Source organism: Rhizobium mongolense subsp. loessense, from assembly GCF_900099775.1.
Taxonomy (GTDB): Bacteria; Pseudomonadota; Alphaproteobacteria; order Rhizobiales; family Rhizobiaceae; genus Rhizobium; species Rhizobium loessense.
In genome coordinates this window covers 1-115,343 of the sequence record NZ_FMTM01000012.1, presented here as the reverse complement: position 1 = coordinate 115,343, position 115,343 = coordinate 1, and the positions used below count along the sequence as shown (strand labels likewise).

Here is a 115,343-nt window from a genome sequence, read left to right as displayed (position 1 = left end):
CGATCAACCCCAGGCTAGTCAGCCCGTAGTTCAAAATGCCGATATTGCCGACCAGAAGAAACCGCCACAGCAGGCCCGCGACAATGGGCGGGACCATCAACGGTAGAGCGAAGATCGTACGGTGCCACCGCGACTCCCCCGTCATGCCTGAAAACAGCAGCGCGGCACCAAAACCGAAGGTGAACTCGAAGAACAGGGCGAAGACCGAATACTGAAGTGTCCGCAGAGCGCTCTCCGCGACCCGTTTCGACGTCAACGCGTCGACATAGTTCTTAAGTCCAACCCATTCGCGTATATGAGGCGTGATTGTATCGACCTTGAAAAAGGAGTCGAATACCAGGAGCCCGACCGGGTAAGCGACCAGCACGCCGAGGATGGCGAGTGCAGGCGCGAGCATGTAGAGTACAAATCGGTCTTCACCCGACATCTCCGTCTCCGAAAGCTAAGGGGGTGAAATTCACCCCCGAAATGTTGAGGAATGGACGAGGCTAGTTGAGAATGTCCTCGATCGTTTCCTTGGCTTCGGTCAGCACTTGCCCGATATCGGCCTTGCAAGTGAGCGCCTGCTGGAGCGCCGGCAGCACAGCTTCATCCACGATTTCCTGATATTTTTCGTTTAGCGGCCGACCTTGGGTCGCAGGAGCACTCAGCGTCTCAAGAAGCGGGGGGAAGTGCTCGTAACCCTGTTTGCCGGCATAGCTGCGATAGGCTGAATTCGTCGCGGCGAGGCCGAGCGGGGCCTCGATGCCCAAGGCGTTGTTTGCGATCGCGTAAGCGATGAACTTTTTCGCGGCGTCCTTGTGTTGGGACGCCGAGGGGACGACGTTGTACCAAGGCCCGGGAACAGCGGCGATCCCGGCGTCACCGGCCAGCATCGGCACTACGCCGACCTTGCCGCTGACCTTTGAATCCGGAGGCGTCATCTTGTAGGCATGCGCCCAGAACTTCATCATCGCCGTTTTGCCTTGGTAGAACAGGTTCTGGGCCTCGCCCCAGCCGATCTCATTGACGTTTTCCGGGACGGAATGGTCGGTACAGTGCGGCGCAATATAGAACTCGAGCGCTTTCTTGTGCGCATCGTTGTCAATGATAACCTGCCCATCCTTGTCGAGGATTACGCCTGGGGAACCCGCCTGCAGCACATGCGCCATCCATTCCTCTGAGAAGGTGCCGATGGTGTCAGTCCCCCAGAAGTCGATCTTGCCGTCACCGTCGGTATCGCGGGTGAAGAATTTTGCGATATCGCGCCATTGCTGCCAGGTCTTGGGGGGCGCGAGGGGATAGCCATACTTTGCCTGGAAAGCTTCCTTTTCCTCCACCTTGTCAAACAGGTCCTTGCGATAGAACACGATCTCGGCATTGGCCCAGGCAGGCATGCCAATCAATTTGTCGCCGACCTTTGCGTCCGCAAGCAAGGCAGGTGCTAAATCCGCGCGAACGGCATCGGTGAAAAGTGCCGAGAGGTCCTCGACATGGCCCGCGAACTTCGCATTCCATACGACGTCGATCGTCACGACGTCGAACGCGGAAGAGCCTGAGGCGATTTCGGCAGAAAATTTATCGAAGACACCCTGGTAGGGAACGACGGTGAATTTCACCTTGATGCCGGTCTCAGCGGTAAACTTTTCGGCGACGCTCTTCTGCAGCATCTCGCCGCCGCCCTCCACCAGGATGTTGATGGTTTCGGCATTGGCAGTCGCGACCATGAAAACCAGCGAAAGTGCGCTGGCGCAGAGCAATTTTTTCATCGATTCCTCCCTTCGGCTCGCCGCACTGGCATTGAGCCCTCCTTCTTGCGGTGAACATAATCCCCGTATGACGACGTTGTCAACGTCCAATGTCGACGTTGTCATAAAAACATGTCGACGTTGTCATGCGTCTGGTTTACAACAAATATCATAAGGAGATTGGTGGGCATGGTCAGTATAGTCAGTGTCGCGAAAGTGGCTGGGGTTTCGAACAAAACTGTTTCTCGCGTCATTAATGGCGAACCGTATGTGACGGAGGAAACCAGGGAGAGGGTGGAAAAGGCCATTCGAGACCTCGGATACGTGCCAAATATGGCGGCGCGCCAGATCCGTTCGAGCCGGTCCAACACATTTGGCATCATCACCGACTATGTGTCGACGACGCCTTACTCGGTGGATATCGTTCGCGGCATCCAGGATTGGGCAAATGCCAACGGGAAAACCATCCTGATGGCAAACACCGGCGGCGTTTCCGAACGGGAAGCGGAAATCTGGAAAACGTTTCAATCCCATCGGATTGACGGCGTTCTTTACGTCACGATGTATCATCGCATCGTGGACCCAGAAACCGGGAATGTCGGCATCCCCACGGTGATGATCAATTGCAGGCCTCAAACGAACGAATTGTTTCCCTCGATCGAACCTGATGACTACCAGGGTGCGCAGGATCTTACGCGCTATCTGCTTGAAAAGGGCCATCGAAGGATCGGCTACATACGGCTCAACCCGATTTTGTTGGGGGCCGAAATGCGCCTTGACGCATTCCGCCAGACCACGTGGGAATTCGGCGTTTCGGAGAGTGACCTGTCCATCCGTCTCGGTATGGAAGGGCCGGTTGGTGCTGAGAAGAACTATGTTTTTGAGGCGGCAACAGAGTTGCTCCAGCAAAAAGACCGCCCCACCGCAATCATGAGCGGCAACGATGAGATGGCGATCCAGATCTATATTGCAGCCTTGACACTGGGTCTGCGCATTCCGCAGGACCTCAGCATCGTCGGGTTTGACGATTTTCGCACGGTATCCATGGCACTCAAGCCGGAGTTGACCACCGCGGCATTACCTTATTATGATCTCGGCTTCGAAGGAGCGAAGTGGTTGAATGGCTTGCTCTCCGACGCCATGATTCGTCCCAGCAGCCGTGTCGTTCCCTGTAAATTGGTCGAGCGCGCTTCCGTCTGTCGAACACAATAAAAATGGATGCGGCTTGTCTATTCGCGCGTATGGGTGTGGCATCGGTTCAACCTGTGGCGTTGTTGCCTAATTGAACTAGCAAGGAAACAAACGAGCGTGCGATCCGCCGTAACGCATCGAAAAACCGTCTTCAGCAATGGGTGAACGGTGTTTCTTGCCTCATGTGCAAAATCACTTACCGCAAACATTCATCGAAGGATACCGGTATGATCATCTGCTGCGGAGAAGCGCTGATCGATATGCTACCGCGCGAGACAGCGGTCGGAGAGATGGCATTCGCACCCTATCCCGGCGGCGCGATCTTCAACACCGCCATCGCGCTCGGTCGACTCGGCATTGCCACGGGGCTATTCACCGGCCTGTCGAGCGACATGTTCGGCGATATCTTGCGCGCCACGCTGAAATCCGGCAATGTCGATTTCGGCCCCAGCGCGACCTCGGATCTTCACACGACGCTGGCATTCGTCAAGCTCACCAACGGCTCTGCCACCTACGCCTTTTTCGACGAGAACACCGCCGGCCGCATGATCACGGAAGCTGACCTACCGACGCTCGGCGATTCCTGCGAGGCGCTGCACTTCGGCGCTATCAGTCTAATCCCGGAGCCGTGCGGCTCGACCTATGAAGCCCTGATGACGCGAGAACACCAAAAGCGTGTCATCTCCTTCGATCCCAATATCCGCCCCGGTTTCATCAAGGATGCGGAGGCCCACAAGGCACGCATGCTGCGCATGGTGGCAATGTCGGATATACTCAAGCTCTCTGATGAGGATCTTAAGTGGTTCGACGAAGAGGGAAGCCACGACGAACTGGTCGGCAGATGGCTGCAGCGCGGACCCAAGCTCGTCGTCATCACCAAGGGAGCAGAAGGCGCCGATGGCTATACGTCGCACGGCAAGGTATTCGTTCCGGGTGAGAAGGTGACGGTGGTTGACACCGTTGGCGCGGGCGACACGTTCGACGCGGGCGTTCTTGCTTCTCTGAAGATCAACAACTTGCTGACCAAGGCGCACGTCGCGCGCCTGAGCGAAGACGCCGTCCGCGACGCCTTGACGCTGGGTGCCCAGGCAGCAGCCGTGACGGTCTCTCGGGCCGGAGCGAACCCGCCCTGGAGCTATGAGCTCGGGCCCAACGGACACCTGAAATAGAGCCGATCCGCAAGGGCCGTCACCTAGACGGGAAATCGGTGACATTGACAAAGAGAATCACGAGCTGATCTGGTTATTACACCAGATACCATGTTTAGCTTGGTGGACGTTTCGATGCCGAGCGGCTAACTCCACCGAGATCGGGGCGGTGTCTGATCTCCAGCGCCACATCGATCACTGTATCGCTGCGAGTCCGTTCGGTCAGGACGATCTTGCCATGCAGCCGGCGAGCGACGGTTCGCTCGCCGGCGTCAGATATTGCGGTCGCAAAACCTAGGCGCGCCTTGCCAGGGGCAAGGTAACGGTTCAGGGGTTGGGAACGATGGCATTCAAAGTTCCGAGATCGGAGATTTGCGCACTGGAGCCGCTGTAGATTACCTTGCTCTGCGTCAGAGCGGCACCGAGACGGACGGCGATGTATTGGAGATCGGGAATCGCCGCGAGAACGAAGGCGTTGTCGCTGATCCAATTAAAGACGCCGGACTCCGCATTGATGACGACAATCGGCCCATCATCCGAGGTGTAGCCCTGAGGATCGACCAGAAAGTGGTTGTTTGAGATCTTGTTGTTGTCGCCCTCGATGCGAAGGATTCCGTATGTTTCCGGGAGTCTGTTGTTGTATCCCTGAAATGGAGGATAGGTTTCGTTCTGCCTGCGGATCAAGTTGGCAGCGACAAGCGTTTCATTCGTTCCGATGAGCCTGATTAAGCCGGGATAGAAGCCGGCAAAGCGGTTTGCGGTGACACTGCATCGTGCGCTGTTGGTCAGTTCGATCAGACTGCCGCCGCGCGGAAAAACATTGTTCGCCGCGATCAGCAGCCCATCGGCGCCGGTCGCCGCGATGGATTTGCCGTTGTAGCCGGCACCGACCAGATTATTCGTCACCTTGCAGGATTGAGAGGCCTCAAGTAATTCCACGCAACTGCCGCACTCCGCGATAAAGTTTCCATCTACCGTCGTAGCATCTGCGCCCTCCATCGCGAGTGCTCGCTCAAGGTACACAAAGCCCATGCCTCGCACGACGAAGGAATCGCAATCGCCCTCCACGTAAATGCCGGTCTTGCCGTTGATATAGCTGTTGCCGTCGCCGCTGAAATGCAGTCCGTCCATGCAGAAGTCGCGGAATTCGAGACTGGCGAGACGCGGTTGAACACCGTTGCGGCGCGTAACGATCGCCGGAGTGCCGGCCAACTTGACCTTGACATGACTACCGCCGGCCACGGTTTCCCGCCAGTTGGAAGTATCGGGCGTGTTGTCGCGAATGCTGAGTGAGGTGAACCCATGGCCTTCGCCTCGGATCGTCAAGTAGGAAATGTCGATAACGACCTGAGTCAGCAGATCATAGTCACCAACCGGTATGAGAATGTCACCACCGGGTTTCGCGGTCTGGCTGGTCTGATGAGCCTTGATGTCCGCGATGATCTCGTTGATGACTTTCCCAATGTCCTGCGAGGCAGGCACCGAGCCATGAAACTTCGTTACATCGTAGGTCGATGAATGCGGGCTGGTCATGTGCGGTCGCTCCATTAATTGCCTACCAATAGCTTCGGGTTTGCGGATCGAAGAAGTTCAATTTTCCGCGCCTATCGAGGCGCGGGGCCAAATCACGGAGGCGAAAGTTGCTCCGGGCGGGAACGTGGGCGCCGCCCCCTTCCAGGAAAATATCGATGGTTTCAGCGTTGGCTCACGCGACCATCAATGGAAGCGCGAGTGCTGGCAAAAAGCTTTTTTGTCCTCGATTTCTCCCATTCGGCTCGTTGCATTCGCATTAAGGCTTCCATCTCGGCGCGAACATAATCTCCGCCTGACAACGTTGTCAACGGGAAATGTCGACGTTGTCATGCCTTGTTCCTCGACGCATCGCGTCAATGACTCTGAGTGTCGGCAACAATGGTTTGACGCGGGCCCACACTTACAGACGGACGGGCGCTTTTAAAAAATGCGGACAATGGGCTCGCCGCGTCGAGCGCCCCGCTGGAATCGATAACATGAGACGAAGTGGCGATGTCACGCTGTCTGCAGCTTAACGGTTCGGGGACTATCGTATCTTAAGAAACGATACGGCGATGGCGTTGCAGATTCGGAACCGTCTCTACGTTCCCGGAGAAGAGGTGATTGAAATCGATAGCACTAGCTCAGATCTGCGCTTGTGGCGGGGCCGTCCCCGCCACCTCACGAACTTCAGGTTTCAGACGACGAGATCAACGCATCCTCGAGTAACACTTTGGCTGCATCGCGAATTGTCTTAACAAGTCCAGGAGCGGGCGTCGATTGTGCCATCACAATCGAGCCCTGGATGAGCGACAGGATCTGGATCACGGCTTTTTCGGGGTCTCTCAGTGCCAGGGGCTCGATGAGTGAGGCAACAAATTCATGCAAGCCCTTAAAATAGAAGGCTATGGTCGCCTGTACGTCAGGGGAGTTAGCCTCCGGTCCGAATTCGGCCAGCCCTTTCACGAACGGACAACCACGGAAAGAGGGCGAACGGAATGGTTCGTCTAGCGCGTCAAAAATAGCGAGGATGCGCTCCAGCGGCGATAGTCCGGTTCTTTCAGTCGCGGCTGCGAGCATCTGAAACCAGATATCACTTTTGTAACGTAAATAGGTGGCGATCAGGTTGGCCTTCGACGGAAAGTGTTTGTAGAACGTCATCTTGGCCACCCCGCTTTCGGCGATGATGCGATCGATCCCGACAGAGTGAATGCTGAACCGGTAAAACAGGTCCGATGCCGTCTTTAATATACGTTCTCGCGGGGCGAGGGCGTTAAGCGGTTGTGCCTCCACATCCAAAATTTCAAGCGCGCTGCGCGATCGCATTTTCCAAACCCCAAATTCTTCGTTCGTGTAGACAGACTATTCTGTAAATTTTGGGATTGCAAATACATACAGGTCTGTCTATTGATATTCGCGCCCATTGGATTTCAAAGAAAGGTCTCGAGATGAGCGGAAAAGTCGTTGTTGTAACCGGCGCGAGCAGTGGTTTTGGAAATCTCACGGTGCAGGAACTCGCGAGGCGGGGTCATACGGTGGTTGCGACCATGCGTGACATCGAAGGAAGAAATGCAACAGTCCGAAAGGAACTTATCGACGCGGTGAAAGCTGAAGGACATGAGTTGCAAGTCCTTGAAATGGATGTCTCCAACGAAGCCTCTGTCAATTCCACAATCGACGTAGTTATCAAGCAGCACGGAAAAATCGACGCTCTCGTCAACAATGCCGGTCTGATGCCCGTCGGGATCACGGAAGCCTACACTGTGGCAGATGTCGAACGGCTCTTTGCGGTCAATTTCTTTGGCGCGGTGCGGGCCGACCGCGCCGTTCTGCCGCATATGCGAGCCGCCGGCAGCGGGCTGCTCGTTCATGTGACATCCCTGATGGGGCGAGTGGTCTTTCCGTTCTTCGGCACCTACTCCGCGAGCAAGTTCGCGCTTGAGGGGCTTGCCGAAGCCTATCGATATGAACTAAAGGGCTTCGGAATCGACTCCGTGATCGTCGAGCCAGGGCCATTTCCGAGCAACCTCATCTCGTCGAGCCCGGAGCCGTCCGATCATTCCGTGCTTGCAGCCTACGGCGAAGTCGCGGCAATCCCGGGTCAGATCAAGTCCAACGCCAACGCCGGACACGACGAGGCCAATCCCCCGCGACCCCAACGGGTGGCCGACGCGATCGCGCAACTTGTTGAGGCCACGGAGCGACGTCCTTTGCGGACAGTGGTGATGCCAGAAGGCATGGACTTCGGTGTCCAACGACTGAACGAGGCCGTGAGCCCGATCCAAAACGACATGCTCATCGCGTTCGGCATGTCGAGCATGCTTTGACAGGATCAGTGCGATCAGCACATTCTACAGCACAAAGTTACCGCGATTGGCGGCCGCAGCGGAACTGTCCGCAGCCAGGACGGTCTTCTTGCTCTTTCACTGGCCGTCGGGACCACCTGATGTCGTCGCGGAAGGCGGATATGACGGAAGAGGGCGATAGTGCTCTAAGTCCCAATCCGCCTTCCGCTCATCGCCCAACGACGGCTGGCGTCGCTCCAAATCCGCACGCTGTCGGCATTGTCTTGGGCTTCGAACAGAAACGTCTCAAGGTCGTCATCGCACCCGACTTGGCCTTGAGCTCTAAAGGAGATTTATAGCATGATTGCTTATGCCATTTTCATTCAAGAGCGGACCCGCGACGCATCTGAAATGCAGACATATGTCGAACTGTTAAGACCTCTGTTAGGGAAATCTGGAGGAACCGTACTCGCCGTCCACGGCCCTCAGGATGTCCTCGAAGGTGCTGCTCCTGAAGGCGTAGTAATGGTCAGCTTTCCCTCCATGGAGGCGGCCCGCGCCTTCTATGACAGTTCCGAATACCAGGCTGCCGTGAAGCACCGTTTCCTCGGGGCGGATTATCGGTCCTTCATTATAGGCGGGATCAACTAACTCCGGCCGACTTCCACTACATTTGCATCAGAACGGTCCGTCGTTCCGAGTAACAGCACTTACAGGCCTTATCCTAGGTCATCGTTCGTCTTGCAACCGGGTGCAAACAGCAATAAGATTTTTTGAGGCCCACAAAAGGCGGCGCTGAGCTTATCTCCGCTCTCGCGAATGAGACGCCACTCCGAACGATTTTATCTGCCAGCTTTTTTAGAGGCGAGATGGTTGTTGGGTGATTAGCATAAGCCAATCCACGCTGTCGCAAGCTCGAGAAATTGTGTTCGAATACGGAATCCATCGCTTCGCAGGACTGTCTAAATAGTGCCGTTTAACCGATTAGACACCGCAGCCCGGCCGCATATGGCTATAGATTCTCAACGATTTGGGGGTGAGTGGTTATATGGAAATCTCAGACTTGAATTCGAGTAAGAACGTCGATGCGAGTATCGACAACGATTTCCGAGCGCGATTGAAAAATAGCGCCAAGCTTCTCTCCAACTTGGCCAATGAGACTCGGCTGCGAACGATTTATCTCTTGGCGTCGAGAGGCGAGATGTTTGTCGGAGAGCTGGTGTCGGAGATCGGTATAAGCCAATCTGCACTGTCGCAACATCTGGCTAAGTTGCGGGAGGCCGGGATAATTGCGACGCGGCGTGACGCGCAAAAACACTTTTATTCGCTTCAACACGATTGGATGCGAGACCTTCTGACGGCGCTGGACGCGGTCTACACGCGAAATCTTCCCCAGGCATAGACGTTCCATAAATCGCATTATGCAATCTCGGGTTGCATATAAGATTAAATGCCCTTCAGTGAGGAGCCCCTCGTGACTTGTCCCACCTGACAATTACGGAGTAAAATATGCAACATTGGCTGGACAAGCTCATCGACCTCGCTGCGCTTCGGGGCGACGAGAATGTACTCAAGGATGCTCTTGCCCATCTCGCCCAACAAGCGGGATTTTCCGGCTACGCTTATCTGTACATCCGGCCAGGCCACACGATAGCCTCATCAAACTACCCCCCCGAATGGCGAGCGATATACTTCAAGCGAAAATTCGAAGCCATCGATCCGATCGTAAACCGAGCGAAGTCGCTGAAGCGGGTCTTTACGTGGAGTGGAGAGGATGAACGGCGGCGCTTGGCGAAGGAGGAGCAAGCGTTCTTCGATCAGGCAGCGGATTTCGGAATCCGCTCCGGCGTCACCGTCCCTATTCGAGCGGCCAATGGATCGACTTCCATGTTCACGCTCGCTTCAGACAAATCTTCAATTGACCTCGAACGCGATATCGATCCTGTCGCGGCGGCGGCAGCTGTCGGGCAGCTCCACACCCGCATGTCGATGCTGCCCCTCACACCGGACGCACAGGATCCGGCCTGGCTCGACCCGAAAGAGGCCGCCTACCTCAACTGGATCTCGGTCGGCAAGACGATGGAAGAAGCTGCCGCTCTCGAAGGCGTCAAATACAATTCGGTGAAAAGCAAACTTGAAGAGGCTAGAAAGCGCTTTAAGATCCATACGATGCCGCACCTGGTGGCGCTGGCCATCCGGGCCGGGCTAATCTGACCGCGGACTTTAGTTGACAGAAACTATTGGGATGAAACCCAGAAGTACAACCAGCGTGTTCACCGCGCTCATTTGCGCATGCATCTCGATCATCGCTTCGATATATTCGAGATGCTGCTCGCCTCCTGCAGCCTTTCCGGTCTTGACGTCGTCCGGCAACACCTGGAACAGCTGATCGGCCCTCTCGACAAGCTGCCTGTGCAGCCGAATGGCATTTACCGTCAAGGTCTCGATATCCGAGCCTGGCAGTCCGCGCGTGAGCCCGATCACCGGGCGCAGTTCACATGTGTCCGACACTGCTGAATCTTTCAAATCCATTGGTGATCCAACCCCAAGATATTGTCTGCGGTACGCCCCCGCAAACGTTAATCTCTGATCCCAAGCCGGGGGTTGGAAACTGTACTCGGACAGTCCTGCGACCTTTAGCACCGGAGCACCTGGACATACGTCGCAGGCCCACCGGCCAATGGCCAGAGGATTCTGATGCCGTATCGGCCGACATCAACCGCCGAGTAAGGGTTTCCACACCCCCGGGCAGCGCGTACCGCCCTGTCCGTCCTTATAACGAGACGGTGGTTGTTTCGCTAGGGCACTGGAAAAACAATCGCTTTGCAGATCTGCAGAGAGACCCTGGTCACGGCCTTGCACCGATCCCCGAGAGATCGATCCTAATGCCTGCCTTGTTTGGATCGGACGCTACCGTGTCGGTCGCAGTTGCCGTCGCGGCGCTATCTTCATTTGGGTCAGCGCCATTTTCAGATTCTTCGGTATCGGTCGTAGCGGGGCGAGTGATTTTCTCCTGCGCCGGGTCCTCCGCCCGGAACACCGCCACACCTTCGAAATACCCCGTCTGCCAGGCGATGGCCGCATCGTCCATGACCTGTGGCAGGACTTCCTTCGCCGTCGGATTGCCATACCATTTCAGAACGATGCGAAACACCTTGGCAAACAGTGCTGTCCCCATGCGGATATTCTCACAAGGCTCGACCATTTCCGGCTTCAATTGACCGGCCTCGACGATCCCGACCCCTGCCGGATACTGGGTGATGCCAACGCGAACGGTGTTGCGTCCGAGATTGTCGCGGATGAGAGCCAGAGCCGCTTCCGGCGTTGTCGGCTTCGGCACGAGCACCACCCGGTTGCCGGAGCGCACGGTGACAGCCAGCGGATCCTGCGATCCGGCCTTCGCGATGAACTGCTCAGCGATCGCGGGCTTAAGGGAAGGATCGGCGCATTGGTGGATAAGGACGGCATCGAGCATCCCGGGTACTCCCTATGTGTTGAATGCCATAACGACGGGCAGATCGAAGAGCCTTGCCCAGGCTGAGACGCTCGCTTTCTGGATGGCAACGATCGAGGTGCTTTCGGTCCACCAGCCGTTGCCAACGGCAACGACCACCTCGGGCGAGTGCAGCATCGATTGAAGGACCGGCCAGAGAATGAGCTGCTCGTAGCAAATCAGCGGCGCGACCCTTGCTCCGTCAACCTCAACCATCGGATTGCCGAAGAAGTCGGCCCGTGCCCCACCGTCTTGTCCGATCCATCGCAACCATGGCTGCCACATGGAGCCTGGAACCGGCATGCGCTCGCGATAGAGGATGTTCGATTTATCGGCCGATATCGCCACCATCACATTGTCGTAGCCTTTGGGATCGACGACGGCAGCACCTGCGATGACGGTGAGGTCCGAGCCACGGAGACCTTCCCGCCAGAGCCGCGCAACGGTCGGCGTCCAGAAGCCGAGCGCACTTTCGGGCAGCAGCGCAACATGTACGTCCGGCTGCTCAGCAATCGTCCGACGCACCGTCGCGATCAGGTCACGGTGATAGTTAAGCGAGCCATCGCGCCCAAGGTCTTCCCCTCGTTTCAGATCGACGGCCATCCATCCGGGTGTTAGTTTCGGGGGCGTCCAGTTCGTGGCGGACCAGACGTAAAGTCCTCCGAGGACTGCGACCGCGATTTGCCATCTTCGACCGGTCATGACGACCAGCAGGATCGCGGTCGCGCCAAGGCCTGACCAACCCCACCCGGGAAACAAGACGCCGGCGACTGTCAACGGATGCGCCCAGCCCGTGATGCCAAATGGTGGTAGCTCTGTCAGCACCATGGCGAGGAGATAGAGCAGCGCTCTCGCCGCATCCGTCCCTCTCTTCCCCGAAGCGTCTCCACCACGAGGTTTCGTCCAGAACACTGCATGGACCGTGACGAAGGATGCGGAAGCCACGACCCAAAGCACGAGCCCCGGCCAGAGATCGGCGCTATAGAAGTTGGCCACGCCCTGCGGCAACCCGCGGGAGGCCGCCAGGAAATAGCCCCCCGCCACAAGTGCCGCGATCGATCGCGACGACGCCTTAGACCAGAGCAAGGGAAAGAACATGGCGAGCGGAAGAAGAAGCACCTCGCCGCTCCAGCCGATCCTCCCACAGGCAATCGAGGCGATGATCAGAAGGATGGGTTTCCAGCGGTCGTTCCTCTGGTCGTCACCGCGATCACGGATCGAAGGTGAGGACCGGCCGCGCCAGGCCGAGCAGACCGGAATCCGGAACCGGGCCAAAATATCGACTATCATAGGAGCTCGCGAAGGGTGAATGAAGGAACAGGTGATGCGGCGGTATGATCCCGCCGGGGGAAGGTGTGAGCGTCCTGCCCTCGCCGTCCCGGCCCCGCACGGACGATGCGGGAAGCGGGCGACCATCGATAAACACGCGATCGGTGATGTCGACACGCTGTCCGGCAAGTGCTGCGACGGTCTTGATCAGCGGGGCGAACCCGCCGGCGCAAAGCCCTCGCCGCAGATATCCGCGCCGCCATGCTTCTACGAACATGGCTGTCGTCGGCGGGCATAAAAACACCAGATCGCCGATGGCGACCGGACGTTGAAGCTCTTCGATACGCCAGAGTCCAAGCGGCTCGCTGGGGGTCAGATTCAGGCGGTAGCCCCCCGCGAACGCGGTCGCCGCAACTACGGACATGACGACGGTGGCGCCCGCCAGAAACAGGAGAATTCGCCTCTGCCTCATTGCTTCAGCACCGGCACCTGGCGCTGGGTAAGACGCTGTTCCTCGACTTGTGTTAGCGATTGTACGGTGCGCTCATGAGCCGCAAGTTGCTGTGCCGTCCGCATGACCGGCCAGGCTTGTTTCAGCTCTTCCTTCTGCTCCGGCTTCATACCCTCGGAAAGCTTTTCGTACAGCGTTCCATTGGGCGCACGGGCGGTGTTGCTCAACAGGGTGCGTTCCCCGAACCGCTCGGTAACGGCCTTGTTGAACCCGTCGATTTCGAGCTTGGTTTCGCGATTGCTGAGTGCGTACGCCATCGCCGCCGGCAGATCATTTCGGTCGATGGCGTCACGCACCCGCTCCAGCACCACGCGCGCTGCTGGCGACAGGGCCGGAATGTCGATAGAGACCCGCTGGCGCAGCGTCTGCTCGTCCGCCTGGTGCCGCATCGTGGCAGTCTCGCGCATGTGAAGATATTGCTCTAGATCGCGCTTGAGAGCAGGCACATTCACCTCGGCGATGCGACGTGCCTCGCGCTCTGCCTTGCCTGCCAGAATGCCGGTCTTGCCCTTCAATGGACCGATAGTCTCCGGCTCCGCCTCAAGCTTTTGGAGGACCTGCGTCGCCATCTCCTTGTCTGCCAGGACAGCATCGAAGTTCATCGACCGGAAGGCGGTTTCAGGATCGGCGAACACGTAAGCAAAACGTGCCGAGACCTCCTCCCATTGCCGCTTCAGGGCGGGATCTGTGCCGAGCTTGTCACCGACCGTCTCGGCAACCGAGCCGGAGAATATCTTGATGCCTGCGACCATGGGTGCGGCCTCCTTCATCGTTTGGGTTTTCGGGGAGTGGGTGAAGCCGAGGCGCGCGGCAAAGGCAGCAAGGCGTTGCCCAAGATCGACAAGTTTGGCCTTCTGGCGCAGCGTCCAGTCGAGCCGGTCGCGTACCAGTGTGCGAGCGACCTGTACGATGTGCAGGCCACGAGCCTCGGAGAAGCGCAGCGCTTCGCGATAAAGCTGGCCGCGCTCGTAATCGAGCGTCGTCTCCTTGGCGTTCTGTCGAGACAGAACGGCCGCAAGGCCGCCATTGTAGGCGAAGGAGCGCGTCCCATAGTAGAGCTGCAGATCTTCGCGATGGCGGGTCATCGCGACATAGGTCAGATGCCTATCGAGGGAGAGCGAAGCCAACACCTTCACGCGATCGACGGTCGCGCCCTGGCTCTTGTGAATCGTCGTGGCGTAGCCGTGGTCGAGATTGTTGTAGAACCGCTGTTCGACGATCACCTGTCGGCGCTGATCGCCCTCGCCCACCGCTGCGACGATGCGGTTTGCTGCGGCCTCTATGACATGACCGATCATGCCATTCTTGACGCCGAGCGATCCCTCGTTCTTTAGGAAGACGATCTGGTCGCCGGCATCGAAACGGCGTTCGCCGTCGGCTGCCCGGAACAGATGACCCTCGCCGACGATGCCGCGTTCGACCAGCTTTTCGCGGGCCATGACATTGAGTATGCGAACATCGCGGCGCAGATGAGCGAGGATCAATGTTGTCTTCGTCTGATCGTAGTCGTGGTTCCAGTCGGCGATCAGGCGCTCGACAGCCTCGCCCTTCAGACGCTCGCCCGTAATCCTGACATTGGCACCATAAGCACTCAACGCCTTTTCGACATTGCCGCGCGCGAGATCGAGCGATGCCTCGCGCATCCAGTCCTCGCGTTGGCGATAAATGGTTTCGAGTTCGGCATAACCAATGCGATCCACAATGGCGCGGAAAGCAGCCCCTGCCTCGATCGGCTGAAGCTGTTCGGGATCGCCGACCAGCACGATCTTCGCGCCCGCCTTGACCACGGCATCGATGAACCCCGCCATCTGCTTCGAGGCAACCATGCCGGCCTCGTCCATGACGAAGATCGTCTTGTCGTCGAGGACGTCACGGCCGCCCTTCCAGCGCAGCTCCCATGACGCGAGCGTGCGGCTCTGGATCCCGGCTTCCTTCTCCAAACCCTCAGCTGCCTTGCCGGCAAGCGCACCGCCGACGACGCGATATCCGGCCAGCTCCCACGCCTCGCGCGCCGCCTTCATCATCGTCGTCTTGCCGGCGCCTGCACGGCCGACGACGGCGGCGATACGGACAGACGCTGCAATGCGCTCGATTGCCGCTTTCTGCTCGTCGGACAACCGCTCATGCCGCCGGAACGTGGCATCGAGAGCGGAGGGGGAAACGCCCCTTCCCCCGCGGTTCGATAGCCATGTTGCCTGCCGTGCCATCGTCGCTTCCAGCCGGATCATCACCCGCGTCGAGTAACGCGCCGGCAGCTTCTCGCCCGTGGCAAAATCGATGGTGTTGCGTTGCAGCCGCAGCACATCCGGGTTCAGGGTGATCTTCAGCATCAATTGCTGGAAGAGCCCAGGATCGTCGACATAGCGATACAGGACCTTGGCCACGTCTCGCTCGTCGAACACGCTCTTTTCCCGCGTGATCAGGTCGAGCACGATGGCAGGATTCTTCAAAATGCGGCGGGCGTTTTCCGTGCGTCGCTGCTCGTTCAGTTCGACCCGTTCGAGCTCCGGCCGGACACCCTGTTGCTCTGCCTTGCGCTCGATCGCCTTGGCCCCGACACCGAGATGGATGGTCGGTTCGAGATCGATACCCTGCCTTTCGTAGGAACGGCCATCGATGTGTAAATCGATACCGCCCAGCATCAGGTGATGGTTCAGCCGCTCGAACCACCCATCCCGCAGAACGTTGAAGTCATCGGTCGATCCGGCCCAGAGTTCGTAGAGGATCTTGCCGGATTTCGTGCGGACCGGCTGGCCGTCATCGCCGATCACCGCAACCTTCTTCGACCCGAACCCATCCTCGGTCAGGGGCCGCAGCGTGGTCATCAGATGGATATGCGGGTTCCCTGGATTGTCGTGATAAACCCAGTCGGCAACCATGCCCTTGGCGAGGATGTGTTTCTCGACAAAATCCCGGACCAGGGCGATGTTCTGTTCGGGAGAAAGCTCCAGCGGAAGCGCAATGGTGAGATCGCGGGCAAGCTGCGCATCGGCGCGCTTCTCGAAAGCTTCAACCTTGTTCCAGAAGGCTTCCGACGCTCCGGAGACAGAACGATCAGCGGTCAGGGAGCGCACCCATTTCGGGGCGTCGGCGGGAAGCACGAGTTCCTCGTGCAGCAGGCCCTGCTTGCGAGTGTAGTCGATCGTGCGAGCCTCGCGCTCGTACTCCATCTTCGCGCAATGCCGGTAGGCCGCAGACAGCACGACACTGCGGCCGGAGCCGCGGCTGACGATGCTAGCTGAGAAATGTGCGATGGCCACGGCCAAGGAACTCCTGGTTCGAACGTTGTTCGTCGGGAGCGGCCGGGGCTACGGCCCCAGCTTGGCATAAGAGCAACACGTCGCATCGCGACGTATAATTGCGCCCTTGGAGCCATTCCTTCGGAACGGCGGGATCATTCACAAAAGCATCGCCCTTGGCGATCTGCAGATCTGCAGATGTCTTTTTCAACGCATCCGGAAGAATCTGGGCGTCGCAAGTGCAACGCCCAGACTTAAAAGGAGCAACCGGAATGAAGAAGCCGTCATCGAAGATCAGGGAAGAAATCGCCAGATTGCAGGATCAACTCAAGCAGGCCGAGACCCGTGAAGCCGAACGCATCGGACGTATCGCGCTGAGGGCCGGCCTCGGGGAGATCGAGATCGACGAAGCCGAGCTTCAGGCGGCCTTCGAGGAGACCGCCAAACGGTTTCGCGGAGGCAAAGGTAGTGCGACCGGGAAGAAGGACACCGGAGACGGCCGAGCCGCAAGCGGGTCGTCCACGGCGCAGTCGCCTGGCGCGGATGCGGGCGGGTCTGGTGAGGCTTGAGCGGATGGCGAAATCAACGACGACAGAGGCGCGCAAAAAGGACACGCGCGAAAAAATCGAACTCGGCGGCCTGATCGTCAAGGCAGGACTCCGCTACGAGAAGCGTTCCCTGCTGCTCGGCCTGCTGATCGATGCCAACAGGCGGATCAGGGGCGACGAGATGGAGAAAGCCCGATTGGCGGCAATCGGCGCGGAGGCCTTTGGCAATGAGGGCGAATAGGCTGCTTCTGGCAGTCCTGCCGGCCGCGATCATGATCGCGGCGATCATCCTGACGTCAGGCATGGAACATCGGCTCGCAGCCCTCGGAACTTCAACGCAAGCGAAGCTGATGCTGGGAAGGGCTGGTCTCGCCCTGCCCTATGTGGTGGCTGCCGCGATCGGCGTCGTCGCGCTCTTTGCCGCCAATGGTTCGACGCATATCAAGGCTGCCGGTCTGAGCGTATTGGCTGGCGGCGTTTTTGCTATCATCATCGCCATGACACGCGAGACGATCCGCCTCGCCGGTATTGCCAGCGGCGTGCCTGCCAAGCAACCGGTTCTCGCCTATGCCGACCCAGCAACGATGATCGGCGCTAGTGTCTGCTTCATCGGAAGCGTCTTCGCCTTGAGGGTTGCGATCAAGGGGAATGCCGCTTTCGCAATGGCGGGACCAAAGCGGATCGGCGGCAGGCGCGCGGTCCACGGTGAAGCCGACTGGATGAAGATGCAGGGGGCTGCAAAGCTGTTTCCCGAGCACGGCGGCATCGTCATTGGCGAGCGATATCGCGTCGATCTCGATAGTGTTGTCGCTCTGCCGTTCCGGGCCGATGACAAACAAAGCTGGGGCGGCGGTGGCAAGGCGCCCCTACTCTGTTTCGACGGTTCCTTCGGCTCGTCGCATGGCATCGTTTTCGCCGGTTCCGGCGGTTTCAAGACGACCTCGGTGACGATCCCGACCGCGCTCAAATGGGGAGGCGGTCTGGTTGTGCTTGATCCGTCGAGCGAGGTTGCGCCCATGGTCAGTGAACACAGGCGCCAGGCGGGCCGGAAAGTGATCGTACTCGATCCCACCGCGTCTGGTATCGGCTTCAATGCGCTGGACTGGATCGGTCGTCATGGCAATACCAAGGAAGAGGATATCGTGGCCATCGCCACATGGATCATGACCGACAATGCGCGCACGGCGTCTGCTCGAGACGACTTCTTCAGAGCCTCGGCGATGCAGCTTTTGACGGCGCTGATCGCCGACGTTTGCCTGTCGGGGCACACAGCTGAAAAAGACCAAACTTTGCGCCGTGTCCGGGCCAATCTGTCCGAACCCGAGCCACAGCTTCGGGCACGCCTGACGAAAATCTACGAGGGGTCGGAGTCCGACTTTGTGAAGGAAAACGTCGCCGTCTTCGTCAACATGACGCCGGAGACGTTTTCTGGTGTCTACGCCAATGCGGTGAAGGAAACCCACTGGCTGTCCTACCCCAACTATGCCGGTCTCGTTTCCGGGGACAGTTTCTCAACCGACGATCTCGCCAACGGCGAGACCGACATCTTCATCGCACTTGATCTGAAAGTGCTAGAAGCTCATCCGGGCCTCGCGCGCGTCGTCATTGGTTCGCTGCTGAACGCGATCTATAACCGCAATGGTGATGTGAAGGGTCGCACCCTCTTCCTGCTCGACGAGGTGGCCCGTCTCGGCTATCTGCGGATCCTCGAGACCGCCCGCGACGCGGGCCGCAAATACGGTATCACGCTGACGATGATCTTCCAGTCGCTCGGCCAGATGCGCGAGGCTTATGGCGGGCGTGATGCGACGAGCAAATGGTTCGAATCCGCGTCGTGGATTTCTTTCTCGGCGATCAACGATCCTGATACCGCCGACTACATCTCGAAGCGATGTGGCGACACCACGGTCGAGGTCGACCAGACCAATCGTTCGTCCGGAATGAAGGGATCGTCGCGATCGCGATCGAAGCAGCTCAGCCGCCGGCCGTTGATCCTTCCACATGAGGTTCTGCGCATGCGCGCCGACGAACAGATCGTCTTCACGTCGGGCAATGCACCGCTTCGATGCGGGCGCGCCATCTGGTTCCGGCGCGAGGACATGAAGGCCTGTGTCGGAAAGAACCGGTTTCACAAGAGCTCTTACGGCACGCATGAACCTGTTGTGCGATAGATCGAGGGCGCAACAATGAGATATTGGGAAGCGTGCGAAGCACAGGTGACGGCGACCGAGGCGATCGAGGAATGCCGCAAACATGGCATCACGGCGGGGGTTCGCGAAGCCGACGGCGCGCTTATCGATAAGGACAGTGGGGAAGTCATCGGGCATCCTGACGGCTACGGAGAATTCTATGGCGGAGATGTCCTCGGCTTCCTCGGATATTGATCGACGCCCGTTTGCACCGATGGCGCCTGGTGTTTACGGGAAGATCGTGACCCGAATGGGCGAAGACCGCAGGGCATCGTTCGCCCCGGCGAATAGAGCTGTACGCCGCAGGCGGACCGCCCATAGCCTTCAGCGGAACTTCACGAAAATGAATCGGTCAGACGTCATCGATTCATATCTCTCGTTGGACGAAAATTGGCGGCCGAACGATTATGCTGCCATGCTCACTCAACCCTATCAGCTCTATGTGGAACGCACGGACGAAGCCCGCAACATGGCTCGCTTCTATGCCATGACGATTGAGCCCAATCTGTTCGGCGAGATCTGCCTGACACGCCGCTGGGGCCGGATCGGTGCGCAGGGCCAGATGAAGGTCCAGCGTTTCGCCAAAGAGCGAGACGCTGTCACAGCCTTCCTCGATCTTCTCCGACAGAAGCGAGGCCGTGGATACCGGGTCACGCCTTCGGCAGCCCGTCATTGACGGTCGGCGATCCCTTGCGACCTTTGGCTGACATCCACACATCGACGATGATGAAACAGGAGCATTTGACGTTTGGCATATTCGCATGATCTTCGGCTTTTCTTCCGGAAAAAGAGAAGGCAATTCTACCTCTGGATCCTGCCGGTGGTCGCTGGCATAACAGGTGCCATCGCCTTGATGGTCAGTGCTCCAACGATGACATTGGCCGCTTCGAGCATGGCTTCAGTAAAGTTTGGAAAATGCACCGGCGGCCATCGAACCGCCTGCGTTATCGATGGGGACACGCTGTGGATCGGAGGCACGAAAGTCCGTGTTGCCGACATTGATGCACCCGAGATCAGCGAGCCCAAATGCGCCTCGGAACTTGCTCTCGGTAACCGGGCGACCGAGCGGCTGATCGAACTTGTGAACCAGGGTCCATTCGAATTGAAGGCATGGCCGGGTCGTGACAAGGATCGCTATGGCCGGGCCCTCCGGATTCTCGTGCGACATGGCCACAGCCTCGGCGATATCCTGGTCTCGGAAGGGCTGGCCCGGACTTGGACAGGTCGTCGCGAACCGTGGTGCTAGGACGGCTCGACCGGTGAAGGCCGAGCCTGCCGGCGCTCACTTGCGCCGATCCCATTTGGTCTCGATGTTGAACTCGACATCGGCGAAAAACGGGATCTTGACGGCGATCTTCAGACCGAGCTTGCCATTGCGGAAGAGGTGACTGACGATCTTGCCAAGGGTGCGGAGACGGCGGCCGGTGGCGCTGAGGAATTTTGCGAGCTGGTGCATCATGGATCTCCTGTTGATTGCGTTTCATTGCGGGGATGAAGAGCGGACCGGAAAGGAGGGCTGCACCCGCAGGGCTGAAGCGGAGCGGCGGACCTGATGGCGACTGAATTTTGATGCGCGAGGAGCGATAAGCGGGGAAAATTCTGGCGTCATCAGGTTGCAGCCGGACGCGCGGGACGCACCATCCCTGATGTCGATGAAATCGGATCAACAGGAGATCTTCGGGTACCGCGTGACGCACACGACGCGACCTGAGGCCGCCCCCTCAGAACGGTGGTTCAGCATCGACGCGGCCATCCTCGGCAATCGCAAGCGTGAGTTCCGCCTGTGCGAAATCGAGCTCGGCTTCGATCTGGCGGCGCTCGCAAGGATCGACAGCGTTACGCAGTTCGGCACGAAGTTCATCGATTTGGCGTTCGAGTTCGTAGGTCATCGTCTGATCTCCTATGTGAAAGACGATCAGCGGCGCCGGAAAGGGAATGACGATGTCAGGGATCGCTGAAGCGACCGGCAGCGCCGGGGAGTGGGGGAGCCGATTTCGTGTTGGCGGCTCTGCTGCCAATTCGAAATTGGGGGGACCGCTCATCCTTGACGACGGCAGTCCCGTCGGCATCATCACCGGATACTGAGCAGGTTTTCCTCCTCTCGGTGGCTACCCAAAAAAGCCGGACCTGGCTCGATGCCGGGTCCGGCTTTAACTACCGATGGGAGAAGGCTCCGCTGGTGGTGGCCTAACAAGCGCCGAACGCACGCGAAAACGGGCTTTTCGCATTGACTTTGAGTAACGGCGAATCAAAAGCTTGCCGGCCTAACAGAGGAGAACACTGATGGCCGACGAAACCACGATTGAGACGACTGCGACCACCGAAGCGCCGGCCGCAGCTCCCGCCGAGAAGAAAACCCGCAAGCCTCGGGCACCGAAGGCTTTGGCTGAATCCAAAACCATTGATGCGACTACTGCACCCGTTGAAAAGCCGGCCAAGAAGACGCGCGCGAAGCGTGGCTCCAAGACCGCTCCCGTGAAGGCCGAAAAAGCGGCTCGCGCACCCAAGGCGGCCGCCGCTCGCGCACCTCGCGTTGAAGCTGCGGCGTCCGCTCCCGCCGCCACTTCTGTTGACGTCATTGACGATATCGCCGACCTCATCAAGCTTGAGGAAGAGAACAAGCAGCTTCGCAAGGAGCTCTCCGAAAAGCTGCGCGCCGAGAATGCGGATCTGCGCAAGCGCCTCGGCAAGGCCTGAGTTTCGGTTTCTGAGCGGCGCCGCGCATTTACATGCGACGGCGCCGTCGATCTTTCGCCTGATTGAGCCGAGACCAATGCGGTCCTAGTGACAATGAATGACCGCGGCTGTTTCCCCTGCCGCCATGCTTTGAAGGTAATGTGATGAGAACACCATGGAGATTTGTGGCTGACCTGGTGTCGCGTAAACCGAAGCCAGAGAGCCCTGCAGTCGCAGCGAAAACCATTGCGCTCGAGTACAGGCCGGTTCCTGAAGAAGAACACCCGGGCATCGAACCGGCGGCAGTCGATCGCTCCGCTGAAGCCGGCTATGATGCGCAATTCGAGACAAGCCTGCACGATCAAGATACTGGCTCGACTGACTTCGAACCAGTGGCAACCGTTGCAGCAGAGGCTCCTGCGGCCCCAGCCGGAAACGAGGAGCGAGCAGCGCGCGCCACCTCGCATCAGCCCGAGGAGAAGTCGTCAGCTCCCACGCTAACCAAAGCTCCTGGAGCACTGGTGAAGCCAACTCCGGCACCCCGAAGGAAGATTAACCCAACCGTGGAGCCTGTGGTTTCTGCCTCCCAAACCGACGAGGTCGCTACTGCCGCTCCTTCCGGCCCAAAATCATTCATGGATGAGATGGCCGACCTCGACGCAGAGGTCGACGCGTTGCGGCGTCAGCTTGCAAAGAAGCTCATCGAGCAGAACGCGCAATTGCGCAGGATGCTCGTCAGGTTCGACGGGCGCTAATGTCGCCCCAATTCCGATAAGGGAAAAGGCTCCGCGGATGGCGGAGCCTCATGATGTCGATCAGTCCCGGTTCGGGCGGGACCAGATGAGCTGGAGGCCGTCCTCGCCTTCGACCTCGGTGAGCGTTGCGTAGATCGGGGCGGGGAAGCTCGGGTCGTCGAGCTTGACCGAGAGGTAGTCGCGGCCCTCACCGGAGGTCTTCTGCCAGGCAGCACCCAGCTCGACGCTACCGGCGTAGACGCGGAACTGCGGGCCCTTGTCGGAGGGGTTCTCGACCCGGGCGATGCGGGCCTTGACGTTGAGGGCGAGGGTGCGGATGGAGCCGGTGAAGCCGTTTTCGGTGGAGGTGAAGGTGCCGATGGTTGCCATTGTCGTATTCCTTTTCTGGTGTTCGGGCCGCGCCCATCGCGGCCTCGATGGCTGTCGAACAGACCGGTGACGATCGGACCGCACCTGATAAGGCCGAAACAAAGTGGAGGGCGGCAACTGCCACTTTTGTTAGTCGGAGAGGAATGGCGGCGCAGCCGGCAGGGGTAAGAAAAGTGGCTGTGGCCGTTGCGGGAAAACGATCGAGGCGCAGCCGCTCTCAGGTCAGACATGCCTCATCGAGCCCGCAGATGGGTTGCCGGAAATTCTGACGGGAAGGGATATAGCAATGGCGGCCCGCCACATTCGCCTTGGGCACGAATGGCATTCAGGGCCACTTCCAGTTGGACCGCCGTCGTTGCACGCTTCAATCGGGGACAAGCGTTCCTGCTAACATTGGCCCGCTTGCTGACTATGCCCGGTGCGATATCGTTGCCCTCGCGAATCGTAGCCTGGAGGAACAATGCGTCAGCAGACCAATCCGTTCATCATTGAGTGCAAACCGTGCCGTAAACCGAAACCCGACGCCGCAAAACCGTCGATCTGGGGAAGGCTGGACGCTGACATTGCACAAGGTCTTAGCGACCAGCGTGAGAAGGATCAGGCGGCCGCCACCGGGGGTGCCGACCGCGCTTAAGGGTCAGGCCGCAGCCTGCACATCCGCCTCCGGCTGCAAGGAATGAAGGAAGCTCACGGCCCGTTGAGCATGGGCTGCCGCCTGAAAGATCGCCCGCTTGTCGTTGGCCAGCACCGAGAGCCAGGACTGCAGGTATGACGCGTGATCCGGCCGCGGCTCGAGCTCCGGCGCGATACCGAGGTCGGCGCAGAGGAAGCAACTCCCAAGTTCGGCAATGAGTTCTTCCCACGCCCGCTCCGTCCGGTCCTTGGCATAGCGCGACAAGTCACGTCCGACGCGATGCTCCGCCGCCGTCCAGTGGGTCGCCTCATGACTGAGGACGGCAGCGTATCCGGCTGCATCGCGAAACGCCTCGAAGGGCGGCATCTGGATATAGTCCATCACTGGGGAATAGTAGGCCTGGTTGCCACCATGCCGGATGACCGCGCCGGTATTGCGGAAGAAGCGATCAGCGCTTTCGATCCGCTCGATCGAATCAAGGACCTCAGCGGGCGGCGCATAATAGCTCTCGGGCAAACCGTCGATCTGCTCGACGTTGAACACCGAATAGGCCTTCAGGAACGGGATCTCCCGATCGATCTCGTTTCCGTTTCCATCCGCTTCCGACTTGGTAAAGCGGCTGGCGAAGACAACGGTCGACCCGCTCTCCCCCTTGCGCACCGCCCCACCTAATTCGAGGGATTGCTTGAACGTCATCCACATCGAGGAGGTGAAGCCGCGTGACATCTGCTCCGACCATAGGAGGAGCACATTCATGCCCGAATAGGGAAGGCCGTTGTGGCGCACGGGCCGACTGATGCGGCTATGCGTGTTGGCGGCGCTCCACGGCTTCATCCAGGGCCGCACTCCTTGTTCGAGTTCCTCGACGATCCGATCGGTGATGCGCGTGTAGATGTCCGCACGGTCCAATTCTGATTTCTTTGCCATGACTTCTCTCTCCTTTTCTTAGGACCGCGCCGATCGCGGTCCGTCACGGAGGTCCGAAGTCAGGGGCCAATGGTGTGACCAGGCACCGAAGGCCGCAACACCGTGGAGGACGGCGAAGCCGTTGCATGGGCACCCGGCTCCTGCAGGACAGCCGAGCGGGACGGGCCGCGATCGAGCGTCGCCAGTTTTCCTTTTCGACATGAGAAAAGGCCGGCGTAGCGCCGGCCTCGGATCAGAAAAAGAAGGCGGGGTGGGACCGCCGAGGGTGTCATCCGAATGCAGCCATCTGAACCTCGGCCGCTTTGCGGTCGAGCGATGCGCCCGGGTTTTCGACCGGCCGGTCGAATGGTTTCCAGGTCTCGCCGACGACCTGTTCATAGGCCGCCACCGCGCCTTCTGCGGCCATGCGCAGCGCATGGGACTGGATACCCATGTCAGCCGCAAATTCCCGCTTGCGCTGAGCGCCGCTGTCATAGCCGACCGGACCGTCGAGATCCTCATCGCGGGCATCGTTGGATGCCTTGGCGGTTGCGTCGCGTGCTTCGGTAACGGCGCGCGAGTAAAACTGGCCGGCGCCGTGCGCCGATCCGACGAAGGCCCCGACGATGCGCTGCAGATGGATCTGCATGGCCCTCTCGCCCAGGCCTTCGGACAGGCTGTCGGCGGTCTCGACGATCAGCCGCTCATGCAGGCTGCGGATGCCATCGCTGTCGACGACCGTGGTGCCAAAGCTTTCGGCGATCTTAAGCGCCTGGGTGGCGTCTGGGCATGTGAGGCGCACCATTTCGAGGGTGGCTCCTTTGCGGAGTTGCGATATCCGTGCGTTGGAGCGGTTGGGAGTTGCGGGCTTGGCCATAAACTGTTCCTTCCTTGGCTGCCGAAGCGGTTCCGGCCCGTGCCGGTCTGCCCTTCGATGCGGACGACCAGAACCGGCAAAGGACGGGCGGCTTCACAGGTCCGATCCGGCTGAGCAAGCAGGGCAGGTTTGCGGGCCAGCAGGTTCTGACCTGAGCAGACCGCGAGCCTGCTCTCGCGCAGGGAGGCTGGGTCGGCCGCCACACGGCGCGACAGCGGCCTTGAAACGACCGGCCGCCGGTTCAGACCGCAGCGAACAAGAAGGGCAGTCCGGCACGGGCCGGATTTCTGTCTCGAGGGGCAAGGAACGGTTTATGGCCATGCCCGCCATCCCGCCGACATCGAAGTTAGGCAAGTTCCGCATCAGCGCCTTCGTTTCGGGTCCGCCTATGTCGCCGGATGATGCATAGGCGCATCGTCGCAATGCTGGAGTTCACTGATGACCTGCTCTTGCATCGCGTGCCTGCAGGTTATCATGTCGAGCTCGACCCAGCACTCGAAGGTGATGCGTTCAATGAGCTCCCGATAGTAAGTACGAGGGCCGGATCTTCGACGCGTCCGGCTCTGGACGTTCACTGTCGTCGCCTGCCTACTCGCGCGCGCCATAATCTGCCGGGTCAGGCATTCCAGATGCCGCTGGGTCTCTCGCCGGGCGCCAATTGCTTTCGCCAGCGGTTTCGAAGCGCGGATGTCGATCATGTCACATCCCCGGGCTTCGGCAGCCGATGAAGAAGGATGGCCAGTCATTTTCAGCGTGTTGCGCGAGATTGACGACGAAGCCGTCCGCCCTGGTGGTAAACGCCACCCCCGAAAATCGGGGGTGGGTTCTGCCATCTTCGACCGGCAGGCGGTCATGCTGCAGCCCTCTGATCGAAGTCATCGTCGTGCTCTTCGTCGTCAGACAGATCCGGATCCTGCAGATCGTTCTGATCCGCAGCCTCATCGATTTGCCGTTCCTGATCCTCGGCGGGGTCGTCAACACGATCGCCTTCGTCATCATGCGGGGCCGTGCCGATGGTATCGGTGGGAGAGCTTGCCCGGATCCAGTCGAGCAACTCGTCGGCTGTCGGCGCAAAGCGTGCAGACTCATGAACGAAATGCTCACTCGCGAAATGCTCGACGAGCGCTGCGCGGGTCTCACGAACCTTTGGCCGCAGCTGCAGGGACGCCTCGGCGCACGATGCTTCCAGCGCCTGGCGCGACAGGCACAAAAGGAACTCCTCCGAGCCCATGTTCGGCAAGAACGCGTCGGCGCCGATTGCCTCACCCGCAATACGGGACACCATGCCACTGTTCGACATGCCCCGGCGGCACGACAGGACGTCGATCAGCACCGAGCGAACGGAGACGCGAAGCGTTTCCTGATCGAAGGCGAGCTTCCCATGCTCATCGAATAGGGAGGCGGCATGGCGTGAGAAGCGCTTGCCCCCGTAGAAGGTCCCATCTGCACCTGAGTCGACACGGACATTCTGCCCGGCAAAGGCCAGCACCAGCAGCGCCATCAGCATGTCGTCCTCGATCGGCGCGCGGCCGAGAGCATCATGGAGCGCGTCGGTGCGAAAATCGCCGATCATGTCGTGGCCCTTCTGGGTCACGTGGGGGCGAGCCTTCGGCGAGGCGATCGCATCGCCGTCATCGTTGCTCGCGGCGGATTCGCCTGCTCCAGCGCCCTTCGGTTTTGCCGCCTCGGGCATGCGGTAATGCACGGTCTGCACCTTGCCATCACGATCGAGATAGAGTGCCGTGTGGTCGGACTTGGACGGCTTGCCGTAGACCTGAGACGCCTTCTTCGGCAGCTCCGGCTGGCCCCAGCTGTTGACCTCGACGATGGCACCACGCTTGGGAAGGTTGGCGGTCATCCACTCATGCTGGGCGCCGAGAAAGCCTTCGACATTGGTCGTGTAGCGACCGTCCTGGTCGGCTGGCGCGAAGAGGTCTTCGACCCACTCGATACCGTAGGCCTGCGCCAGGTCGTCACCAAAGCTTGCGTCCCTGGCATACATGCGCTTCTTGGTCAGCGCATTGGCGATCTGCCACCACGGAGCGGTGTCGCCCTTCTTCGGCTTATGCGCCTTCCAGACCTCCTTCTGGTCCACCTGACCGGCGGCGGCAATGATCCGCAACTGCTGCTCTGACGGCATGTCGCCCAGCGCCATCTGTTCGAGCATGGCCGGCAGGACGTTGGCAAGCAGTCGCAGCTTTCGGATCTGGCGGACGGGAAGCGCGAGAGCGACCGCAATCGCCTCCTCGGTCCAGCCGAGAGCAACGAGACGTTCGATGCCGCGCCACTGATCCACGGGGTTGAGCGGCTCGCGAACAGAGTTCTCGACCATCGAGCGCATGGCGCCGTTGTCGTTGGCAGCATCCACGACGAGGATTTCGATTTCTTCCAGGCCGGCGGCGATGGCGAGGCGTACGCGGCGATGGCCGGCGTCGATGATATAGCCATTTCCGCCATCGGTTTCGGGTGCGACCACCGGTGGCTGGACGATGCCGACGGCCTTAATCGTCGCCAACATCAACGCATCGGCCTGCGGCGAGGATTTCGACTGGCGCATCCGGTCGGGATTTTCCTTCAGTGCACGCGGGTCAACCTTCATGATCTGCATGGGATTTGTCCTTGTCTGGAGGTTCCGGACCAGCACCTTGCCGGCCCTTCCTGTCTTCATTTTTTTCGAAGACACCTCCCGGACCGCCGAGCGGCCGGACTGCCGCAACTGCGGCCGAGCATTCCTGCTGTGCAGGACGAGCGGGGCTAACAGCCCTGCGAAGGACAACCAGCCGGGATGACGCAGGCGGCGGTTGAGCGATAGCGTCGGCAGGAGGACCGATCTGCGACCGGTTCACCTTCCTGCTTTTCTTTTTAAATCCTCTCTTCTCGGTTCGAGCCGGCGCCCGAAGACGATAAATTCTGTCGGCAGCTTGGAGGACGGGACTAGGCTCGCAGCCCCAGAAGGGCCAGACCATCGGCGAGCATACGCTTCAAGATCAGTTTCCTGCTTTCCGGTGCAGCTAAGGCAGCTTCCGGGATAAAAACAGCAGCAGGCGGTGGATCGGCGGCCTCGGATGGCGAGACCGGCAGAGGCTCTTCGGCCACTGCGGCGACCACAACGTGCGTGATCGTTGTTTCATCCGATTTGACCGCGACGGTGACCTGTCCTCCGGAGCGGAGGCGGTCGATGCCCTTTTGAGCGGCCTCCTGCTCATCTTGAGCTTCGACCAGCGATGTCTGCGTTACGAGAAAAAATGGCATAAGTTCCCACGGAGTATTTTGATTGAGGTCTCGTCTGCAAAGCGGCTTCGGTCAAGTGCAGGACCATGTTTGCGGTCGCCTCCGAAACAAAAAAGGCGCTCGACCCGTGAGGGGAGCGCCTTCTTTTGGATCCCGAGACAACATCAAACGCCGCTGCGATTGCAGCGAGCAGGATATCGTCTCATCGGGAAGTGATGGTCAGATATTATCGGCGAAGAGCAATTTCAAGTCGAGATCATGGATGAGGGCTGATTGATTGAGCCTGACGCGCGTTCAGCGATCAAAAGCCGATCGGCAAAGTAACGCGATGGCGTGGTGCCAAGCACCTTCTTGAACATGACGATGAAGGCCGTCGTGGATTCGTATCCCAAGTCACCTGCCACCTGCTGGACTGTTGCGCCGCCGGCCAGTTCCCGCAGCGCGATGACCAGATGCAGCTGGCGCCGCCAACGGCCGAAACTTAATCCTGTTTGCTCGACCATAAGTCGTTTTAATGTTCGCTCACTGACGGCGACATGCTCAGCCCATTGGCCGAGGGTTCGGCGGTCGCTCGGATTTGCCAGGAGCGCCGCTGCGATCGAGGCGATCTTTGGATGAGTGGACACGGGCAGTTCCAACCTCTCACGCGGCATCAACGCGAGTTCATCGAGCATGACCCGCACGAGCCGATCGACATGAGCGTCGCGCGCGCCGCTTTCTGACAGGTCCGCCACTCGGTGGATCATCTCCCGAAGCATTGGCGATACCGAAAGAGTGCAGCATTCAGCCGGAAGTGCGGCCGCGCCGGGCTCGACAAACAGGTATGTCAGACGAGCATTGGGTGTGACCTGATTGCTGTGAGGAACGCCGCCGGGTACCCAAACTCCGCAGTCGGGTGGAACGACCCACATCCCACTTTCCGCTGTGCAGGTCACCGCGCCATGCAGCGCCAGGATCAGCTGACCCTGCGGGTGCTGATGCTCCACCCCCTCGGCTTCATAGTCGGCGAAGTCCACCCTGAACGCCATCGCCGGGCCCTGCGATAGGCTCAGATCGATAGCGGTACTGCACAGTGGCTTATCCGAAGGTTGGCCCGATTTCGAGATCATATGGCATTATCTCCACTTTTGCCCGACAAGCAATCCGTTAAAAATCGGCTCACCAAACTTTAGGAGATATGACCATGCGCATTGCCGTGGTTGGCGCGACCGGCAGGATCGGCGCCAAACTTACAGAGAACCTCTTGGCCAAAGGCCATTCCGTCAAAGTTCTTTCGAGAGGAGGGCCTGCTCTCGACGCGCTTGTCGCGAAAGGCGCGGAACCGTTCTTGGGTAGCTTCGACGAAGGGGATGGTGAGCTTTCCAGGTTCTTCGAAGACGCCGACGCTGTGTTTCTCATGGTCAAAACCCTTTGGGCCGCGGAAGATTTTCATGGGCACTATCCTGCGGTAGCGCTCCGGTTTTTCGACGCACTTCGGGATTCCCCCGTGAAACTTGCCGTGAGCCTGACCGCAATGGGGTCCGAGATCGGTGGAAACACCGGCCATTTCCAGGGCTTCCATATCCTGGATCAGTTCCTCAACCGGTTACGCGACATCAAGCTTGTGCATCTGCAGGGTGGCTGGTTCATGGAGGACCTGTCCAGGTGGGCGGACGCGATCGCGCAATACGATAGGATCGGTTTCACGCTTGCTCCCGATGTCAAAGCGCCCTGGGTTTCCATTCAGGACCTCGCGGATTTTGCGGCAAAAGAGTTCGACACGCCGAGTGACCAGCACCGGACGGTAAAGCAACTGGGCATTGATTACACGATGCCCGAGATCGCCGCGATCGTCGGCCGGGTACTCGGTCAAGAGGTGGACTATCGCTTCGTCGATCCTAGCGATCATGAGGTCGAATTGGTATTCCGGGAGAGGTTCGGAACGCTCGATCGGTGGGTCTATGACAAGAACACGGCGGCGGCTCTGAACGATGGGCGGGTCAAGTTCCGCGATGATCGCCCGGTGCTGCCCACGACAATGGAAGACTTCGTCAAAGACACCCTCAGACCGCTGATCGAGAAGGCGCGGATGGAAGGCCCCAAACCGGAGACCTTCCTGACTTGGAGTTCGCAACGGTAATTGCTGAGTTAGCTGGGCAAATGCCCTCTCGGCACAGGTCTCGCGGGATCATCCGATGAGGCGAATGAAGAATAAAAAAAGGGCCGCCAGCAAAAGCCGCGGTCCCTGAAGTGTGGAGATCTAAAACCTCCAGAGGGGAACAGCTGCTGCGACGGAACTGGGAGGTGACCGTCATGTGCATCAGCTGGAGGCGTTATGCCCGAATTTTGACCAGCTGGAAAACATTTATTGTGCAACGCAGCTATGCAGCTGCCGCGACGGTCTCACTTTCTTGGTCTGCCGCCAATTGAGCTTCGATTGCCCGCAGCGTCAGCCGCTTTTCCTTCAGGTCGTCTGCGAACGCGAAAGCGCCTCCGTCTCGGGAACGGTAGGAAACCAATCGTCGCTCGGCATCTTCAAGCCGCCGGCGATACTGGTACAGTTCCTCGTCGTAGCCGCCGAGCGCGTGCTCAAGCCGCGAGATAGCGCCAAGCGGCGTCACCGTGATGGCGAGGTCGACCTCATATTCTGCGCCTGTGCGTTGGAGCAATGTTTCATAGCGGTAGCCATCGCCCTTGCCGAAGTGCTCGCCCTCATAAATGAGATCGAACCCGCCGATGGTTGCCAAATGCAGCTCGCCTTCTTGCTGCAATTGCAGAAGCGTGAGGATCTCTTTCATCAACGCCCGGCCAGCTTCCTTGCGCTCGGTATATTCTTGTCCAAGCACCATCATCTTAAAGGCATCGCCGCCGGTCGGCCGGAGACGTGCAATGTCCTGGCCGATCTCACCTATGCGGCGGGTCGAGACCTCGATCTCACGCTCGGCATCGCGCATCTGCCGACGGACGGCGTACTGGTCGTCTTCGTGGGCGGCACGCAATCGTTCGAGCCGCGCAATGTCGGCTTCCAGGCCAGCCTTATGCATAAGGCGCTCATCACCTGACGCGATGGCCTTCGCCATGGCGAATTGGTTGGCGGCGCCCTCACCGACGTCTTCCAATCGCCGGATAGAGGTATCACCGGAGAGGGCGGCGGCGATGAACCGGGCCTTTCGCTCGTTGTTCTGCCACATCGACGCGTCGAGCGAGCCTTCTGTCGCATAAGCAAAGATATCGACCTCATCATGCTGGTTGCCCTGACGCACGATCCGGCCCTCCCTCTGCTCGATTTGCGAGGGCAGCCAGGGCACGTCGAGATGATGAAGGGCTTTGAGCCGAAGCTGGGCGTTGACACCCGTGCCCATCGTCTCCGACGAACCGATCAGGAATCGGACCTTGCCGGCCCTGACATCGCCGAACAGCCGCTGCTTCGCCTCGGTCTTCTTGTAATCCTGCATGAAGGCGATCTGCGACGCTGGCACGCCGAGCCGGATCAGCTCGTCGCGAATGAAGCGATAGGCCGAGAACCCACGGGACTTTTCGACATTGATCGTGCCGAGATCGGAAAAGATCATCTGCGCGGCGCCCGGCAACTCGAAGTCCTTGCCATCGGGGCGCCGATAGACGGCCTCGCCCGTTGCCCTCCAGATCCGGTAGGCATTGCGGATGAGCAAATTGAGCTTGTTGTCCTCCTCGTTCTCAGTCCCCGGTATAACGAAGCGCAGGTCGATCGCCGCGTGGCGGCCGTCGGTGATGACGGAGAGGAGAATATCGTCACCCGGCTTGGCCGGTCCCTCACGCTGCTCGATCGCCTTGATGCGCCCGTCGAGCATCTGCTGATAGGTCTTGAACAGCGCGGTGGGCTTAGCGGTCAGGATCTGCCGACGGCCGGTCGAGATGTTGGGGACCTTGACGTATTGCCACAGATCCTCCGGCATCACGACATCCGCAAACGAACGGAACATGGCGATCAGCTCGGGCACGTTGACGAAGGAGGCGAAGCGGCTCACCGGCTTGTATTTGCCGGACGGCTGGATCTCCAATTCCGTCGCCGTATCGCCGAAGCAGGAGGCCCAGGCATCAAATTCATGCAGCCCGCGCTCTGACAGAGCCGCGTGACCGAGCAGGCGCTGGATCGAGAACATCTCGCCGAGCGTGTTGGTGATCGGCGTGCCTGATGCGAGAACCAGAGCGCGGCCGGGGTTCTTCGTTTCGATATAGCGGGATTTGACATAAAGATCCCAGGCGCGTTGCGAGCCGTTCGGATCGATACCCTTGAGAGTCGACATGTTGGTGGCGAAGGAGAGTTTGCGGAATTCTTGCGCCTCATCGACGACGATCTGGTCGACGCCTATCTCGGATATCGTCAGCAGATCGTCCTTGCGGGTGGCCAGACCTTCAAGCCGCTCCTGCAATCCTTCCTTCAGCCGCTCGAGGCGCTTGCGCGAGACGCGGTCCTGGCTATCAACCTTAGTCAGCAGATCCTCGTAGAGCTGCAACTCGTCCTGGATCATTTCCTGTTCGAAGGCCGAGGGCACGGCGATGAAGCGGAAAGCGGAATGGGTGATGATGATCGCGTCCCAGGTGGCGGTCGCTGCGCGTGACAGGAAACGGGCACGCTTGTCCTTGGTGAAGTTCGTCTCGTCGGCGACGAGAATGCGGGCATTCGGGTAGAGCGCCAGAAACTCACGGGCCGCCTGCGCCAGGCAATGGCCGGGTACGACGAGCATGGCCTTGGCGATCAGACCGAGACGGCGCTGTTCCATGATGGCGGCCGCCATGGTCATCGTCTTGCCGGCGCCGACTGCATGGGCAAGATAGGTCGAGCCATCGGCGATGATCCGCCAGATGCCGCGTTTCTGGTGCCCATAAAGAACAAAGGCGCCTGAGGCGCCGGGCAGTTTGAGATGAGATCCGTCGAATTTGCGTGGCGCGATATTGTTGAAGCGGTCGTTGTAATCCCGCGCCAGCCGGTCGGTGCGATCCGGATCGGTCCAGACCCAGTCCTGGAAGGCTTGCTTGATCCTCTGCAGCTTGTCACGGGCGGCTTCGGTGTCGACGACATTGAGCACCCGGCGCTCGCCATCGGCATCCTTGAAGACGTCGAAGATCTGCGGGACCCGGCTGTTCAACGCATCGGCAAGGAGATCACCGGCATGGCGCCGGCTCGTGCCCCATTCGGACGTACCAGCAGCACTGTAGCCGAGTTGACGCGCCTCCACTGTCCAGGATCCAAGCTCAGTCATATGGTGGATGCAGATATCTGCTTCCATCTTCTCCTTGATGAAGGCGACGACATCGGCGGCCGGAATCCACGGTGCGCCGAGACGAGCGGTGATGTCGGAGGGTCGAAGGTCGGCCGGCTGAACATCCTGAAGCGCCCGTACATTGCGCTCGTAGGCCGGATCGAGCTCGGCTGCGGCCTGCGCAGCGGCCAGCTTGGTGCGGACCGCCCCGGAGAGATAGGCATCGGCCGTCTGCCAGGATCCGTCAGTCGGGTCGCGAAACACCTCGTCGGCGAGATCGGCAATAACGGTGGAGACGTCGAGATGCAGCAGTTCGGCGATATGATCGAGATCGACATGACCGCGTTCATTGAGTACGACCGCCAGCGCATCAGCCGCACTGGTGATGACAGGCGACATCGGCGGAGCGATCACACGGGTAGCGAATATCGGACCTGGCTTCGCCGTGTCGGTCTCCAGATCATAGTCCTCGATCGACGCCACCAGCCAGCAATCAGGGTCGTCGCGGAAGGGCGCGAGGTTCGGCTGGCGATGGGTCTCTTTCACCTCGCCGGTCTCCGGGTCCTCCTGGATGGAGACGGTCGTGTGGTTGATCGGTCCGAAGTCGCGTACGAAGCTCGACCAGGCGATGCGCAGGCGAACCTGAAGCTCGCGCCAGGGCCGGCCGGTTTCCTGCGCCTCCAGAACCTCGCGCACGGCGTCGCGGATCGGGATCAGTTTCAAAATGATCCGGATATGCTTCTTTGAGACCCCGTCGCCGGAGCGGCCCTTTCGGACCGCCACGGGTACTGCCGCGCCATCCAGCATCTGCATCAATCCCTTCGACCGGTCGAAGAAGAAACTGCCCTCGCGGACAAAACTGTCCTTCGGCTGCAGATCGACGATCTCTCCGAGCTCGTCCTCCAGATCGATATCGATGGGCGTGGGCTGGCCGTCATAGAGGTCGGCCGGCAGGAGGTCGATGGTAGCGGTGAGGGCGCTTTCGAGATCCTCGCTGGCGCGCGGCAAGCAGGTATAGGTCTCGCCAAATGGTCCCGACGTCAGCGCGTGGCGACCAAGCACGAAGTCGGGATGCCGGGCGAACCAACGATTGACGCGGATGGCGCCTTCATTGTCTGCAGCCGGCCTGATCTCATCGACATCGAGCCACAACTGATTGCCTTCCGGCTCACCGGCCTTCCGCTTGCGGAAGAACAGGATGTCGACGACAACATCCGTGCCGGCGTCGCGGCGAAAGCTGCCCTCGGGCAGCCGGATCGCCGCGATCAGGTCGGCGGATTTGGCAATATGCTCCCGCGCTGTCGCATCCGCCTTGTCCATCGTGCCATGTGAGGTGACGAAAGCGGCGAGCGCGCCCGGCTTCAAGAGATCGATGGAGCGTGCGATGAAATAGTCATGCAAGCGGAGGCCGAGCGACCGATAGGCGCGGTCCGAGCGGATGGTGCGATCGGAAAAGGGCGGGTTGCCGATGGCGAGATCGTAGATCGGCGCCAGATCGGTGCGAGCGAAGTCACCATTGATGATCCGGGCCTTCGGCTGCAGCAGACCGACGATACGCGTGGTGACGGGGTCGAGTTCGATCCCGGTGACATAGGTAGCGTCGCGGTAGGGCTCCGGCATCAGGGCCGGGAACAGGCCTGTGCCGATGCCCGGTTCCAGCACGCGCCCGCCGCGCCAACCAAGCCTTTGGATGCCTGCCCAGATCGCCCGGATGATGAACTCGGGGGTAAAATGGGCATATTGGGTGCAACGAGCGAGCGACGCATAGTCGGCTTCAGAGACGGCGGTTTCCAGCGAGGCGCCGAGATCATCCCAGCCCTGCCGGAAATCAACCTCGCCAGGACGGCGGAACATGCCGTTGGACAATTCGCTTGCGCCAAAGCCGGTAAAGCGGATCAACTGCGCCTGCTCCTTTGGCGTCGCCGGCCGGTCTTGCCTGGAGATGTTATTGGCAACGAGGATCGCCGCGACATTGGCGCGGGCACGATCCTTCCAGGACGAAGGCAAGCCGCGGTTACCCTCGAGATAGAAGTTTGCCCGAAGGCCGGCGCGCCGGGCAGGAGCTGTAATTGGCAGAGCAGGCGCTAGCGCCGGTGGCAAGGGATCCGGATCGTCATCATTGGCGGCGTCAGGCGAGAAGCTGCCGAAGGCGGTGACGCCGAGCCCGAGGCCGGACGAGAGTGCGGTATTGCCAAACATGTCGAGCGTGAAGGGATCGTTGCTCATGATAAAATCTCCTTGTAAAAGCGCGCGTCATCGTTCCGCCAGGACGATTGGCGGCAAACGGACGCTGATTGATGTTGAAGATCCCGCTGCGAGCCGGGACGTTACGACCACTCGATGATGAAGAGCTCCATCGAGTCCGGTTGAAAGCTGATGCCAAGATGCCGGGCATTTGGGCAGGCAGAGATCATGGCCTCCAGTTGCGCGGCGTCGATGAATTCGACGCCGTCGTCTCCCCCGAACGTCCTGCGCTTGACCTCGAACCAGTCGTCGTTCGTGCGGGGATCGCATTCGAGCGCATAAGCGACGAAGGGCTTTCGCCGTCCGGCAATTTGCCGTTCGAGCACAGGTAGACACCGTGATCGCCGACCAACCAGACGCCCGGCTGTTCGTCGCGACCGGGATCAAGGCCGTAGTGGGGATTGCGATAACCGCCGTTGGCTTCCGCATCGGCGCGACCGCGAGCGATCACCGCCCGCACGGATCCAATCGGAAAGGAAAGCATCGCACCCATCTCCTCACGCTGCGGCTGCCGCATCGGGCAGATGGCGCAGTTGGACAGGCAGTTTGCTGGCGATCTCATCGTCGGTCAGGCCGTCGAGCAGCTTCAACTTGGCAGATCGAGCTTTGGTATAGAGACTGATGACGCGCTGATCCGGCAGATATTGCGGGGAGGTTTGATCGGAGTAGCCGCGATAGGCGTCCGCCGTGGCGCTCCAGATGTGCTCGAGACGCTCTCGCCGCGTCATCGCTCTCACCGGGCGCGTTTCCCGCTCGATAATCGCCAGCCGCATGTGTTCCACCGACCGATCGTTGGAGAGATCACAATATCCATGGAAGAAACGAATGACCCCGTCGATCCGCAGCGCGAAGAACACTGATGTGACAGGCCCGGTCAGGAATTCGCGCATTGCGAACATCGAGCCCCGAATCCACAGCGGCGGCAGGATCTCGAACATGTAGTCGTGTTCACGCTCGGTGATTTCGAACCATTCGCCGGCATAAAGCGCGGTTGCGTCATCCTCGAAACGATGTGGGCGCTGTGCATGCCGATCGAACAACCGGAACATCTGATGGCGGTCGGCGGTGCCCTGGTAGACTTTACGGATTTGGGAAGAGGTGTTCACTGACGGCTCCTTTGGCCCTGTCCGAACCGAATTGCGGTGCAGCCGTGCCGGCTCACCATCCTCTTCAGTCCTTCATGACCCCTCCCCTCACGCCGCCTCTCCGTCCGGACGGGTCAAGGGCCGGCACAGCCGGGCGAAGCTTCACCCTTGATGCGGCCGGCGGGCATGCGGCAGGCCTCCTCTTCCTGCCCTCACTGTCCTTTCCTTCTTTTCTTCTTCTCGCGCTTTCAGTGCGTCATTCCAGTCCTCGGCCGGCGGCGTCATTCGCAACCAGTCGCAGCCGACCTCATCGGCAATGTCACGAAGCCGGCCGGCAAAGATCTCACCCTGACTATTGGCGTCGGTCGCCGCGACCAGAACAACACCAGGACGTGCGGCGAGTTTGCGGACCGCGGCGTCCGTCGCCGGCGACCATCCACCGCCGGTGCTGAGGTAGAGGCTGCCCTCACGAAGTCCCTCGAATGCCGCAAGGCTCATGGCGTCGATCGCCGCCTCGGTGACGCAAAGACGCAGGGCGTCGGAGGAACCAAGGCGAAACAGCACTTTCGATCCGCCCGTTGAAAATGCGCGCCACTCCGGGCCTCGCTCCTCCCAGCCAGTGACGCCGCCTTCGTCATTGACATGCGCAGCCCACATGCTGCCGTAAGGGCCTTCCCGGAGACCATCACTGCGGATGGCCTCCTGGATGATCGTTACAGGGAGGCAGCGCTCGGTGCGCAGATAGCGCCAGGTCATCGACCCTTGCCACGGGCGACGTCGTTTGGTCCACCGTTCCGAGGCGGAACTGCTATGCGCGGGCTTCCCGGCCGGGCGAGACCAGGCAGGACTCCTGGCGATGACGCCGATCAGCTCGGCAACCCGGTCGAGCGCCTCGACAAAAGTGATGCCGTCCAGATACTCCGCAAGACCGAAGATATCTCCTTTCGCGTCGGACAGCGGATCGAACCATCCCCTTCCTCCATGGATGACGATGACAATTTCCGCACCGCGCCGGTATTTTAATGCCTTGCGGGTGCTTTCCTTGACGTCGATGGCAAAGCCAGCCTGTTCCAACAAGGCTGCGCACAGGACACGGTCCCGAAGTTCTTCCAGCTTCTGTTTCTTCATTATTTTCCCGGCGCTTTCGCGTCCGCCCTTCTCTCCAGATTCATGTCTCCCGCAATTTGCGGGACCGTTTCCGGCAGTCCGCGAAGAGCAAAGGGGCAAGGGCGCGGATGGCAATCTGCTGATCTGCAGCTTGGCACCTACCGTCGGTGCCAAGGCGCGGCGAAGCTTCCCTTGCCGCCTGCCGCTCGCAAGCGGCACCTCGGAGAGGAAAATGCCGGCTCAATGAGCCGGCCAGGGATGGAATTCATGCACGATCTCCAGATCGTCTTCGTCATCGAGTTCGTCGCTCGGCAGAACGCCGAACTCGTCGCCGGACCTGAACAGCGTGACTGGAACCATCAGGGTGCGGGCGAGCTGAAAGGCGTGGTTCTGCGCGAGGGAAAGATCGGTGTGCATCTGAGGCTCCATCTTTGGAGCGGGCCATTCCCCGCTCGATGGCTCCCGTCAGTGTCCGGAACCGGTCGCGATCACCGCGAAGGCGCAGCCAAAGCGGCCGCAGCTTGCTAGCGGACCCCGTCAGCGGGTTGATCGACGGAGATCCGGGGCCGGATCAGGAAGCCATCCATCAAGAGCGGGATTGGGACGCTTCAATAGACGCCTCCGACCAACAATGATCATACTGATGCGGACCTTGTCGCGTTTCTCGATACCTTATGCTGTCTTCTTTTCGCTCCAGTCACCAGGTCAAAGTCCGTGCCCACAACTGCTGGATACGGGCCACATACGACGTGAAGCGCTGGACGTTGGCGAATGCGAGCCATGCGGAGCCGCCCCTTGAAAAGCCGACACGCAACCGATATATATTGGTCATAGTCGAGAGCGCTGATCCGTCGGTGTGTTGAACGATTGTTTCACTCGGCTTACCGAATTGGAGCGGACCGCATGCGGTCCGCTTTTTCGTTTCAGGGGGATTCGTTGCATCTACTATATCTCGACGAGTCTGGTCACTCGCATGATCCAAGCTCCGACTTCTTTGTCCTTGCCGGGTTTAGCATCTTCGAGCGCCAAACGCATTGGCTGGAAGCCCAGATAGATCCTGTAGCGGCGCGCTTCAGCTCGACCAATCCTCGAGAAATAGAGTTCCATGGAAACCCAATGCGCTCGGGCAACGGTACCTGGAAAGGGGTGCCTCCGAACGAGAGAGTTCAAGCCGTCGTCGACATCTTGTCGCTACTGGCCGACAAGCAGCTGCAGTTGAAGGTCTACGCTTGTGTCATCGAAAAGAAGCTCTTTTCTCCCAACGACATTTTGGCTCGGAGTTTCGAGGAAGTGGCTTCGTGTTTCGATGGATATCTGAAGACACTCTATAAGAAAAAGAACCCCCAACGCGGCTTGGTCATCCTCGACAAAAGCAATTACGAGGAGAAAATTCAAACCCTGTCTCATGTGTTCAAGCACGTGGGGCATGCCAACGGGCAACTTCGTAACTTTGCCGAAGTCCCGCTTTTCCTGGATTCCAAGGCATCGCGCCTGATTCAGATGGCGGATTTGATCGCCTACTGGATCTTTCGTCACTTTCAATCAGGCGACCAGCGCGGCTACAACCTCATAAGGCCGTACTTTGCCCGGTATGGCGTCGGGCCAGTCTCAGGCCTTCGCTTTCATGTCACGCAGGATACAGAGGCGCGCCTCGCATCGCTTCCCGATCCAACTCACCCGTTTCCGAAAGCAACACCGAAAGCTATTGCCGCCGACACCCTGCAAATTTCCACGCTTGAGGATTAATGCGGTTTGGAGGTGTATGCCCCTTCCGCACGCTCGGCTTGAGCATTTTAGTGAAAATTCCGGGCCTTCACCTTCAGCGTATCGATATGAAGGTCCGGCGTGAACAGGTCCCGCGGGACGACCGGCTTTGGCCCATCCCGAGAATCCGGCCCAACGCCACCATGGGCAAATTCATCGCCTCGTCCGGACGGCAGTCTGAACTCAGTATCCCGGTCAGCTAGCCCGACAAGGTCCCCCGACAGATCGAACAGCTGCTGTGCGACGAGGTGCACGACCTCCCCTTCTCGCTGGATACGCCCATTGATCGCCATCATCGAAGATCCCAACACCACGCGCCGGCGCTTCTCGAACAGCGAAGGCCATACTACGACATTGGCGGGCCCGGTCTCGTCCTCGATGGTGATGAACATGACGCCTTTGGCTGATCCCGGCTTCTGTCGGACAAGCACGAGACCGGCGGTATAAACCCACCGGCCGTCCCGCGCGCTCATTGCCTCTGCGCAGGTGATGATATTTCGTGCCGAAAGGTCCTCGCGCAGGAAGGCGACCGGATGTTGCCGCAGCGTCAATCCGGTGTGGCTGTAATCCTCGATGACGTTGTGCCCGTCCGTCATCTGCCGAAGCGCTACCTCCGGCTCCTGCTGCTCTGCAATCGCTGCCATTTCGCGCTCAGTCGCGACAGCAAACAACGGTAACGGCTCGTCGCGCAACGCCTTGATCGCCCAGAGGGCATCGCGCCTCTCGAGCTTGAGCGATGGCAGGAATGCATCGGCCTCTGCCAGTTGGACAAGCGCTTCGGTCGGAACACTCGACCGGCGCCACATGTCATCGACTGAGGCAAAGGGGCTGTCCATGCGCGCCGCGACTATCCGCGCCGCCTCCGCAACCGCCAATCCCTTCACCTGCCGGAAACCCAGCCGCACAGCATGACGATCGCTGCTTCCGATCCTTTCCAACGTGCAGTCCCAGCGCGAGCGGTTGACGCAGACCGGCCTCACCTGAACGCCATGCTTGATCGCGTCGCCAACGATCTGGGCTGGCGCATAAAAGCCCATCGGCTGACTGTTCAAAAGGGCGGCGCAAAACACATCCGGGTAATGGCACTTGATGTAGTTCGAGGCATAGGCGATCAGCGCAAAGGAGGCCGCGTGACTTTCGGGAAACCCGTATGAGCCAAAGCCTTCCAGCTGCGAAAAGGTCTTTTCGGCAAACTCTGGTGAATAGCCATTCTTCACCATCCCCGAAACCAGCTTGTCCTTGAACCGTGAGACGCCGCCGGTGAATTTGAAGGTGGCCATGCTCTTTCTGAGCTGGTCGGCCTCACCGCCGGTAAAACCAGCACAGACCATCGCCACCCGCATGGCGCTCTCCTGAAACAACGGCACGCCCAAGGTTTTGCCGAGCACCGCCTCCAGCTCCGGCGTCGGATAGACGACGTCCTCCTTGCCCTCGCGGCGACGAAGATAGGGATGCACCATGTCACCCTGGATTGGACCGGGGCGGACGATCGCCACCTGGACGACGAGATCATAGAAAGTGCGTGGTTTCAGGCGCGGCAGCATCGCCATTTGCGCCCGGCTTTCGATCTGGAAGGTGCCGAGCGTGTCAGCCTTGCGGATCATTGCATAGGTCGCCGCGTCCTCCTGCTTTATTTTCGACAGATCGAGATCATCGCCCTTGTGCTCGCGAATGAGATCGAATGCCTTTGCCATGCAGGTCAACATCCCGAGCGCCAAGACATCCACCTTCATGAATTTCAGAGCCTCGACATCGTCCTTGTCCCATTCGATGATCTGCCGGTCCTTCATCGTCGCCGGCTCGATCGGCACGAGATCGTCCAGCCGGTCATGGGTGAGGACAAAACCGCCGGGGTGCTGCCCCAGATGCCGAGGCGCACCCATCAGCTGCCGCGCGAGTTTCAGAGTGAGCGCCAGACGCCGGTCCTCGGGATTGAGATTGAGTTCCCTGATGTTTCGGTCGGGAACTTCTTCCGACCAGGACCACATGCCTGACGATAGCGCTTTGATGACATCCTCCGGCAGGCCAAGCGCCTTACCGACATCGCGGATTGCGCCCTTGGCCCGATAACGGGTGACGGTAGCGCAGAGTGCCGCCTTGTCCTTGGTATAGGTCTTGTAGATCCACTGTATGACCTCCTCGCGCCGTTCATGCTCGAAGTCGACATCGATATCAGGCGGCTCGTCGCGTTCCTGGCTGACGAAACGCTCGAAGAGGAGATCATTGGTCGAGGGATCGATCGATGTGATGCCGAGAATATAGCAGACGGCGCTGTTGGCGGCCGATCCCCTGCCCTGACAGAGAATGCCCTGGCTCCGGGCAAAGCGCACGATCGAAAACACCGTCAGAAAGTATGGGGCGTATTTCATGGTGCGGATGAGGTCGAGCTCGTGCCGCACGGTTTTTAGCACATCCGGCGGCAGCCCTTCGGGATAGCGATCCGGCACGCATTCCCAGACATAATGCTCCAGCGACGCCTGGGCATCCTTGCCGGGCACGATCGCCTCCTCCGGGTACTGGTAGGTGAGCTCCTCGAGGCTAAACTTGCAGCGCCTGACGATCTCCATGGTTCGTGCCAGGGCTTGCTCGTAGCGCGGGAACAGGCGCTCCATCTCCTCCGGTGGCTTGAGGAACCGATCCGCATGCCTCTCCCGCTCGAAACCGACATCATCGATCGTGCTATTGTACCGGATGCAGGTGACGATGTCCTGCAACTGCCGCCGGCCCGGCTCATGAAACAGCACGTCATTGGTGACGACGGTCTTCACCTTGAGCCGCGTAGCCATGTTGGAAATCTCATGCAGTCGCATCTGGTCGTTCGGTCGCCGGCGCAGGCAGAGCGAAACATAGGCACGATCGCCAAATAGCTCAGCCATCTTACGCAACTGGATAGCGCAAAGATCATCCGGCAGATCCGGCACCAGAATGCCAATCATGCCTTCCGAATAGGCGATGACATCCTCCCAGTGCAGGATGCAGTTGTTCTTGCCACCACGCGATTTGCCGAGCGTGATCAGCCGCGTCAGGCGCGAATAGGCAGCTCGGTCCATCGGATAGACCAGAACCGACATGCCATCCGCGAGATCGAGGCGACAGCCAACAACCAGACGCAGACCCGTTGCGCGCGAGGCTTCAAGTGCGCGGACGATGCCTGCGAGAGAATTGCGATCGACGACGCCGAGTGCCTCGATACCGAGCTGTTTGGCGGTCTCGAACAACTCCTGCGCAGATGAGGCGCCGCGTAGAAATGAAAAATGGCTCGTGACCTGAAGCTCGGCGTAGCTCATGCAAAGATCCCGTGACAGAACCAGCGATGGGACCCAGTATCCGGATCAACACCGTCGCCGGAGCGGAACACCCAAAGGCGCTCACCGGATTCGTCCTCGATGACAAAGTAGTCGCGCACGGCGTCCATTTCGGCGTCGCGCTGCCACCACTCCCCGAAAATGCGTTCCGGGCCGTCGGCACGCTTAACCTTGCGACGTTTGCCACGCCAGACGATGGAGACTGGCGGCCGGTCCGGCATCAGCGCAATCGCCTCGATCAGTTCCGGTCTCGGCAACAGACGGACGGGACGGCGCCAATGGCTGACCCAGGCAACAGCAACTGGCTCGGCGACGGGGCTGATCCGCTGGACGGAGCGTTCCGGCACATCGGAGGCGACCGGTGCGACGCGATAAACCCGCTGCCCACGGTTTCCGTAGAGGTCGATCAGCGGCGTGACATCAGTGATCTCATCCTCGACCAAAGCAGAGGCTTTCTGAGCCTCCTCGAGAGGCTCGGTTATCACGGCGAGCAGGACCAGCTTTTCGATCCCGAAGCCCGGCTCGATCTTTTCCGTCCGGTCCCGAAACAGTTTTGTCAGCCAGGCGACATCGCGGGCGGGCCTGGCGGTTCCGGCGCGGATGGCCTGTCTCGTACCATCGACCTTCTCGACGATCAGGTCGGCACGGCGAACGCCAAGCCCGCGCTTCTGGAGTTCGTCAACGAGTTGGACAACCAGACGGCCAACATATTTATTGATTGTTTCCGCAGCCCCGATCGGTTCGGCGAAGGCCTTGGAGACTTCAACCAGCTCTGCGGTGCGGATTGGCTCGATCGGCTCGGCGACACGACAGAGCATCTGGTCGAGACGGCGGCCGACCTCCGGACCGAAGCGCAATGTCAGCGGGGCCCGCGGGGTATTGGCAAGCTCGCCGATTGTCTGGAAACCGAGAATGCGCAGATCAGAGACGATCTTTGACGGCAGGCGCAGAAGCGAAATCGGCAGTTTTTCGACGGCACGGGCCGTCTCGCCCGGAGGAACGACAATCGTTTCGCGATTGATTGCGCGGGCGCAAGCATGGGCAGCACCCCAACTGTCGGCAACCGCCACGCGCGCCGTCAGTTTTCGGGCGAGAAACTGATTGGCAATCTTCGTCACCATCTGCAGTTCACCACCCTGCAGGTGGTCGGCGCCTTCTGTATCCATGACGATACCATCAATCCCGTCGACGGCGACGATTGGCGAATAGATCGTCAGCGCCCACAGCGTGATGCGCTCGAGCGCGGCGGCGTCGGCTCCAGAATCCGCATCGATGAGCATCAGACCGCGGAACAGCGACTGCGCCTTTGCCGCGGCCATGCCGACATGAACGCCGGCTTTTCTGGCAGCTGGATCCGCAGCCGAGACCCATCGCTTCGATCCGCTTCTCGCGATCACGGCGATTGGCTGTTCAGGCGGAATAGAGGGATCGGCTCGACGAATGCGCTCCGTCGGCAGATCCGGAAGATAGATCGAGACGACCCTTGTCATCGCACGCCCTCACGAGAAACTCAGCACACTCACCCGCTTTCACGCGCATCAATTCCAGAAACCATTGGGGCCTGCCCACGCCCGCTACCGGCAACTCTTCCGACGGCATCACGCTGACACGCCATCTGGTCGTCGAGGCCGTCGGCTGGCCGAAATCGTTCGCCTCCGTCTGCCGCCGCCATCGCCGGACCGCGAGCGCCATGGTTCCAGTTCGCTCGGCTGCAAGCTGTAAGCGGCGGGAACTGACCATGGGCAGGCGGACAAGCTCACCGACGACGGCGCCAAGTCCGCCGAAGGAAAGGCCTTCCTCCATATTGGCCAGAACGTCCTCTTCCTTGTCGGATTCAACGAAGATGACGCGGTCTGGATGCAGACCCACCTGGGCAAGCGCCGGAAAAAACAGATCCGGTCGCGTCAGACACCAGATGACGGGGCCTCTGGTTCGCGCGGCAATGCCGGCAACACAAAGGGCAGCAGCCGCGCCGTCGACGGTGCCCGAACCGCCGCCCGCAAACTCATGCAGCGCTCCATAAGCAAGACCTCCGCCAGGCAGCGCTGCATCGATCTCGGGAACGCCGAAGGAAAGCTCACCAGCCCGCTTCGCGGATCCGCCCTCCATTGACGCGATGCGGTCGCGCAAGTCGCAGATCACATCAGAGACCCCCTTGGGGCGGGCAGCAGTCATCGTTCACGGCTCCCTTCAAGGTCGTGTTCAAAGGATCGACATCATGTCGTACGGGCTATATGTTCATTGTTTGTTCTTATGCCGTCAAAGAGTCAAGCGAGGAATATTATCCCAGCATTAGCGATTCTGAAGATTCGAAGCGGAATCAAGCGCGTACGGGAGAAAGAAATTTTGCGGGCCTCTTGGGTGATTGGGTTTGCCCGGTGGATAGCGGGGATGGAGTGAAGACGTCACAATGTTCTTAAGATTTTTGTGCTGAACTCTCCCAATGACGAAGCCACCGAGATCAAAGCCGCTCCTTCGTGATACCGAAACTCCGATCCGCTCAAAGCCGCGTCGGAAGCGCAATCCCGCACAGCCACAGCTTCTGTTCGATCCGATGCCTGATCGCGTCGAGCCGGTGCTCGCGCAACTGAAGGCGCATCCGCCACGTGGCGACCAGTGGAGCTGGGAGCTGAAATGGGATGGCTATCGGCTCGCGGTTCATATCGAGCCGAAAGGGGTCCGCATCCTCACGCGTGGCGGCCATGACTGGACGCACCGGTTCCCTGCGATCGAGCAGGCTGCCCGGGCGCTCGGGCCGGCCACGATGATCATTGATGGCGAGGCGGTGGTACTTGACGAAGAAGGGCGGCCGGACTTTGGGTTGCTGCAGCAGTCGCTCGGTGCCTCCGGAAAAACGGCTGGCAATCGTGCCTCTGACGCCACCCTCTATGCCTTCGATCTCTTGTACCTTGATGGGCATGATCTGCGCGGGGTCGAATACCGGTCGCGCAGGCATCTTCTTGAGGACACGCTCGATGGTAAGGACGGCGCCATCCGTCTTTCTGAAACACTCGACGCCGAGCCAACTGTCCTGCTCGAGAACGTCTGCCACCTTGGCCTCGAAGGCATCGTCGGCAAGCATCTCGATCAGCCTTATCGCTCCGGCCGGACCGGCGACTGGGTGAAGGTCAAATGTGTCCAGAGCGAAGCATTCATGATCGTGGGCTATGAGCCATCCACGGCGTCGCCCGCCGGCTTCGGCTCGCTCGTGCTTGCCGCCTATCGTGGTCTTGATCTCGTCCATGTCGGAAGCGTCGGTACGGGCTTCAAGCAAGCTGAGATGATCAGGCTGCGCAAGATGCTGGACAAGCTGCGCTGGAAGGGGAAGCAGCCGCCTGTTCCCTATGCCGAAAAGGCAGACATCGTTTGGGTCGAGCCGACTTTGATTGCAGAGATCGAGTTTCGGGCCTGGACCGGAGACGGCAAACTGCGTCATCCATCCTACAAGGGCTTGCGGGAACGGCAGGACAACGCCGCCGTTTACAAGCTCGACTAGCGAACAGGAACACACCGAACAAACTGCATTCGGTCGCAACGGAGAGGATTGCTGCCATGTGTAATCTCTATCGGATGGAAGACAAGGACTGGGTCGCGAAATGGGCACAGGACGCAGAAAGCCTGATCAATCTGATGCCGGCCTATCAGATGAATCCCGACCAAATGGGGCCGATCGTCCGCAACACTATAGATGGGAAGAAGCAGCTCGTGCACGCCCGCTGGGGCCTGCCTTCGCCTCGCTTCGCCTTGGAAAAAGCGGCCAAAGCCAAGGCCGAGAAACTCGCAGCCAAGGGCAAGCCCTTCGATCTTGAAGAACTGATCCGCATGGAGCCCGACCGCGGCACGACGAACGTCCGCAAGCTCAATTTCCCGCACTGGACGCGATGGTTCGGCGTGGAGCACCGTTGCCTCGTCCTTGTCACCAGTTTTGCCGAGCCGGATCCGGCCAGCAAACAGGAAGGTGGTAATGTACCCAACGCCTGGTTTGCCCGTGATGAGGCGAAATCGCTGATGTTCTTCGCCGGCATCCATGTGCCACAGTGGAAAAGTGTCCGGAAGGTTCGGGACGGGCTCACGACCGACGATCTCTATGGCTTTCTGACCACGGATCCCAACGATCTCGTCAAGCCGATCCATGAGAAAGCAATGCCGGTTCTGTTGCTGACGAAAGAGGAGACGGACATCTGGATGCGAGCGCCTTGGGAGGAAGCAAAGGAGCTTGCTCGCCCGCTTCCGAACGATGCGCTCATCATTCTGTCACGTGAACCTTATGGATCATCGATCGTATCGAAGTCTGGCGAGCCGGTGGAGCAAGGCAGTCCAATGTAGCCCGCTCGTCGTTCCGGCCAGCTTCGTTTACTTCGTCTTCACCCGTTCAAGTCTGAATTGAAATCCGAATGCTAGCCAACAAATTATCGCTGCCAAATTGGAAGAGCACTCGCAACCGCCTAAGGCGAGAGACAAAATGGCTAAAGCAAAAGAAGCAGAGCTGAAGCTCGAACTGATCAATGTCGGTCACGGCGACGCTCTCGTCCTGCACTGGCTTCCAAAGACAGGCAAGCCGTCGACAATCCTGATCGATGGGGGGCCTGTCAAGGGCGCCGCCCGCGTGAGGGCAACTCTTGATGAGTTGAACGCGACGGCGATCGACCTTGCCGTGCTGACGCATTGCGACGCCGATCATGTCGATGGGCTCCTCGCTTATGTGCGCGGAGAGGGCGCCTTGCCCATCGACCATTACTGGGGGCCTTGCGTCCCTGCATTTCGGCGTCATGCGTGGCTTTTCCCGCCGCGTGTTGCAAGCGGCATCGATAAGACGGAAGACTTACAAAACGCTTTACCCGAATCCTGTGCCGTTTCGTGGCCAGTCGAAGGTGCAACGTGGACAAGTGCGGATGGTGATTTGTCCCTGAAGGTGATTTCCCCGGCAGGCCGGCTTATCGAACGTCTGCTCCTCGGCAGCGACACCCTGAGCCTGTTCTTGCAGGAGCCAATGCCAATGGGTTGGCTGCTGGAAAGTGTCGAGGAAGAGCCTGATGACGAGGACCCTTACGCTGATTTGCGCTTTGCTATTTCAACCTCGGAGATTACGCCGGACCGGATACCGAACCTTCCTACTTCTGAGCAGCCGGCGTCTGTCGATGACGTCGCTCACGAAGCAAAAGCCAAAGGCGTTGATCCGGAATTCTTCGGCAACTCGGTCCTGAACAATACCTCAATCGTGCTGTTGGTCGAGGCTCGCACCGGCTTAAGGACACAGCGCTTACTGCTGACGGGCGATCTTGAAAACTTCACTTATCTCATGGCCCGCTATCCCATGGGGCTCGGTTGCGAGATCGTAAAAGTTCCTCATCACGGCTCCTACAGCTATATCGACAGTGATCTGGCTTATGATGAGGTGTGGCAATGGATGCGGCCGAGGGCAGCGCTTGTCAGTGCGAACGGCAAACACGGCTTGCCTCGTCGCGAATTTCGAGATGCGGCACTGCGTTATGGCACGACGTTGTTCTGCACGTCGCGCCGCACTCGCGAAATCGTCACCGGTCCTCTGATCGAAGACTGTTGCAAAAACCAGTATAGGTGCAACCATCAGGCGCCTGTCTCACTGACCATCTCCTCGCAGGGTGTGCAATCCGAAGGGATAGCTTGCGCCCGCGGCAATCAAACGGGGGTGATGCCGGTTATCGAGGTTCGCCAGCATACTATTGATCCCAGCCCAATATTGTCGGCGATGGCCGAAGGGGAGATTCGTAAACATATAGACTGGGCGGTCACTTGGCTGCGAGAAACTTTGAAGGAACGCCAGAATCGTCCCGCTGATGTCCATTTACCTCCCCTTTCGATCAAAACTCTCTCGAAAGCGGCCAGCGGCGCCGGCCGGGTCGGAGCAGCAACGCAGATGGAACTCATTCTTGAGCGGGCTGCGCGATCGGGCAAAGTGTGGCTGTCTCGAGGCGACAGATACCGAAGAGATGGCAGTAGGAGCGTCTGGCCCCTGCCGAACAGGGAAGAAAACAAGGCGTTCAGGGAATGGATCGATGGCTTCAGTGTTATACAGTTGGCGGTCACCGACCGACATGCTGGCACGGCACGCGAAGAGCTAGTTTATGCCGCCGACACGACTTGGCTCGCGAACCGCTTCGCCGAAGCTTTCGCATTTCCAGTTGCGATATTCGAAGATGGAATTTGGCCGCCATTGGTTTCTCATCTTCTAAAGACCCGCTCGATTGGAATACGCACCATTGACGGTTCCGGGTATCGATCATCTGGCCCATCGATCGCCATTATTCTTTTCAAGGAGATTGATGCCGAGACGGCCTTTAGGAAACTTGTCGAGAGGCTCGAGGCGGTGGACAGCCAAGAACTCGAGGACTACCTCACGGCGGTCGTCAAATACTCGTACACTACCTCCGGGCCCGCGCCGAAATGGCCCCCAGCACTTGACCAGGCCGTTACGCAAATGCAGCTCGAAAGTCCGTCGATCCCAAGCGGGCTGGTGGGAAACAGGTATGGTTCCTCGTTCGAATTCGTTGGTTTATCGACAAGCGCAAAGCAGCTCGCGCGTTGGATGGAACTCGTCCCGTATGGTATGGGCGGACAACTGCCGGAGGCTCTTCTACGGCCACTATTGGCCAGCCTCATTCTTTCGGGATTCGAAGTTCTCGAGCGGACTAAGCCAACTCGCTCTCCCTGAGCTATTTGATTCTCATGATGTGCACCCTATCTTCCATCAGCGAACGCGAGCAAGTCAGAGACATCGTCCGGGTGAAGGCTCGCCTGGACGCTGTGAGGCCCGAGTTCTTGCAGCTTCGAGAGGGTTTCCGCCCTTCGGCTTCTCGGGCTTAACCACCGCTGACGCCAAGCGTCGGCAATCGCAGCGGCGGGCTCGCCTCGAGCAGTCGCATTAGATAATCCTAAAAGCGCCTTTCTTGCTTCCGAACCAAGTTCGCAGGCATAGAACAACCGCGGTGTTGCATGGTGAAGAATGGTGTCACTGTCTAGACCAAGGGCATCGAGACCCTCTCTCATCTGCCGCAATCTTGGACTGGTGCCCTCGCCGAAACGGTTGTTGATGCGTCGTGAAAAATGCCTAGATTGCGCCATGGACCGAAGGGCATTTGCGGTATCGGTTCCGAGATGGAGAGTTCCATATCCACCGGTCAGGCTGCTGCCGATCGGCTTCCAGGAGACATCAGTTTTTAATTGTGAGTTGCTCTTTGCTTGCACCGAAAGCCGGTTGTACTGGCTTGAACCGATGCCATAGAGGCTGGTTGTCGTGAGAATACGAAGATCCGCCGGCTTAGAGATGGGGCGTCCGGCCATTTGCGAAGCTATTACGCTGACCTGATTGCTGTATCGACGTTTGTAGGCGCACCGCACTTCCTCCGAAGCCAAAAGCAAGGCCACGAGCTTGCCGCCAAGTAGTTCATTGTAAGGAGCGACCGCTCCGCAGACGCTGACGTCGGCGATCCTGCTCGACAATCCGGCCTTCCTGCACTCGGTCAATACGATATCGATAGCACGTTGACCGCTACGACCGGCCAGCAGTTGCTCCAGCGCCAGCGCAGGCTCCTCGTCTAGCCGAGCGGCGCGGAACATCTGCCGAGCAAATAGCAACTGCGCAAGGACTTCGGCGCGCTTGCGGATGAATAGGAGATCATTGGATAGCGCCAGCCAATCTGCGTCGCTGGCATAGCTCTTGACCGCGCCTCGCAGCGGTGAAATCGGCTCTCCTTGATCCTTGCGGGCGTCGAAATGCGAGCGCAACTCCATTTCCCTGGCATAGGCTGCTCCGGCAGCCTTCTGCTCCAGGCGCAAGACTGTAGCCTCACTGGGCTCCGCGATCTCCTCCGCCCTCACTAGATCGTCCCACCGAATGGCAGCGAGCGATTGTTCCAACTGTGAGAGCAACGACAGAGCAAGCTTTTGGGGATCGAAAGAACCACTCTCTAATCGGAGCTTGGTTTCCTCTCGTAGCCATCCAATCCATCGGTCGCGCACATTTACGCGCATTACCGGACTCGCGAGCATGGCAATGCCAATGATCGGATACCTTGGTCGGGCAGCATTTCGGATCAGGATCAACAATTGTCGGCCCGGTATTGGCCGATATTCGTGTGCCCATGTATGACGGAAGTATCGCCATATATCGATTAGTTTGAGTCCCGTGTATGGGCAGCAATTTCCAGCCTCGCAAATCTCAATCACGGGATCAATGAGTTCCGCAAGGGCGGCCTGTCGTTTGTCGTCCTCTTCCTCATTTATCTCCGACAAAGCCTTGGACAGCGCCATCCCGTCGTCGATAAGATCCAGAACTGAGCTCTTATGCCCGCTTGACCTGACAGTACGCTTTTCCATCTTGCGAATAAAAGAGACGACAGACGGCTCCCTAAGTTGTCGTTGGCGCGCAGTCTGCAGCGCAATTCGAACTCGCGCTTTGACGTCATCGACCGTTTGGCTGCCAGATCGTGTAATGCCGGGCGGCTCAAAAAGGATATTTCCGTCGTTGACCGTGACGCGCCACCCCTGCTCGACTAGATCAGCGACCAGGAGGCAGATTGCCCTGAGCTTGAGGCTCGCGCCATCGTCGATATACTGCCGGGCGAGATCTCGGAGGGCGTCGGCGAAGCTTGGTGGCGCACCATCACCGACCTTGAATAGGAAGTGAAGTTGCTCTTTTTCAGCTGGCGCTAAAAAAGGCGAGAACGACCGGACCGGACCTGGCCCCCGGGATCCTTGAGGTAAACCCTTACTTGTTTTGGTCGTCATCTGCAGTTCTATTCACAGTGTTACACATCAGGTTGGTCTGGCCACGCGGCTATACACCAGGCAGTTAGCAAGTCACCATATTCATCCTTGGCTCGCGTTCCAGTAGAACTCGCTTGGTTGGCAAGCATATTGACAAGTTTCTGCAGGGCATGCGCACAGGCCATCGCTCCCGCGGATCCATTGAAGAGTGGATGCGCTTGATTAGCAGCCAAACCGCCCACTCCGTCCATTACGAGCAGAGAATGAAGAGGAGCAGCAGCCTTTGGCGCTTGCTCTGTCAGGCATCTCTTTTGAACGACCGCCGCTAGGGGCTTAGGCACTGGCGCTCGGGACACCGCCTCGAAACGGAACGACTTTGCCTGTTTCACCTTACCGCGCAGTTGCTCAATAGCCTTGTGAATCCCTGCCTGGCGCAGGGCGTCCCATACCATGGCCGTAACTGATACTTGTTGCTTTGACGTTGTGACACCGAAAAGTTCGTCAAGTGTGGCTGAAAACTCGATCTCAACACGAATATATCGATCGTTGTTGATAAAAACGGTCCATGGCAACCGATTTTGAACATCTATCAACCGACCGTTCCGGCTGAAGATTATACCATGATAGTCTTTCAGGATCGGAAAGCGTTGGTTGGCGTTGAGACCGACAGCATCTCGAGTTTTGTCGAGTGCGCCAAATGTCGGCGGTAGCCAAGAGTAACGCAGCGTGACGAGCCCGTCGCGGCCCGACGCCGGATTTGTGATTGAGAGCGTTACCGGTTCGAGCGGGACCGCGCGGTCATCGTCAAGGCCAAAGTAATCAGCGGAAGGCGTAAGAAAAAGCGGGTCAACTGGCCGGACGCGAGTTCCATCCACGTAAAGCGCGGCTAAATCTGATATCTTATGATAAGTGACCCCGAGATGGCGAAGGAGGTTTGTTCGCATTCCCAGTGCGGTGGTCCACTCCACGCGATCAAGTTTTTCCAGAACAACTATTGTTCCTGAGCGCCATCCCTGCGGATAGTGTTGCTGGATATGTTGGGAGACAAAATCAGGAAGTTCCGCTGGCTGGGCATCAGGCAGGCTGATCAGGCCATTGGCAGCCCGATAGGAACCAAGCTCAAGATCATCAAGGTCGAGGCAGACCTCGAAAATTGGCGCACGGTCCAACTTTGACAGGATTCTGAAGCATCGCGCAATGCTAACCGCAGCGCACGGAAGGCCGTAGCCATAGCGTCCCAAGCCTTCACGGTCGTCCTCCCGATGTGTTCCTCCCCACATCATTGCAAGCCGCATCATTGCCGCAGGCATCCCGTGTCCGTCGTCTATGATTGCGATCCGATTAGGTTTTTTCGCGGACCCGTCGTCGGAATATCCGAAGACGAGATCAATTCGCTGCGCATAGGCCTGAATTGAATTGTCGATAAGTTCAGCAATGGCATGCAGGTTGCTGCGATAGCCGATGTGCCTGATCCCCCGGATGAAGGCCTCGTCTATGGTGAGCCCGTGACGCGTAACCGCCTCGTGCGAAAAAGCATACGCTTCTTGCCGTAAAATGATGTCCTTGCTCGCCGAAATCATGTCTGCCCTCGCCGCCGCTTACGGTTTATCGATGAGTGGCTAGAATGACGTGATAACGCTGCGCTGTCAGCTGATTAATGAAGGAGACGGCATTTTTAACCTTTTTGGCCCGATCACCCTTCTAACGAAAAATCATGCTTGAACTATCCATTGAACAAAGTCGCGGCGCTTGTCGTGCACAACCATCAGAGCCGATTTTAGCACACTCGGCGGCGCCCCCACATTGACGACAATCGTGTCCATCGCTCTTGTCAGCGGGATCATAATCCACCGGGCAGCATGAGCCGCAGCGTTTTCCTCCGGGCTCGTTAGCAAATCGTCGGTTTGTCGTCCCGACGAAATCATCTGATTGAACTTGTAGTCCCAAAGCTGATCCAGGCCAAAATTTATGGACGTCCACGCTTCCAGACCGCGACACGAATCATACTGAACGAACCGAAGCTCGTCACGATGGCTTGCGAAAAACTCTCGCACGTCACGAGCAGTTCCATCCCAAACTCTGCCGCCAGATTTCACATAATGCTCGGCGGCTGTGCATAGACCATCTTCGCTGGTTGTTCGAACCATGGATGGTGGTACGCACGCCAGCATGTCAACGGGATGATTGCCAAGGGCCAGGGCCTCTGATGCCAAATCGTGCAGAATTTGGGGTCGACTATAAAGATCGCCCTCGATGATAATCACACGTCCGCCTGCAGCATCGCTGTTCGGCTCAACATCCCAGTCGTGAATTCCGAGAGCGTTTGCAACGTCACTAGCGAACGTCGCGACGTTCGACTTCATGCGCATACTGCGTTTCAAGCGACGAGACTGGACGCTTCCTTTTGCCATCCCGGTGATCCAGTCCGCCACACCATCACGCACGAACTGATCGACGCCATCCGAGACAGTGATGCGTTCGGTCCCAAATATGCGTCGCAAGATGTCGATTTCGTCTTGCGGCCAATCCTGCCCCTCATCAACGAATATAAGATCCCAATCGAAGTCCGCCGGCGAGCCGCGTCCGAGCTCAAGGATATCATCCGTGCTGATCGCACCCGATTCTAAGAATTCGATGAGATTGGCCTTATGGAGCTCAAAGTTTTCGAGGAACCCGTCGTAATCGGAGATCACACCGAGCGCCAGCATAACTCTGCCAAAAAATCCGTGAGCGGTCTCGATTGCAATCCCGCCGTTTTCGACGCTCCGGGGAACACCGAGAAGAGCCATCGTTCTTCGGAGGTCCGCAACCAGAGCTTTGTTGAATGTGAGCAGGAGAGAGCGCTCTTGGCGTTGATCATATGAGCGATAAGCCATTTGTAGCAGATTGACTGTCTTACCGACCCCTCCTCGGCCCCTGAGGATAATTTGACGCTTGCCGAGATCGTCTAGCCACTCATCGGGCACGGATTTCTTTGCGACGATATCCATCCGCCGACGGTCGAGCGGAGTTGGCTCAATCGCTTCGAAGAGGCCAAACTTGCCCGCGAGCAACCTCTCGAACGCTTCATCCGCTCCAAAGGAAAGCGTCACGCGATTCCCGCTACGATGTGGCCGGGAAATTTGTCCAAGAACGTTTAGGTATCGCTCGAAACTTGCATCATTGGCAACGCAGTTATGTGGCCGTTCAGGCAAGTCAGCCTCACGAAGTCCTGTAAACAGAACCAAATCCTGCACATGAATGCGATCAAGGCCGTGCCGGGCGAGATACTTTTTTAACTCGAACATTTGCGTTCGGTTTTTTTCTGTAACACATTCCCACTTCGCGGTTCCATTGCGCATGTAACGGACGGAAGCGACCTTGTCATCAAAGTGCACACCACCAGCATCATGAGATTTGACTTCGATGAGAAGGGCGAAGTTCTTAACCCAAGCCTGCCGTGGCAGGAATGGTTCTCCATCTCTGGGGTAAAATTTGAACTCAACAGCAAATTCTCTTGGCTCGTCCAGTAGTCCAACCACCACGAGATCTAAATCCTCGACGGCTTGGCCGTACATCTTAAAGCCGACGAAAATTTTCACCTTGTCGCGCCTGCTCTGGGCTAAGTCCGGCCAAACGTTCAGCAGCAAACGTCTGATATGAAGTGCAGCTTCAAATTCCTGCCCTTCCTTCACGCCAACAATCTCGATCACCTGTTAACCCTCTAGTTCCGCTTTAACCTTGCGGGTTGCGTCCGCAAGATTGCCCCTCACGAGTAGCTCATTGAGGACATATACGCGGGTCGCGTCTGGATCGAGTTGGATCGCCGACATGATAGGGTCCGCTGGGTGTCCATCAGTTAACCCCCCTGATAGGGCGATGATGATCTGAGAGCCATCTATCGCTGTCGCGACAATTGGAACCTCCAATAAGCCGTGTCCGGGGACATCGATTGGTTCGAAAATTCGAACGTCGTAGCTCGGACTCTGACGTTTCAGATCGTCTCCTAGTACGATTGTTGAGTTCCTGATCCGCGCCGCGTTGAACGGGACTATTTGGCCGTGAACGAGGTATTCCAGCAGTTCACAGCCGACGTGCCTGTCGAGAAGAGAATGTTCGAATTTGTTCTTGAAGCTCCGCAGACACCGATAACATGACGAGTCACAGTTGTCGGGGCACTCCCTCATAAGCTTCAAAGCTCTTTCAAAGAGTTCCAAGCCTTTTTCCGCGAGTTGAGAAGCAAACCCTGCGCCGCCTGGCAGAGTGTCGTAGAGAAAAATCTCAGCTTCGAGTCCACTCCGTCCTCCTGGTGTCAGCGCCGGGCGATACTCAGCCATCAACTCGCCGGGTTCAATTTCAAGCATGTTGCACGCAGCTTTCGCCAAGGCTTCACTCGCCGTTCGCAAAGCGACGTTCGTCTCAAATCGGGCCGGCTTGAGCTTAAGCGGTGCAACTACCCTCAGCGAGAACAGGGCAATGTCAGTGATGAAGTCGGTTCCAAGCACAAGCCGACGGGTGAGACCGGCGCCATCACACATCGGTTCCTTTTCATCCGGGAATGGCTTTCGATGCGGGCCCCCAAGCGTACCGGTTGCTTCGATATGGCTCTCAATTCTCCCGCAGTGCGTACAATAGTCATATCCCTCGCGTTTCGGTCCCGTGTTTGAAACGAGAAGATGGCTTCTGTCCGGCATGACGCGAACCCGATCGCTGACAACCCGCCAACGCTCGTCGTCTCCTGGTGTTGACATAGTCAGTTTGGCGCGTGTGGCATAAGATGTCTCCGGCATGTCATCCGGAGACGTGACCTCTTCGGCGTCAACTGGGTGAGCAAATCCCGGCGGCCGCAGCCAAAAATGGGCCGGCCCGAAACAATCGTCGGATCCGCAGGCCCTGCAATCGCGCTTGTCGCCGCGCTGAAGGCCGCTGTCCAACTCAACAGTTTCCGCAAAGCTACATTCCGAGCATTCCATAAACAGCCGCCGCTTATTCCAAGCATCCCGCCGATCCTGGGGCATAGCCGCGTAGACGGCACCAGAGGTGTAGCACTTGCCGGAAATCCAGACCTGCTTACCGGGCGCGTATTGGGATAGGGCAACGGGCAAACTCTGCGAGGGGGCAAACTTCATGATCGGTCGATACGACTTCGAGCGCTCTTCGTCGAATACGCTGAACGTCGCTACGTCGGTTGGAAAAGCGTATCGTGGCAAAACGCCCTTGTAGAGGAGCCGGTCGAGCAGTTTTCCGTCCGCGGCCACTTGCGGAGGCGGAGACTCTTCTCCTGCCTCCATAGGAACTTCGATGGTCTCCTCATCCTCTGCGGCTTCGCCTTCGTCCGCCGTAATTTCCTCCGCAGATCTGCTTGCAGTAAGCGCGTTATCAATTTCCTGAAGGCAATCCTCAGCCATCGCTTCCAGAAGCTTGTCACGGTCGGCCTCAGAGAGCTCAGTTGGCAACCAGGATAATGCCCGCGATCGCAGACGCTGGGTGTTGCTTTTTAACCAGTCGCCGAAATCCTTTCGGTTCAATGTCCCCGTGCCAGAGTGAAACGCGTGAACCGATCCGAGAACCGAAAAAAGGTCAGGATTTGCGGCCAGATCGAATGCAGGAATTCGATCTTGGAGATACGACTGGATAATAAACGCGCGGATGTGGCGCTTGACGATCTCTGGGTTATCCAAGGTCAGTTTGGGATCGACAACGGGACCGGCAATCATAGCCTCGGGATCGCTGAAATAGTGCTCGTCATGGCTGTCAGCGCTTCCGAAAGCTACCACCGTTGCAACAGCGTTTCCACGACGGCCGGCGCGGCCGGCACGCTGTTGATAGTTCGCACGACCTGGCGGCATGTTCCGCAGGGCAACACCAGACAACGCTCCGATGTCGATACCGACCTCCATAGTCGTGGTGCTCGAAAGGATGTCGATCGCCGTAACTTTTTTGGGGCGGTCGATCCACGTCAATTCGACATCTTGAAACAGAAGCTCGTTTTCTTCGGCTTTCGAAAAGACATCTTCGCTCTGCGGCGCATTCAATTGGGCCGTATGCTCGGCTGCGATAAGTGCCATTGGCGGCTCTGATGCGTCTTCAAGAACTGTTGCGACAGGCGCTCGGTAATATCCTTTTCGGGCGACGAAGACCGGGTCATGTTCCGGGTCCAGCTTCTTGATGTTAGATGAGCCACAGTCTAGGCACTGAGGGATCCGCGGCACTGGCCTGTGAACTGATCGGCAATCCTCGCAACGCACCCAATCGCCATCAAGCTCAAGCGCCAGGTTCCGTCCAAGAAGGCGCTTGAAACCGTTGTCGACGTCTTGTGTGAACGATGCATGCAGCCGAGGCTCCCAGTTCTTCTCAAATATTTTGTAGGCGGCTTTATCGCCGATGATTTTCTTCATCGCTGCAAAGGAGGATTTCCTGCTTCGAACGCTTGTCCCGCCTCCTTTGCGATTGTACCAACCCGGGGGCATCATGTTCAGCCAGAAGCCCTCTCGATGCCAGCAGCGCAGCCAAGCACGCGCGAGTGCGATTTTCTCGCTGTCTGTCTCTGCAAATCCTGGAATTTTAGGCAGCGCAAGGATGCTGGCTTGCTTGTTTGCTGCCTCTCTGATCGATGCCAGCGCCAGCGCTTCCAAACCAAGGTGCTTGTCCCGGACGGTCTTGATTATATCATCAAGCAAGGCGCTAGGCGGCGTTTCGTAGACAAATTCATTACGAAGACGGACGAGCCGCATTTCGTTTTCCAGAGCACCGTCGGCAACGGCATCATCGACCAGGTTCTCAGCAAAGAATTCGCCGTTCCGCATTTCTGGCCGTAAACGGACCCCGAGCGCTCGGGAAGCTAGCGTGACTGCCAGGTAAAGATCTTCCAGATTGAGATTGCCGGACAGCAGGGACGACTGATTGAGCCGGCCAAATCCCCAGACGATCAGAGAACGCAGAGCGTCCCGCACGGAATACATTTGAAGGTTCGGCGCGAGCCTCGCTGCCACCTGACGGGAATCGGAAAAAACTAGAACTTTTCGGCCGCGTAGAGGCGCAAACGCGGATGCTGGCTGAGTACCGGGCGGCTGCACCTGAATCTGTCGAGACACCAGCGCTTGGAACGGCTGGTCTCCCTTGGTTTGGTGGTCTTGGATTGAAGTGCGCCCAAAACTCGCCGTCTCACCGCAGACAGCACATGGCGTGAACTGCCCCCGCGCCTCCAGTCGTGTATCGCTTTGCCCCTCGTCGTCTGTAGCCGGTGTTGTTCGATCTTTCCGAATGTAAACGCTTCTCATCCTCGATCCAGGAAGATCCGGATCGAGTTGCCCTGTCAAAAGATCATAACTCGCGACTTCAGCGACACCGGATTGACGTGGTTCCTCTAGAAGAAGATCAAGGTCGAAAAGCTGGCCCACCTCCCCTGCATGCATTTTCATGCGCTGCCCAGGCTCGGACCAAAGCGCATTAGGCTGATCGACGTCATTGGTGTACGCGCGAGCGTGGGCCGCGCCGCAATTGCGACAGGTAAAGAACTGCAATACCCGGGCACCGCAGTTGCACTGTTCGCGTGGCTGCCCGAACATCTTGCCGCATATGCCCGACTTCTCGTCAGCCTGAACTTCGCTGCAATCGGCATCCATGCAGACCCACAATCCCGGCAAACCGCGATAGAAATTGTGGATGCGGCACGGCAGCAAACCAGCTTCATCAACAGATTCTCGTGCGACGCTTCCGAGCGCCAACAGGGCTGTCAACGCGCTGCCGGCATTTGCCTCATCCTCAGGGAAAAGCATCGGAGCAAGCTTTTCCAGCGGTTGCGCCGCTTTCATCGTCGAGTTGATAAGGAGAGCAATCGGAGGGTATGATTCCAAAGCCCGAAACAGGTCACGCTCAAGGTCGCCGGTTGGTTGGATATTGCGGTAAGTCAGAAATGGACCAATTGCCTCGTGCCGGTCGGCAGCTTTTGAGGAGTAGAATTTTCCGAGATCAATCGCCGCCAGGACGGCTTCGTCAGCTATGCTTGCCGCGGCCGAGTTTGCCTTTAGCTTTAACTGCCCGGTTACAGTTTTGAAGGTCTCCGCGGAAACGCCAGCGAGAGCAGCCCCAAACTCCCCTGCTTTATTGGCGTCATTAAAACTCGCGGTCGCACAGATGACTTGAAAGCGTTCCTGAGGAATGTCCAAGCGATCGCGCAGACGCCTTAGAAGCAAACCGACTTCAGCGCCGGCAGCACCTCGATAAAGGTGAGCCTCATCAAGCACGACCGTGATTTTCTCATCGGGGTTGGCAGCCAGCCACGTTTTCGTGTCGTCAAATATTGAGCGCTCGATCGGCCTCATCAACATATATTCGAGCATCGAGTAGTTCGTCACGAGGAGATCTGGGCACGCGGCCTGAACTTCGTGGCGAGTAATCAACTCGGAGTCGTCGGCTAATGTGACCGCGCGAAGAAATTCTTCCGTCGTCTTGTCGAACCAGCGCGCGTTCTTCGCTCCGAACCAAGCAGCTAGATCTGGCTTCGCAGGCCACTTCCCCTTCTTTTTGAGTTGCGCCTTGAGATTCGACGCTTGCGCATGATTTTCCGCGTCGGGATCCGCCGCCTGCCGTTCGATCTCCACGAAGAATTCCTCAAAGGAGGCAAGTTTCTGCGGATCCTTTTTTCGGTTGCGAACGCCTGCATAAGGAGTCCTACTTGTATAGCGCGCAAAAGTCGCCGGGCGCCCGGCCCAGCCGTTGAACAATTCGGTTAGTCGCGGATCACCAAAGATTGCCCGCATTCTGCCCAACTGGTCGTTGACGAGAGCGTTCATGGGATAGAGTAGGAGCGCGCGCATCGCGCGATGGTTTTTAAAGGCATCCGGGCGCTCGGCAGCCTCCCTGGCTAGCTTCCCGAGGATAGGCATGAGAAACGATTCCGTTTTGCCGGATCCTGTTCCGGTCATGATGACCAGGTTTTTGCCGGCGACCAGGGCGCTTTCGATCGCTTCCTTCTGATGTGTATAGGCAGGATTGTGTAGAAGCTTTGGCAGATTGCCCTTAGCGACCGATAGTTCGCTAAGGACCGACAGGGTTGAGGGGGGCAATCCGGCGATCTCCTCAAACCGATCGCCGGTCTGATATCGAGGTGTCGATTCCATATAAGGGATCTGATGCGTAACACCGTTGCGTTCAAGGAGTGTACGGCGTTGGGCGATAAGTTGGGCATTACCAATATGGTAGGTGGCTTCGATGTAGTCCTTCAAAGACCCGTGTAAAGATTCGATTGTTTCTTGAATTGTCTTGGACATTGTTCACCAGTTCAATTTGCGGCACGGGTCAGGAATAAAAAGGTCGCAAGGAATTGCTCGGTTGCCGGCATCTCGGAAATCGGGACGTCGAATGAAAGGAGACAGGATCGCGCCGGAACTTTCTGCCCCGCAAAAATGAGCGCTCGTGTGGCCCAGTCTGGAATCGGATGGAATAGATCGAAACCGGCCATATCATCTCGGATGCTTACTCGATATGTGACTGGCCTCCCTTGCAGGGATTGCAGCGCCAACATCAATCTCCAAGCGATATCACAACCCCGCCAACGTTCCTCAGGTTCAGGAAACTCAAGAAGCTTTATGACGTCACCGTTGGCAAGTTCTGCATAACCCCATCGATCGGCGCCGTAAGCCTGAGCACGGCGGATTACAAAACGGCCAGATTTCCCTTTCGCGTTCTCCCAGCGAACCCTGTAGCCGGCACGTTCGGAGTTGTGATTAAAGACGCGCAAGTCTTCCAGATCCACACCGCTACCGGAGCTTGTGAGTCTTAGATCTGCACGGTCGACAAGCTCTTTCGAAGAGAGATTTTTGGGATGCCGGAGCCAACTCGCACTCGAAACTTCCCTGAGACCAAGCGCGTTAAGCAGAGCGCGTAGATCCTCACCTTCCGTCGGATAGATCTTTCTGGATACACCTCGGATTACAACCCGATCGCGCACCGCGGCCGGAAGCGGAGTTTGCTCATCTGGGGTCAATCCGATGATGTTCGCAGCATCGCCGAGATGGATAACGAACCCGGGCGGAGCAGCGAATAACCAAGTCCCTTTAATGTTTTCGTCGACCGCAGTGACATCATTCAATTCGAGAAGGTCGCCGATGGCCACGAGAGCGTCAATCGTTTCTTCGACCTGCTGCAGAAAGCTATCAGGATTCGACACCAATCCACGATGGGCTTCCGTCATGGCCCTTACGAGGGTCTTGGGAGAACATGGACATGTTGCTCCCGCCAATCGCCTCAAGACAGCGGCAAGGTAGGATTCGCTGGTCGTGCCGTCATCGAAAACGCCCAGGAAACGATGTGCTGCGGTGAGTACGTCTGGGGCCGAGACAAGCGAAATCATGAAGCAGCCTTCACTGAATTCTGCCGGTCGGTCGGAACCTGGGCGTAAGATAAGAGACGCGCCGCGCGTAAGATTTGTCGTGCATTTTTGCTGAGCGAACTAAGTGTACCGAATTGTGTAGGCTCGGCGAAGTTCTCACTTAGACAAGCTGTTAAGACAGCCCGGGCCGTTGCTTCGTCGCATATACGATATCTCTTCGCCATCTCAACGACCCGGTCGATCTGCGTTAAGACATCCATCGAACGAAACGCTTCAAAATCTCGACTCATCAGGACAGAGAAAGCTGATTTTGCTTCAATGTTTAGCGCCAGTGTTCGCAGATCATCCGCCGTCTTTGCCGACCGATCATAAATTTTCTCCGCTTGAAACCAGGAGTCGCCGCAGAGAAGTCGAAACATATGCCGCTCAAGATTTTTGACGATGAGGTCGCGGCGAACATCTGCCAGCGGACCTGCGAGTGATGCCTTTTGCCATCGCAACAAATTCGTCTGCGTCAGTTGCAAGGCGTCTGGACCGCTGGGAAACGAACTTTCGGGTGGTTCAGGAGCAAGATCCGATAAACTAGCAACGAGGGGCATGCTTACCACCAGACCTTCGCTTCCTTCCCCATACTGAAGCCAAAACAACCCGCCACTTGCGGGGGGCTGAAAACCATCTGCTAGTTCATTTGACTGCAGCGAATACGGTGTGCAGGGTGACGTAAAAGGAGAAAAGTCCAAGGATACCGGCGCCCGTCCGCCATGATCATCGATGAGGCGTACCTGCGTAGAGCGACCATTGCTGTGCCAAACGAGGCGGATGGGTCTCACGTCGCGCCGCAGTGGGATACGATACGTTCCAAGCTCCTCGCTGACGACAACGAGGTTTGCGCTCGCAGCCGAGAGATAGGCCCAGGGTGAAGCGGATCTTCTGATGAATTGCGTGCTATGGCGGCGCCACACGTGTTCATCGCAGGGCAGACTGGCCTCCATGACGGTTTCAGTAGCAAGATCCGCGTGACCCGCATCAAACAGTTCTATCAACACCGAAATGGGATGCGAAACCGGACCGAGTATGCTTAGGCTGATACGGCCCTCAAAAAAGTCGTCGAGGCTTGGGTCTGGAGGATCGACTGAAGGTACGAGTCCCCTGAAGTTTGTGGCTCCCGCTGTCCATGGTTGGGGCACCTCAAGGCTCACGTCGATGCTTGCTTTCGAAGAAACAATCTCGCCGCTGAAGCTTGTCACCTTCGCGTCTACATCGACCCGATGAACGCCCTGTGAAAGACCTGGTAGGGATAAAAAGATCGGGGTACCCGCTGCGAGTTGAGGAAATGTTGCGAAGTCCTCCCTGTCGACTGAAACAACAAGGCTATGGACATTATGGTCGGCCCCAATTCCAAATGTCGGCGTTTCTCCGACAAACCAGTCCGCACGGCTATGTCCATCCCAACGGCGTGGTGGCAGGCCAGACGGCCAGATCGAGATGGATCGCACAACCTGAAGGCCGGCCATTCGCAAAGCACGAAATTCGTCGTCGGAAATATGAGCCGGCACGTCAATTAGGGCGGCATGGCAATTCAGACACTGCAATTGGATAGAAGCAGCGAATGGCCCGACCGCTTCGCGATGCCGCGAAACCAATATATAACGTCCGCCCGGCTGAATCCGAAGTGTAGGAACCTCGCGAGCCTTTCCGTCGAGCCCGATCTCGAAGAGCCAACGAGGTCCCTGCGAGAAGCGTCCGTGGGATACCAGCAGCGCCTCAATCGTTGCGTTTGATTTTTCAAACTGAACGAACGGTCGACTGGTATCCGGCCACGAGTTCAACACCCTTTGTTGATCATCCGACAGAAGCCAGCCCGCGGGCCGGAACCCGTCTGCCCCCTGTATCCTGCAGCGCGTGACTTTTAAAAAGCGCTCAATGTCGACCGATAGGTTGGCAAGCGCACGATACGAGGGAAATCGCGCAATTACGATCCATTGGCCGCATTCTCCCCGCTGCAGGACTATCGAAGGTCGCAGATAGGGATCGGCCTCTCTCGAACCGCTCGTAGGGGTACCGCCAGAATGCTCGTTCCATACCCCATAATGGCCGACGCCTTTTATCCGGGCGCGTTCGACGACGCGGCGTGCGTCTCCCAGCCAAGCTCTCGCACTTTGGCCTTTCTCAAGATCGCGGACGATACGCGCGAGCGTCGGAGGAAGTATGGCCTCGTCCGGCTCCAATTTCGAGCCGCCAAGCAATGCCATTGCGATACGTCCAACCATTTCCTCCTGTTGCAAGAAATTTCGGAAGCGCGAACTGCCGTTTCCTCGCCCGCTGATATACTTCCCAATCGCCACGGACCCCTCATCCAGACGAGCCGCGATTCCAAAGCTCAGTTGATAGAGGGTCTGAGCCAACTGTGTTTGCAGGTCTTGCGGTAGGATCGCATGGGCAATAGGCCACGCAATGATTGAAAACTGCCTGGCCCAGGCTCCTTGTGGAACGAAACCTCGATAGCGTCTGTGAAACCGTTTAAATGCATCGCGAAGCCAGCGACGGTTATAGCGGAAAGACCAAAGAGGCGTCTGCTTCTCAAAACTGGTCCAATAGTCCTGGCCATTGAAATTGTAGCCTAGTTCAGCACCGTAGACGACCCATAGGAGCCAGTCAGGCAGAAATGCAGCTCCATCGTAAAGTTGGCACTGAAGATATGCTTTTAGTTGCTCGAATTCGTTGACGTCCAGACCATGCTCAAGAGCAAAAACTGGCGCGCCAGACCGCGCACGAGTGTCGCGCAGTTCTTCAAAATGCCTATTTAGTCGCTCGCCCCAGCCTTCGGACAAAATCCTTGACCCTGTTGGTACGCTTCGGTGCTGCTACGCCCTTCGTTTCAAGCGTCAGGTCCGATCCATCCACTATCGAATCGACGTTACCAGCAGTTGATATTCAAATCAGTCGGGATGCAACCCAGCGATATTACACAGGATCTATTTACTCACAGGTCAAGAGATTACTTTGATGTTTTCAAAAGCGATTATCCGATGCATTAGCAGCCATTGCCTTCAGCACTCTCGTGATTTCAGATCGGCAGGAAAACTCGGCAACGCATCTGCCGAGCGCCATATGATAAAAATTACTCTACAGTTCGTGCTGGATCACAGAATCCCCCACGCCCGAAACCTCCCCCTGCCCGTCATCTCCCTGAGGCCGAGCTCCGAAACAATTCGACGCGCCGCCTGCGGCGTGACGTCGAGCGTCTTGGTCACCATCCCGGCCGACACCAATGGCTTCGCCATCACCAGTTCAATGAGTTCCGGCAACTTCGAGGAGGTGCGTCGCCCCTCCAGCTTTCGGTCCATCATCGTCTTCGCTAGCGTCAGCCGATCATGCTCTTTCATGCCGATCTCGGCGGCCGCCAAAAAGCCGTGGGCGATGGCGAGCAGCCGGGTTTCCCGATCACGATGCCGGCGCTGATCAACGGGGATGGTTTTGAGGCCGAGATTGATCGCTGCGAGATGTACCCCCGTGGTGATGCCGGCTTCCCGTAGAAGCGACGCCGCAAGCAGCCGGCCGAGCCAAGGCGCATGCTGAAGCACGGAAAGCTCGTTCCAGGCATCGAGGGCAATAATCGCCTGCAGCACTGCCGGCAGATGTTCGGTCTGCCGGAAAACGACGCGCCATTCGTCGAGCCGGGCATCCTCGTCCCAGTCGAGATCATAAATCATCGGATCCTTTTCGGATCGGCTAGCCGATGCGCGGCTGCCGTCGGCGCGGCCGGGCCGTGTGGCCTCCTCGAGAGCCGCTTTCGAACGAGCCAGCACCGCATCTATGTCCGCGAGATCGACACCCGGGAGACTAACGCCATCATAGTCGTCATCCCCCTCCCCCTCCAGATCTTTGGCGGCCGCGATCCGCTTTACCCTGGCCGGCTCCGCCGCATCGGCGTCGGCCGTACCTATGTCCGACGTTTGTCGCAAAATCCGGATACCCTCGTGAGACAGTGCCCAATCCGGCGACCGCCCGGAAATCCGTCGGCGGGTTCGCAGCACGTCGCGGGCGATGGTGAGTTCGTGGGTGGGGGCGCGGGTATCGCGAAAGGCGTCGTGGAGGACGAGGTCTTCGAGATGGACGAGTTCGCCGTCGATCCAGAGCGAGGCGCAGGCATCGGCGAAATTTTGCCGCTCGATCCAGCCGGCGCCGACCGGCGAGCGGCCGATGCGCTCGTCGAGACGGGTCAGCGCGACGCCGGCGTCGAAAACCGGCCGCATTAGGGCTGTCATGCTGATTTTCGCGAGATCGTAAGCCATTGAAATCATGGTAAATGAATTCTTATACGAACGCTACTGTGATATTACGGTTCCTCACATGGTATGATTGTCAGCTAGTGTTCTAACCATCGATAACTACCTCTTATCGATGGTAGTTGATTTCGCGGCGTAAATCGACGAAAATCGGGGCAAATCACGGTGCCAGCGGCCGCCGAAACCCGCGATTCTGGAGCCTCTCGTGACGAAAGCGAAGACATCACACACGTCCGTCGAGCGGCGCGCCGAAGAGCTCGATACCATCGCGTCCGTTTTGCCGCTCGAACGCCGCGACGAGCTTGCCGAGCTGTTGACCGATGATGACATCGAGACGCTGCGGCATCTCGTTAATCAGGGCATGGGCGACAATACGCTAAGGGCCCTGACGTCTGATCTTGCCTATCTCGAGGCCTGGGGTCTCGCTGCCACCGGACAGTCCCTGCCCTGGCCGGCGCCCGAGGCGTTGCTGCTCAAATTCGTCGCCCATCATCTGTGGGATCCGGAAAAGCGCGCGAGTGACCCCAACCACGGCATGCCTGATGATGTCGACAAAAATCTAAGGCGTCAGGGTTTCCTGAAATCCGTCGGCCCGCACGCGCCTGACACGGTGCGACGCCGGCTGGCCAGCTGGTCAACATTGACTAAGTGGCGCGGCCTTTCGGGTGCCTTCGCCTCCCCTGCTCTTAAGTCAGCCATTCGTCTGGCCGTGCGCGCCGTTCCGCGAACCCGTGCGCGCAAGAGCGCAAAGGCCGTCACTGGCGACGTTCTGGCAAAGCTGCTGGCGACGTGCGAGGCAGACAGCCTGCGCGATCTACGCGACAAGGCAATCCTGATGGTCGCCTTTGCTTCCGGCGGCCGTCGACGCAGCGAGATCGCCGGGCTACGCGTCGAGCAGCTGACAGTCGAGCCACCGATCGAGGTGACCGACGGTCCTCCCCTCCCCTCACTTGCCATCCATCTTGGTCGAACCAAAACGACGACCGGCGAGCAGGACGATGTCGTCTATCTCACAGGCCGGCCTGTCGAGGCGCTGAACGCCTGGCTGGCGGTCGCAAAGATCGACAAGGGCAGTGTGTTCCGAGGGATCGGAAGATGGGGCACCGTTTCGAGACGGGCACTCGATCCGCAGTCGGTCAATGCGATCCTCAAGCAGCGGGTCGAGATGGCCGGGTTGGACAGCGGGGAGTTTTCGGCCCATGGGCTACGGTCAGGCTACCTAACGGAAGCCGCAAATCGTGCAATTCCACTGGCCGAGGCGATGGATCAATCGCGCCACCGATCGGTGCAGCAGGCGTCGAGCTACTATAACAATGCGACCCGACGAAGTGGCCGAGCCGCCCGGATGATTTGAACAACGCAGGCTAAGCATTTCTCTAGCGCTCAGCCGCGTAGGCGTTGTGACTTGACCTCAACGGGGCCTTGGCCGCCATTGCAACAGTTTCCAAAAGCCACGGGACCTTTTATTCAACGGGGGCGACGGCTCCTGAACCCTAATACAGTGAGCCTCTCCTGGACCTTGATCTGTAGACGCCCGGTTGAATGGGGACGCAGCGTAGGTTTCGACAGACCGAGCCTGTATTCGTTCAATAATATCGGGGGCAAAACCCTTAATGGCATCCTCCAGACCTGGTAAACCGCCTCTTTCTACAGAACTGCCAAACAGCTCCTTTGAAATTTTGCGTGCGATCTCCCGTGCTTCGAGAAAGCTCAGAAACGTGTCATGCGGTTTCAAGTGTTTGACGCTCAACGACGCTTTAATGAATCCAATATTGAACATCGCGGCGCGTTGCTCCGCCGGTGCATACAGCTTTTCGTCTCGCTCATAGTCCGCAATTGTAGCAGCTAACAACCAGTGGCCGACAAAAGCAGCTTCAACAATATCGTTCGGTTGGCTGACCCGTGTATATTGCGCCAGCAGCTCACAGTTTTTGCGGTTCAAAAGACCGGCTAGGGAACCCTCGCCTCCTCTGCGGTCGGCTTCGTTTTCTTCTAGTGGCGCGACCCTCTCGCCCAAAGCAGTTGCCGCCCGCGCGAAGTGGCCTTTAAGAGAATGTGCGAATTCGTGCCCGATAGCCGTCAGACATGCCATTATGACAAATGCAACTGGATCGTACGCTCTTCCATGTTCCTTGGCGACGTGCTCCACCTTATTGTACAGGAGGTGAATAAACCCGATCTCGATTCCTGCATCATATCCCCACGTCGTCTTGTGAGAGGTAGCGGGTTTTAAAGGCTCGCCGGCAGTATCAATGATGAATTTAATTTCAATTCCATCGTTGTCTCTAGCCATCCGAATGACGTTGTTGGCGGTATTGACCAGGATTGTCAGCGTCTGCCGAATAGCAATCTTCGCCTTGCCTTCGTCCTTGCTAACCGACCGATATTCTCTTGAGAAATACTCTGAAATTTTTAGATCAATGAACTCGTTCACTACCACTATCCGTCTATAAGCCCAATTATCCGCTCGCTTTTAACCTCCCTAGGGTTGAGCTAGAATGAATAAAGCAATTCGAAAACCACGGTTCAGCAAATCAGCCGATATCTGGGCATCAAACAGCTTCTATGCGAAGACCTTTCGGCGCCATTTTCCCGAACGCTCGCCGTAGGGCAGCCGACGCCAACTTGAAGGCTTCACTAAGTAAACTTCGCCTGCCGGCCCTCAGCTCATCGACCAACAGAGCCTCGAGTGATTGTCGCCAGCCCGCTAATCCCTGATTACTTACTTAAGCGAGCATGCTGGTGGCCGCGTTCACGCTCCAACTTCGCGTATTTGGGCGAGTCCGCATAGGTCGCAAAATGCTTCCGAAAAAATAGGAGATCTGGAATCACCCTCGCCTGTCCATTGATATTGGTGAATCTCGATATTGAGGGCTGCGACCGCCGCGGCAATGGCGCCGGACAGTGTTGCGTCGATCAAGAGCACAGGCTTGTGACCCGACAGGTTTGGGAAAAGCTCTCGGTACAGCATCAGCTGACCGACCGCGGTATGCACATCAGACGTGCTGCATCCAGTCTTGATTTCAATGAGCAAGGGCGGCCCGTTCTCACGGGCGACCTCCATATCGATCGAGAAGCCGCCCGCTCGGCGCCATTTCCGATAGACGACTTTTTTCGCCGATAGAGCAGTGGCGAGGGTTTGCCATACCTTACCATGCAGCTGTTCAACGATCCGCGGATCCAAGGCTGGTCGAGCAGGCAACAGATAGGGTCGATCACTCTCCCCCCCTCCAATGCTTGCGCTTGCTCCCGCTACTTCAGCTTGGGTTTGAACCGGTGTACGGGCCGCCCAACACAGTTCAACGAAGGCCGCAGTTGTCCGACGAATACGCTCCGGCGCATCGCTGAGATCGGCAACGAGAAACCAACTCCGCTCGGCTGCTTTTCCTTCCGCAACAACCGATACAGGTTGCAGGCCAGTCGATGAGACGAACTCTGGGACGCGAATATCGGCTGCGGGGCGCCTTCCTCGCAGCCAACCTTGGCGCAACAGATGCAGCCCACCGGTCTCGTCTATCGCCATCGCCGTCAGTCGGTTGTAGTTTCCTGGCTCCGGTGGAGCATTGAGCTCCACTGCCCACTCGTTGCCAAGGGGATCAAGGCCAGCCTTTATTTCGACGCCACCCTCTCCGTCTCGTTCAGTGAACCAAACGTCTTGTTGGGCTAAGCGTCGAACTGGTCCTGAGACATCCGCGTTCTCAAGGAGTAAACTACGCCAATAGTCGAAGGCCACGCGAGACACTTCCTTGTCCGTCACCAGATGCAATGCTCCGGAGCCGAGGCCCAGTCTGCGTGCAATCTCGTCGTAACCAGGTTCGAAAAGGCCGATGGCCTCTATGCTCCAATCGACCAACTGATCAAGCGTCCAGGACAGGCCTATCTGTGGTGGTGCGATACTGGCGAATGGGGAGAGACGATGATCGTAGCGACTTAGCTGATCGTAGATGGAGCGAACGGGGTCTGGAGCGCTCACTGTATCAATTTTTACGCAGAACCCGTCGGCATCTATTCCTACCGTGTAAGCGAGATGTCTTGTGGCGTTCTGCCGCGGATAAATCCGGGTCCAGGTATAGGGTTTGAATTTCTGTCGCCATTGATCAGTCGGCTTTGAAAGTTTGCGAACAAAGCCTTCAGGAAACAACTTGCGCTGCAAAGCACGCGCCCACTCGGCTGTTGCTTCATAGGCATCAACAAGTTCGGCGTATGCAGCATCTTGGCGAACATCTCCGTCTCGCCGCACCTGACCGCTCAGTTCCGCAAGAAGCGCAAAATGCCTTGTGTTAAAGCCGTGATCCATCGGTCCCCGCTGCGATAGTGCCCTTGTCAAAGTCATACTTATCGAGGAGGCATATGCCTATACCGATCGCGAAAGACAACTTTGACGCGGTGCGTTTCTAAGTTGGCTGAGCGCTAGGTTTCCAACCCCAGCGATGGATAGGAGATTAAGCAGAATGCCGTTCAACACTCACGGCTTTGCCGATGTCGATTATAAATCTTATTACCAGCAGTACGCAGCGCCCTTTTTAAGTGAAGTTAATGAGGAGAATAACGACTTCTTCCTCAAGGAAGCTCAACAAAGCCACGTGTATGGCATCAACAATGCGCTCAACGAGGTAATAACCGATGCGGCACTGTTGACGTCTTTCCCGTTATCACCCGAGGCTGAATCTCATCTTCGCTATGGCGTTTTGCGGAGGTTGCGGATGATTTCAACGTCATTTCGGCACTTCCAAGCCTTGGTGCCACCGAACCGTAGCGTGCCGCTGGTGTTTGAGCAATCCGACGATGTTTCGCGCTATCTCAATTCGATCTACATCGATCTACTAGGCTTAATGGACAACTATGCGTGGACACTCACGCATCAGTTTGGGAGCCAGAAAACGCTTGCCGCCAACAAAATGGAAATCGGTCTGTTCAAACCCACACTAGCAAAAGACCCAGCTCTGTCTTCTATAATCAGGGAAATACTCTCTTTCGCTGGCTGGGAGAAGGAAGTGAAGGAGCGCCGAAATCCTGCAGCACACAGAATGCCCCTTTACGTCTCTTCGGCAGCGTTTAACCCCGACGACGCTCTGGAGTATAGACGGCTCGGAGAGCTAGCATCATCTGCGTTAGGCAATCAGCAATTTGAACGCTACAGAGAGCTGAGCGACGCCCAACAGCGGGTTGGGTCATTCCTCCCAAAATTTCTCCACGATCCCGCAGGGCCCGTCGACGATATTTATCCCACGATACCAACTGACCTCGGGAATGCGATTTTGATCGGACGCCTCGTACAGACATTTATTAGAGAGGAAATACCGGCCGCTAAGTGAGATTTCACTCACAAGCAAAGCAAATAAAACAAAGCTCATCATCCTGTTTCTATTGCAAAAAAACGCCATCTGTACCGCTGACAATTTCGCGCCAAGGGTCGATCGAGCATCCTCGCCACGTAGGCGCCCGCTATGCCAAGTGAGCGTGTCACGCCAATTGCCGCCGTTGAGGCTCATGCGCCCTAAGCAGGGCCATCAACATCGGACCAAGCGAAAACTTGCCTTCCTCCGTGCGCCTCGTCAGATCTCGCAGATAACCGCCCGGCGACGTGATTTGTCCGGCTCGTTCAAGAACGCAAGCCATAGCCACCGCCGCATTCTCCGGCCCCATAATCTCGCACGCGTCCTGATAAGCTGACGGACTTACCCCGAGCATGGTGCGGACGACCACCGCCGCGGCCATCAGCTCGCGCCAATGCGAAATCGCCCCCCCAACCGCGTAGTCGGAAATTCGCGGGCATGCCCTCAAAACCATACCCAACGGAAACGCCTTTACCGGCTCGGCACTGTGCTTCGGTTTAGCCACCACCGGTTCGCCCTGCTCCTCTTCAGAGCTAGGTTCAGATTCAATATGGAATTTGGTATTTGAATTCTGTATGTGATGACGGATTTCGCTATCATTGGTGTCGGATTTTTGCGATTTTAGCTGGGTTTCCAGCATGTTGACGGCTTCTTCGTTGAGAAGGTTGAGCTCATCCAGGCAAGCTTCCAAGGCCGAGGTTGTTTTGGCGAGTTTCACGCGTGCGATAGCCGCGACAAGAGCGCTCTCTACTGCCTGCCAGTTCCCGGGGGCGCCCTCGTCTACAGCAGCCGTGATGAGCTTACGTACGTTGCGCCGCGCGATCGTAATGCGTTCCTTTATAATTCGGCGCTGGCGGCTATCTTCCGCGACCTGGTGAGCCATCAGAGCAAGCTCTTCCGAGCGCGCAAGAAGCGGCGCGAGGCTAAAGCCGTACGCTGTTTCAATCTCACCGTCATGGCCTTTACGGGCGTAACGTTTACCGTTGGGACTATCGTTACGATGAATCAGTCCTGCATCAACCAAGAGTGCCAGATTCTCCCGCAAGGTCGTTCCTGCAATTCCATTGGAGCGAATGGCCAACTGCGCATTCGATGGAAAAACTACAAGATTGCGGTCTTCGCTCAGTTCCTGTTCGGGATAGAAGCTCAGCAGCGCGTTAAGGACGGCAAGCGCACGATCTCGCAGGCCGAGCAACGCTCTCGCCTCGCAGGCGCTACGATAAACCTTCCACTTGTCGACAGTCTTCCCTGCCTTGATATTCGCCGTTGCGAGTTGACCTTTCACCAAGGCAAGCGTCATCGGCCGCCGACCGAACGGCGTCGTTACATTTCCTGTTTGCATTTTCCTCTCACCTTTCGAAAGGCAAAGGAAATCCGCTCACCAAACCGGCGCCAAAGACTCTTGACTGCGATTCATGGAAATGCGATTCTCAGGCTGCTTAGACATGAGGAAGGCTTCCACGACGGCGACGTTTGGGGGCCTTTTTCTTTTGCCGCTATTTTCCCTCTGCTTTGGTTGATGACAGAAACTCTTGATGTAGGCGGTCAAGGTTTTCGGTTATGAATCTTCCAAACCTGGCGGCGTCGTTCGCTTTGAGGGCTATCGAGTAGCTCTTCCCGCTACCTTTGAATTCCGCACGGACGCTTGAGTCCTCGGCACGCCATTCGCTAGCGTTGCTGGGGCGCTTTGCAGGCTTTGAGGCATTCTTGATTTCGGCCAAAAGCCGCTCGAATCGCGTATCGGACTCCAGCGAGGAGAAAGTCGCATGACTAATGAACGTTCGCGCAAGTTCGAGCGATGAAGGCCTCTCGATCAACTGGGCAAATTCGGTCCACCGATTTCGACCAACAGACTTTGCTGGTCCGATCGCGTTTGCGATATCCGCTGGAACACGGCTCGACACCGACAGCATTCGCGTCAACATTGGCGCGTCAACGGACAGCGCCACCTGAATTACCGGTTTCTCGTGCGAGAGCTCGAGTAGCTTTTGTGCGAACATCGCACGCTCTATGAAAGAAAGGTTCTCACGGGCTGAGTTTTCCTGTCCCTGAGCAATGATATGATCAGCGTCGGACATCGGTTTTACAACAGCGCGGACTGGGCGGCCGAGTTCCTTTGCTGCGCGCGCCCGGCGATGCCCAAAGACAATCTGATACCGACCGTCGGCTGTTGGGTGAGGGCGCACCATTATCGGTGTGTCCTGTCCCCGCTCGCGGATACCCTCAAGAAGCTCGCCGTAAGCAAGATCGTCTGCTCCAATCCGATCGGCGACGAATGACGAGTCCAGAAGCTCAGGATCAAGGTCGATGATCGCCTCGCCAGAAATCTGCTGTTCGGCCTGCGCGACTTTTTCACGTAGCTCACTCAACGAGCTAATCATCGAACGGGAAGCCCCGTGCGTCGCATAGCCGGGCGTTGCCCGCCGCTCGGTGCCCGAATTCGCCGACGACGTTATGTTTGCGAAAACATCTTTACGTGCCATTGGATAGCGCCTCAAATTTGATCAAACTGCTGTTTCCGCTTCCAAAACCAGAGGTTTGTACCGCTGACAATTTGCTATGCATGGCGCCGCCCCCATGCCATCTGCAGGAGCTCGATGACTTCGTTGTTCACGGAATCCATCGATTCACGTGCACGGTCATATGTGGACGCTGTGAACTGTGCGCGCTCAACCTCATACAAGCTTTGCTTCGTCAGTCCTGCATCGGATACCGCAGTCGACTTCACCATGTGATTTTTCATCATCTGCTGCGCGAACATCGACTGCATGAAGCCGACCATCTGCTGTTGCGGGATGTCGGTCGGCTCGTAGCGTGTGACGAGATAGCGGAACCAGTCTAGCGACACGTCGACGCCCACGCTCTCGACACTTTTGAGGATCTCGCCAAGCATCAACAGAAACTGGGACATCGACATGATGTCGAGCATCTGGGGATGCACGGTAATGAGGACAGATGTCGCAGCAGTCAGTGCTGTCAGTGTGAGGTACCCGAGTTGGGGAGGGCAGTCGACCACGACGACGTCATACTGATCATCGACTTCGGTCAAAGCATCGCCGATTCGGGTGTAGAAGAGCTTGCCAGCGGTCGAATCCTTGCGCTGCATCGCGATCGGAGTGTCATACTCGTATTCTTGCAGTTCGAGGTTGGCTGGGACGACATCCAGGTTAGGAAAGTTCGTGGGCTGAATGACCTCTTTGATCGACTTGCGCTGATCGTCGTAACGCAATGCCTCGTAGAAGGACTTCTTCTCGTCCAGCTCCGGTTGGATGCCATAAAGCGCCGTCAGGGAGGCTTGGGGATCGAGATCAACCGCAAGCACGCGGTAGCCTTTAAGCGCCAGAAACTGTGCCAGGTGAGCTGACGTAGTGGTCTTTCCCGAGCCGCCCTTGAAGTTGACGACCGCGATGACCTGAAGCTTTTCATGAGCCTGACGATGTGGAACGCGATCTAGAAGTTGGCGAAGCTCGTTGACCTGGGCAGCCGTATAGTATCGGCGACCGGTCGAAGTGGTAGTCGGCTCCACGCCTTTTCCCTGGAGGTGGAGCTTCTTCAAGTAACTCTGCGAGACGCCCACAAAATCGGCGACTTCCGCCAGCGAAAATTGGCGAAGGGTCTTTTGCGCGTTCGGCGGGAATTTCTCCTGCCTCAGCATGTCGAGCTTCGAGGAAATATCCCCGCCTTGTGCGAGAATAGTATCCGCGAAACTCGTCACTTTCTCCAAAGCGGCCATTTTCACGTTCATTTAGCTATTTGCCTTCAGTCACGATAATTTTCAGGATTTGATCCGATTATCGTGACAATCGCCCGATTCTCAAACCGTGGCAAGGAAAATAGAGTTAACAAGGAGTTAACGACATTACCCCGATCGGCGCGCCTCCGCCGAATCTGCGAGGTGTTACTGACAGTTAGGCAGAATTAATCTAGGAGGGAAACTGCAGATCTGCAGAAAATCCGGCCCTTTTTGCACACCCCACGTTGGCTCCATTTCTACCACAGCTGTCCGACTCACCAGAATCACCCGCTGCAGATCTGCAGATGGCCAATCGTGATTTGAGGTGATCTTCATCCCGCCTGACGAAGTTCACGCGGAGATAAGGAATGCAGATTCTCACCGTCTCGCCCGACCGATATGTCGAGTATCAAAATCTTCTGAAACAGATGTTCCGGCTGCGCGCCGACGTATTTGGCGCGCGGCTTGAATGGGACGTAACCGTCGCCGATGGTGGGGAGCGAGATCAGTACGACGATCTGAACCCCACCTACATGCTCGCCGTCTCCGGCGGCAACAAGGTTGTCGGATGCGCACGCCTTCTTCCCGCGGTTGGCCCAACCATGCTTGAGCTGACATTTCCACAGTTGCTGGCCGACGGTTCGCTCAATGCGACCAGCGCGATGGTCGAGAGTTCCCGCTTCTGTGTCGATACGACCTTGCCCGCCGACAGGGGAGGGGGCCAGCTCCACCTCGCAACGCTGACGATGTTCGCCGGTATTATCGAATGGTCAATGGCGAATGGCTACGACGAGATTGTTACGGCCACCGATCTTCGCTTCGAGCGCATCTTGAACCGGGCGGGCTGGCCGATGACGCGGCTAGGTCAACCCGTCGAAATTGGCAATACCGTTGCCATTGCCGGCGCACTCGCAGCGAACCAGGAAAGCTTCGAGCAGGTTCGCCCGCCGAACTATCTCTCCGATCTCTCCCAAGCTGTTGGTCAGTCCGAGAGGAGCGCCGCGTGACCCAGCTTCGCTCCCACCCAAGACTTGTCCGCAAGCTTCAGGATGCGCTTGGCGATCAGCTGTGCGTCGCTCTCGAAGACGCATCGGTGGTCGAGATCATGCTCAACCCTGACGGTCGGCTGTTCATCGAACGGCTCGGTCACGGTGTCGCTGAAGCTGGAGTGATGGCACCAGCCGCTGCGGAAGTCGTCATTGGCAGTGTGGCCCACGCGTTGCAGTCTGAGGCCGATGACGAGCGTCCAATCATCTCCGGCGAACTACCGATCGGTGGCCATCGTTTCGAGGGTCTGCTTCCGCCAGTCGTCTCGGGTCCGGCTTTCACGATCCGTTGCCGCGCCTCTCGTCTGATCCCACTCGACGATTACGTGACCTCGAAGGTGATGACGGAGGCGCAGGCATCAGCTATTCGCAGCGCGATCGATGCCCGTATGAATATCGTCATTTCCGGGGGCACCGGCTCCGGCAAGACCACGCTCGCCAACGCAATTATCGCCGAAATCGTCTCGGCGGCGCCAGATGATCGCATGGTGATCCTCGAGGATACCGCCGAGATCCAGTGTGCGGCCGAAAACGCTGTGTGCCTGCACACCAGCGATACGATTGATATGGCACGACTGCTCAAAAGCACCATGCGACTGCGGCCCGACCGTATCATCGTCGGCGAGGTCCGCGACGGCGCAGCGCTAACCCTCCTGAAGGCCTGGAACACTGGTCATCCCGGCGGGGTCACAACGATCCATTCCAACACCGCGCTGTCGGCGCTGCGCCGGCTTGAGCAACTGACTGCCGAAGCCAGCCAGCAACCAATGCAGGAGGTGATCGGCGAGGCGGTCGATCTCGTCGTCTCGATCGAGCGGACGGGAAAGGGGAGGCGGGTGCGCGAGGTGATCCACATCGAGGGGTATAGCAACAACCACTACCAGACCGAACACTATGCCCAGATCGACGAGGACAGCCATGTCGCGTAAGACCTATCCCATTCTCGCAGCGCTTATTTTTGCTGCCGTCTCCTTCAGCCTTTCAAAGCCCGCATTGGCTTCTTCAGGAGGTGGCGGCCTTCCATGGGAGTCGCCGCTGCAGCAGATCCAGCAATCGATCACGGGACCCGTCGCCGGGTTCATAGCGCTTGCCGCGGTAGCGATCGCCGGCGCCATGCTGATCTTCGGCGGCGAACTCAACGATTTTGCCCGTCGCCTTTGCTACGTCGCCCTGGTCGGAGGCGTACTTCTCGGCGCCACACAGATCGTCGCTCTTTTCGGCGCAACCGGCGCGTCGATTGGCGAGCACCGTGCCGATGCAGGTGTAGCTCCAGTCGTCTCTGTCCCAGTGCGGATGCTGTCCACGGCAGGGGAGGGGAGGCATGGCTGAAGCGGGCTCCAACCTCATCCGATCGCGGGTGCATCGGGCGCTGTCGCGTCCAAACCTGTTGATGGGCGGCGATCGCGAGCTCGTCCTGGTGACAGCGCTTGCCGCCGTCATCCTGATCTTCGTGGTACTGACCTGGTACGCCGCACTGTTTGGGATTGCGATCTGGCTGGTCGCGGTTGGGGCGCTTCGCATGATGGCCAAGGCCGATCCGTTGATGCGGCGGGTCTATATCAGGCACATCTCCTACAAAACATTCTACCGCGCGACAACGTCGCCGTGGCGCAAATTCTGAAGGGATCGAGATGGTCGCCCTCAAATCCTTCCGCCATTCCGGGCCGTCCTTCGCAGATCTCGTGCCCTACGCCGGTCTGGTCGACAACGGCGTCATCCTGCTGAAGGACGGCTCTCTAATGGTCGGCTGGTACTTTGCCGGCCCCGACAGTGAGAGTTCGACCGATGCGGAACGCAACGAAGTGTCGCGGCAGATCAATGCGATCCTGTCGCGGCTCGGCTCCGGCTGGATGATCCAGGTCGAGGCCGTCAGGGTGCCGACCGCGGATTACCCGCAACAGCCCGACTGCCATTTTCCTGATCTGGTCACCAGCGCAATCGATGCGGAACGACGGGCACATTTTCAGAAGGAAAGAGGGCATTTCGAGAGCCGGCATGCGCTGATCTTGACCTGGCGGCCGCCGGAGCCGAGGCGGTCTGGACTGACGCGCTATGTCTATTCCGACACTGGCAGCCGATCCGCAACCTTTGCCGACAAAGCGCTTGAAAGTTTTCTAACGTCAATCCGTGAGGTCGAACAGTATCTCGGCAATGTCGTGTCGATAAGGCGGATGACGACACGCGAAACGCCAGAGCGCGATGGTCGTCGTGTTGCCCGGTACGACGAGCTCTTCCAGTTCATCCGCTTCTGCATCACCGGCGAAAACCACCCGCTGCGTCTCCCGGACATCCCCATGTATCTCGACTGGCTCGTGACGGCCGAGCTTCAGCACGGTCTGACGCCACTGGTCGAGAACCGGTTTCTCGGCGTGGTGGCGATCGATGGCCTACCCGCTGAAAGCTGGCCGGGAATACTCAACAGTCTTGACCTGATGCCGCTCACGTATCGCTGGTCATCCCGCTTCGTCTTCCTTGACGCCGAGGAGGCACGCGCAAGGCTCGAACGCACGCGCAAGAAGTGGCAGCAGAAGGTCAGACCCTTCTTCGATCAGCTCTTCCAGACGCAATCGCGATCGCTCGATCAGGACGCGATGCTGATGGTAGCAGAGACCGAGGACGCGATCGCCGAAGCCTCGTCGCAACTTGTGGCCTACGGCTATTACACCCCGGTCATTGTTCTCTTCGATGAAGACCAGCCAAGCCTACAGGAGAAGTGTGAGGCTGTTCGCCGCCTGATCCAGGCAGAAGGTTTTGGCGCACGGATCGAGACGATCAACGCGACCGATGCGTTTCTCGGCAGCCTGCCGGGCGTGTCCTATGCCAACATCCGTGAGCCATTGATCAACACGCGCAATCTCGCCGACCTCATCCCGCTCAATTCGGTCTGGTCGGGAAGCCCGACCGCACCTTGCCCATTCTACCCAGCTGGATCGCCTCCGTTGATGCAGGTCGCCAGTGGGTCATCACCCTTCCGGCTTAACCTGCATGTCGACGATGTCGGTCACACGCTGATCTTCGGCCCGACCGGATCGGGCAAATCAACACTGCTGTCACTGATCGCAGCCCAGTTCCGACGCTATGCCGGTGCGCAGATCTTCGCCTTCGACAAGGGAGGCTCGATGCTGCCGCTGACACTTGGGGTGGACGGCGACCACTACCAGATCGGCGGCGATATTGGCCCGTCGGCGAATGGCGAGGTGAGGGCACTCTCTTTCTGCCCGCTGGCCGAGCTCTCGACCGATGGCGATCGTGCTTTCGCCTCCGAGTGGATCGAGATGCTGGTGGCACTGCAGGGCGTGACGATCACTCCAGACTACCGCAACGCTATTTCCCGGCAGGTCGGCCTGATGGCCGAGTCCCGCGGCCGCTCGCTCTCCGACTTCGTCTCGGGCGTCCAGATGCGAGAGATCAAGGACGCCCTGCATCACTACACAGTCGATGGTCCGATGGGACAGCTTCTCGATGCTGAGGAGGACGGTCTGGCGCTTGGCGCCTTCCAGTGCTTCGAGATCGAGGAACTGATGAACATGGGCGAGCGCAATCTCGTGCCCGTGCTTACCTATCTCTTCCGGCGCATCGAAAAACGCCTCACCGGTGCACCCAGCCTCATCATCCTCGACGAGGCCTGGCTGATGCTCGGCCATCCGGTGTTCCGGGACAAGATCCGGGAATGGCTGAAGGTCCTTCGAAAAGCCAACTGCGCCGTGGTGCTCGCTACCCAGTCGATCTCGGACGCCGAGCGCTCCGGTATCATCGATGTGTTGAAGGAGAGCTGCCCGACCAAGATCTGCCTGCCGAATGGTGCCGCCCGAGAGCCGGGCACGCGCGAATTCTATGAGCGCATCGGTTTCAACGAGCGGCAGATCGAGATCGTCGCAACAGCGATCCCGAAGCGGGATTATTACGTCGTGTCGCCCGAGGGCCGGCGCCTCTTCGATATGGCGCTCGGGCCGGTGGCGCTCTCCTTTGTCGGAGCGTCCGGAAAGGAAGACCTCAAGCGCATCCGCGCGCTTCATCGTGAACACGGGGCCGCATGGCCTCTCCATTGGCTCCAGCAAAGGGGGATCGCTTTTGCCGACACGCTCTTCCCAACCCAATAAAGCATTGCAGGCCATGCTTTGTGCGGCCCTCATGCTCTCGTCTGCTCTCCCGGTTCCTGCACAGGCTGGTGGCGTAACCGGACAGGCGACAGAATGGACACAGCTTGCCAACAATACGGAACTGATCAGCCTGGTCGGCAAATCGGCCGAGCAGGTGAACAACCAGATCACCCAGATCTCGCAGCTGGCCGAGCAGATCCAGAACCAGCTCAACATCTACAAGAACATGCTGCAGAACACGGCGCAGCTTCCGAACCATGTCTGGGGCCAGGTCGAAAACGACCTGAAAAACCTCCAGACCATCGTCAACCAGGGCCAGGGCGTAGCCTTCTCCATGGGCAATGTCGATGATGTGCTCAAGCAACGCTTCCAGAGTTTCGCCGACATGAAGAGCAACCTTCCTGACGGTGCGAGCTTCTCCACGACCTACCAGAGCTGGTCCGACACCAATCGCGACACGATCGCCGGCACGCTGAAGGCTGCCAATTTGACGGCCGAGCAATTCTCCAGCGAGGAAAGCACGATGTCGCAGCTCAGGTCGATGTCGGAATCGGTCGACGGCCAGATGAAGGCATTGCAGGTCGGGCATGAGATCGCCGCGCAGCAGGTCGCGCAGATGCAGAAGCTGCGCGGTCTGGTCTCACAGCAGATGACCATGATGGGCACCTGGTATCAGTCCGAGCAAGCGCAAAAGGATCTGGCACAGACGCGGCGTGAACAGTTCTTCAGCGGAACCGAGCGTGACATACGTGGCGGCCAGACGATGGAGCCCCGCTGGTGAGCCCGCGTCAGGTCATCATTGTCGCCCTCGTCGGGATCGGTTCCGCGGCCGGCGCGAGCGTCATCACCTGGCTCGTTGTCCAGCCGCAGGCAGCGCCCGTCTCAGCTTCCGGCACGGCCACAAGGAATTCTTACTCCGATGAAGAACAGCGCCGACATCGCGAGGAGTTCTTTAGCGGGAATCCCGACCGCGGCATCCGCGGCGGTCAGGAGATGAAGCCCCGATGGTAGCCGCTCTTTCTTCCCGCACGCCCGAGCGGTTGTTCATCGCGATCGCAGTCGTTCTGCTGGCGACGACGCCCGCGCTGGCGCAACAAGGACAAGTCCTCACCACACTGGAAAACTCCGTCGTCACGGCTGCAAAGGGTTGGGAGACGACGGTGATGAATGCGGCACGGTCACTGTTTTGGATCTTTGCCGGCATCGAGGTCGGCATTGCTGCGGTCTGGCTGGCAATCAACGCCGCCTCGCTCGACAGCTGGTTTGCCGAACTCGTCAAACGCATCATGTTCATCGGCCTGTTCGCCTTCATCCTCGACAGGGGGCCGGAGTTCGCCAAGGCGGTGGTCGACAGTCTTTACCAGATCGGCGCCGGTGGTGGCTCTGCATCTCCCGCCAACATCTTCGATGCCGGTATTCGTGTCGCGACCAAGATGTCGGAACAGGCGAAGTTCGGGCTCTTCGAGGACAACTCGCTGGCGATCGCTGCCGTCTTCGCCATGGTCGTGGTCGTCGTGTCGTTTTCGCTGGTCGCGGCGATCTTCGTCGCCGTCATGGTCGAGATGTATGTCGGCCTGCTCGCTGGCATGATCATGCTCGGACTTGGCGGCTCCTCCTATACCAAGGATTTCGCGATCAAGTACCTGGTCTATGCCTTCTCCGTCGGCATGAAGCTGATGGCATTGGTCATGATCGCCAAGATCGGCTCGGACATCCTTCTCGGTCTGGCGGAGGCGCCAACCGCGACCTCTGAACAGTTCATAACGACGCTCGCGATTGCCGGCATCTCCGTCGTCGTCTTCGTCATCGCGATGTATGTGCCGCCCATTTTGCAAGGCGTGGTTCAGGGAGCGTCGGTCGGCGGCGGCATGGAAGCGATCCGCCATGGCGGACAGGCCGCGTCCTTTGCGGCGGGCGCGGGCTTTCTGGCAACAGCTGCGGCGAGCAGGGGATTTCAGGCGGCGACGACGGCAAGGGTAGGGGGAGCATCCCTCGGCAGTGCGGCGCTGCGCGGCATGCAGGCCGGGATTGGCGGAGCGGCTGGCGCGGTCGGCTCGGCAGCGAAAGAAAAGGCCATCGGGTCGCCCGGCGCCTATGCCGGATCGATGCTCGGCCTTGCCAACGCCAAACTCGACCAACCGACCGGCCGGCCCGGCACACCGCCTCCACCACCGCCGATCAACGACAGCAAGTGACGGGACCGTGACAGAATGGCCGGACAGAATGTTCCAGATAATCCGTATATCGCGGCACGCAACGAGTGGAACGAGCGTTATGGCTCGTATGTCAAAGCGGCAGCCGCCTGGCGAGTCGTCGGCATTGCCGGAATGACCATGGCGGTGATTGGCTTTGGCTACGCGCTCTACCAAAGCACGCAGGTGAAGCTGATCCCCTATATCGTCGAAGTCGACAAACTCGGCACATCAGTCAATGCCGGCTTCCCGCAGCAGATCGAGTATGCCGATCCACGCGTGGTGCGCGCGACACTCGGCAGCTTCGTGTCGAACTTCCGGTCCGTCACGCCGGACGCGGTCGTACAGAAGCAATATATCGATAGGACCTACGGGCTGCTGCGCACCTCCGATCCCGCCACGGAAAAGGTCAATGCCTGGTTCCGTTCGAATTCGCCCTTCGAGAAGGCAAAGACCGCGACGGTGGCGATCGAGGTCAACAATATCGTCGCTCTGTCGAACCAGAGCTACCAGATTGACTGGACCGAGTTCGAGCGGGATCGCCGCGGCAAGGAGACCGCCACGCGCCGCTTCCGTGGGATCGCCACCGTGACACTGACGCCGCCCCAGGACGAGGGCGTCATCCGTCTTAACCCTATCGGTCTCTATCTCCGCGACTTCGATTGGACAGCTCAGCTTTGAAAGACATGGCCCCGAACATGAACAGATCAAACGAACCCTCGCGGGTCACGGTGAGCGCCGGCATAATTGCTATCGCTGTTGCTGTCTCTTCCACCTTCCCGTCTCATTCTTTCGCCGCTGATGGTGTCACCGCTAATGAGGCGAAAGGCATGGGGATTTCGACACAATGGCGTGGAAGCCGTGGTCTCGTGACGAAAGGGGCGGACGGCAAAGTGATCTTCCTTTATGGCGAGGTGCAGCCATCCGTCGTCTGCTCGCCTCTGCAGGTCTGCGACATCGAGCTACAGGGCGGCGAGGTGGTTCGCGATGTGCTGGTTGGCGACACGGTACGCTGGAAGGTGGAGCCGGCTACCTCGGGTGCCGCCGGTGGGCAGGCGATCCATCTGATCGTCAAGCCGTCGGAGCCGGGTCTCATCACATCCATGGTCGTGACGACGTCTCGGCGGACCTATCATATCCAGCTCAAGTCTCATCCAATCCAGTATATGGCGCGTGTCGGCTTTGAATATCCAGAGGACGTCTCGGCAAAGCTTGCAGACGTCAACGCGCGGCTGGAAGCCAGCACCATTCCAGGCGCCGGCGTTCCGGCGGAGCAATTGAGCTTTGCCTATTCCGTCTCCGGCAGTGCCGGTTGGCGGCCGACGCGGGTCTACTCGGATGGGCAGAAGACCTACATCCAGTTCCCGCGGTCGATTTCCGGTCAGGATGCGCCGGTTCTCTTCGTCGTTTCCGGCGGTCAGAACCGCATCGTCAACTATCGCATGAAGAGCAACATGATGGTGGTCGACTACAATATCGCTCGTGCTGTCCTCGTCTCAGGCGTCGGCTGGAAACAGCAGAAGGTAACAATCAGCAGGGGAGGGCGGTGATGCTAGGCCTCCTTCGCCATACCCGTGATCGTTTCGGCCCAATCCGGTTCCTCGCCACAACCGTTGCCCTCGCCATCCTCCTTTCCGGATGCCAGTCGACCGACACCGACGGTCTCTCCACCAGCGCGGCGCCGCCGGAGGTTTCCGGACCGGCGGCCGGTGCGATCGCTGGCGACATGGTCAGCCGTCTCGCCGAGCAGATCGGACAGGGGAAGGCTACCGTTGCGCTCAAACAGGATGGTTCTCCCTTCGGCCAGGCACTTGAAGCAGCGCTGAAGGGATGGGGTTATGCCGTTGTCACCGACCAAAAGACAGATAGCGGCGGCGTCGTTCCGCTCGCCTATGTCATCGTGCCCTATGATGGTCAGGTGCTCGCACGGCTCTCGACGAGCAGAGTCGAACTCGGCCGAGCCTACATAGTGACGACATCGGGTGCGACACCGGCAAGCGCCCTGTCCCTCATGCGGCGCGGGTGAGGGAGGATATCATGATGCAGTCTCTCAAGCTCGGTGGCGCCGCGAATGGTCAGGCTACATCGGGTATCAAGCGGGTGAACCGCGTGCCGGTCATCCTTGTGATCGTGCTGTTGGTCGCCTTTCTCGGCATCATCTTCTTTGGGCTCGCCTCACGCGGGCTCTACTTCGGCAACGATAGCGGCCCGGATATGAGCTCAGGCAATCCGGCCTCGACCTATGCCGACCAGATCAAGCGCGGCGCCACCGACGGCATCATCGGGGAGCCACAGCAACAGGAAACGTTTCAGCCGACGCCCGTCGAGACGAAACAGGCCGAGGAGAAAGCGGCAAATCCCTTTACGCAGCAGCCGGAACAGAGACAGGAGCAACGGCGCGGGCAGGAACTGGAACCGGAGGAAGTGTGGCGGGCCCGTCTCGCTCGTGAGCAACAAGAACAGGTCCTTCGCGAGCAGCAGCGTCAGCGGATGGCCCGGATGCAGGCGCGGGACTCCGCCTACGATGCGCCTCTTGCCATCGATCGCGGCAAGCTGGAAGCCCGGGCACGGGCAGACGACACCGCCGCGATCAGGACTGCGACGACGACGGCCTCAGCGAATGGAAATCCGTCCGATCTCTATGCCGCGGCTCTACGAGCCGGCCTAAGCGGCCAGAATGTCGATCCGAACGGACAGAGTTCCAAGGAGGACTTCTTCAATGCCGACCTCAAGGATCTCGGATATCTGCCGAACCGCATCGTGCCGCAGCAGTCGGCGTTCGAGTTGAAGCGCGGGTCGGTCATTCCGGCGACATTGATCACTGGCATCAACTCAGACCTGCCCGGGCGTATCACCGCTCAGGTCAGCCAGAATGTCTATGACAGCGCGACCGGGCATCGGCTGCTGATCCCGCAGGGCACGAAACTGTTCGGTCGCTATGACAGCAAAGTCTCATTCGGGCAGAGCCGGGTGCTCGTCGTCTGGTCCGACATCATCTTTCCGAACGGATCGACGCTGCAGATCGGCGGGATGGCCGGCACGGATGCGGAAGGCTATGGCGGCTTCAATGACAAGGTGAACAACCACTATTTCAAAACATTCGGCTCAGCGGTCATGATTGCCCTGATCGGAACGGGCATCGATATGGCCGTGCCGCAGAGCTCCACGCTCGCGACACAGGATACGGCATCCGATGCGGCAAGGCGCAATTTCGCCGAAACTTTTGGGCGAGTGGCCGACCGGACAATCCAGCGGAACATGGACGTGCAGCCAACGTTGCAGATCCGGCCTGGCTACAAATTCAATGTTCTCGTCGATCAGGACATCGTATTTCCAGGCCAATACCGTTAAAAGCGCGATATGCGGCCGCAGGTGAACGTGAGGCAATGGCAATTGCCGAGCACTTAGAACCGGAGGTGGAGCTTCCGAAAAATTACGGATGGCCAAAATGTAATCGGGGAATACAGGCATACCGGACTGACGCTCAGGCAACACCCGGTGAGCGTTGCTGTCGGCCGAAGCGCTAAGTGAGAAAGAATGGTCGCTCCAACTCGGTGTCAGTCGCACGCCCTGCGCGGCTTTGATCCGGCTTGCGGACGAAGGACTGATCGAGTTCTGCCACAGCGGGGAAGCCAGGTTGCGTCGATCCGGATGAAGGATGTCGAAGAGGTGCCGTCGATCCGCAGATCACTCGAAGTGACTGTTCTCAGCCGGATGGCGGGTTGCTGCTTCCCTGCACCACTGTCAGAGCTTCATCGTAACCTAGTGCGACAGAGCCGTGCAGTGTCGCTTCAAGACCCTGACTCGTTTCGGGATCTTTACGGGGCGTTCCACAGAGGCTTTTGCGAAGAGGCGGGCCTCTCCAAAGGCTGGCGGGTCATCGAGCCCGTCAACTCCGGATGAATCGCGTCTGTAATCGACGGCCTTGCCGATCCCGGTCATTTGAATACGCTTTTGGCGAAGCATAACCGATTTATGCGGGCCGTCGAGCGCTTCTGCCGGCGTCGACGCGGTCAGATCGAGGGCAGACTGTCGGATCCGCAAACAGTCCTCCGTATTCGCCAAGCTCTTGGTGCGGTCGTTTGGTTAGCTGCGGAGGATGTTGAATTGACGCCGATGGCTCACATTGGCGTAACTTTCAGCTCACCTGGCGCGCATTCCTATAACGGTGTGATGCCGATCTCCCTATCATGAGCATGGAGGACAGGGTGACTGAATGGGTCATCTGAAGCGAGCAGCAGGCAGAACGTTCGGCAGTCAGTAGTAGGAGATGTTCGCGCTGGTGGCCGATAAATCGTGCCTGCTTTTGCGACCATTCGAGTGCACCTGGGCCGAAATAGCTTGCAACATACAGGGAGGATTTTGAGATGACGCTTACTGAAATGGCGACAAACGTAGTATCTCGTGACTTCGTCGCAGATCATACGATCGACCGTGACCAGCGACCCATGCTTGGCGGCCCGAACAAGTTCAAAGTCGCGATCTTCGGGGCGAATGTGACGACTGGCCAGGGAGGGTTGAACCTCGCCGAGAATACGATCCGGCTCGGAAATTGGGGCGAAGTCCACGGTCTTGCGCAGAAGGCTGACCGTTACGGCGTCGACGGCTTCATACCCATTGCCCGTTGGCAGGGCCTCTCGGGACCCGATCGCCCATGGGGTCGGCAATTCGAGACCTTCACCTGGGCTGCAGGGCTGGCAGCGGCTACACAGAACATTCAGATCTTCGCCACCTGCCTCATTCCCTTCATCCACCCGATCGTGGCAGCGAAGATGGTGGCAACCGTTGATCACATCAGCGGCGGCCGCATTGGCCTGAACGCCACCGCCGGCTACTTCAAGCCGGAGTATGCCATGTTCGGCATCCCGGTTCCCGAGCACGACATCCGCTACGAGCTCGCCGACGAATGGATGTCGATCGTCGAGCGCCTGTGGTCAGACGACGAGGTCGAGTTCAACTTCGACGGGGACTTCTTCCACCTCGAGGGGGCACAGTCATGGCCGAAGCCTGTTCAGAGGCCCGGGCCGATGGTGATGAGCGCGGGCTCTAGTCCCGCCGGCCAGCAGTTTGCGATCAAGCACGCCAACATTCTGTTCGCGGCGATTAGCAGCGTCGACCGCAGCTTCCAGGTAACCCCGAAACTGCGGGAGAACGCGAACGCTGCGGGCCGCGAGGATCTCGGCCTGTGGGCCGGCGTGCACATCATCTGCAAGGACACCGAGAAGGAAGCTCGCGACTACCTCAATTACGTCGAGGAGAAAGGGGACTACGAAAGCGCCCTCAAGTACAAGCACATTATTCAGAACGGTGACTCCCGTGGATTCAACTGGGACCACTATAAGACGTCGGAGGACCCGACGAAGGACGAGACGATCAAGACATTCTTTCGGGCTGGTCTTGTTCCGCTCGTGGGCACGCCCGAGATGATCGTCGACGGACTCCAGAAGCTGTACGACTCGGGCATCACGGGCATCTGCACCGGTCTTGTCGATTACGACGAGGGCCTCGACCGGATGAACGAGCAGATCTTCCCGCTGATGCGCGGCGCGGGCCTGCGCGTCTGACGAGCCCCACGATTCGCGAAGAAATGAATGACAGATGACATTCCCTGACCCCAAGCAGTTCCGCCTCATCGTCGCGGGACCCACCGAGTCTGGCGAGGCGGACTTCCTCGATGTCGGCCCCGCCGCCGAATTTGACTTCCCCCGCGTGTCCGCCGGCGCGTTCTACTGGGCCGTCGAGGGCGGCCACAGTAAGGTGAACGTTGGCGCCCCGCCTCGCCGCGTCGCATTGGCCGGACCGAATGGATCCACGTTTGGCGTGAGCAGCTTCCCTGCACATTCCTGCGGGGCGGTGAGTGCCGACGCCCTCGGGGACAGCATGACCGTCACCGACGACGGAGGCGATGCTGGAATGCATGCGAGCGACACGATCGATTACGAGGTCGTGATCTCGGGCAAGGTCGACCTCGTGCTCCCTGGGGGCAAAAAGCGCACGATCGGGCCGGGCGACCTACTTGTCGTGGCGGGCGTTCCCCACGCCTGGAAGAATCCCTACGACGAGGACTGCGTGTATATCGTCGTGACGGTCGGGTTCAATTCGAAAGAGGAGCTGTAGTCATGGCCGTGACCTCACCGGGCAAGGCGCTGCGCGCAATCTTTGACAGCCCCGAGACAGCGCTGATGCCGTTTGGTGCATTGCCGCTCCACGCGCAGATGGCACAGCATGCCGGTTTCGACGCGTTCCAGCTCTCCGGTGGCATGTCCGCGTGGTGGCTGGGTGTCTCCGACACGGGATGGCTCACGATGACCGAGGTCGTCGAACATGCCAAGCGCACTGCGCGCGCCGTCGACATTCCCATTTACTGCGATGCCGACACGGGTTTTGGTGCGCCGATCAACGTGCAGCGGACGGTCTCCGAATTTATAGACGCTGGCGTCGGCGGCATCCACATAGAAGACCAGCGCGAACCGAAGAAGTCCGGCGGCGTCGCCGGTATCGAACTGGTGTCCGATGCAGAGGCGATCGGAAGACTCAATGCCGCCGTGGATGCGCGAGACAAACTCGACAAGGATTTTGTCATCGTTGCCCGTACCGATGGATATGGCGCGGCCGGTGGTGGGCTCGACGAGGCGATTCGCCGCGCTCAGCTTTACAAAGCTGAGACCGGCGCTGACATTATTTTCTACGAGGGCTTCCACACGTGGGAGCAGGCCGAGATCGCGCTGAAGGAGACACCCGGGCCCGCTTACGCCATTGGGGTCCCGTTGATCGGGCATAAGACCGTCGCCGAGATGACGGCGATTGGCCAGGCCATCATGCCGGTTGCCTTCGCACTCCCCGGCGTTAACGAGGTATGGCGCCTGCTCATGCGGGTGAGGGAGGCAGGCGAGGCCGCACCGATCGCCGAGTACATCGATCGCATGAATGCGGATCCCGACGCCATCGGATGGGGCGCCAAGTTTGCCCGCCCCTCGACCGACGACGTCCGCGAGACCGAGGAAAAATACCTCCCTCGGAGTGGCCAGCGCGACTACGACAACAACGCGCATGTCGGGGAGCACTACTAATGGAGGCATGCTGTCGCAAGGAACGGCGAGCCTCGTGGCAGGCTTGGGGTCCGGCATCATCTCGCCGGTCCGCGCAGTCATCGCAGATGGCTCCGTGAATGCTGGGGGACGTGTCAGGACAAGTGAACCGTTCCAAGTACAGACGGCTCATCTCGCGCCCCAATTCGAAACTGCGATTCTCAAGAATCGCCGGCTTAGTGAGATGAGAACCAAACGGTTCGTTCTAAAGGAGAGGAGTTCATGACTATGATCAAGGTTAGCAAGTTCGACGGGGATCCAGGAGTTGTGCGAGACGCTTTCGCCCAGTTCCCCTCAGGAGTGGCCGTGCTCGCAACCCACATCCGGGGAGAGAAGCACGCGCTCGTAGCCTCCTCGTTCATGGTGGGCGTATCACTCGCTCCGTGCCTCGTCGCGGTCGCGGTCCAAAAGACATCGACGACCTGGGAACTGATCAAAGACGCGGGCGCGTTTGGTGTGTCCATCTTCGGCAAGGGCCAAGGTGACTTGACGAGAAAGCTGGCGAGCAAGGATCGCGCTGCTCGGTTCGACAAAGTCGCGATTGAAGTCGGCGATTCCGGCGCAATTTTCATCGAGGACGCCGCAATGTGGCTCCAGTGTTCGACCCACGTTGTCTCGGAGGCTGGGGACCACTGGTTGATCATGCTTGAAGTGAAAAAGCTCGGCGTCGGCAAAAACGAGGCGCTTGTGTGGCACGGCAGAAAATTCCGTGAACTCGCCGAGTTACCGTCGGTCGTTGGCGCCTGAGCACAGAGTTATTTCTAACAAACCGCAAGAGGAGCGACGGCTCGGCCAGTGCAATGAAAATGAGTGAAGCTGCATTCTGGACCACCGCTTCCCGGCGCCAGCTGTGTTCTTACACTAGGCGGAGCGATCTCGCACCGCGATGGCAAGAGGTGCTGCGATGAAATGGAGTTCTTATCAAAACCTACGGGTGCCGAACTTCAGCGTGCATGCGCTGTGCGCAGTACTCGCCGAGGCTGACCTTGATTGGTGTGCGGCTCTCGCAAACGCCGACATTGACCCTGATGCCGTGGACCGCCAAAGGGGAACGATTCCCGCACAGAAGGAGCTGGCGTTTCAGCTGGAGTTCGTGGCTCTCACGCAAAATCGCATCGATTTGTGGCTACGAGCCGCCCGGGCCTACACAACCAGTACGTCGGGGGCGAGAGGGATGGCACTGGCGACGGCACCGACAGTCGCAGCGTGGGCCAAAGCAGCCAGCGCGACGGACTACAGTCCGGGAATGCTCGAGATTTCACCTCTCCAGAGCCCGAATGGAACTGTAATAGGGATTCAATTCAGCTACCCTGATCTACCCGAAGAGCTTATTCCCTTCAGCGTCTACCGCGACCTCTGCGCCACCACGCGGTCTCTATCGTGGCTGTATGACGCCCCTTTTCCCTTCACTTGTGTGGAAATCCCCATCCTCGAACTCGCCCCAGAGGCGGCATCATTTGTGACCAGCCCCATCGAATGCGGCTCGGAAGCGTTACGCTTTTGGTGGGATCCTGCAGTATCGACACGTGAGTTCCCCTATGGAAACGCATTCCAGCACGCTGCATGGGTTCAAGCCGACACGCAAATCCTCGACACATTTAGAGCAACCGGGGATTGGCCTGACACGGTAACAAAAGCTGTCAAGGCCGCGCCTGAACTGAACCGCATGCTAGCGAATGCGGCCACAGCATTGCGCGTCTCCCCACGAACGTTGCAACGAAAGCTTGAGCTCGTTGGTCGTGACTTCGCCGAGGTGCGGGACGAGGCTTTGAAGGACGTCGCGTCGGACCTGCTTTCGAACTCCGATCACCCCGTGTCGCACATTTCATGCGTGCTCGGCTATGCGGATCCTGCAAGCTTCACGATCGCCTTCAAACGCTGGACGGGCACATCGCCCACGGCGTTTAGGGCAGCTTCTCGCTACCGGGCGCGTGCTAGCTAACGACTGCCTCAGATCCTGTCTCCCAGCAAATCAAGCACGATAAAGGAAAGATCTATGACGCAGAAAACGCAGAAGAAGCAGGCAGTCCAAGACTATCTGGACGCGGTCGGCAGAGGCGACGCTGAAACAATGGCGTCCCTCGTGGCGGACGATTTCCTGCACGAGTTCCTCGGCAGCACGGTGTTCGCGGTCGGGAAAAGAACGTTCCCAGAGAACCGGGAGTTGCTCAGGACGTTCAGGGCGTCACTTGTCGCAGACGGCAAATTCACCATTGAAGACATCGCTGAAGAGGAAGATCTCGTCCTGGCTATTTTCACGGGGGAATGCGAATTAGTGAGCGGTAAACGGTATGATGGTATCTACGCAGCGAGTTTCCGTTTCCGCGAAGACAAGATCATTTCGATGCGGGAATTGATGGATACGAAGTTGGCTGACGCCGTTATGGCCTGAGAGACCAGAAAAGCTAACGTGGCGTGTCTGCGCACGATTTGGGTCGCTGCCACTGTTATCGAATACCAAAAACGGTCCCCGTTCATAGCACGGACTAATCTCCCCTACAGCATTGGTTCACCTCGACCAGGAGGATTGCGATGGCGTGTCGCGATCCCTTGCGAGGGTGACTGTCTGTTCGAGCTGATGTTCGGAACAGTCTCCCCAGGTCTCAGCTGACATCAGCAGCCAAAACATGAACGAACATGACGTCAGCATCACTGGTGCAGCTCATAAGGCGGAGCAACGATATGCAAGCCCTTGCATGGGTGTACCGCAATCGGCGGCCAGAGGCACTGCCTAATCCCACAGGACATCAACAGCGGCAAATCCCCGCATAGAAGAGGAAAGTTGAAATGGCACATATTCTAGAGGGACGCTCCATATTGATCACCGGCGGAGCTAGCGGCATCGGTCGCGCTGTCGCGTTACGCAGCGCAGATGCGGGAGCAGCCGTTACGGTCACCGACGTAAACGTCGAGGCAGGCACCGCGGTCATTGAAGAGATTGTCAGCAACGGCGGCCAGGCTCAGTTCATCCGACTCGATGTCACCGATGAAGCGCAGCACCATGCAGCGGTAGCCGCAGCTGTTAAAGCCTTTGGTAAGCTCGATGGGGCCTGCAATGCGGCAGGCAAGCCGTTCCAGGGCCGACGGATGCACGAAATTGACCCTGACTTTTGGGAAAGCGTTTACTCCCTCAACCTTCGTAACGTTTTCTACGCCACGCGTGCGCAAGTGCCGGCGATGTTGGACGCTGGCAAAGGGTCCATCGTCAATGTCGCATCGACAGCGGGTATTGCGGCTTTCGCAAACGGGGCCGACTATTGCTCCGCAAAAGGCGGTGTGGTTTCAGCGACAAGGGCGGCGGCGCTTGACTATGCCAAGCTCGGTATTCGCGTGAACTCCGTCCTACCGGGCGCGACCCGGACACCTATGATGCAAGGACAGATGGATGCATTCGACGGGCTTGAGGACATAATGATGGCGGCCAACCCCATGGGTCGTCTCGCTGAGCCAGATGAAATTGCTTTCGCTGTTCGCTGGCTGCTATCCGACGAGGCGAGCTTCGTGACCGGCACCATGTTGATCGTGGACGGTGGTCTGACCGCAGGGTGATGAGCGAGTGGTCTAAGTAAAGCCACTTTCCAGATCTGATTTGGATCACCGCTCCGGCTTCCTTCGACGGGATTGTCGACTTCAAGCGGGTTCGGGAGGCCGGGCCCGCAAAGACGACGTACAAAGCGAGAAGAGGGCCATGAAGCGTCGTGCGAATAAAGCCAGCAAGCTCTCGAGAGCAAACATCGGGTAATTCTCTCTCAGTTTCCGCGCCGAAACAACTATTCGCCCTATGCATTGCACCTAGGCGACGGGCCGCCGTAAATCTTCACTTCTATTGTTGATGGTTCAAAGCTGGGTGCGTCAATGCCGCGCGCGAACGTGCCCACGACCTCGATTAAATGTATCGCCGAGGCGTTTTGAATGCTTAAGGCTGTGAATGGCGGGCATAGTCCACGTCACATCTCGGCGAATTCGCCATTCACAGCTTCTCATCTTTATTAGATTTCCTGCAGCTCAAGCTTTCGATACATTTCAACAACGTCTTTGCTTGTATACCCGAGTGTGTATTCGCCCTTTCCGAGGGAAGCGAGAAATCCCTCGCCAAAGGACTCAAGACGCTTGAGTGAGAGATCCCGCAGTTTAGGTGATCTACTCTTGACAGCCCTGTCTAGCGCCGCCCTCAATTCTGGTGCCGTCAGTTCGGTACAGTAGGCAGGCGTCCCTGGCTGCTGCCGCCAGGATTCTGCCAAAGGACCAGCGTCAATCCCGTCGAAGCCAAGATCGTCGATCAAGCCAATGACCTTTGTTTTACCAATCGCATCGTCGCCGTAGACTGACATGGCAATGCGGCTGGGCGTGCCCGCCGGCTTTCCCTCATGCGCCTGGGTGTAGGCAAGCTGATTGTTAAACGCCTTGATGACGGGACGCCCGATCTGCTGCTCGACCCATTGACTCTCCACCATGCCTGCCTCGATGGCAGCGATGGTTCTGTCGCGTCCCGGGAAGTAATTCGAGGTATCGACCAAAGTGACGTCGTTGGGCACGGTCTTGAAGAGGCCGCTGGGCAGCGAGGGTATGGCGTGAAGCGGGATCGTCGTGACGATCACCTCGACGTCCTTCACAGCGTCTGCGACTGGCACAGCCTGCGCACCGGTCTCGTGGGCGAGATCGTCGAGCGCTTTGGGATCGAAGTCGTTGGCCACACGAACAGAGTGACCCGCGGCCACCCATTTCCTTGCGAGATTAGCGCCGATCAGACCGGTTCCGATGATGCCGATTTTCATATGATTTTCCTTTGCTTCAAGATCAGTGATACTAAGAGTTACTAGCCACTAAAGGCTGTTTGGATTGGAAGGCAGCAGTCTTGGTTGGGTTACAGGCATTCATAACTACCTGCTTCATTTATACTGCCTCCGACATGGGTGATTTTTGTCGGAAGGGCGCACATCGGCAGGCTCTTGTCGCTGAGCGACTTAAGGACGGTATTTCCGGGCTCAATTCCTTTCTCCACCCAATCACGGGTGTAATCGGCGTTGTGGGCCTTGCGCAGCGGCGGGTTTGCATCGGGATTGGCAGTCCCGTTAGATCGCAAGCCAAAATCGCGACATTGGAGACCAAGTTAAGCTGGTCGGGCGTCAAATGACGGCCGCCTAGATCGCGTTGAATCGCGATCTACGGATAGACGTTGGCAATCAGGAACTTTGACCAACTGATCCCCGGCACAACGGACAAGATGCCGTCGAAATCCTCCGGATACCGTTGCGCCTGCTTCAGTGCCTGACGGCCACCTGTCGAAAGACGTCCCAGTAAGTATATTTCGGTGCGGCGCCATAATATGCCTCGGCAAGCGCCTTCGCCATGGCGACCTGCTGATGGATTGCGCGGGACGCGAAGTCATTCCACAGCGGTTTGTTGATCGTGCCGTCGGGGTTCATCGCAAAGGCGCCGTTCATGAAGCCTCCAGTATGCCCCCGCATCGGTGCTTGCAGTCACCGCGCCTTCCTTGCCGGCTATGAACGGTGCAGAGCTTAAGTCATTGGAGATTGTGTAAGAAGATATTTTCGTCGGGTCTGCTTCCTCGGTGCCTGCCCATCCGGAGCCGCCGACGGCATGGACGCGACCGTTCCAGATACCTTTTGCTGGCAGCCAGACTTCAATGCCGATACCGGCGGAGGTCGACGGAGCCTCCGCAGGAACTGGATTCCTCGGATCTACGAGCAGCTTCACCAGGCAAAGGTCAGCTGTCGCCATCACCGGCGGTGCGGAGGGATCGATTCGGCTTTCCTGCGGCGGTTCCGGAAACGGATCACCTTTCTTGTACGCTTTGACAAGCAGCACCTTGGTTTCGGCATTAGGCTTGAAGTTCGCTACAATGGACCCGTCGCAGCTAAGAGGAGGGGAATTTTCGTCCGCGCCAGCATGCGCAGGCAATTCGGCCGCAACGTTTGCCAGAACTGCAAACGATGTAAGCAACAGGCCTTTTCTCATAATTTCTCTCCCAGTTTGGGTACTTTTATCGTTTGGGCGCAGCGGTCGGTTTGGGAGCATCTCGTCACGCACTGAAATGTACTTGTCATTGAACTGGCATTCAGACGGCCGTCTGACCTCCATCAACGGGAACGACTGCACCGGTCATGTAGGACGATGCATCCGAAGCGAGAAACAGCATGGCCTGTGCTATCTCTTCCGGTTTGCCGACTCGACCCGCTGGGATGAGGCTTACGGTCTTGCTTACTGACTCCGGATCTCTCGCAAGATGCTCCAGATAGATTGGGGTCTCGATCCCACCCGGGCAGATTACATTCGCGCGAACGCCCTTGCTCGCATATTCAGCGGCGATGACACGGGTCGTGGCAATGATTGCCCCCTTTGTCGCAGAATAGACGGCAAGGCCTGGCATTCCAACGAGCGCTGTGGCCGACGAGATGTTGACGATGGCTCCTCCATTCCCCGCGACGAGATGTGGAAGCGCGTACTTGGTGGTGAGGAGCAGGCCGCGGATGTTGACCGCAATTACGCGGTCGAAGTCTTCCTCGTGCGCGTCCTCCAACGATCCTTGTGGACCTGTGATCCCGGCGACGTTGCACAGGATGTCCAGTTGCCCGAACTCCGTGATGGCCATGTCGATCATCGCCTGGACATCGTCACTCTTGCTCACGTCAGCCCGGCAATCCACTGCTCGCTCGCCAAGTTCGGCGGCAAGTTCCGCCTCTTTTCCACTGACATCGGCAAGCACAATTCGGGCGCCCTCTCTGTGGAACAGTCTTGCTGCAGCCGCAGCAATACCGGAGCCGGCGCCTGTGATCAGTGCGACTTTGCCTTCAAGAATGCCGTTCATTTGTCTTTTCCTCTTCTGTCGCGCGTTAGGTTGCCGCAACGTGGCCGCGGCGTCCGTCGTATGTCCCGGGGCAAGTCAAACCGCGTAAAGAAGCCGCGAACGTTGACGATGAAGTCCCGGCCGGCGTTGTGACCGGCCTCGAAGTGTTCGAGGTAAACTTTAGTGGCCGCGTCGCCTCAGCTCCTACGTGGCCGGAGGTACCGATTTACATGTCTGCTACCTTACTCTCGATTTATGATCGGGAGGGCGGAGGCGCTCGCGGCCTCCGGCGCAGGGGATCACTTTGGAGCAGTGACCTCACGATTGCGGGCGACAATTTGCCCGTGACTGAGTGGCGACGTCTCTTCCATAAAGCTCTTGATGAGCGCATCGCGGTTCTTCGGCGCGCTCGCCTTGTCGGCTTTGGACAGCGCGTCTCTGAGTTCGGGCAACGTCAGTTCCGTGCAGTAGGCGGGCGTGCCTGGCTGCTGGCGCCAGGAGTTTGCGAGATCTCCGGCATCCAGCGCATCGAAGCCGGTTTCGTTCACCAGTTTACTTGCAATCGCTTTTCCACGTGCGTCATCGCCCGCGACAGGGATCGCGATGCGGTTGACTGTGCCCTCTTCGGTGCCACCATTGGTAAGCGTTTCAGCGAGAAGCGCGTTGAACGCCTTGATCACCGGCCGACCAAGCTGTTCGCTTGACCAGACGCTTTCCGGCTTGCCCTCATCGATCACCGCAATGTTTCCGTCGCGGAAGGGATAGTAGTTACCGGTGTCGATCACGATGACGTCCGCCGGTACATGTGCAAACAGACCAGCGACATTAGGGATCTGCGCGAACGGGATCGAGAGGATAATTGCCTCAACGTCCTTGACCGCATCCTGAGCGGCGACCGGAATAGTGCCGATCTCCTCAGCTTTTTCGCGGACGTCTTCCGGCCCTTTCGAGCCTGCCAACTTGACCGTATGCCCGGCTACTGCCAGTTTTTTCGCAATCGTAGCGCCGATGTTTCCAGCGCCGATAATGCCAATTTCCATGTCCATATCCTTTCGATTGATGTGTGCCTGTTGATAGTTATTGACGTCACTTCGTAACGCGCCGGTCGATTCCGTATTGTGCGGGAGTGCCAAGATGCTCGCGCAGGGTAACGCCGTCATAGTCTCGATGAAATAACCCACGATCCTGCAGGATCGGCACCACGCCGTCGACGAAGGCGTCTATCCCGTCCTCATAGATGTCCGGGGAAACCCAGAAGCCATCGACGGCCTCTGCTTCGAACCACTCCTGCATGTGGTCAGCGGCCTCTATGGCGGGTCCAACAATGACCGGATGGTAGTCGATAACCCCGTGTGCAAGAGCGTCGCGTATAGTCCAACCTTCGCGTACAACCTTCAGCGCATGCGCCGAGCGTGGATCGCCAGGCGATGGACGCGCCTTGGCCAACTGATCGGGCGATAATGGCTCGTCGAGCCGAGCAGGATTAAGGCGCACGCCGAGCATATGACCGAGATACGCCGCCCGCTGAGGAAAGGTGCGTTCACTCAATGCAATCCGGCGATCGAGACCTTCCCGTCGATCGTAGGCGATCGTCGTCATCAGCCCGGCGAAGAACTTGAGCTCGTCCGGATCCCTCCCCGCGCGTTCGGCCGCCGCACGGAAAGCAGCGCGCTGTGCGTGCGCGTGATCAATCGTGAACGCAGCGCCTATGACGCCGCTGGCGTAACGGCCAGCGAAGTCCATAGCGTTTGGACTGCCGCCGGCGTGGAAAATGACGGGTTGCCCCTGCTCGGAAGGCGGAATGTGCAAGGGTCCGCGCGCGGCGACGAACTCGCCCCCCATGTTGATGGGAACCACCTGTTCGGCATTCGCGAACCGGCCCGTTGCCTTGTCGTGTACCCAGGCATCCTTGCCCCAGCTGCCCCAAAGCGCTTGTACCAGCTGGACAGTCTCATGTGCCCGTCCATAGCGATCCGAGCTGGACGGCAGGCGTCTTCCGTAATTTGCCGCAACATCTTCGCCGCTCGAAGTGACAGCGTTCCAACCTGTCCGCCCGTGACTCATAATATCCAGCGCTTTAAACTGGCGTGCCAGGTTGAACGGTTCGTTGAAAGTCGTTGAGCCGGTGGCGATGAGACCAATCCGGCTGGTTTCGCGCGCTACGGCCGCCAAGGTGAGCATCACATCGAGGTTGAAGTTCGGCGGCTCATTGGCGATATCTGCAACATAGGTAGGGCCGTCCGGAAGGAAAAGGAACTGGAGCTTGCCCCGTTCTGCGGCCTGAGCGTGCCTTACCTTAGCATCGAAACTTGTATAACTCTTGGGATCAACTGAGGATGCGCGCCAGGCGCCGGGGAGGTTGCCGTACCCGTTGCCCAGATGCATCCCAATTATCATCTGTCTCGTCATTCTATCCTCGGTCCCGGCGAGCAACTTGTTAAACAGCTCTGTAAACTTTATATGGAGAGCATCTCCGCTTCCGTTCTCATATACGGAGAGTGTCTCCGATGTTCAAGTGTCAAAAGGTTAGATATGGAAATGTTGCCGAAATCGTTTGCGCCTCGCAGAGACGCCCAACACAACCGGGCTCACATTCTCGACGTGGCAAGGCAGGCGTTTCGTACAAATGGTGTTGACGTGTCGATGGATGCTGTCGCCAAGCTGGCCGGGGTTGGGCCGGGCACGCTCTACCGACATTTCCCGAATAAGGACGCTCTACTCGCCGCGCTTTTGGTCGATCATTATGAAGCATTGGACCGCCGTCGCGCCGAGATCGAAGCACAGGAGTCGGATCCAGCTCGCGTGCTCGAGCGCTGGATTGAAGCTTTGGGAGACTGGATGGTTGCTTATGAGGGCTTGCCCGAGCCGTTAAGGGCAGCTTGCCGTCAAGAGTCTCCCCTAAGCCCTACCTGTAATGCAGTCACCGCCACGACAGAGCGGATACTGAATGCTGCACAGCAAAGCGGGGCCGCAGGACGTAAGGTGACCGGCAGGGATATCTTTTTAGGGGCACTGGCGATCGCCTGGGCAAGCGGAGCCACGCTCGCAGAGGATGATACGCGCGACGCGCTCAGCAAAGTTTTTCGAAACGGCTGGCTAGAGCAAAACTAGCAACTGGTCCTCCTCTCGCCACTGTCCATCAAGGTCTGACTATCTGTCGCTAATCAGAGGAGGGGGTCAGTCAGGTCTCGCCATTCTGAGCTATTTGAACAAGGATCCACGGGATGATTTCTTGAGCCATGACAGATCCCGTCAATCCCAGTACGACGATAGCAAAGGCCAATATTGTCTTGGGCTCGTGATCGACTCCGTTTCGGTTTGCATGAAAGGCGCGGAGTGGTAACCCACCCCTCAGCCCATAGTGTTGCTTCTATTCTGCGGCACCCATGCCGTAGTGGTCGTCTGATACCTCCTCGATACAGATGACACCGCTTCCCTCGAGTGCCTAAGTCTAAATATTATTTCTCTGCCATATCGTGCCGGGCAGTCTCTTTTGATCGACGATTTCTGAGAGGCTTGTCAATTCGGTAGGGACTGGCTCAGGTTAGTTCTTCAGGGTCCGGCTCACCACAGGCTGAACGTGGAGGGTAAAGTGACTTTTCATGCACTGAGCCCCAACGGTGGCCCGCCGGAGATTAGAGCCCTCCTGATTATGGTTGGCTGTTCGCGCTCCTGGCCCGGAGGATAGTCAGCCCATACGTTCAGATTTATACGAGCCCGGGCTTGGCGGAAAGACGATCGTCTTGTTGCCGTTCATGAACACGCGGTGGTGGATGTGAGCATGGACAGCGCGCGCAAGAACCTGGCTTTCGACGTCGCGACCGATGGAGACGTAGTCGTCCGGCGACTGGGCGTGGGTGACGCGGGCAACATCCTGCTCGATGATCGGGCCCTCGTCCAGATCGGCGGTAACGTAATGGGCGGTTGCGCCGATCAGCTTGACGCCACGCTGATAGGCCTGCTTGTAGGGACTGGCACCTTTGAAACTCGGGAGGAACGAGTGGTGGATATTGATGATGCGGCCCGACATTTTCTTGCACACAGCATCGGATAAAACCTGCATATAGCGCGCAAGCACGATGAGTTCTGCACCCGACTGCTCGACGACATCCATCAGTGTGGCTTCGGCCTGAGGCTTGTTATCCTTGCTGACTTTTATGTGGTGGAAGGGGATGTCGTGGTTGACGATCACCTTCTGGTAATCGAAGTGGTTGGAGACGACGCCGACGATCTCGATTGGCAGCGCGCCGATTTTCCATCGATAGAGAAGATCATTGAGGCAATGGCCGAAGCGTGAGACCATCAGAAGCACTTTCATCCGATAGTCGCCATCGTTGAACACCGCCTTCATGCTGAAGGCGGTGGCAATCGGCTCGATGTCTTTTGCCAACTCGGCACGCTCCACGCCCTGCTCACTGATGAAGGTCAGCCGCATGAAAAACAGGCCGGTTTCCTGATCGTCAAACTGGGAACTATCGGTGATATTGCAGCCTTTTTCAGCAAGATACCCTGTAACAGCCGCAACAACACCGCGTTTCGACTTACAGGTAACTGTCAGCACATAGCTTTTCATTGAAGCATTCCTTCAGGCCGCAGCGAACGGGTGCCGCTCGACCACGTCTTCGCCGTTCTGTTGTTGAAAAAAGGCCGGGCGAGGGTATCACAAACTCCGCTGCAACTCAGGTAGCGCGTCGAACAAATCTGCCACGAGACCGTAATCGGCAACCTGGAAGATCGGCGCTTCCTCGTCCTTGTTGATGGCGACGATAACCTTTGAATCCTTCATGCCAGCCAGATGCTGAATGGCGCCGGAGATGCCTGCGGCGATGTAAAGCTGCGGAGCAACGACCTTGCCGGTCTGGCCGACCTGCCAGTCGTTAGGAGCATAACCGGCATCCACTGCCGCGCGGGAGGCGCCAACGGCTGCACCCAGCTTGTCAGCGACAGGAAGCAGGACTTCCTTGAACTTTTCCGAAGAACCGAGCGCGCGACCACCGGAGATGATGATCTTGGCCGACGTCAGTTCCGGGCGGTCGGACGATGCAAGAGCATCCGAAACGAAGGACGAGACCGCTGGGTTTTCAGCAGCAGCGACGGTTTCAACGGACGCCGAGCCGCCAGCCTGTGCCGGAGCAAAGGTCGAGGTACGAACGGTGATGACCTTTTTCGCGTCGCTCACCTGTACGGTCTGGATGGCGTTACCGGCATAGATCGGGCGCTTGAACGTATCGGCGGAGATGACTTCGATGATTTCGGAAATCTGCGCCACATCCAGAAGTGCGGCCACGCGGGGCAGGACGTTCTTGGCAGATGCCGTGGCTGGCGCGATGATAACGTCATAGGAGGCGCTGAGCGAAACAAGCAATGCAGCGAGCGGTTCTGCCAGTTGGTTTGCATAGGATGCATCGTCGGCCAGCAAGACCTTGGAAACGCCGGACAGCTTGGCGGCTTCATCAGCAGCAGCCTTGGCGTTGGAACCGGCGACCAGAACAGTGACATCCCCGCCGATCTGTGTTGACGCCGTCAGTGTCTTTGCCGTCTGGTCGGAAAGGTTTGCGTTGTCGTGTTCTGCCAGAAGAAGAATGGCCATAATAAAATCTCCCTATCCGAATTCTTAAATTACGCCGTCGGCCTTGAGCTTCGATACGAGCTCGGCCACCGAACCAACCTTGACGCCAGCCTTGCGACCTGCAGGCTCCTCGGTCTTCAGGACCTTGAGGTGAGGTGCGATATCGACGCCGAAATCGGCAGGCGTCTTCTTGTCGAGCGGCCTCTTCTTTGCCTTCATGATGTTTGGCAAAGACGCATAGCGTGGTTCATTGAGGCGAAGGTCGGTGGTGACGACGGCGGGAAGCTTCAGTTCCACCGTCTGCAAGCCGCCATCCACTTCGCGGGTTACGGCAACCTTGCCGTCGGAAGGCTCGACCTTGGAGGCGAATGTGCCCTGTCCCCATCCCAGAAGCGCTGCGAGCATCTGGCCGGTCTGGTTGCTGTCGTCATCAATGGCCTGTTTGCCGACGATGACAAGGCCCGGAGCTTCGGCTTCAACGACACCCTTCAAAAGCTTGGCGACGGCCAGCGGCTCTACGGCGTCATCGGTCTCGATCAGAATGGCGCGGTCCGCACCCATGGCCAGCGCCGTGCGAAGTGTTTCCTCCGCCTTGGCAGGACCAACGGAAACGACGACGACCTCTTCCGCCTTGCCAGCTTCTTTCAGGCGAAGGGCTTCTTCGACGGAAATCTCATCGAAGGGGTTCATCGACATCTTGACGTTGGCAAGCTCAACGCCTGAACCATCCGCCTTGACGCGAATCTTGACGTTGTAGTCCACCACACGCTTCACAGGGACGAGGATTTTCATCGGGTCTTCCTTTTGATATCGTCGCGTTACATGCGGCCGCGCAGCGCTTCCGGGTCGTAGGGCGATTCCGGGATCACCCTTGCTTTTCGCATCTCACCGAGAATGGGAACCTCCAGCTCGGTCCCAGGCGTTCCAAGTTCGACCGGTAGAAGCGCGAAAGCGACATCGTGTCCAAGCGTGTAGGCGTAGCTTCCGGAGGTGATGCATCCCACCAGCTCGCCGTCGTGGTACACACCTTCGTGGATCAGGGAACTGGCGCCTTCCGTATCGATGGCAATCGTTACGGAGCGCTGCTTCACGCCCTCTTGCCTCTGGCGCAGCAGCGCTTCCTTACCGATGAAATCGCCCTTATCGAGCCTGATGAAACGATCGAGACTGCTTTCCCACGCCGTGAGTTCAGGGTTCATGTCGCGATACATGGCACGATAGGATTTCTCCAGCCGAAGCGGCTCCAGGGCATGATATCCGATGAGACGCAATCCATGTGGCTCACCGGCAGCTAGGATCGCTTCCAGAAGATGCCGCTGGTAGGGGAGGGGATGATATAGTTCCCAGCCAAGCTCGCCCTCATAGTTCACGCGCAGCATTCGCACGTCGGTCGCGAGCCCGACCGTTGCCGATTTTACCCCGAACCACGGGAAGGCTTCGTTGGAGAGATCCAGTTCGGTGATGCTTTGCAGGACATCGCGCGCCTTTGGTCCCACCACGGTAAAGCATCCGCGTTCGTTGCTCACATTGCGCAACTGCACCCTGCTATCGCTGGGCAGAAGCTTCGAGAGATCATCGAAATTCCAGCGCTCCGCGCGAGGGGTGGAAATCATGTAGAAGCTGCCGTCATCGAGCCGGGCAACCACATATTCCGCCTGCACGCCGCCGTTCTTCGTGAGATGGTGACTGAGGTTCACACGCCCCGTTTTCGGCAGACGGTTCGCTAGAATGCGATCCAGCCAGGCTTCCGCACCGGGGCCGGAAACCTCGAACTTCGTCATCGGGGTCATTTCCACGAGGCCGACTGCCGTGCGAACGGCGTTCACCTCCTCGGCGACATATTCCCCTTTTTGGGTCCAGCGCCAGCTGTTCTGGTTCTTTGCCTCGACGCCTTCGGGAGCGAACCAGTTGGGAACCTCCCATCCATCCAATACGCCCCAGACAGCACCATGTTTCGAGAGCAGATCATAGGAAGGCGCGGTCTTTTGCGGGCGGGCGGCGGGCATGTCCTGGCCGGGGTAGTGAAGTTCCGCGTGCGTTCCCCAGCTTTCCTTGACCTTCTGGCGCGTCCACTCCTTATTGGCATAGTCACCAAAACGGCGCGGATCGAGTTCCGAGGTGTCGAGGCTGTTGGCGCCTTCGACGATACGCTCGGAAAGATAATAGCCGATGGCTCCACCCCAGAGTATGCCGCCGGGAACACCTTCGGCGATCCAGACATTTTCCAGCCCCCAGGCGGGCCCCACCAGTGGCAATTCATCCGCAGTCATCTGGAACGGGCCACGCACATTTGCCTTGATACCGACGCGGCCAAGTGCGGGCACCATCTCCATCGCCGTTTCCCAGTTCCAGGCCACCGCATCGAAATCCTCTTCGACAAGGTCAGCACCGAACCATTCGGGAACGCCATTTTCAGCAAACAGCTTCAAATGCTCGGTTTTTTCATAGGGTCCGAACATCAGGCCATCGCCTTCCTCGCGAAGATATCCCTCGAACCCTTCGTCGCGCAGGATCGGCATTTCCGGCAGGCCCTTACGCTTACGCTCGACGATTTCCGGTACGGCGTCGGTGATCCAGTATTGATGGAGGATCGGAATGGCCGGAATTTCGAGGCCTAGCATTGCGCCGGTCTGGCGGGCGTAGTTTCCCGTTGCGGAAATGATATGCTCACAGATGATCTCACCGTTGTTGGTGATGATCTTCCACTCGCCACCGGGCAGACGCTCGAAACCCTTCACCTCGGTATTAAGGTGGATTTTCGCGCCGCGATCGCGCGCGCCTTTGGCCATGGCCTGGGTTACGTCTGCGGGGGCGATGTGGCCGTCGTCGGGGTGGTAGAGAGCCGCCAGCATCTGCTTGTTGTTCTCTAAAAGAGGCCAGAGTTCGCTTGCCTCCTGCGGTGTTACTAGCTCCGCACGGATGCCCTGCACGGCGGCCACGCTCATATAGCTTTTGTATTCGTCAAGACGGTCGCGCGTGTTGGCGATGCGCAGCTGACCGCATTTGTGCCAACCGACATGCTGTCCCGTTTCCGCCTCCAGACCTTCATAGATCTCAATCGTCTTTGCAATCATGCGACCGATATTGATGCTGCGCGCATAGGAAGGAATAAGGCCTGCTGCATGCCATGTCGAACCGGCCGTGAGCTGCGTCCGCTCCAGAAGGGCTACATCGGTCCAGCCGCGTTTTGTAAGGCCATAGAGAATGGCGGCACCGACACAACCGCCGCCGATGACAACGGCTCGAGCATGTGTTTGCATGAAGGGTTCCTTTGTATTGGTTTTCGTCACCGTACAAACGCCGCACAGAACTGTAATCTTGCAAAAAAATGCCTGGAAGCATAACTTGAGATTATGCACAGACTCCGATCCCTGATCCCATCTGCCAACTACCTTTTTTGCTTCGAGGCTGCTGCCCGGAGGCGCAGCTTTACCGCGGCCGCTCAGGAGCTGAATGTCAGTCAGCCTGCGGTCAGCAAGACGATCCGTCTGCTGGAGGAAGCAACGGGTCTGAGGCTGTTTCGGCGCGATCACACGCGGCTGGAACTGACAGCCGAGGGCCTGCGGCTCTACAAGGAGACGCAGGAGGCCTTCGATCATCTGCACATGGTCATATCGGCACTGCAGAAAAAGCATTCCAACGACGTGGTGCGGGTGTCGTTTTCGTCCTCCTTCGTGCAGCTGTGGTTGCTACCGAGACTGAAGGACTTCAAGGCCAGACATCCCGATGTGTCGCTGCGGATCGAGGAGAGCAGCCGGGACGATCAGGATCTGATCGAGGAGGATATCGACCTCTCGGCCCGTCTTGGAAACGGCAAATGGCCTGGCATTCATTCCTGGCATTTCGCAACGGAAGAGGTCCTTCCCGTGTGCAGCCCGGAATATCTCAATGAATATGGTCCTATCAAAGGGCCTGCCGATCTGCTCCAGCACACGCTTTTGAATTTTGAGGAACGGCACCGCACCCGGCTTGCATGGCGCGAATGGCTGGACCGGCACTCGGTTCCGGTTGCGCGGCTTAGGCAGGATTTCGTGTTTACCGATGCGCTCGGCTCTATCGAGGCAGCAGTCCGGGGTCAGGGCATTGCGCTCGGCTGGAAACATCTGGTGAACGGGCATCTGCAGGCCGGGCGGCTTGTTGCGCCGCTCGATGAAATCTACCAGTCCGGCCAGTCGGTGCATCTCATCATGCCGGCAGAGCGGCCATCGAAACCCGGCGCAGAGCTTTTTCGCGATTGGCTGATTGAGCAACAGGCAGCAATCGTGGTCGGCAGCCAATAAGCGGCTATCGCGTCTTGTCCTTCGGTTGCCCGAAAACATAATCCGGGACTTTAGGCAAAAAGGTGCCGGAATAATAGTACTTGGACTTATCGCCTACCGTGCTGCCGGTGTTGAGAATGCCTGCCTGGTAATCATCGGCAAAAAGGCTGTAGGGATAGGGCACATCGATGGCGCTGGCTGCATCCAGCAATGCCTTGTGCTCGCCCGGCAATTCGAAATCGAGGGCTGCCAGATTTTCGTCCAGTTGCTCTGGACGGCTCGCCCCGATGATCGCGGCGGCAATGCCGGGTTGATCGGTGACCCAGTTGAGAGCGACCTGCGCCATACTCCGGCCAACCTCAAGCGCAACCTTTTCGAGAGCCGATACGATACGGATATTGCGGTCTGTAAACAGCCCGAGGCCACTGCCCGAAGGATCAAGCGAAAGCCGCCCGGCCGGTGTGCCTCGAGAGCGATACTTTCCGGAAAGTAATCCCATGGCGAGCGGGCTCCAGGCGGTAATTCCGAGACCGCAAACCTGCGCCAGCGGCACGAATTCATGTTCGATGCTGCGCTCGATTAGCGAATAGGGCAGTTGCAGAGCGATGGGTTGCGAAAGCCCATGAGCTTGCGCCCATGTTTGTGCACGCGCGGCATACCAGCCTGGCACGTCGGAAAGCCCGGCATGGAGGATCTTGCCCGCCCGCACGAGGTCATCCAGGGTGCGCACGACTTCTTCCACCGGTGTCATCCGGTCCCAGGTGTGTAGCCAGTATAGATCGATATAGTCGGTCTTCAGCCGCTTCAACGATGCATCGACGGCGCGCATGATGTTCTTGCGCCCGTTGCCTCCCGCATTCGGATTGCCCGGCGACACGTTGTTGGAAAACTTCGTGGCAATGACCAACCGGTCGCGCAGCCCCATGTCTGCAGTAAACGTTCCCACGAGACTCTCGCTCACTCCGGCTGCATAGGAATCGGCGGTGTCGATGAAATTGCCGCCCGCCTCGACATAGCGCTGGAAAATTCTCCGGGCTGCATCTTCGTCGCTGCCCCAGCTTCCGCCGATCCCGCGAATACCGCCATTACCGAAGGTCATGGTGCCCAAGGCCAGACGACTGACCCTGAGACCGGATCGACCCAGCAGAAAGTAGTGATCGAGCGACATCAAGAACCCCTGTCAAACATGCAGTGTCCGACTTTCCGCTACATGCTGCCGATATAGGGGCGACGTGTTACGGTCTGCTGAACGTAGTTGATCATGGTGATGAAGTCGAAGACCGGACGACCCGTCGCCGCCTGCACGGCATGCGCATAGGGCGGCAGATCGCTGCACTCGAGCAGGATCGATTTGACATCGGGATTGTCCTCGACCAGTCGTCGCGCGACATCGGTCACTTCCCGTTCGATGGCGGCGGAGTCGAGCGTGCCGCGTTCTTCGAGTATGGCTTCGCGAAACTCCGTCTGTCCTTCCATGCCCGCCACGGCCAATGGAATATTGTCACCGACATTACAGGCGGCGAAGTGTCGCGGCGTCAGCCGTGATTCATTGGCGGTGATGACGCCAACACGGCCACCGCACAAAGCGTGTATGAAGGGAATTTGCATTAGGCTGGACAGAAAGACGGGAATATCGACCGAAGCGGCCACCTCTTCCTGAAAATAGGCCATGAAACCGCAGGCCCCGGTGATGGCCTTGACGCCCCGGTTTTGCAGCTCCACAGCCGCCTCGACAAAGGCTTCCTTCAATGCCGGATCACGCTGGTTGAGCAACCGATCGATGGATGCGCCGTGCACCTCCTGAAAACGCACGGGATAATCATAGGTGGTCGCATTGCCGACATTGCCCGGCACGCAGGGGTAAGCAGCGTCCAGAATAAGGATGCCGATCTGTTCGCCGTACCATGACTGTGTTTTGCGCGTGACCGTATAGACTGTCATTCTCGCCTCCGATTTCATATCAGTGTGTGATGCGGGGGGGCCGCCATCCCCCGCGACCAATGCTTACTGCACAAGGCGCGGTGCGCCGGTTTCTCCGGCAGTCCCGTCAAGGCCGTAGGATTTGAGGATTTTCACAATCGTACCGTCCGCGTGCATGTCGGTGATCCCGGCATCGAGCGCAACACCGAGCTCCTTGGCCTTCAGCGAATAGGGGAAGGCTGCCTGTGCGGCTTCCTTTGTCGCCTTGATGCGATCGTCGGCGGCAGCGACATTGACCTTGATATCGCCAAGAGCGCCCTTCTGGGCTGCAACGACGCCGGTTGAATAGCCATCGACGGCAACATCGATACGGCCAGATTTCAGATCCTGCTGCAGGTTGACCGAGTTCGGGTAAAGCTTCAGGGAACCGCCGAGCAAAGTCTTCAGGTCGGCGACCCAGAGGTATCCCTGCACAGTGCCCACCTGCTTGCCTTTGAGATCGGAGACCTTCTTGAAGTCACCCTTTGAGTAGATACCCATCTGGTCCGTGTAGAGCGGAGCGGAAAGGCTCATGACCTTGGCGCGCTCTGCGGTTCGATACCAGTCGCCGGTCGTGATGTCGGCCTGACCCGAAAGCACGTATTGAATGGCTGCAGCCGGATCGACCGCGACAGCCTTGACCTTGAGGCATTCACGCTTGGCAAATTCGGTGGCGATATCGCCATCGATGCCTTTCATGGTGCCATCCGCATCCAGAAATGAATGAGGGGCGTAGGTGGTGACGGCAACCGTCAGGGTGCCAGCCTCAACGGTGGCGAACTTGTGCTTTGGCGTGCAATCCTGCGCGCTGGCAAGTGTTGCGGAGATCAGCAAACCGGCAATGCCGGTAAGAAGAAACTGCGTAGGAGTGGTCATTCTGGTCATGCAGACATCCTTCAACTGAGGTTCAACGGAGGGCGTAACGCCCGGCGCGCTTCTCGACATGGTTGACGAGCAAGGCGGCTGGGATGGAGATGCTGGCGTAGAGCACACCCGCAGACAGCAAGGCGGGCAGATAACGGAACGTCGTGGAGCCGATCTCATAGGCGCGGCTCACCAGTTCAGGTAGCGCGATGGTGAAGCATAGTGACGTCCCCTGGAAGATCAGGATCGAGAACCCGAGGAGGCCCGGAAGGGCAACACGAAGCCCTTGAGGCAGGATGACGTAACGAAGCTCATCCAGCCGGCTGAGGCCGAGCGAAACAGCCGCTTCGCGTTGGCCATGGGCGACGGATTGAAGACTCGCACGGATGATTTCGCTGGTATAGGCACCCGTGTTCCATGCCAACGCGATCACCGCTGCCGTAAAAGAGCCCAGCATCAATCCTGTCGTGGGCAGGCCGAAATAGATGAACTGCAACAGAACAAGCGCCGGAGCGCCGCGGCCAATCTCAACCATGAAAAGGCTAAGGGCCTTGACCGCGCGACGCTTCGACAGAACGCCAAGTGCCAGGACCAGGCCAAAGGGAATGCCGATGACAAGGCTGAGCGCTGTCACCTGCACGCTGATCCATAGTCCGCTGAGGAGATCCGGAAGCCAGGTTATGATTTCATCATATGTCGGGAACATCAGCGCGCCACCTTCGCCATGAGATAGCTGTCGGCAACGCGCGACAGCCATGCGATTGGAAGGCTCAGCAAAACATAGAACATGCCGACCAGCGCAAAGACCTGCAGGCCACGATAGGACAGTTGCGAGAGCTGGTTGCCCTGATAGGCAAGCTCCGAGACCCCTATCGCCGAAGCGACGGCTGTTTCCTTCATCAGACCGATGAGGTAGCTCGCGGCAGAGGGCAGGGCCACACGGAAGGCCTGCGGCGCGACGATATCGCGGAAGACCGACCAGCGATCGAGGTCAAGCGCTGTTGCGGCTTCCCATTGGCCATGGTGAATGGAGGCGACCGCACCACGATAGATTTCCGCCATGTTGGCCGCAGCAATCATTCCCAGCCCAAGGAGTGCTGCATTGAACGGACTGATCGGCATGATACCCATGCCGATGCCGAAAAAGATCATGAAAAGCCACAAAATGGGCGGTATAGATCGCACGATCTGGATGATGATCATAGCTAGGAAAGATACCAGCCGATGACGGCTGCGTCTGGCGATCAGCAGGGGGACGCCAAGAACGGCACCGATGAGGAATGCGCCCGCCGTTAGGGCGATCGTCCATACCAGCCCACGCAGAAGTGGAAGCAAGTCTGCCGCACTCATCGGTCATGCACCGCGCGAAGGAATCGTTTCGTGCGCTCCTGTTGCGGATTTCGCATAATCTCTTTTGAGGGGCCTTTTTCGACGATATGGCCATCCGCCATGATCATCACATTGTCGGAGACATTCTCAGCAAATCCCATTTCGTGGGTCACGACGATCATGGTCATGCCGCTTTCGGCAAGCTCGCGCATCACGGCCAGAACCTCGAGACCCAGCTCCGGATCGAGCGCCGATGTCGGTTCGTCGAACAGCATGATCTCGGGATCGAGCGCCAGCGAGCGGGCAATGGCGATACGCTGTTGCTGGCCACCGGAACAGCGGACAGGATATTGCGATGCCTTGTCGGCGAGACCGACGCGCTTCAGAAGCTGCATCGAGCGCTCTTCGGCTTCCTGGCGGCTGCGGCCCAGCACACGCTCCTGCGCCAGGCTGACATTGCGCAGCACGGACATGTGAGGAAACAGATTGAAGGATTGAAAGACCATGCCGATGCGGCGGCGCAGCCTGGAGAGTTCGGCGGGTGCGGCCGGTCGCGATGCATTTATGGTCGCTGAACCGATGGTGATCGTGCCGCCATCCGGCGGTTCTAGATAGTTGATACAGCGAAGAAGCGTGCTTTTGCCCGATCCGCTCGGCCCGATGATGGCGAGGACCTCGCCCGAATGCACCTCCAGATCGATACCGTCGAGCACGGTATGGGTGCCATAATGCTTGCTGAGGGATGCGAGTCGAATGAGGGCGTTGTCCGGAGCAAACGTCATCTCAGACTGCGCTCCATCCCCACCATGCGGACGACTCTGTCCTACCCGATTAAAGATAGCTCGGTCCATATCATTTTGATCCCCATGCAACGGCTATCGACGCGCGGCGGTAACGGGCTGGTCTTTTCGCCTGAAATGCTTTTATAAATTGGCCGTCGGAACGTACCGTATCGACCAGGTTCCCATTGTTGTTTTACGGAATGGTAGCATTCAGCTGCATGGTTAGCAGGGTGAAAAAAATGCGTCTCTGCCAAACCTGAAGTTATGGGCAATTGTATATCTTATATAGCAGAAGAAATTTCGCCGTCGATTCCTACTGAGACTTGGTCCTTCAGTGCCGTAGGCAATACCTTGGGCACCGCGCCAGCTTGTGCGGCCAACAGGCCAAACCTTGTTTCCAGAATGGACGGTGTGGCGCGGTTGAGCCGATTTCGAATTTGCCACCCTGCAACCTTGCCGTCTGGCGGCCCTCGACCGGCTGCAAGAATCGAGGGCTGGGATGCGCCTCAAGGTCTTGAAAAGCGCGTTTCGCATCGACGCCATCTTCGGCGACGAACCGGGAGTCTCGATCCGCCTATTGGCGTCGCTGACTATGTTTCGGCGTCGTGCGCCGATTGACAGCCTGTCGTTTCCCCCTGAACTTCGGCCACGATGGTACTACACTCGGGCATTGATCACGCTACTGATACGAAGGAGCGCATCTGCATTGCCGTGGGCGATACGCTCCCTGTCCGCAGGAGAAACCGGTAGGCTATTGAGAAAAGCCGTGCCGGCACCGTTGGTGGCGTACGGATAGTCGACCGAAAACAGGATGCGATCCGCACCAAAAGCGGTCAGCGCGGCGAGAAACGCAGACGTGTCGAAAAAGCCACTGGTCGTGATCCAAACCTGATCCAGAATAGTTTCAGATACGGTCCGCTGTCGCCCCGTTTCTGCGCCCGTTCCGAAGGTCTCATCAACGCGCTTGAGGAGCATCGGCAACAACTCACCCATGTGACCGATGATCAGCTTCAGTCCTGGGTTCCGATCGAGCGTGCCGGACAAGACGAGGCGAAGAATGTGAATAGCTATTTCTGAATGCCAGCCAAAGCCGGCGTTTGATAGCAGATATGAAGAAATTTCGTTTGGCAATCCTCCATAGTAAGCGTCCCGCACTGCACGCGGAGGGGGGCCGGGATGAATATCGAGCGGACACGCGAGCGCCTCGGCGCGTGACAGGATGGGAGCGAACCGCAGGTCGTCTAGGAACAGTCCATCTGTGGTCCCATTGATGGAGGCACCACGAAAACCGAGCTTTTTCACGCACCGCTCCAGTTCGTCTGCGGCCGCAGCAGGTTCTCTCATAGGCAAGTGAGCGAATGCTGCAAGACGTTCTGGATGCCTTTCAACTGCAGCGGCAAGTCGATCGTTGTATTCACGCGCAAAGCTTATGCCTTCTTCTCCGGCCAGCGACTCGGCGCCCGGACCTATGACGGACAGCACTTGCAGGGTGACCCCTGCTTGGTCCATCGCACCGATGCGCCCTTCCTGTAAATTGCCCAACGCCTCGTTGAGAGGTTCCGGCCCCCAATGACCGCCCGATGGCACCCAGCCAGCTTCTATGGCAACCGAAGCCGGAATCCGTTGTGTCATTTCGGGGAGCATGACATGTTCTTCTAAAGCGACAATACGCATCATTTCATTTTCTCTAGTCGGCGGCGTTAAGGTCGAACATTCGCGGCGAGCATTGTCAGTACCGCTTCCATTTTTGGCGTGATATGCTGCGGAATGACTATCGATATCGAAAATCTGCCAATCGCACCTGTTCGGGCACCAACGGCAATCGCGTGGGACGTCGAGTTCGCGACACCCGCGATGGCGTTACTCGTTGGGTACGACAAGGACTGGGTTGAACTCCCCCTCCATAAGCACGTGAATGGGCAACTCATCATCGCGTTGAGTGGTGCGGTAATGTGCCACGTTCCTGGCTCGATATGGATCGTTCCTGCGGGGTGCGCCGTGTGGGTTCCGGCCGGCCTCAGGCACCGCAGCCCGGCATCGCCGCATTCGCGTACATGCATCCTGTTTGTCAAACAGGATGCCGCTTGCCTGCCGCATCATTGTTGCACCCTTGAGATCACCCCATTGGTGAGAGAAATAGCCCTGCGCCTTGTCGGCTCAACGGTAGGGAGCGACGCTGACGAGCACGAACTTCTTTTGATGAAAGTACTGTTGACGGAACTGGAGGGTATGGCAACGGGCGGACTTAGGCTTCCGGTTTCGTCACATCCCAAGATGGTGGCGATCCAGGAGGAACTGATGGCAAATCCTGGCGACCGTACAACGCTTGCGGAATGGGCAGGTCGCACCGCCACCAGCGAGCGGACCCTGGGTCGCCTGGTTTTCAGGGAAACGGGAATGACGTTCGGCCGATGGCGTCAGCAACTCCATTTGCTTGTTGCTCTATCCAAGCTGTCCGACGGATTGCCCGTACAGCAAGTCTCGGATGCCCTTGGCTACGAGTCGGCAACCTCTTTCATAACGATGTTCAAGAAGGCTCTGGGAACGACGCCGTCTCGTTACTTCGACCGGACAGGCGCCAGTCCGCGAAAGGTTAGCGAATGAATACATCGACCCGAGCAACTTGGTTTCGACGTTGCCAGCCCCGCGTTTGCAACAAGGGCGTTGACCTGTGGATGGATGCAACCGAGAAGGCACGGAGGTTGAAGCTTGAAGCTTTGCCGCCATTTCACGAGCAAAGACACCAGTTGTTGCTTGACAACGACGCAGCATCAGATGGTCGTCGCGTTGAGATCGAAGCGGAACAGTACGATCCATCTTGTGTATTCGCGTGATGAATTGACGCAGAGGGAGGCTTGATGATGGCCTAAGGAGGTTTCCAGAGCCGCTAAGCGTGGTTTGCCGATGAGACCGACTGCCCGTGTCGTCATTGAAACGACCGGCCAATCCTGACAGTTGGACAGAATTGCGGCATTCCGACGGACAGGACTGTCGGCATGACCCCTGTGGGACCCTAGCGAATGCTCGGCAAGGGAGCTACGGTAGCAAATGAAAGATACTGGAAAAAGTGCCTCCCGACGTTGAGAGGCAGATGGCTGGAGCCAAAAAAAAATAGGCTGCTAAACGCTCCCGATACGGAAGGCATTGGACGCAGTCCGGCGTTGTTTCGAAGGATCCTTCCTGAATCTTTTAAGAGATTACCCCCGTTGGGAACCGGCGTGTTGCCATCTCCCTTGATCGGTTCGCCCAACACGCCCTTGAACCACTCGACCACGCGGTCGATTATCGGCGGCTGATACCAGGTTAGGTCGCTATGGCCGGCATGCTCGACAAGAACGTATTCGACCTTTTCGCCCCTATTCTTCAAAGCTTCGTAAAGCTGCACGCTCTGTCGCGGCGAAACAAGCTTATCGGCACTTCCATGCATGATCAGGAAGGGTGGCTTACGGCCCTCGACATGACCCATGGGACTTGCCTGCAAAGCCTTTTCAGGGTTGCTGCCGATCGATGCGCCTGGAAAATCCGCAAAAGCCGTGCCGTTCACCAGCAGCGCCTCGGTCACTGCCGGTGATTGGTGGACCTTGGCGATCTCATCCGGAAAGCCGGCGCCAATTTCCAAGAGGTTCGATATCCCGTACATCGTCA

At 58.3% G+C, this 115,343-nt stretch carries 100 protein-coding genes and 2 pseudogenes (1 of these 102 running past the window's edge); 45 read left to right on the top strand and 57 right to left on the bottom strand.

What is annotated here, in order from left to right; translation table 11 throughout:
• Together BLP23_RS27770 and BLP23_RS27765 are read right to left on the bottom strand one after the other, a co-directional pair.
• On the bottom strand, positions 1-427 hold the 5' portion of the coding sequence (locus tag BLP23_RS27770; RefSeq protein WP_092587955.1) for a carbohydrate ABC transporter permease. It extends 455 nt beyond the left edge of the window; the window shows 427 of its 882 coding nt (coding positions 1-427); it begins with the start codon at positions 425-427; its stop codon lies off the left edge, out of view.
• A gap of 61 nt (positions 428-488) precedes the next feature.
• The gene (locus BLP23_RS27765) at positions 489-1,748 is read right to left on the bottom strand and encodes an ABC transporter substrate-binding protein (protein WP_092587954.1); all 1,260 of its coding nucleotides are present in this window, start codon (positions 1,746-1,748) and stop codon (positions 489-491) included.
• Positions 1,749-1,916: 168 nt separating this feature from the next.
• Here BLP23_RS27765 and BLP23_RS27760 point away from each other — a divergent pair, with 168 nt between their 5' ends.
• The gene (locus tag BLP23_RS27760; RefSeq protein WP_092587953.1) at positions 1,917-2,939 is read left to right on the top strand and encodes a LacI family DNA-binding transcriptional regulator; all 1,023 of its coding nucleotides are present in this window, start codon (positions 1,917-1,919) and stop codon (positions 2,937-2,939) included.
• Positions 2,940-3,145: 206 nt separating this feature from the next.
• Positions 3,146-4,087, top strand: a complete 942-nt coding sequence (locus tag BLP23_RS27755) for a carbohydrate kinase family protein (protein WP_092587952.1) — start codon at positions 3,146-3,148, stop codon at positions 4,085-4,087.
• 306 nt (positions 4,088-4,393) lie between these two features.
• Here BLP23_RS27755 and BLP23_RS27750 read toward each other — a convergent pair whose 3' ends face one another.
• Together BLP23_RS27750 and BLP23_RS27745 are read right to left on the bottom strand one after the other, a co-directional pair.
• Positions 4,394-5,599 carry a NosD domain-containing protein gene (locus tag BLP23_RS27750; protein WP_092587951.1) on the bottom strand — a complete coding sequence of 402 codons (1,206 nt, stop codon included), beginning with the start codon at positions 5,597-5,599 and terminating at the stop codon, positions 4,394-4,396.
• A 669-nt stretch (positions 5,600-6,268) separates the two neighbouring features.
• Positions 6,269-6,904, bottom strand: a complete 636-nt coding sequence (locus BLP23_RS27745; protein WP_092587950.1) for a TetR/AcrR family transcriptional regulator — start codon at positions 6,902-6,904, stop codon at positions 6,269-6,271.
• A 122-nt stretch (positions 6,905-7,026) separates the two neighbouring features.
• Here BLP23_RS27745 and BLP23_RS27740 point away from each other — a divergent pair, with 122 nt between their 5' ends.
• The 4 genes from BLP23_RS27740 (at position 7,027) to traR (ending at position 10,077) form a co-directional block, all read left to right on the top strand.
• On the top strand, positions 7,027-7,905 hold the full coding sequence (locus BLP23_RS27740; protein ID WP_092587949.1) for an SDR family oxidoreductase: 879 nt from the start codon (positions 7,027-7,029) through the stop codon (positions 7,903-7,905).
• Between the two features lie 318 nt (positions 7,906-8,223).
• A complete protein-coding gene (locus BLP23_RS27735; protein ID WP_092587948.1) occupies positions 8,224-8,514 on the top strand; it encodes a DUF1330 domain-containing protein in 291 nt (96 codons plus the stop codon).
• 397 nt (positions 8,515-8,911) lie between these two features.
• Complete coding sequence (locus BLP23_RS27730) at positions 8,912-9,265, top strand: ArsR/SmtB family transcription factor (protein WP_092587947.1); 354 nt, start codon at positions 8,912-8,914, stop codon at positions 9,263-9,265.
• A gap of 107 nt (positions 9,266-9,372) precedes the next feature.
• Positions 9,373-10,077 carry an autoinducer-binding transcriptional regulator TraR gene (gene traR / locus BLP23_RS27725; protein ID WP_092587946.1) on the top strand — a complete coding sequence of 235 codons (705 nt, stop codon included), beginning with the start codon at positions 9,373-9,375 and terminating at the stop codon, positions 10,075-10,077.
• A 9-nt stretch (positions 10,078-10,086) separates the two neighbouring features.
• Here traR and BLP23_RS27720 read toward each other — a convergent pair whose 3' ends face one another.
• The 5 genes from BLP23_RS27720 to traA form a co-directional block, all read right to left on the bottom strand.
• Positions 10,087-10,395 (bottom strand): transcriptional repressor TraM, encoded by a 309-nt coding sequence (locus tag BLP23_RS27720; protein WP_092587945.1) that lies wholly within the window; start codon positions 10,393-10,395, stop codon positions 10,087-10,089.
• A 316-nt stretch (positions 10,396-10,711) separates the two neighbouring features.
• The gene (locus BLP23_RS27715; protein ID WP_092587944.1) at positions 10,712-11,338 is read right to left on the bottom strand and encodes a TraH family protein; all 627 of its coding nucleotides are present in this window, start codon (positions 11,336-11,338) and stop codon (positions 10,712-10,714) included.
• Between the two features lie 12 nt (positions 11,339-11,350).
• The gene (locus tag BLP23_RS27710) at positions 11,351-12,646 is read right to left on the bottom strand and encodes a conjugal transfer protein TraB (protein WP_092587943.1); all 1,296 of its coding nucleotides are present in this window, start codon (positions 12,644-12,646) and stop codon (positions 11,351-11,353) included.
• Complete coding sequence (gene traF, locus BLP23_RS27705; protein ID WP_092587942.1) at positions 12,567-13,097, bottom strand: conjugative transfer signal peptidase TraF; 531 nt, start codon at positions 13,095-13,097, stop codon at positions 12,567-12,569. The genes BLP23_RS27710 and traF overlap by 80 nt, the downstream gene beginning before the upstream one ends.
• On the bottom strand, positions 13,094-16,396 hold the full coding sequence (gene traA, locus BLP23_RS27700; protein ID WP_092587992.1) for a Ti-type conjugative transfer relaxase TraA: 3,303 nt from the start codon (positions 16,394-16,396) through the stop codon (positions 13,094-13,096). Before traA ends, traF begins: the two co-directional genes overlap by 4 nt.
• Before the next feature lie 251 nt (positions 16,397-16,647).
• Between traA and traC the strand changes: the two genes are divergently transcribed.
• From traC to BLP23_RS27670, 6 genes are all read left to right on the top strand, one after another.
• Positions 16,648-16,944: a conjugal transfer protein TraC gene (gene traC, locus BLP23_RS27695; protein WP_092587941.1), complete on the top strand. Its 297-nt coding sequence runs from the start codon at positions 16,648-16,650 to the stop codon at positions 16,942-16,944.
• A gap of 4 nt (positions 16,945-16,948) precedes the next feature.
• Positions 16,949-17,164, top strand: a complete 216-nt coding sequence (gene traD / locus BLP23_RS27690; RefSeq protein WP_167364005.1) for a type IV conjugative transfer system coupling protein TraD — start codon at positions 16,949-16,951, stop codon at positions 17,162-17,164.
• Positions 17,151-19,094, top strand: a complete 1,944-nt coding sequence (traG, locus tag BLP23_RS27685) for a Ti-type conjugative transfer system protein TraG (protein ID WP_092587939.1) — start codon at positions 17,151-17,153, stop codon at positions 19,092-19,094. The genes traD and traG overlap by 14 nt, the downstream gene beginning before the upstream one ends.
• 15 nt (positions 19,095-19,109) lie before the next feature.
• Positions 19,110-19,307: a hypothetical protein gene (locus BLP23_RS27680; RefSeq protein WP_092587938.1), complete on the top strand. Its 198-nt coding sequence runs from the start codon at positions 19,110-19,112 to the stop codon at positions 19,305-19,307.
• 148 nt (positions 19,308-19,455) lie between these two features.
• The gene (locus BLP23_RS27675; RefSeq protein ID WP_092587937.1) at positions 19,456-19,788 is read left to right on the top strand and encodes a WGR domain-containing protein; all 333 of its coding nucleotides are present in this window, start codon (positions 19,456-19,458) and stop codon (positions 19,786-19,788) included.
• A 177-nt stretch (positions 19,789-19,965) separates the two neighbouring features.
• Complete coding sequence (locus tag BLP23_RS27670; RefSeq protein WP_092587991.1) at positions 19,966-20,358, top strand: thermonuclease family protein; 393 nt, start codon at positions 19,966-19,968, stop codon at positions 20,356-20,358.
• A 36-nt stretch (positions 20,359-20,394) separates the two neighbouring features.
• On the opposite strand, the gene BLP23_RS33910 is transcribed toward BLP23_RS27670, so the two are convergent.
• Positions 20,395-20,571 (bottom strand): hypothetical protein, encoded by a 177-nt coding sequence (locus BLP23_RS33910; protein ID WP_208603209.1) that lies wholly within the window; start codon positions 20,569-20,571, stop codon positions 20,395-20,397.
• Between the two features lie 262 nt (positions 20,572-20,833).
• The gene (locus BLP23_RS33905) at positions 20,834-21,001 is read right to left on the bottom strand and encodes a hypothetical protein (RefSeq protein WP_167364003.1); all 168 of its coding nucleotides are present in this window, start codon (positions 20,999-21,001) and stop codon (positions 20,834-20,836) included.
• A gap of 46 nt (positions 21,002-21,047) precedes the next feature.
• Between BLP23_RS33905 and BLP23_RS33900 the strand changes: the two genes are divergently transcribed.
• The 3 genes from BLP23_RS33900 to BLP23_RS27655 all read left to right on the top strand — a co-directional run bounded on the left by BLP23_RS33900 (position 21,048) and on the right by BLP23_RS27655 (position 22,543).
• Positions 21,048-21,197: a hypothetical protein gene (locus BLP23_RS33900; protein WP_167364002.1), complete on the top strand. Its 150-nt coding sequence runs from the start codon at positions 21,048-21,050 to the stop codon at positions 21,195-21,197.
• 198 nt (positions 21,198-21,395) lie between these two features.
• The gene (locus BLP23_RS27660; protein WP_092587935.1) at positions 21,396-21,809 is read left to right on the top strand and encodes a hypothetical protein; all 414 of its coding nucleotides are present in this window, start codon (positions 21,396-21,398) and stop codon (positions 21,807-21,809) included.
• A gap of 164 nt (positions 21,810-21,973) precedes the next feature.
• Entirely contained in the window at positions 21,974-22,543 is a 570-nt protein-coding gene (locus tag BLP23_RS27655) for a hypothetical protein (RefSeq protein WP_092587934.1), read from the top strand.
• 60 nt (positions 22,544-22,603) lie between these two features.
• Here the strand turns inward: BLP23_RS27655 and BLP23_RS27650 are convergent, their stop codons facing one another.
• Complete coding sequence (locus BLP23_RS27650) at positions 22,604-22,912, bottom strand: DUF736 domain-containing protein (protein WP_092587933.1); 309 nt, start codon at positions 22,910-22,912, stop codon at positions 22,604-22,606.
• A gap of 460 nt (positions 22,913-23,372) precedes the next feature.
• On the opposite strand from BLP23_RS27650, the gene BLP23_RS33895 reads away from it, so the two are divergent.
• The gene (locus tag BLP23_RS33895) at positions 23,373-23,546 is read left to right on the top strand and encodes a hypothetical protein (protein ID WP_167364001.1); all 174 of its coding nucleotides are present in this window, start codon (positions 23,373-23,375) and stop codon (positions 23,544-23,546) included.
• Between the two features lie 3 nt (positions 23,547-23,549).
• Here the strand turns inward: BLP23_RS33895 and BLP23_RS27645 are convergent, their stop codons facing one another.
• The 6 genes from BLP23_RS27645 to BLP23_RS27620 form a co-directional block, all read right to left on the bottom strand.
• Positions 23,550-24,473: an ArdC family protein gene (locus BLP23_RS27645; protein ID WP_092587932.1), complete on the bottom strand. Its 924-nt coding sequence runs from the start codon at positions 24,471-24,473 to the stop codon at positions 23,550-23,552.
• Between the two features lie 268 nt (positions 24,474-24,741).
• Positions 24,742-25,329, bottom strand: coding sequence for a hypothetical protein (locus BLP23_RS27640; protein ID WP_092587931.1), 588 nt, complete (start codon positions 25,327-25,329; stop codon positions 24,742-24,744).
• A gap of 386 nt (positions 25,330-25,715) precedes the next feature.
• Positions 25,716-26,027 (bottom strand): hypothetical protein, encoded by a 312-nt coding sequence (locus tag BLP23_RS27635; protein WP_092587930.1) that lies wholly within the window; start codon positions 26,025-26,027, stop codon positions 25,716-25,718.
• 152 nt (positions 26,028-26,179) lie between these two features.
• Positions 26,180-27,937 (bottom strand): ParB/RepB/Spo0J family partition protein, encoded by a 1,758-nt coding sequence (locus tag BLP23_RS27630; protein ID WP_092587990.1) that lies wholly within the window; start codon positions 27,935-27,937, stop codon positions 26,180-26,182.
• 326 nt (positions 27,938-28,263) lie between these two features.
• A complete protein-coding gene (locus tag BLP23_RS27625; RefSeq protein WP_092587929.1) occupies positions 28,264-28,581 on the bottom strand; it encodes a hypothetical protein in 318 nt (105 codons plus the stop codon).
• A 224-nt stretch (positions 28,582-28,805) separates the two neighbouring features.
• A complete protein-coding gene (locus tag BLP23_RS27620; RefSeq protein ID WP_092587928.1) occupies positions 28,806-29,669 on the bottom strand; it encodes an AraC family transcriptional regulator in 864 nt (287 codons plus the stop codon).
• A 74-nt stretch (positions 29,670-29,743) separates the two neighbouring features.
• Here BLP23_RS27620 and BLP23_RS27615 point away from each other — a divergent pair, with 74 nt between their 5' ends.
• Positions 29,744-30,679 (top strand): NmrA family NAD(P)-binding protein, encoded by a 936-nt coding sequence (locus BLP23_RS27615; RefSeq protein ID WP_092587927.1) that lies wholly within the window; start codon positions 29,744-29,746, stop codon positions 30,677-30,679.
• Positions 30,680-30,920: 241 nt separating this feature from the next.
• Here the strand turns inward: BLP23_RS27615 and BLP23_RS27610 are convergent, their stop codons facing one another.
• The 5 genes and pseudogenes from BLP23_RS27610 to BLP23_RS33890 all read right to left on the bottom strand — a co-directional run bounded on the left by BLP23_RS27610 (position 30,921) and on the right by BLP23_RS33890 (position 38,635).
• Positions 30,921-36,008, bottom strand: coding sequence for a DEAD/DEAH box helicase family protein (locus BLP23_RS27610; RefSeq protein ID WP_092587926.1), 5,088 nt, complete (start codon positions 36,006-36,008; stop codon positions 30,921-30,923).
• Positions 36,009-36,109: 101 nt separating this feature from the next.
• Positions 36,110-36,510, bottom strand: a pseudogene (locus BLP23_RS27605) (DUF3085 domain-containing protein).
• Positions 36,511-36,523: 13 nt separating this feature from the next.
• Complete coding sequence (locus tag BLP23_RS27600) at positions 36,524-37,132, bottom strand: DUF1419 domain-containing protein (protein WP_092587925.1); 609 nt, start codon at positions 37,130-37,132, stop codon at positions 36,524-36,526.
• 141 nt (positions 37,133-37,273) lie between these two features.
• Entirely contained in the window at positions 37,274-38,239 is a 966-nt protein-coding gene (locus BLP23_RS27595; RefSeq protein WP_092587924.1) for a DUF3991 and toprim domain-containing protein, read from the bottom strand.
• Between the two features lie 219 nt (positions 38,240-38,458).
• On the bottom strand, positions 38,459-38,635 hold the full coding sequence (locus tag BLP23_RS33890; protein WP_167364000.1) for a hypothetical protein: 177 nt from the start codon (positions 38,633-38,635) through the stop codon (positions 38,459-38,461).
• A 486-nt stretch (positions 38,636-39,121) separates the two neighbouring features.
• Between BLP23_RS33890 and BLP23_RS27590 the strand changes: the two genes are divergently transcribed.
• The gene (locus tag BLP23_RS27590; protein ID WP_092587923.1) at positions 39,122-39,964 is read left to right on the top strand and encodes a DUF3800 domain-containing protein; all 843 of its coding nucleotides are present in this window, start codon (positions 39,122-39,124) and stop codon (positions 39,962-39,964) included.
• A 47-nt stretch (positions 39,965-40,011) separates the two neighbouring features.
• On the opposite strand, the gene BLP23_RS27585 is transcribed toward BLP23_RS27590, so the two are convergent.
• From BLP23_RS27585 to BLP23_RS27575, 3 genes are read right to left on the bottom strand one after another with little or no spacing between them, the layout of a single operon-like run.
• Positions 40,012-43,269 (bottom strand): error-prone DNA polymerase, encoded by a 3,258-nt coding sequence (locus BLP23_RS27585; RefSeq protein WP_092587922.1) that lies wholly within the window; start codon positions 43,267-43,269, stop codon positions 40,012-40,014.
• A complete protein-coding gene (locus BLP23_RS27580; RefSeq protein WP_167363999.1) occupies positions 43,266-44,777 on the bottom strand; it encodes a Y-family DNA polymerase in 1,512 nt (503 codons plus the stop codon). Before BLP23_RS27580 ends, BLP23_RS27585 begins: the two co-directional genes overlap by 4 nt.
• Complete coding sequence (locus tag BLP23_RS27575) at positions 44,698-45,462, bottom strand: ImuA family protein (protein ID WP_092587921.1); 765 nt, start codon at positions 45,460-45,462, stop codon at positions 44,698-44,700. The genes BLP23_RS27580 and BLP23_RS27575 overlap by 80 nt, the downstream gene beginning before the upstream one ends.
• A 268-nt stretch (positions 45,463-45,730) precedes the next feature.
• Here BLP23_RS27575 and ligD point away from each other — a divergent pair, with 268 nt between their 5' ends.
• The 3 genes from ligD to BLP23_RS27560 all read left to right on the top strand — a co-directional run bounded on the left by ligD (position 45,731) and on the right by BLP23_RS27560 (position 49,978).
• Positions 45,731-46,783, top strand: a complete 1,053-nt coding sequence (gene ligD / locus BLP23_RS27570) for a non-homologous end-joining DNA ligase (protein WP_092587920.1) — start codon at positions 45,731-45,733, stop codon at positions 46,781-46,783.
• 56 nt (positions 46,784-46,839) lie between these two features.
• Positions 46,840-47,613: an SOS response-associated peptidase family protein gene (locus BLP23_RS27565; RefSeq protein ID WP_092587919.1), complete on the top strand. Its 774-nt coding sequence runs from the start codon at positions 46,840-46,842 to the stop codon at positions 47,611-47,613.
• Positions 47,614-47,749: 136 nt separating this feature from the next.
• Complete coding sequence (locus BLP23_RS27560; RefSeq protein WP_092587918.1) at positions 47,750-49,978, top strand: ComEC/Rec2 family competence protein; 2,229 nt, start codon at positions 47,750-47,752, stop codon at positions 49,976-49,978.
• Positions 49,979-50,004: 26 nt separating this feature from the next.
• Here the strand turns inward: BLP23_RS27560 and BLP23_RS27555 are convergent, their stop codons facing one another.
• From BLP23_RS27555 to BLP23_RS27525, 7 genes and pseudogenes are all read right to left on the bottom strand, one after another.
• The gene (locus tag BLP23_RS27555) at positions 50,005-52,053 is read right to left on the bottom strand and encodes a Druantia anti-phage system protein DruA (protein ID WP_092587917.1); all 2,049 of its coding nucleotides are present in this window, start codon (positions 52,051-52,053) and stop codon (positions 50,005-50,007) included.
• A gap of 1,202 nt (positions 52,054-53,255) precedes the next feature.
• Positions 53,256-53,612, bottom strand: a pseudogene (locus BLP23_RS35395) (ATP-binding protein); the annotation flags it as partial.
• A 132-nt stretch (positions 53,613-53,744) separates the two neighbouring features.
• Positions 53,745-55,724 (bottom strand): DEAD/DEAH box helicase, encoded by a 1,980-nt coding sequence (locus BLP23_RS27545; protein WP_092587915.1) that lies wholly within the window; start codon positions 55,722-55,724, stop codon positions 53,745-53,747.
• Between the two features lie 3 nt (positions 55,725-55,727).
• Positions 55,728-61,283 (bottom strand): DUF1998 domain-containing protein, encoded by a 5,556-nt coding sequence (locus tag BLP23_RS27540; RefSeq protein ID WP_092587914.1) that lies wholly within the window; start codon positions 61,281-61,283, stop codon positions 55,728-55,730.
• Positions 61,284-61,294: 11 nt separating this feature from the next.
• Positions 61,295-62,206, bottom strand: a complete 912-nt coding sequence (locus tag BLP23_RS27535; RefSeq protein ID WP_139187124.1) for a hypothetical protein — start codon at positions 62,204-62,206, stop codon at positions 61,295-61,297.
• 155 nt (positions 62,207-62,361) lie between these two features.
• A complete protein-coding gene (locus BLP23_RS27530; protein ID WP_092587912.1) occupies positions 62,362-65,175 on the bottom strand; it encodes a hypothetical protein in 2,814 nt (937 codons plus the stop codon).
• Between the two features lie 312 nt (positions 65,176-65,487).
• Positions 65,488-66,648, bottom strand: a complete 1,161-nt coding sequence (locus BLP23_RS27525; protein WP_167363998.1) for an RHE_PE00001 family protein — start codon at positions 66,646-66,648, stop codon at positions 65,488-65,490.
• Positions 66,649-66,838: 190 nt separating this feature from the next.
• Here BLP23_RS27525 and BLP23_RS27520 point away from each other — a divergent pair, with 190 nt between their 5' ends.
• The gene (locus BLP23_RS27520) at positions 66,839-67,987 is read left to right on the top strand and encodes a site-specific integrase (protein WP_092587911.1); all 1,149 of its coding nucleotides are present in this window, start codon (positions 66,839-66,841) and stop codon (positions 67,985-67,987) included.
• A 57-nt stretch (positions 67,988-68,044) separates the two neighbouring features.
• Here BLP23_RS27520 and BLP23_RS27515 read toward each other — a convergent pair whose 3' ends face one another.
• On the bottom strand, positions 68,045-69,067 hold the full coding sequence (locus tag BLP23_RS27515; RefSeq protein ID WP_092587910.1) for a hypothetical protein: 1,023 nt from the start codon (positions 69,065-69,067) through the stop codon (positions 68,045-68,047).
• Positions 69,068-69,385: 318 nt separating this feature from the next.
• Positions 69,386-70,930 carry a hypothetical protein gene (locus tag BLP23_RS27510; protein ID WP_092587909.1) on the bottom strand — a complete coding sequence of 515 codons (1,545 nt, stop codon included), beginning with the start codon at positions 70,928-70,930 and terminating at the stop codon, positions 69,386-69,388.
• 154 nt (positions 70,931-71,084) lie between these two features.
• Here BLP23_RS27510 and BLP23_RS27505 point away from each other — a divergent pair, with 154 nt between their 5' ends.
• Entirely contained in the window at positions 71,085-71,948 is an 864-nt protein-coding gene (locus tag BLP23_RS27505) for a hypothetical protein (protein ID WP_092587908.1), read from the top strand.
• Positions 71,949-72,096: 148 nt separating this feature from the next.
• Here the strand turns inward: BLP23_RS27505 and repC are convergent, their stop codons facing one another.
• The 3 genes from repC to repA all read right to left on the bottom strand — a co-directional run bounded on the left by repC (position 72,097) and on the right by repA (position 75,714).
• Positions 72,097-73,311, bottom strand: coding sequence for a plasmid replication protein RepC (repC, locus tag BLP23_RS27500; RefSeq protein WP_092587907.1), 1,215 nt, complete (start codon positions 73,309-73,311; stop codon positions 72,097-72,099).
• 154 nt (positions 73,312-73,465) lie between these two features.
• A complete protein-coding gene (gene repB / locus BLP23_RS27495) occupies positions 73,466-74,452 on the bottom strand; it encodes a plasmid partitioning protein RepB (RefSeq protein WP_092587906.1) in 987 nt (328 codons plus the stop codon).
• A 74-nt stretch (positions 74,453-74,526) separates the two neighbouring features.
• Complete coding sequence (gene repA / locus BLP23_RS27490; protein WP_092587905.1) at positions 74,527-75,714, bottom strand: plasmid partitioning protein RepA; 1,188 nt, start codon at positions 75,712-75,714, stop codon at positions 74,527-74,529.
• Positions 75,715-76,070: 356 nt separating this feature from the next.
• Here repA and traI point away from each other — a divergent pair, with 356 nt between their 5' ends.
• From traI to BLP23_RS27385, 19 genes are all read left to right on the top strand, one after another.
• The gene (gene traI / locus BLP23_RS27485) at positions 76,071-76,709 is read left to right on the top strand and encodes an acyl-homoserine-lactone synthase (RefSeq protein ID WP_092587904.1); all 639 of its coding nucleotides are present in this window, start codon (positions 76,071-76,073) and stop codon (positions 76,707-76,709) included.
• A complete protein-coding gene (gene trbB, locus BLP23_RS27480; RefSeq protein ID WP_092587903.1) occupies positions 76,706-77,677 on the top strand; it encodes a P-type conjugative transfer ATPase TrbB in 972 nt (323 codons plus the stop codon). The genes traI and trbB overlap by 4 nt, the downstream gene beginning before the upstream one ends.
• The gene (gene trbC / locus BLP23_RS27475) at positions 77,667-78,077 is read left to right on the top strand and encodes a conjugal transfer pilin TrbC (protein ID WP_092587902.1); all 411 of its coding nucleotides are present in this window, start codon (positions 77,667-77,669) and stop codon (positions 78,075-78,077) included. Before trbB ends, trbC begins: the two co-directional genes overlap by 11 nt.
• Positions 78,070-78,369 carry a conjugal transfer protein TrbD gene (locus tag BLP23_RS27470; RefSeq protein ID WP_092587901.1) on the top strand — a complete coding sequence of 100 codons (300 nt, stop codon included), beginning with the start codon at positions 78,070-78,072 and terminating at the stop codon, positions 78,367-78,369. The genes trbC and BLP23_RS27470 overlap by 8 nt, the downstream gene beginning before the upstream one ends.
• Positions 78,370-78,379: 10 nt before the next feature.
• Positions 78,380-80,848 carry a conjugal transfer protein TrbE gene (locus BLP23_RS27465; protein WP_092587900.1) on the top strand — a complete coding sequence of 823 codons (2,469 nt, stop codon included), beginning with the start codon at positions 78,380-78,382 and terminating at the stop codon, positions 80,846-80,848.
• A gap of 31 nt (positions 80,849-80,879) precedes the next feature.
• A complete protein-coding gene (gene trbJ / locus BLP23_RS27460; protein WP_407691810.1) occupies positions 80,880-81,629 on the top strand; it encodes a P-type conjugative transfer protein TrbJ in 750 nt (249 codons plus the stop codon).
• Positions 81,626-81,859: an entry exclusion protein TrbK gene (trbK, locus tag BLP23_RS27455; protein ID WP_092587898.1), complete on the top strand. Its 234-nt coding sequence runs from the start codon at positions 81,626-81,628 to the stop codon at positions 81,857-81,859. Before trbJ ends, trbK begins: the two co-directional genes overlap by 4 nt.
• Positions 81,853-83,043 (top strand): P-type conjugative transfer protein TrbL, encoded by a 1,191-nt coding sequence (trbL, locus tag BLP23_RS27450; RefSeq protein ID WP_092587897.1) that lies wholly within the window; start codon positions 81,853-81,855, stop codon positions 83,041-83,043. The genes trbK and trbL overlap by 7 nt, the downstream gene beginning before the upstream one ends.
• Positions 83,044-83,058: 15 nt before the next feature.
• Positions 83,059-83,721 (top strand): conjugal transfer protein TrbF, encoded by a 663-nt coding sequence (locus BLP23_RS27445; RefSeq protein WP_080831085.1) that lies wholly within the window; start codon positions 83,059-83,061, stop codon positions 83,719-83,721.
• A gap of 50 nt (positions 83,722-83,771) precedes the next feature.
• Complete coding sequence (gene trbG, locus BLP23_RS27440) at positions 83,772-84,590, top strand: P-type conjugative transfer protein TrbG (RefSeq protein ID WP_407691812.1); 819 nt, start codon at positions 83,772-83,774, stop codon at positions 84,588-84,590.
• Complete coding sequence (gene trbH / locus BLP23_RS27435; protein WP_092587896.1) at positions 84,590-85,066, top strand: conjugal transfer protein TrbH; 477 nt, start codon at positions 84,590-84,592, stop codon at positions 85,064-85,066. Before trbG ends, trbH begins: the two co-directional genes overlap by 1 nt.
• A gap of 11 nt (positions 85,067-85,077) precedes the next feature.
• Positions 85,078-86,391 (top strand): IncP-type conjugal transfer protein TrbI, encoded by a 1,314-nt coding sequence (gene trbI / locus BLP23_RS27430; RefSeq protein WP_092587895.1) that lies wholly within the window; start codon positions 85,078-85,080, stop codon positions 86,389-86,391.
• A 1,016-nt stretch (positions 86,392-87,407) separates the two neighbouring features.
• Positions 87,408-88,604, top strand: coding sequence for an LLM class flavin-dependent oxidoreductase (locus tag BLP23_RS27420; RefSeq protein ID WP_092587893.1), 1,197 nt, complete (start codon positions 87,408-87,410; stop codon positions 88,602-88,604).
• A 34-nt stretch (positions 88,605-88,638) separates the two neighbouring features.
• Entirely contained in the window at positions 88,639-89,157 is a 519-nt protein-coding gene (locus tag BLP23_RS27415) for a cupin domain-containing protein (RefSeq protein WP_092587892.1), read from the top strand.
• Between the two features lie 2 nt (positions 89,158-89,159).
• Entirely contained in the window at positions 89,160-90,110 is a 951-nt protein-coding gene (locus BLP23_RS27410) for an isocitrate lyase/PEP mutase family protein (protein ID WP_092587891.1), read from the top strand.
• A 240-nt stretch (positions 90,111-90,350) separates the two neighbouring features.
• Positions 90,351-90,875 (top strand): flavin reductase family protein, encoded by a 525-nt coding sequence (locus BLP23_RS27400; protein ID WP_092587889.1) that lies wholly within the window; start codon positions 90,351-90,353, stop codon positions 90,873-90,875.
• Between the two features lie 157 nt (positions 90,876-91,032).
• Positions 91,033-92,070, top strand: a complete 1,038-nt coding sequence (locus tag BLP23_RS27395) for an AraC family transcriptional regulator (protein WP_167363997.1) — start codon at positions 91,033-91,035, stop codon at positions 92,068-92,070.
• A gap of 54 nt (positions 92,071-92,124) precedes the next feature.
• On the top strand, positions 92,125-92,520 hold the full coding sequence (locus BLP23_RS27390; RefSeq protein ID WP_092587887.1) for a nuclear transport factor 2 family protein: 396 nt from the start codon (positions 92,125-92,127) through the stop codon (positions 92,518-92,520).
• A gap of 395 nt (positions 92,521-92,915) precedes the next feature.
• Positions 92,916-93,677: an SDR family NAD(P)-dependent oxidoreductase gene (locus BLP23_RS27385; protein WP_092587886.1), complete on the top strand. Its 762-nt coding sequence runs from the start codon at positions 92,916-92,918 to the stop codon at positions 93,675-93,677.
• A gap of 440 nt (positions 93,678-94,117) precedes the next feature.
• On the opposite strand, the gene BLP23_RS27380 is transcribed toward BLP23_RS27385, so the two are convergent.
• The 7 genes from BLP23_RS27380 to BLP23_RS27350 form a co-directional block, all read right to left on the bottom strand.
• Complete coding sequence (locus BLP23_RS27380; protein WP_092587885.1) at positions 94,118-94,903, bottom strand: NADPH-dependent F420 reductase; 786 nt, start codon at positions 94,901-94,903, stop codon at positions 94,118-94,120.
• Positions 94,904-95,291: 388 nt separating this feature from the next.
• Positions 95,292-95,393 (bottom strand): tannase/feruloyl esterase family alpha/beta hydrolase, encoded by a 102-nt coding sequence (locus BLP23_RS34760; protein ID WP_233426836.1) that lies wholly within the window; start codon positions 95,391-95,393, stop codon positions 95,292-95,294.
• Positions 95,390-95,572, bottom strand: coding sequence for a hypothetical protein (locus tag BLP23_RS33375; protein WP_167363996.1), 183 nt, complete (start codon positions 95,570-95,572; stop codon positions 95,390-95,392). The genes BLP23_RS34760 and BLP23_RS33375 overlap by 4 nt, the downstream gene beginning before the upstream one ends.
• Positions 95,514-96,107 (bottom strand): hypothetical protein, encoded by a 594-nt coding sequence (locus tag BLP23_RS33885; RefSeq protein ID WP_092587883.1) that lies wholly within the window; start codon positions 96,105-96,107, stop codon positions 95,514-95,516. The genes BLP23_RS33375 and BLP23_RS33885 overlap by 59 nt, the downstream gene beginning before the upstream one ends.
• A gap of 100 nt (positions 96,108-96,207) precedes the next feature.
• Complete coding sequence (locus BLP23_RS27360) at positions 96,208-96,957, bottom strand: SDR family NAD(P)-dependent oxidoreductase (protein WP_092587882.1); 750 nt, start codon at positions 96,955-96,957, stop codon at positions 96,208-96,210.
• 278 nt (positions 96,958-97,235) lie between these two features.
• Positions 97,236-98,117: an NADPH-dependent F420 reductase gene (locus BLP23_RS27355; protein ID WP_267890109.1), complete on the bottom strand. Its 882-nt coding sequence runs from the start codon at positions 98,115-98,117 to the stop codon at positions 97,236-97,238.
• Positions 98,023-99,345, bottom strand: coding sequence for an NtaA/DmoA family FMN-dependent monooxygenase (locus BLP23_RS27350; protein WP_092587881.1), 1,323 nt, complete (start codon positions 99,343-99,345; stop codon positions 98,023-98,025). The genes BLP23_RS27355 and BLP23_RS27350 overlap by 95 nt, the downstream gene beginning before the upstream one ends.
• Before the next feature lie 123 nt (positions 99,346-99,468).
• On the opposite strand from BLP23_RS27350, the gene BLP23_RS27345 reads away from it, so the two are divergent.
• Positions 99,469-100,047: a TetR/AcrR family transcriptional regulator gene (locus tag BLP23_RS27345; protein WP_092587880.1), complete on the top strand. Its 579-nt coding sequence runs from the start codon at positions 99,469-99,471 to the stop codon at positions 100,045-100,047.
• A gap of 577 nt (positions 100,048-100,624) precedes the next feature.
• On the opposite strand, the gene purU is transcribed toward BLP23_RS27345, so the two are convergent.
• The 4 genes from purU to BLP23_RS27325 form a co-directional block, all read right to left on the bottom strand.
• Positions 100,625-101,509: a formyltetrahydrofolate deformylase gene (purU, locus tag BLP23_RS27340; protein ID WP_092587879.1), complete on the bottom strand. Its 885-nt coding sequence runs from the start codon at positions 101,507-101,509 to the stop codon at positions 100,625-100,627.
• Positions 101,510-101,596: 87 nt separating this feature from the next.
• The gene (locus BLP23_RS27335; RefSeq protein ID WP_092587878.1) at positions 101,597-102,526 is read right to left on the bottom strand and encodes an electron transfer flavoprotein subunit alpha/FixB family protein; all 930 of its coding nucleotides are present in this window, start codon (positions 102,524-102,526) and stop codon (positions 101,597-101,599) included.
• Positions 102,527-102,550: 24 nt separating this feature from the next.
• The gene (locus BLP23_RS27330; protein ID WP_092587877.1) at positions 102,551-103,297 is read right to left on the bottom strand and encodes an electron transfer flavoprotein subunit beta/FixA family protein; all 747 of its coding nucleotides are present in this window, start codon (positions 103,295-103,297) and stop codon (positions 102,551-102,553) included.
• A gap of 26 nt (positions 103,298-103,323) precedes the next feature.
• The gene (locus tag BLP23_RS27325) at positions 103,324-105,765 is read right to left on the bottom strand and encodes a GcvT family protein (protein WP_092587876.1); all 2,442 of its coding nucleotides are present in this window, start codon (positions 105,763-105,765) and stop codon (positions 103,324-103,326) included.
• A 93-nt stretch (positions 105,766-105,858) separates the two neighbouring features.
• Between BLP23_RS27325 and BLP23_RS27320 the strand changes: the two genes are divergently transcribed.
• The gene (locus BLP23_RS27320; protein WP_092587875.1) at positions 105,859-106,785 is read left to right on the top strand and encodes a LysR substrate-binding domain-containing protein; all 927 of its coding nucleotides are present in this window, start codon (positions 105,859-105,861) and stop codon (positions 106,783-106,785) included.
• A gap of 4 nt (positions 106,786-106,789) precedes the next feature.
• On the opposite strand, the gene BLP23_RS27315 is transcribed toward BLP23_RS27320, so the two are convergent.
• The 7 genes from BLP23_RS27315 to BLP23_RS27285 all read right to left on the bottom strand — a co-directional run bounded on the left by BLP23_RS27315 (position 106,790) and on the right by BLP23_RS27285 (position 113,375).
• Entirely contained in the window at positions 106,790-107,932 is a 1,143-nt protein-coding gene (locus BLP23_RS27315) for an aldo/keto reductase (protein ID WP_092587874.1), read from the bottom strand.
• Positions 107,933-107,970: 38 nt separating this feature from the next.
• Positions 107,971-108,705 carry an aspartate/glutamate racemase family protein gene (locus tag BLP23_RS27310; RefSeq protein WP_092587873.1) on the bottom strand — a complete coding sequence of 245 codons (735 nt, stop codon included), beginning with the start codon at positions 108,703-108,705 and terminating at the stop codon, positions 107,971-107,973.
• A 63-nt stretch (positions 108,706-108,768) separates the two neighbouring features.
• Positions 108,769-109,608: a substrate-binding periplasmic protein gene (locus BLP23_RS27305; protein WP_092587872.1), complete on the bottom strand. Its 840-nt coding sequence runs from the start codon at positions 109,606-109,608 to the stop codon at positions 108,769-108,771.
• 22 nt (positions 109,609-109,630) lie between these two features.
• The gene (locus tag BLP23_RS27300; protein ID WP_092587871.1) at positions 109,631-110,293 is read right to left on the bottom strand and encodes an amino acid ABC transporter permease; all 663 of its coding nucleotides are present in this window, start codon (positions 110,291-110,293) and stop codon (positions 109,631-109,633) included.
• Positions 110,293-110,937 carry an amino acid ABC transporter permease gene (locus tag BLP23_RS27295; RefSeq protein WP_092587870.1) on the bottom strand — a complete coding sequence of 215 codons (645 nt, stop codon included), beginning with the start codon at positions 110,935-110,937 and terminating at the stop codon, positions 110,293-110,295. The genes BLP23_RS27300 and BLP23_RS27295 overlap by 1 nt, the downstream gene beginning before the upstream one ends.
• Complete coding sequence (locus BLP23_RS27290; protein ID WP_092587869.1) at positions 110,934-111,698, bottom strand: amino acid ABC transporter ATP-binding protein; 765 nt, start codon at positions 111,696-111,698, stop codon at positions 110,934-110,936. Before BLP23_RS27290 ends, BLP23_RS27295 begins: the two co-directional genes overlap by 4 nt.
• A gap of 657 nt (positions 111,699-112,355) precedes the next feature.
• Complete coding sequence (locus BLP23_RS27285; RefSeq protein ID WP_092587868.1) at positions 112,356-113,375, bottom strand: amidohydrolase family protein; 1,020 nt, start codon at positions 113,373-113,375, stop codon at positions 112,356-112,358.
• A 90-nt stretch (positions 113,376-113,465) separates the two neighbouring features.
• Here BLP23_RS27285 and BLP23_RS27280 point away from each other — a divergent pair, with 90 nt between their 5' ends.
• Positions 113,466-114,302 carry an AraC family transcriptional regulator gene (locus BLP23_RS27280; protein ID WP_092587867.1) on the top strand — a complete coding sequence of 279 codons (837 nt, stop codon included), beginning with the start codon at positions 113,466-113,468 and terminating at the stop codon, positions 114,300-114,302.
• Positions 114,303-114,711: 409 nt separating this feature from the next.
• Here the strand turns inward: BLP23_RS27280 and BLP23_RS27275 are convergent, their stop codons facing one another.
• On the bottom strand, positions 114,712-115,317 hold the full coding sequence (locus tag BLP23_RS27275; RefSeq protein ID WP_233426833.1) for an alpha/beta hydrolase family protein: 606 nt from the start codon (positions 115,315-115,317) through the stop codon (positions 114,712-114,714).
• Between the last annotated feature and the right edge of the window lie 26 nt (positions 115,318-115,343).

What these genes read in the sequence shown, in the direction of transcription:
- BLP23_RS27765 (WP_092587954.1), bottom strand. Translation starts at nt 1,748, where the DNA reads ATGAAAAAATTGCTCTGCGCCAGCGCACTTTCGCTGGTTTTCATGGTC.
- BLP23_RS27760 (WP_092587953.1), top strand. Translation starts at nt 1,917, where the DNA reads ATGGTCAGTATAGTCAGTGTCGCGAAAGTGGCTGGGGTTTCGAACAAA.
- BLP23_RS27755 (WP_092587952.1), top strand. Translation starts at nt 3,146, where the DNA reads ATGATCATCTGCTGCGGAGAAGCGCTGATCGATATGCTACCGCGCGAG.
- BLP23_RS27750 (WP_092587951.1), bottom strand. Translation starts at nt 5,599, where the DNA reads ATGACCAGCCCGCATTCATCGACCTACGATGTAACGAAGTTTCATGGC.
- BLP23_RS27745 (WP_092587950.1), bottom strand. Translation starts at nt 6,904, where the DNA reads ATGCGATCGCGCAGCGCGCTTGAAATTTTGGATGTGGAGGCACAACCG.
- BLP23_RS27740 (WP_092587949.1), top strand. Translation starts at nt 7,027, where the DNA reads ATGAGCGGAAAAGTCGTTGTTGTAACCGGCGCGAGCAGTGGTTTTGGA.
- BLP23_RS27735 (WP_092587948.1), top strand. Translation starts at nt 8,224, where the DNA reads ATGATTGCTTATGCCATTTTCATTCAAGAGCGGACCCGCGACGCATCT.
- BLP23_RS27730 (WP_092587947.1), top strand. Translation starts at nt 8,912, where the DNA reads ATGGAAATCTCAGACTTGAATTCGAGTAAGAACGTCGATGCGAGTATC.
- traR (WP_092587946.1), top strand. Translation starts at nt 9,373, where the DNA reads ATGCAACATTGGCTGGACAAGCTCATCGACCTCGCTGCGCTTCGGGGC.
- BLP23_RS27720 (WP_092587945.1), bottom strand. Translation starts at nt 10,395, where the DNA reads ATGGATTTGAAAGATTCAGCAGTGTCGGACACATGTGAACTGCGCCCG.
- BLP23_RS27715 (WP_092587944.1), bottom strand. Translation starts at nt 11,338, where the DNA reads ATGCTCGATGCCGTCCTTATCCACCAATGCGCCGATCCTTCCCTTAAG.
- BLP23_RS27710 (WP_092587943.1), bottom strand. Translation starts at nt 12,646, where the DNA reads ATGATAGTCGATATTTTGGCCCGGTTCCGGATTCCGGTCTGCTCGGCC.
- traF (WP_092587942.1), bottom strand. Translation starts at nt 13,097, where the DNA reads ATGAGGCAGAGGCGAATTCTCCTGTTTCTGGCGGGCGCCACCGTCGTC.
- traC (WP_092587941.1), top strand. Translation starts at nt 16,648, where the DNA reads ATGAAGAAGCCGTCATCGAAGATCAGGGAAGAAATCGCCAGATTGCAG.
- traD (WP_167364005.1), top strand. Translation starts at nt 16,949, where the DNA reads ATGGCGAAATCAACGACGACAGAGGCGCGCAAAAAGGACACGCGCGAA.
- traG (WP_092587939.1), top strand. Translation starts at nt 17,151, where the DNA reads ATGAGGGCGAATAGGCTGCTTCTGGCAGTCCTGCCGGCCGCGATCATG.
- BLP23_RS27680 (WP_092587938.1), top strand. Translation starts at nt 19,110, where the DNA reads ATGAGATATTGGGAAGCGTGCGAAGCACAGGTGACGGCGACCGAGGCG.
- BLP23_RS27675 (WP_092587937.1), top strand. Translation starts at nt 19,456, where the DNA reads ATGAATCGGTCAGACGTCATCGATTCATATCTCTCGTTGGACGAAAAT.
- BLP23_RS27670 (WP_092587991.1), top strand. Translation starts at nt 19,966, where the DNA reads ATGGTCAGTGCTCCAACGATGACATTGGCCGCTTCGAGCATGGCTTCA.
- BLP23_RS33910 (WP_208603209.1), bottom strand. Translation starts at nt 20,571, where the DNA reads ATGATGCACCAGCTCGCAAAATTCCTCAGCGCCACCGGCCGCCGTCTC.
- BLP23_RS33905 (WP_167364003.1), bottom strand. Translation starts at nt 21,001, where the DNA reads ATGACCTACGAACTCGAACGCCAAATCGATGAACTTCGTGCCGAACTG.
- BLP23_RS33900 (WP_167364002.1), top strand. Translation starts at nt 21,048, where the DNA reads ATGACGATGTCAGGGATCGCTGAAGCGACCGGCAGCGCCGGGGAGTGG.
- BLP23_RS27660 (WP_092587935.1), top strand. Translation starts at nt 21,396, where the DNA reads ATGGCCGACGAAACCACGATTGAGACGACTGCGACCACCGAAGCGCCG.
- BLP23_RS27650 (WP_092587933.1), bottom strand. Translation starts at nt 22,912, where the DNA reads ATGGCAACCATCGGCACCTTCACCTCCACCGAAAACGGCTTCACCGGC.
- BLP23_RS33895 (WP_167364001.1), top strand. Translation starts at nt 23,373, where the DNA reads ATGCGTCAGCAGACCAATCCGTTCATCATTGAGTGCAAACCGTGCCGT.
- BLP23_RS27645 (WP_092587932.1), bottom strand. Translation starts at nt 24,473, where the DNA reads ATGGCAAAGAAATCAGAATTGGACCGTGCGGACATCTACACGCGCATC.
- BLP23_RS27640 (WP_092587931.1), bottom strand. Translation starts at nt 25,329, where the DNA reads ATGGCCAAGCCCGCAACTCCCAACCGCTCCAACGCACGGATATCGCAA.
- BLP23_RS27635 (WP_092587930.1), bottom strand. Translation starts at nt 26,027, where the DNA reads ATGATCGACATCCGCGCTTCGAAACCGCTGGCGAAAGCAATTGGCGCC.
- BLP23_RS27630 (WP_092587990.1), bottom strand. Translation starts at nt 27,937, where the DNA reads ATGCAGATCATGAAGGTTGACCCGCGTGCACTGAAGGAAAATCCCGAC.
- BLP23_RS27625 (WP_092587929.1), bottom strand. Translation starts at nt 28,581, where the DNA reads ATGCCATTTTTTCTCGTAACGCAGACATCGCTGGTCGAAGCTCAAGAT.
- BLP23_RS27620 (WP_092587928.1), bottom strand. Translation starts at nt 29,669, where the DNA reads ATGATCTCGAAATCGGGCCAACCTTCGGATAAGCCACTGTGCAGTACC.
- BLP23_RS27615 (WP_092587927.1), top strand. Translation starts at nt 29,744, where the DNA reads ATGCGCATTGCCGTGGTTGGCGCGACCGGCAGGATCGGCGCCAAACTT.
- BLP23_RS27610 (WP_092587926.1), bottom strand. Translation starts at nt 36,008, where the DNA reads ATGAGCAACGATCCCTTCACGCTCGACATGTTTGGCAATACCGCACTC.
- BLP23_RS27595 (WP_092587924.1), bottom strand. Translation starts at nt 38,239, where the DNA reads ATGAAGAAACAGAAGCTGGAAGAACTTCGGGACCGTGTCCTGTGCGCA.
- BLP23_RS33890 (WP_167364000.1), bottom strand. Translation starts at nt 38,635, where the DNA reads ATGCACACCGATCTTTCCCTCGCGCAGAACCACGCCTTTCAGCTCGCC.
- BLP23_RS27590 (WP_092587923.1), top strand. Translation starts at nt 39,122, where the DNA reads ATGCGGTCCGCTTTTTCGTTTCAGGGGGATTCGTTGCATCTACTATAT.
- BLP23_RS27585 (WP_092587922.1), bottom strand. Translation starts at nt 43,269, where the DNA reads ATGAGCTACGCCGAGCTTCAGGTCACGAGCCATTTTTCATTTCTACGC.
- BLP23_RS27580 (WP_167363999.1), bottom strand. Translation starts at nt 44,777, where the DNA reads ATGACAAGGGTCGTCTCGATCTATCTTCCGGATCTGCCGACGGAGCGC.
- BLP23_RS27575 (WP_092587921.1), bottom strand. Translation starts at nt 45,462, where the DNA reads ATGACTGCTGCCCGCCCCAAGGGGGTCTCTGATGTGATCTGCGACTTG.
- ligD (WP_092587920.1), top strand. Translation starts at nt 45,731, where the DNA reads ATGACGAAGCCACCGAGATCAAAGCCGCTCCTTCGTGATACCGAAACT.
- BLP23_RS27565 (WP_092587919.1), top strand. Translation starts at nt 46,840, where the DNA reads ATGTGTAATCTCTATCGGATGGAAGACAAGGACTGGGTCGCGAAATGG.
- BLP23_RS27560 (WP_092587918.1), top strand. Translation starts at nt 47,750, where the DNA reads ATGGCTAAAGCAAAAGAAGCAGAGCTGAAGCTCGAACTGATCAATGTC.
- BLP23_RS27555 (WP_092587917.1), bottom strand. Translation starts at nt 52,053, where the DNA reads ATGACGACCAAAACAAGTAAGGGTTTACCTCAAGGATCCCGGGGGCCA.
- BLP23_RS27540 (WP_092587914.1), bottom strand. Translation starts at nt 61,283, where the DNA reads ATGTCCAAGACAATTCAAGAAACAATCGAATCTTTACACGGGTCTTTG.
- BLP23_RS27535 (WP_139187124.1), bottom strand. Translation starts at nt 62,206, where the DNA reads ATGACGGAAGCCCATCGTGGATTGGTGTCGAATCCTGATAGCTTTCTG.
- BLP23_RS27525 (WP_167363998.1), bottom strand. Translation starts at nt 66,648, where the DNA reads ATGATTTCAATGGCTTACGATCTCGCGAAAATCAGCATGACAGCCCTA.
- BLP23_RS27510 (WP_092587909.1), bottom strand. Translation starts at nt 70,930, where the DNA reads ATGGATCACGGCTTTAACACAAGGCATTTTGCGCTTCTTGCGGAACTG.
- BLP23_RS27505 (WP_092587908.1), top strand. Translation starts at nt 71,085, where the DNA reads ATGCCGTTCAACACTCACGGCTTTGCCGATGTCGATTATAAATCTTAT.
- repC (WP_092587907.1), bottom strand. Translation starts at nt 73,311, where the DNA reads ATGCAAACAGGAAATGTAACGACGCCGTTCGGTCGGCGGCCGATGACG.
- repB (WP_092587906.1), bottom strand. Translation starts at nt 74,452, where the DNA reads ATGGCACGTAAAGATGTTTTCGCAAACATAACGTCGTCGGCGAATTCG.
- repA (WP_092587905.1), bottom strand. Translation starts at nt 75,714, where the DNA reads ATGAACGTGAAAATGGCCGCTTTGGAGAAAGTGACGAGTTTCGCGGAT.
- traI (WP_092587904.1), top strand. Translation starts at nt 76,071, where the DNA reads ATGCAGATTCTCACCGTCTCGCCCGACCGATATGTCGAGTATCAAAAT.
- trbC (WP_092587902.1), top strand. Translation starts at nt 77,667, where the DNA reads ATGTCGCGTAAGACCTATCCCATTCTCGCAGCGCTTATTTTTGCTGCC.
- BLP23_RS27470 (WP_092587901.1), top strand. Translation starts at nt 78,070, where the DNA reads ATGGCTGAAGCGGGCTCCAACCTCATCCGATCGCGGGTGCATCGGGCG.
- BLP23_RS27465 (WP_092587900.1), top strand. Translation starts at nt 78,380, where the DNA reads ATGGTCGCCCTCAAATCCTTCCGCCATTCCGGGCCGTCCTTCGCAGAT.
- trbJ (WP_407691810.1), top strand. Translation starts at nt 80,880, where the DNA reads ATGCTCTCGTCTGCTCTCCCGGTTCCTGCACAGGCTGGTGGCGTAACC.
- trbL (WP_092587897.1), top strand. Translation starts at nt 81,853, where the DNA reads ATGGTAGCCGCTCTTTCTTCCCGCACGCCCGAGCGGTTGTTCATCGCG.
- BLP23_RS27445 (WP_080831085.1), top strand. Translation starts at nt 83,059, where the DNA reads ATGGCCGGACAGAATGTTCCAGATAATCCGTATATCGCGGCACGCAAC.
- trbH (WP_092587896.1), top strand. Translation starts at nt 84,590, where the DNA reads ATGCTAGGCCTCCTTCGCCATACCCGTGATCGTTTCGGCCCAATCCGG.
- trbI (WP_092587895.1), top strand. Translation starts at nt 85,078, where the DNA reads ATGATGCAGTCTCTCAAGCTCGGTGGCGCCGCGAATGGTCAGGCTACA.
- BLP23_RS27420 (WP_092587893.1), top strand. Translation starts at nt 87,408, where the DNA reads ATGACGCTTACTGAAATGGCGACAAACGTAGTATCTCGTGACTTCGTC.
- BLP23_RS27415 (WP_092587892.1), top strand. Translation starts at nt 88,639, where the DNA reads ATGACATTCCCTGACCCCAAGCAGTTCCGCCTCATCGTCGCGGGACCC.
- BLP23_RS27410 (WP_092587891.1), top strand. Translation starts at nt 89,160, where the DNA reads ATGGCCGTGACCTCACCGGGCAAGGCGCTGCGCGCAATCTTTGACAGC.
- BLP23_RS27400 (WP_092587889.1), top strand. Translation starts at nt 90,351, where the DNA reads ATGACTATGATCAAGGTTAGCAAGTTCGACGGGGATCCAGGAGTTGTG.
- BLP23_RS27395 (WP_167363997.1), top strand. Translation starts at nt 91,033, where the DNA reads ATGAAATGGAGTTCTTATCAAAACCTACGGGTGCCGAACTTCAGCGTG.
- BLP23_RS27390 (WP_092587887.1), top strand. Translation starts at nt 92,125, where the DNA reads ATGACGCAGAAAACGCAGAAGAAGCAGGCAGTCCAAGACTATCTGGAC.
- BLP23_RS27385 (WP_092587886.1), top strand. Translation starts at nt 92,916, where the DNA reads ATGGCACATATTCTAGAGGGACGCTCCATATTGATCACCGGCGGAGCT.
- BLP23_RS27380 (WP_092587885.1), bottom strand. Translation starts at nt 94,903, where the DNA reads ATGAAAATCGGCATCATCGGAACCGGTCTGATCGGCGCTAATCTCGCA.
- BLP23_RS33375 (WP_167363996.1), bottom strand. Translation starts at nt 95,572, where the DNA reads ATGAACGGCGCCTTTGCGATGAACCCCGACGGCACGATCAACAAACCG.
- BLP23_RS33885 (WP_092587883.1), bottom strand. Translation starts at nt 96,107, where the DNA reads ATGAGAAAAGGCCTGTTGCTTACATCGTTTGCAGTTCTGGCAAACGTT.
- BLP23_RS27360 (WP_092587882.1), bottom strand. Translation starts at nt 96,957, where the DNA reads ATGAACGGCATTCTTGAAGGCAAAGTCGCACTGATCACAGGCGCCGGC.
- BLP23_RS27350 (WP_092587881.1), bottom strand. Translation starts at nt 99,345, where the DNA reads ATGACGAGACAGATGATAATTGGGATGCATCTGGGCAACGGGTACGGC.
- BLP23_RS27345 (WP_092587880.1), top strand. Translation starts at nt 99,469, where the DNA reads ATGGAAATGTTGCCGAAATCGTTTGCGCCTCGCAGAGACGCCCAACAC.
- purU (WP_092587879.1), bottom strand. Translation starts at nt 101,509, where the DNA reads ATGAAAAGCTATGTGCTGACAGTTACCTGTAAGTCGAAACGCGGTGTT.
- BLP23_RS27335 (WP_092587878.1), bottom strand. Translation starts at nt 102,526, where the DNA reads ATGGCCATTCTTCTTCTGGCAGAACACGACAACGCAAACCTTTCCGAC.
- BLP23_RS27330 (WP_092587877.1), bottom strand. Translation starts at nt 103,297, where the DNA reads ATGAAAATCCTCGTCCCTGTGAAGCGTGTGGTGGACTACAACGTCAAG.
- BLP23_RS27325 (WP_092587876.1), bottom strand. Translation starts at nt 105,765, where the DNA reads ATGCAAACACATGCTCGAGCCGTTGTCATCGGCGGCGGTTGTGTCGGT.
- BLP23_RS27320 (WP_092587875.1), top strand. Translation starts at nt 105,859, where the DNA reads ATGCACAGACTCCGATCCCTGATCCCATCTGCCAACTACCTTTTTTGC.
- BLP23_RS27315 (WP_092587874.1), bottom strand. Translation starts at nt 107,932, where the DNA reads ATGTCGCTCGATCACTACTTTCTGCTGGGTCGATCCGGTCTCAGGGTC.
- BLP23_RS27310 (WP_092587873.1), bottom strand. Translation starts at nt 108,705, where the DNA reads ATGACAGTCTATACGGTCACGCGCAAAACACAGTCATGGTACGGCGAA.
- BLP23_RS27305 (WP_092587872.1), bottom strand. Translation starts at nt 109,608, where the DNA reads ATGACCAGAATGACCACTCCTACGCAGTTTCTTCTTACCGGCATTGCC.
- BLP23_RS27300 (WP_092587871.1), bottom strand. Translation starts at nt 110,293, where the DNA reads ATGTTCCCGACATATGATGAAATCATAACCTGGCTTCCGGATCTCCTC.
- BLP23_RS27295 (WP_092587870.1), bottom strand. Translation starts at nt 110,937, where the DNA reads ATGAGTGCGGCAGACTTGCTTCCACTTCTGCGTGGGCTGGTATGGACG.
- BLP23_RS27290 (WP_092587869.1), bottom strand. Translation starts at nt 111,698, where the DNA reads ATGACGTTTGCTCCGGACAACGCCCTCATTCGACTCGCATCCCTCAGC.
- BLP23_RS27285 (WP_092587868.1), bottom strand. Translation starts at nt 113,375, where the DNA reads ATGATGCGTATTGTCGCTTTAGAAGAACATGTCATGCTCCCCGAAATG.
- BLP23_RS27280 (WP_092587867.1), top strand. Translation starts at nt 113,466, where the DNA reads ATGACTATCGATATCGAAAATCTGCCAATCGCACCTGTTCGGGCACCA.